Annotated in this window: 83 protein-coding genes, 5 tRNA genes and 1 pseudogene (2 of these 89 only partly in view); 62 read left to right on the top strand and 27 right to left on the bottom strand. The window is 69.8% G+C overall.

The features are described from left to right. A protein-coding gene (locus ACFVBH_RS19800) for a TetR/AcrR family transcriptional regulator (RefSeq protein ID WP_379003185.1) crosses the window boundary here: on the top strand, window positions 1-678 show its 3' portion. The gene continues 33 nt to the left of window position 1, outside the view; 678 of the gene's 711 nt are visible here — the last part of the coding sequence; the start codon falls outside the window, past its left edge; its stop codon occupies window positions 676-678. A gap of 61 nt (window positions 679-739) precedes the next feature. Here the strand turns inward: ACFVBH_RS19800 and ACFVBH_RS19795 are convergent, their stop codons facing one another. Further along, entirely contained in the window at window positions 740-1987 is a 1248-nt protein-coding gene (locus ACFVBH_RS19795) for a DUF418 domain-containing protein (protein WP_379003183.1), read from the bottom strand. 143 nt (window positions 1988-2130) lie between these two features. On the opposite strand from ACFVBH_RS19795, the gene dop reads away from it, so the two are divergent. From dop to ACFVBH_RS19730, 13 genes are all read left to right on the top strand, one after another. Then, window positions 2131-3630, top strand: a complete 1500-nt coding sequence (gene dop, locus ACFVBH_RS19790) for a depupylase/deamidase Dop (RefSeq protein ID WP_354990315.1) — start codon at window positions 2131-2133, stop codon at window positions 3628-3630. A 404-nt stretch (window positions 3631-4034) separates the two neighbouring features. Beyond that, window positions 4035-4229 carry a ubiquitin-like protein Pup gene (locus ACFVBH_RS19785; RefSeq protein ID WP_067536347.1) on the top strand — a complete coding sequence of 65 codons (195 nt, stop codon included), beginning with the start codon at window positions 4035-4037 and terminating at the stop codon, window positions 4227-4229. 26 nt (window positions 4230-4255) lie between these two features. Next, the gene (gene prcB, locus ACFVBH_RS19780) at window positions 4256-5077 is read left to right on the top strand and encodes a proteasome subunit beta (protein WP_354990328.1); all 822 of its coding nucleotides are present in this window, start codon (window positions 4256-4258) and stop codon (window positions 5075-5077) included. Next, complete coding sequence (gene prcA, locus ACFVBH_RS19775; protein WP_354990314.1) at window positions 5074-5847, top strand: proteasome subunit alpha; 774 nt, start codon at window positions 5074-5076, stop codon at window positions 5845-5847. Before prcB ends, prcA begins: the two co-directional genes overlap by 4 nt. A gap of 398 nt (window positions 5848-6245) precedes the next feature. Next, on the top strand, window positions 6246-7604 hold the full coding sequence (gene pafA / locus ACFVBH_RS19770; protein ID WP_354990313.1) for a Pup--protein ligase: 1359 nt from the start codon (window positions 6246-6248) through the stop codon (window positions 7602-7604). 212 nt (window positions 7605-7816) lie between these two features. After that, window positions 7817-8809, top strand: coding sequence for a YafY family protein (locus ACFVBH_RS19765; protein WP_354990312.1), 993 nt, complete (start codon window positions 7817-7819; stop codon window positions 8807-8809). A gap of 131 nt (window positions 8810-8940) precedes the next feature. Continuing rightward, on the top strand, window positions 8941-9915 hold the full coding sequence (locus ACFVBH_RS19760; protein WP_379004544.1) for a helix-turn-helix transcriptional regulator: 975 nt from the start codon (window positions 8941-8943) through the stop codon (window positions 9913-9915). After that, window positions 9912-10949: a 2-dehydropantoate 2-reductase gene (locus ACFVBH_RS19755; protein ID WP_379003179.1), complete on the top strand. Its 1038-nt coding sequence runs from the start codon at window positions 9912-9914 to the stop codon at window positions 10947-10949. The genes ACFVBH_RS19760 and ACFVBH_RS19755 overlap by 4 nt, the downstream gene beginning before the upstream one ends. 150 nt (window positions 10950-11099) lie before the next feature. Next, entirely contained in the window at window positions 11100-11369 is a 270-nt protein-coding gene (gene tatA / locus ACFVBH_RS19750; RefSeq protein ID WP_354990310.1) for a Sec-independent protein translocase subunit TatA, read from the top strand. An 88-nt stretch (window positions 11370-11457) separates the two neighbouring features. Further along, window positions 11458-12447, top strand: a complete 990-nt coding sequence (gene tatC, locus ACFVBH_RS19745) for a twin-arginine translocase subunit TatC (RefSeq protein WP_354990309.1) — start codon at window positions 11458-11460, stop codon at window positions 12445-12447. A 3-nt stretch (window positions 12448-12450) separates the two neighbouring features. Further along, complete coding sequence (locus ACFVBH_RS19740; protein ID WP_354990308.1) at window positions 12451-15147, top strand: DEAD/DEAH box helicase; 2697 nt, start codon at window positions 12451-12453, stop codon at window positions 15145-15147. A 114-nt stretch (window positions 15148-15261) separates the two neighbouring features. Then, the gene (locus ACFVBH_RS19735) at window positions 15262-15987 is read left to right on the top strand and encodes a DUF4333 domain-containing protein (RefSeq protein ID WP_354990307.1); all 726 of its coding nucleotides are present in this window, start codon (window positions 15262-15264) and stop codon (window positions 15985-15987) included. Between the two features lie 136 nt (window positions 15988-16123). After that, window positions 16124-16570, top strand: a complete 447-nt coding sequence (locus ACFVBH_RS19730; protein WP_379003174.1) for a hypothetical protein — start codon at window positions 16124-16126, stop codon at window positions 16568-16570. Window positions 16571-16597: 27 nt separating this feature from the next. On the opposite strand, the gene ACFVBH_RS19725 is transcribed toward ACFVBH_RS19730, so the two are convergent. After that, window positions 16598-17575, bottom strand: a complete 978-nt coding sequence (locus ACFVBH_RS19725) for a 5'-3' exonuclease H3TH domain-containing protein (protein WP_379003172.1) — start codon at window positions 17573-17575, stop codon at window positions 16598-16600. A gap of 142 nt (window positions 17576-17717) precedes the next feature. On the opposite strand from ACFVBH_RS19725, the gene ACFVBH_RS19720 reads away from it, so the two are divergent. Beyond that, complete coding sequence (locus ACFVBH_RS19720) at window positions 17718-20300, top strand: alkaline phosphatase family protein (protein ID WP_379003170.1); 2583 nt, start codon at window positions 17718-17720, stop codon at window positions 20298-20300. Between the two features lie 243 nt (window positions 20301-20543). Further along, window positions 20544-21674, top strand: a complete 1131-nt coding sequence (locus ACFVBH_RS19715) for a Xaa-Pro peptidase family protein (protein WP_354990409.1) — start codon at window positions 20544-20546, stop codon at window positions 21672-21674. A 290-nt stretch (window positions 21675-21964) separates the two neighbouring features. Here ACFVBH_RS19715 and ACFVBH_RS19710 read toward each other — a convergent pair whose 3' ends face one another. Next, complete coding sequence (locus ACFVBH_RS19710) at window positions 21965-22408, bottom strand: hypothetical protein (protein WP_354990408.1); 444 nt, start codon at window positions 22406-22408, stop codon at window positions 21965-21967. A 170-nt stretch (window positions 22409-22578) separates the two neighbouring features. Beyond that, window positions 22579-23007 (bottom strand): PPOX class F420-dependent oxidoreductase, encoded by a 429-nt coding sequence (locus ACFVBH_RS19705; RefSeq protein ID WP_354990407.1) that lies wholly within the window; start codon window positions 23005-23007, stop codon window positions 22579-22581. A gap of 44 nt (window positions 23008-23051) precedes the next feature. On the opposite strand from ACFVBH_RS19705, the gene ACFVBH_RS19700 reads away from it, so the two are divergent. Continuing rightward, window positions 23052-23813, top strand: coding sequence for an SDR family NAD(P)-dependent oxidoreductase (locus ACFVBH_RS19700; protein WP_379003167.1), 762 nt, complete (start codon window positions 23052-23054; stop codon window positions 23811-23813). Beyond that, window positions 23810-25066 carry a precorrin-6y C5,15-methyltransferase (decarboxylating) subunit CbiE gene (gene cbiE / locus ACFVBH_RS19695; protein WP_379003165.1) on the top strand — a complete coding sequence of 419 codons (1257 nt, stop codon included), beginning with the start codon at window positions 23810-23812 and terminating at the stop codon, window positions 25064-25066. The genes ACFVBH_RS19700 and cbiE overlap by 4 nt, the downstream gene beginning before the upstream one ends. Window positions 25067-25224: 158 nt before the next feature. On the opposite strand, the gene ACFVBH_RS19690 is transcribed toward cbiE, so the two are convergent. From ACFVBH_RS19690 to ACFVBH_RS19660, 7 genes are all read right to left on the bottom strand, one after another. Further along, a complete protein-coding gene (locus tag ACFVBH_RS19690; RefSeq protein WP_379003163.1) occupies window positions 25225-26832 on the bottom strand; it encodes an alkaline phosphatase D family protein in 1608 nt (535 codons plus the stop codon). Between the two features lie 100 nt (window positions 26833-26932). Beyond that, on the bottom strand, window positions 26933-27667 hold the full coding sequence (locus tag ACFVBH_RS19685) for an anti-sigma factor domain-containing protein (protein ID WP_379003161.1): 735 nt from the start codon (window positions 27665-27667) through the stop codon (window positions 26933-26935). After that, window positions 27660-28325 (bottom strand): ECF RNA polymerase sigma factor SigK, encoded by a 666-nt coding sequence (gene sigK / locus ACFVBH_RS19680; RefSeq protein WP_379003159.1) that lies wholly within the window; start codon window positions 28323-28325, stop codon window positions 27660-27662. The genes ACFVBH_RS19685 and sigK (ACFVBH_RS19680) overlap by 8 nt, the downstream gene beginning before the upstream one ends. A gap of 160 nt (window positions 28326-28485) precedes the next feature. Beyond that, window positions 28486-29274 carry a DUF1295 domain-containing protein gene (locus ACFVBH_RS19675; RefSeq protein WP_379003157.1) on the bottom strand — a complete coding sequence of 263 codons (789 nt, stop codon included), beginning with the start codon at window positions 29272-29274 and terminating at the stop codon, window positions 28486-28488. Then, entirely contained in the window at window positions 29271-30548 is a 1278-nt protein-coding gene (locus ACFVBH_RS19670; protein ID WP_379003155.1) for a class I SAM-dependent methyltransferase, read from the bottom strand. The genes ACFVBH_RS19675 and ACFVBH_RS19670 overlap by 4 nt, the downstream gene beginning before the upstream one ends. Continuing rightward, window positions 30545-31366 carry a DUF1365 domain-containing protein gene (locus ACFVBH_RS19665; RefSeq protein WP_379003153.1) on the bottom strand — a complete coding sequence of 274 codons (822 nt, stop codon included), beginning with the start codon at window positions 31364-31366 and terminating at the stop codon, window positions 30545-30547. Before ACFVBH_RS19665 ends, ACFVBH_RS19670 begins: the two co-directional genes overlap by 4 nt. Continuing rightward, window positions 31363-32667, bottom strand: coding sequence for an NAD(P)/FAD-dependent oxidoreductase (locus tag ACFVBH_RS19660; protein ID WP_379003151.1), 1305 nt, complete (start codon window positions 32665-32667; stop codon window positions 31363-31365). Before ACFVBH_RS19660 ends, ACFVBH_RS19665 begins: the two co-directional genes overlap by 4 nt. Window positions 32668-32975: 308 nt before the next feature. On the opposite strand from ACFVBH_RS19660, the gene ACFVBH_RS19655 reads away from it, so the two are divergent. The 7 genes from ACFVBH_RS19655 to ACFVBH_RS19625 all read left to right on the top strand — a co-directional run bounded on the left by ACFVBH_RS19655 (window position 32976) and on the right by ACFVBH_RS19625 (window position 60700). Then, a complete protein-coding gene (locus tag ACFVBH_RS19655) occupies window positions 32976-33614 on the top strand; it encodes a fasciclin domain-containing protein (protein ID WP_379003149.1) in 639 nt (212 codons plus the stop codon). Window positions 33615-33733: 119 nt separating this feature from the next. Next, window positions 33734-34396 carry an ECF RNA polymerase sigma factor SigK gene (sigK, locus tag ACFVBH_RS19650; RefSeq protein ID WP_354990397.1) on the top strand — a complete coding sequence of 221 codons (663 nt, stop codon included), beginning with the start codon at window positions 33734-33736 and terminating at the stop codon, window positions 34394-34396. Beyond that, window positions 34393-35184 (top strand): anti-sigma factor domain-containing protein, encoded by a 792-nt coding sequence (locus ACFVBH_RS19645; RefSeq protein ID WP_379003146.1) that lies wholly within the window; start codon window positions 34393-34395, stop codon window positions 35182-35184. Before sigK (ACFVBH_RS19650) ends, ACFVBH_RS19645 begins: the two co-directional genes overlap by 4 nt. A 41-nt stretch (window positions 35185-35225) precedes the next feature. Continuing rightward, complete coding sequence (locus ACFVBH_RS19640; RefSeq protein WP_379003144.1) at window positions 35226-36794, top strand: molybdopterin-dependent oxidoreductase; 1569 nt, start codon at window positions 35226-35228, stop codon at window positions 36792-36794. 280 nt (window positions 36795-37074) lie between these two features. Beyond that, on the top strand, window positions 37075-60285 hold the full coding sequence (locus ACFVBH_RS19635; protein WP_379003142.1) for a non-ribosomal peptide synthase/polyketide synthase: 23211 nt from the start codon (window positions 37075-37077) through the stop codon (window positions 60283-60285). Beyond that, entirely contained in the window at window positions 60282-60512 is a 231-nt protein-coding gene (locus tag ACFVBH_RS19630; protein WP_354988419.1) for an MbtH family protein, read from the top strand. The genes ACFVBH_RS19635 and ACFVBH_RS19630 overlap by 4 nt, the downstream gene beginning before the upstream one ends. A 29-nt stretch (window positions 60513-60541) precedes the next feature. After that, complete coding sequence (locus tag ACFVBH_RS19625) at window positions 60542-60700, top strand: hypothetical protein (protein WP_354988420.1); 159 nt, start codon at window positions 60542-60544, stop codon at window positions 60698-60700. A gap of 161 nt (window positions 60701-60861) precedes the next feature. On the opposite strand, the gene ACFVBH_RS19620 is transcribed toward ACFVBH_RS19625, so the two are convergent. Together ACFVBH_RS19620 and ACFVBH_RS19615 are read right to left on the bottom strand one after the other, a co-directional pair. Then, a complete protein-coding gene (locus ACFVBH_RS19620; protein WP_354988421.1) occupies window positions 60862-61290 on the bottom strand; it encodes a hypothetical protein in 429 nt (142 codons plus the stop codon). A gap of 54 nt (window positions 61291-61344) precedes the next feature. Further along, on the bottom strand, window positions 61345-62103 hold the full coding sequence (locus ACFVBH_RS19615; protein WP_379003139.1) for a GTP pyrophosphokinase family protein: 759 nt from the start codon (window positions 62101-62103) through the stop codon (window positions 61345-61347). Window positions 62104-62336: 233 nt separating this feature from the next. On the opposite strand from ACFVBH_RS19615, the gene ACFVBH_RS19610 reads away from it, so the two are divergent. Together ACFVBH_RS19610 and ACFVBH_RS19605 are read left to right on the top strand one after the other, a co-directional pair. Beyond that, window positions 62337-63134 (top strand): S1 family peptidase, encoded by a 798-nt coding sequence (locus ACFVBH_RS19610; RefSeq protein WP_379003137.1) that lies wholly within the window; start codon window positions 62337-62339, stop codon window positions 63132-63134. Between the two features lie 150 nt (window positions 63135-63284). Further along, window positions 63285-64640, top strand: coding sequence for an NAD(P)/FAD-dependent oxidoreductase (locus tag ACFVBH_RS19605; RefSeq protein ID WP_354988424.1), 1356 nt, complete (start codon window positions 63285-63287; stop codon window positions 64638-64640). 18 nt (window positions 64641-64658) lie between these two features. Here ACFVBH_RS19605 and ACFVBH_RS19600 read toward each other — a convergent pair whose 3' ends face one another. Next, a complete protein-coding gene (locus ACFVBH_RS19600; protein WP_379003135.1) occupies window positions 64659-65507 on the bottom strand; it encodes a DUF4436 family protein in 849 nt (282 codons plus the stop codon). A 191-nt stretch (window positions 65508-65698) separates the two neighbouring features. Here ACFVBH_RS19600 and ACFVBH_RS19595 point away from each other — a divergent pair, with 191 nt between their 5' ends. Then, window positions 65699-66898, top strand: a complete 1200-nt coding sequence (locus ACFVBH_RS19595) for a PucR family transcriptional regulator (protein ID WP_379003133.1) — start codon at window positions 65699-65701, stop codon at window positions 66896-66898. 20 nt (window positions 66899-66918) lie between these two features. Here the strand turns inward: ACFVBH_RS19595 and ACFVBH_RS19590 are convergent, their stop codons facing one another. Then, window positions 66919-68541: an amidohydrolase gene (locus ACFVBH_RS19590; protein WP_379003131.1), complete on the bottom strand. Its 1623-nt coding sequence runs from the start codon at window positions 68539-68541 to the stop codon at window positions 66919-66921. A gap of 82 nt (window positions 68542-68623) precedes the next feature. Next, entirely contained in the window at window positions 68624-69265 is a 642-nt protein-coding gene (locus tag ACFVBH_RS19585) for a hypothetical protein (protein WP_354988428.1), read from the bottom strand. Between the two features lie 60 nt (window positions 69266-69325). Here ACFVBH_RS19585 and ACFVBH_RS19580 point away from each other — a divergent pair, with 60 nt between their 5' ends. The 7 genes from ACFVBH_RS19580 (at window position 69326) to ACFVBH_RS19550 (ending at window position 76021) form a co-directional block, all read left to right on the top strand. Next, complete coding sequence (locus ACFVBH_RS19580) at window positions 69326-69547, top strand: hypothetical protein (RefSeq protein ID WP_354988429.1); 222 nt, start codon at window positions 69326-69328, stop codon at window positions 69545-69547. Between the two features lie 73 nt (window positions 69548-69620). Then, on the top strand, window positions 69621-71102 hold the full coding sequence (locus tag ACFVBH_RS19575) for a DUF222 domain-containing protein (RefSeq protein WP_379003128.1): 1482 nt from the start codon (window positions 69621-69623) through the stop codon (window positions 71100-71102). A 739-nt stretch (window positions 71103-71841) separates the two neighbouring features. Next, entirely contained in the window at window positions 71842-73023 is a 1182-nt protein-coding gene (locus tag ACFVBH_RS19570) for a lipid-transfer protein (protein ID WP_379003126.1), read from the top strand. Between the two features lie 2 nt (window positions 73024-73025). Continuing rightward, a complete protein-coding gene (locus ACFVBH_RS19565) occupies window positions 73026-73484 on the top strand; it encodes a MaoC family dehydratase N-terminal domain-containing protein (RefSeq protein ID WP_379003124.1) in 459 nt (152 codons plus the stop codon). Continuing rightward, complete coding sequence (locus ACFVBH_RS19560) at window positions 73481-73885, top strand: MaoC/PaaZ C-terminal domain-containing protein (protein ID WP_379003122.1); 405 nt, start codon at window positions 73481-73483, stop codon at window positions 73883-73885. Before ACFVBH_RS19565 ends, ACFVBH_RS19560 begins: the two co-directional genes overlap by 4 nt. A 15-nt stretch (window positions 73886-73900) precedes the next feature. Beyond that, window positions 73901-74731: an SDR family oxidoreductase gene (locus tag ACFVBH_RS19555; protein ID WP_354988434.1), complete on the top strand. Its 831-nt coding sequence runs from the start codon at window positions 73901-73903 to the stop codon at window positions 74729-74731. A gap of 138 nt (window positions 74732-74869) precedes the next feature. Then, complete coding sequence (locus tag ACFVBH_RS19550; RefSeq protein WP_379003120.1) at window positions 74870-76021, top strand: TetR/AcrR family transcriptional regulator; 1152 nt, start codon at window positions 74870-74872, stop codon at window positions 76019-76021. A 54-nt stretch (window positions 76022-76075) separates the two neighbouring features. On the opposite strand, the gene ACFVBH_RS19545 is transcribed toward ACFVBH_RS19550, so the two are convergent. Then, window positions 76076-77047, bottom strand: a complete 972-nt coding sequence (locus ACFVBH_RS19545) for a hypothetical protein (RefSeq protein WP_379003118.1) — start codon at window positions 77045-77047, stop codon at window positions 76076-76078. Between the two features lie 347 nt (window positions 77048-77394). On the opposite strand from ACFVBH_RS19545, the gene ACFVBH_RS19540 reads away from it, so the two are divergent. From ACFVBH_RS19540 to ACFVBH_RS19515, 6 genes are all read left to right on the top strand, one after another. Beyond that, window positions 77395-77480: transfer RNA gene (locus tag ACFVBH_RS19540), tRNA-OTHER, on the top strand. 23 nt (window positions 77481-77503) lie between these two features. Then, a tRNA-Trp gene (locus tag ACFVBH_RS19535) sits at window positions 77504-77574 on the top strand. A 21-nt stretch (window positions 77575-77595) separates the two neighbouring features. Beyond that, window positions 77596-77671 (top strand) — tRNA-Met (locus ACFVBH_RS19530). Between the two features lie 40 nt (window positions 77672-77711). After that, window positions 77712-77784: transfer RNA gene (locus tag ACFVBH_RS19525), tRNA-Phe, on the top strand. Window positions 77785-77895: 111 nt separating this feature from the next. Next, window positions 77896-77968 (top strand) — tRNA-Lys (locus tag ACFVBH_RS19520). A 302-nt stretch (window positions 77969-78270) separates the two neighbouring features. Next, window positions 78271-79380 carry a metallophosphoesterase gene (locus ACFVBH_RS19515; RefSeq protein WP_379003116.1) on the top strand — a complete coding sequence of 370 codons (1110 nt, stop codon included), beginning with the start codon at window positions 78271-78273 and terminating at the stop codon, window positions 79378-79380. 27 nt (window positions 79381-79407) lie between these two features. Here the strand turns inward: ACFVBH_RS19515 and ACFVBH_RS19510 are convergent, their stop codons facing one another. After that, a complete protein-coding gene (locus ACFVBH_RS19510; protein WP_379003114.1) occupies window positions 79408-80460 on the bottom strand; it encodes an AraC family transcriptional regulator in 1053 nt (350 codons plus the stop codon). 177 nt (window positions 80461-80637) lie between these two features. Here ACFVBH_RS19510 and ACFVBH_RS19505 point away from each other — a divergent pair, with 177 nt between their 5' ends. Next, window positions 80638-82203 (top strand): GMC family oxidoreductase, encoded by a 1566-nt coding sequence (locus ACFVBH_RS19505; protein ID WP_379003112.1) that lies wholly within the window; start codon window positions 80638-80640, stop codon window positions 82201-82203. A gap of 38 nt (window positions 82204-82241) precedes the next feature. Beyond that, a complete protein-coding gene (locus tag ACFVBH_RS19500) occupies window positions 82242-83714 on the top strand; it encodes an aldehyde dehydrogenase family protein (protein WP_379003110.1) in 1473 nt (490 codons plus the stop codon). A gap of 147 nt (window positions 83715-83861) precedes the next feature. On the opposite strand, the gene ACFVBH_RS19495 is transcribed toward ACFVBH_RS19500, so the two are convergent. After that, window positions 83862-84959, bottom strand: coding sequence for a glutamate--cysteine ligase (locus tag ACFVBH_RS19495; RefSeq protein WP_379004542.1), 1098 nt, complete (start codon window positions 84957-84959; stop codon window positions 83862-83864). A gap of 321 nt (window positions 84960-85280) precedes the next feature. Here ACFVBH_RS19495 and ACFVBH_RS19490 point away from each other — a divergent pair, with 321 nt between their 5' ends. Further along, window positions 85281-85589, top strand: coding sequence for a hypothetical protein (locus ACFVBH_RS19490; RefSeq protein WP_379003108.1), 309 nt, complete (start codon window positions 85281-85283; stop codon window positions 85587-85589). Window positions 85590-85645: 56 nt separating this feature from the next. Here the strand turns inward: ACFVBH_RS19490 and ACFVBH_RS19485 are convergent, their stop codons facing one another. Further along, the gene (locus tag ACFVBH_RS19485) at window positions 85646-86863 is read right to left on the bottom strand and encodes an oxygenase MpaB family protein (protein WP_379003106.1); all 1218 of its coding nucleotides are present in this window, start codon (window positions 86861-86863) and stop codon (window positions 85646-85648) included. Window positions 86864-86940: 77 nt separating this feature from the next. On the opposite strand from ACFVBH_RS19485, the gene ACFVBH_RS19480 reads away from it, so the two are divergent. Then, window positions 86941-87576, top strand: a complete 636-nt coding sequence (locus ACFVBH_RS19480) for a TetR/AcrR family transcriptional regulator (RefSeq protein ID WP_354988444.1) — start codon at window positions 86941-86943, stop codon at window positions 87574-87576. A gap of 126 nt (window positions 87577-87702) precedes the next feature. Here ACFVBH_RS19480 and ACFVBH_RS19475 read toward each other — a convergent pair whose 3' ends face one another. Next, window positions 87703-88533: a SigB/SigF/SigG family RNA polymerase sigma factor gene (locus ACFVBH_RS19475; RefSeq protein WP_379003103.1), complete on the bottom strand. Its 831-nt coding sequence runs from the start codon at window positions 88531-88533 to the stop codon at window positions 87703-87705. Between the two features lie 329 nt (window positions 88534-88862). Here ACFVBH_RS19475 and ACFVBH_RS19470 point away from each other — a divergent pair, with 329 nt between their 5' ends. The 4 genes and pseudogenes from ACFVBH_RS19470 to ACFVBH_RS19455 all read left to right on the top strand — a co-directional run. Further along, on the top strand, window positions 88863-89771 hold the full coding sequence (locus ACFVBH_RS19470) for a helix-turn-helix domain-containing protein (protein ID WP_379003101.1): 909 nt from the start codon (window positions 88863-88865) through the stop codon (window positions 89769-89771). 293 nt (window positions 89772-90064) lie between these two features. Further along, window positions 90065-90535: a DUF4383 domain-containing protein gene (locus tag ACFVBH_RS19465; protein WP_379003099.1), complete on the top strand. Its 471-nt coding sequence runs from the start codon at window positions 90065-90067 to the stop codon at window positions 90533-90535. 232 nt (window positions 90536-90767) lie between these two features. After that, window positions 90768-91592, top strand: coding sequence for a SigB/SigF/SigG family RNA polymerase sigma factor (locus tag ACFVBH_RS19460; RefSeq protein WP_379003097.1), 825 nt, complete (start codon window positions 90768-90770; stop codon window positions 91590-91592). 46 nt (window positions 91593-91638) lie between these two features. Next, window positions 91639-91836, top strand: a pseudogene (locus tag ACFVBH_RS19455) (glutamate-cysteine ligase family protein); the annotation flags it as partial. Window positions 91837-91895: 59 nt separating this feature from the next. On the opposite strand, the gene ACFVBH_RS19450 reads toward ACFVBH_RS19455, so the two are convergent. Continuing rightward, window positions 91896-93188 (bottom strand): FAD-dependent oxidoreductase, encoded by a 1293-nt coding sequence (locus ACFVBH_RS19450; protein ID WP_379003095.1) that lies wholly within the window; start codon window positions 93186-93188, stop codon window positions 91896-91898. A 195-nt stretch (window positions 93189-93383) separates the two neighbouring features. Between ACFVBH_RS19450 and ACFVBH_RS19445 the strand changes: the two genes are divergently transcribed. From ACFVBH_RS19445 to katG, 5 genes are all read left to right on the top strand, one after another. Next, the gene (locus tag ACFVBH_RS19445) at window positions 93384-94571 is read left to right on the top strand and encodes an alcohol dehydrogenase catalytic domain-containing protein (protein ID WP_379003093.1); all 1188 of its coding nucleotides are present in this window, start codon (window positions 93384-93386) and stop codon (window positions 94569-94571) included. Window positions 94572-95299: 728 nt separating this feature from the next. Next, entirely contained in the window at window positions 95300-95956 is a 657-nt protein-coding gene (locus ACFVBH_RS19440) for a hypothetical protein (protein WP_379003091.1), read from the top strand. A 124-nt stretch (window positions 95957-96080) separates the two neighbouring features. Then, on the top strand, window positions 96081-97121 hold the full coding sequence (locus ACFVBH_RS19435; protein ID WP_354988453.1) for an NAD(P)-dependent alcohol dehydrogenase: 1041 nt from the start codon (window positions 96081-96083) through the stop codon (window positions 97119-97121). Between the two features lie 151 nt (window positions 97122-97272). After that, entirely contained in the window at window positions 97273-97716 is a 444-nt protein-coding gene (locus ACFVBH_RS19430; RefSeq protein WP_354988454.1) for a Fur family transcriptional regulator, read from the top strand. Window positions 97717-97751: 35 nt separating this feature from the next. After that, window positions 97752-99962: a catalase/peroxidase HPI gene (katG, locus tag ACFVBH_RS19425; protein ID WP_379003086.1), complete on the top strand. Its 2211-nt coding sequence runs from the start codon at window positions 97752-97754 to the stop codon at window positions 99960-99962. Window positions 99963-100265: 303 nt separating this feature from the next. On the opposite strand, the gene ACFVBH_RS19420 is transcribed toward katG, so the two are convergent. Next, the gene (locus tag ACFVBH_RS19420; protein WP_379003084.1) at window positions 100266-101609 is read right to left on the bottom strand and encodes a TIGR01777 family oxidoreductase; all 1344 of its coding nucleotides are present in this window, start codon (window positions 101607-101609) and stop codon (window positions 100266-100268) included. Between the two features lie 302 nt (window positions 101610-101911). Between ACFVBH_RS19420 and ACFVBH_RS19415 the strand changes: the two genes are divergently transcribed. The 3 genes from ACFVBH_RS19415 (at window position 101912) to ACFVBH_RS19405 (ending at window position 107633) form a co-directional block, all read left to right on the top strand. Next, window positions 101912-105715, top strand: a complete 3804-nt coding sequence (locus ACFVBH_RS19415) for an NACHT and WD repeat domain-containing protein (protein ID WP_379003082.1) — start codon at window positions 101912-101914, stop codon at window positions 105713-105715. An 810-nt stretch (window positions 105716-106525) separates the two neighbouring features. Beyond that, window positions 106526-106789: a hypothetical protein gene (locus tag ACFVBH_RS19410; RefSeq protein WP_354990535.1), complete on the top strand. Its 264-nt coding sequence runs from the start codon at window positions 106526-106528 to the stop codon at window positions 106787-106789. 334 nt (window positions 106790-107123) lie between these two features. Continuing rightward, complete coding sequence (locus ACFVBH_RS19405; RefSeq protein ID WP_354990534.1) at window positions 107124-107633, top strand: response regulator; 510 nt, start codon at window positions 107124-107126, stop codon at window positions 107631-107633. Window positions 107634-107688: 55 nt separating this feature from the next. On the opposite strand, the gene ACFVBH_RS19400 is transcribed toward ACFVBH_RS19405, so the two are convergent. Then, on the bottom strand, window positions 107689-108150 hold the full coding sequence (locus tag ACFVBH_RS19400) for a VOC family protein (protein WP_379003079.1): 462 nt from the start codon (window positions 108148-108150) through the stop codon (window positions 107689-107691). Beyond that, complete coding sequence (locus ACFVBH_RS19395; RefSeq protein WP_354990532.1) at window positions 108147-108725, bottom strand: DinB family protein; 579 nt, start codon at window positions 108723-108725, stop codon at window positions 108147-108149. Before ACFVBH_RS19395 ends, ACFVBH_RS19400 begins: the two co-directional genes overlap by 4 nt. Window positions 108726-108793: 68 nt before the next feature. On the opposite strand from ACFVBH_RS19395, the gene ACFVBH_RS19390 reads away from it, so the two are divergent. Next, window positions 108794-109771, top strand: a complete 978-nt coding sequence (locus ACFVBH_RS19390; protein WP_379003076.1) for a helix-turn-helix transcriptional regulator — start codon at window positions 108794-108796, stop codon at window positions 109769-109771. A gap of 125 nt (window positions 109772-109896) precedes the next feature. Here ACFVBH_RS19390 and ACFVBH_RS19385 read toward each other — a convergent pair whose 3' ends face one another. Next, a complete protein-coding gene (locus tag ACFVBH_RS19385; RefSeq protein WP_379003073.1) occupies window positions 109897-110700 on the bottom strand; it encodes an SDR family NAD(P)-dependent oxidoreductase in 804 nt (267 codons plus the stop codon). Between the two features lie 134 nt (window positions 110701-110834). Here ACFVBH_RS19385 and ACFVBH_RS19380 point away from each other — a divergent pair, with 134 nt between their 5' ends. The 4 genes from ACFVBH_RS19380 to ACFVBH_RS19365 all read left to right on the top strand — a co-directional run bounded on the left by ACFVBH_RS19380 (window position 110835) and on the right by ACFVBH_RS19365 (window position 114064). Beyond that, complete coding sequence (locus ACFVBH_RS19380; protein WP_379003070.1) at window positions 110835-111419, top strand: TetR/AcrR family transcriptional regulator; 585 nt, start codon at window positions 110835-110837, stop codon at window positions 111417-111419. A 30-nt stretch (window positions 111420-111449) separates the two neighbouring features. After that, complete coding sequence (locus ACFVBH_RS19375; RefSeq protein WP_379003068.1) at window positions 111450-112304, top strand: NAD-dependent protein deacetylase; 855 nt, start codon at window positions 111450-111452, stop codon at window positions 112302-112304. A 101-nt stretch (window positions 112305-112405) separates the two neighbouring features. Further along, window positions 112406-113467, top strand: a complete 1062-nt coding sequence (locus ACFVBH_RS19370) for an alpha/beta hydrolase family esterase (RefSeq protein ID WP_379003066.1) — start codon at window positions 112406-112408, stop codon at window positions 113465-113467. Between the two features lie 51 nt (window positions 113468-113518). Then, window positions 113519-114064, top strand: coding sequence for an AAA family ATPase (locus ACFVBH_RS19365; RefSeq protein WP_379003064.1), 546 nt, complete (start codon window positions 113519-113521; stop codon window positions 114062-114064). Window positions 114065-114085: 21 nt separating this feature from the next. Here ACFVBH_RS19365 and ACFVBH_RS19360 read toward each other — a convergent pair whose 3' ends face one another. Beyond that, on the bottom strand, window positions 114086-115343 hold the 3' portion of the coding sequence (locus tag ACFVBH_RS19360; RefSeq protein WP_354990526.1) for an acyl-CoA carboxylase subunit beta. Its footprint extends 296 nt past the window's final position; 1258 of the gene's 1554 nt are visible here — the last part of the coding sequence; its start codon lies off the right edge, out of view; it ends in the stop codon at window positions 114086-114088.

Raw genomic sequence — 115343 nt, 5'->3', positions numbered from 1 at the left:
GCAGCCGACGGCCGCAGCACCCGCTGGAACGGCCACAAGGCCCGCCGTCGCGCCGACATGCTCGACGCCGCCCTGACGGTGATCGAGGCCAACGGCACCGACATCTCGGTGCAGCAGATCGCCGACAAACTCAAGGTGCCGCGCCCGGTGGTGTACCGGCACTTCAACGGCCGCGCCGACCTCGACGAGCAGATCCGCCGCCACATCCTGGAATCGCTACTGGCCGAACTGCTTCCGCGCCTGCGCCCGGACGGGACGCTGAAGGACGCCGTGCGCGGGGCCGTCGGCACCTACGTCGGCTGGGTCGAGCGGCATCCGAACCTGCACCGATTCCTGGCCGCGGCGGACCCACAGGGCGAGTCCTCGCGTGCGCTCGCCGGCGCCCGCGACCGCATCGGCGGTCAACTCGCCGACCTGTTCGCCGACACCCTGGCCGGTTTCGGACTCGATCGAAACCGGGCCCGCCCCATGGCCTTCGGCATGGTCGGCTTCGTCGACGGCGTGGTCAACAGCTGGCGGGCCGAGGCCACGCTGACCTCGGATCAGGTCGAGGGCATCCTCACCGAATCGGTGCTCGCCCTCATCGAGGGCAACGCGCGCAGCCTGGACGTGCCCATGTCGCGCGATACCGTCGTCGGCGAACTGATCTCCCGCGCCGAGGCCGTGCGCGCGCAGTAGCCCGGACGCACGGCGGGCACCGGCGCTCTCGTGCCGATGCCCGTGCGCGGTCGCCTGTGCGCTACGCGGTTCGCGTGCTCCCGCGTTCGGCCAGCGCCCGGTAGCTCGCGTTCCACAGCCACTCCACCGGACCCCTGCCGAATCGGCGCAGCCACAGGTGCGCGAAGACCAGCATGGCCGCGCTCACCACCAGGTAGACGCCGACCGTGAACGGCACCCGGGCATTGCCGGTGAACTGCTGGGCCAGCCCGAGTCCCCAGCCGTAGCAGATCGCCCCGGCGAGGAGGTTCTGCAGGATGTAGCAGCTCAGCGCCATCCGCCCGACCTCGGCGAAGCGCCTGCCCACCGCGCCCGGCGAGGGCCGGCGCACATAGGACTCCGCCACCAGCGCCAGGATGCCCAGCGCCACGAACGGCGCGATGCCGTAGCGGGTGAACAGGATCAGGGTTCCGCCCAGCATGCCCAGCACCAGATCCAGCGGCGCGGCGATCGCGAAACCGATGATCATGAGCCGCTTGCGGATTCGCGCGCCCTCCGGTGCGAACACGCCGGCGCCGAACAGTCGCGCGCCGAGTAGGAACAGGGCGATGGACATGGGGAAGATGACGATCGCCTCGACCCGGAACAGCAGCGCGTTGTCGAGGCGGAACAGCACCAGATCCCAGAACGAGCCGTCGGCGTAGGGATTGGGGTCCAGCACCTCGGACGATGACGAATCACCCTGCCCGGAACCCGATATCGCGGCCAGCGCCACCACCACCGCCAGGGCGGTGAGCATGGCGGTGTGGATGCCCGCGGCGATCCACAGCCAGCGGCGCTGCGCCTTCGGGCTCGTGGCCAGCACGAACGCCACCACCAGACCGGTGACCGCGTACCCCATCAGGACGTCGAACTCGGCGACGAACAGGAAGTTCAGCAGACCGTCCAGGAAGAGCAGCCCGGCCCGCCACGGGTACTTCCCGGGCCACGGCCGGCCGCCGCGCGCGGCCGAGCGCTGCTGAATCGCGAGCCCGATCCCGAACATGATGGTCAGCAGGCCCAGGAACTTGCCCTGTGCCAGCTGCTGCAGCAACCTCTCGGCCCACAGCCAGACACCGTCGGGCTCGTCCGTGCGGGAGATGTATCCGGGCAGACCGGTGATGTTGGTGAAAATCCAGACGTTGGTGCCGAGCGTGCCCAGGATCGCGATGCCGCGCAGTACGTCCAGCGCGGCCAGTCGCGATGAACGCGACTCGGCCGGAACGTCTTTCGGCGCGGCGTCGGTGGTTGTCCCGGATGCGAGCTGCGGAGCGGGTACCGGTTCGGCCATGCCCGTCATTCTGCCGACGCGGCAGGTCAGCGCGGATCCACCGGCAGAACGACCGGCCGTGCGACCAGAGGATGACCTGCCCCGCGCGAGCGCCGTTGCCCAGGCGGCCACCATTCACGGCCGCGTCGCCTAGGCTCGACGCCATGCAGCGCATTATCGGAATCGAGGTCGAGTACGGCATTTCGACGCCTACTGAGCCGTCGGCCAACCCGATTCTCACGTCGACCCAGGCGGTGCTCGCCTACGCCGCGGCGGAAGGCGTGCCGCGGGCCAAACGCACCCGGTGGGACTACGAGGTGGAATCACCCCTGCGCGACGCGCGAGGATTCGATCTGGGGCGGCTCAACGGGCCCGCGCCGGTGATCGACGCCGACGAGGTCGGCGCGGCGAACATGATCCTCACCAACGGGGCCCGTCTCTACGTCGATCACGCCCATCCCGAGTACTCCGCCCCCGAGGTCACCGATCCGCTGGACGCGGTGATCTGGGACAAGGCGGGCGAGCGGGTCATGGACGCCGCCGCCCGCTACGCCTCCAGCGTGCCCGGTGCGCCGCGCATGCAGCTGTACAAGAACAACGTCGACGGCAAGGGCGCCTCCTACGGCACCCACGAGAACTACCTCATGAGCCGCGACACCCCGTTCAACCAGATCATCGTCGGGCTCACCCCGTTCTTCGTCTCGCGCCAGGTCATCTGCGGTTCCGGCCGGGTCGGCATCGGCCAGTCCGGGGACACCGCCGGGTTCCAGCTGTCCCAGCGCGCGGACTACATCGAGGTCGAGGTCGGCCTGGAGACCACGCTCAAGCGCGGCATCATCAACACCCGCGACGAACCGCACGCCGACGCCGACAAGTACCGGCGCCTGCACGTGATCATCGGCGACGCCAATCTCTCCGAATGGGCCACCTACCTCAAGGTCGGCACCACCGCCCTGGTGCTGGATCTGATCGAGGCGGGGGAGGACCTGTCCGATCTGCAGCTGGCCCGCCCGGTGACCGCCGTGCACACCATCAGCCACGACCCGACGCTGCGCGCGACCGTCGCGCTGGCGGACGGCCGCGAGCTGACCGGCCTTGCGCTGCAACGGATCTACCTCGACCGGGTCGAGAAGTTCACCGATCGCGAAGGCAACGACGATCCGCGCGTCAAGGACGTCATCGAAAAGTGGGCCCACGTGCTGGATCTGCTCGAGCGCGATCCGATGGAGACCGCCGACCTGCTGGACTGGACGGCCAAACTCCGCCTGCTGGAAGGCATGCGCCAGCGCGAGGGCCTGACCTGGTCCGCGCCCAAGCTGCATCTGGTCGACCTGCAGTACTCCGACGTGCGCCTGGACAAGGGCCTGTACAACCGCCTGGTGGCGCGCGGATCCATGCAGCGCCTGGTCACCGAACAGCAGATCGTGGACGCGATGACCAACCCGCCCACCGATACCCGCGCCTACTTCCGCGGTGAGTGCCTGCGTCGCTTCGGCGCCGACATCGCTGCGGCCAGCTGGGATTCGGTCATCTTCGATCTGGGTGGCGACTCGCTCGTCCGGATCCCCACCCTGGAGCCGCGCCGCGGCACCAAAACCCATGTGGGCCAGCTGCTGGACGGGGTGTCCACGGCGGCGGAACTGGTGAAACAGCTCACTCGCTGATCGAGTTCCGAGGGGCGTCACGCGGTGCGGGCCGAGAACCCGCACCGCGTCCGGATGCGCGGTGCGCGGACGGCGGGCGCGGTGGCACGCCCGAGCCCGGCCCCGAGCCGGTACCGTGCGCGAGGTGGGATTCACCCCCTACAGCCCCTAATTTCCGGGGTGTTCGCGGGCGGCGTACGGCGGCGCCGAACCGGGCGCTCGACCTACTTTTTCGAGGGTTCGGTGGGTTGCCCCCGAAGAACTTTCCGTGCTTCGGGGTCGTACCCCGCAAGGCTGCCGGAAGGTCGCGGAAAGACGGCATTGCGGTTAATCCGGCATGTTGCGGTCGCCGCTGGGTACTGTTGGGTGCACGGGCACCGGCTTTTTCCGGTGCTCGCCGATGATCACAGAGGAGGTCGGCTGCTATGGCACAAGAGCAGACCAAGCGCGCCGGTGGTGGCGACGAGGATGAGGGCCCCGTCGGGGACGGTGCTGCGGGGCAGGAGCGGCGCGAGAAACTGGCTGAGGAGACCGACGACCTGCTCGACGAGATCGACGACGTCCTCGAGGAGAATGCCGAGGACTTCGTGCGCGCCTACGTTCAGAAGGGCGGCCAGTGACCTCAGGCGACCCCTTGCGCAGCCAGATGGGGCTCGCCCTTTCGTCCTTCTCCGAATATCTCCGGCTCCACGCACCGGAACTGTTGCCCAGCAACAACTTCCGGGCCGACGGCGCATCCGGCACGGGTGCGCCGTCGGACATCGCACCGCACGGCACAACCATCGTCGCGGTCAGCTACCGCGGCGGTGTGCTGATCGCGGGCGATCGCCGTGCGACACAGGGCAATCTGCTCGCCAGTCGTGACATCGAGAAGGTGTACATCACCGACACCTTCTCCGCGGCCGGGATCGCGGGCACCGCGGGCATGGCGATCGAGATGGTCCGCCTGTTCGCGGTGGAGCTCGAGTACTACGAGAAGATCGAGGGGGTGCCCCTCACCTTCGACGGCAAGGCCAACAAACTCTCGAAGATGGTGCGCGACAACCTCCCCGCGGCCCTGCAGGGTCTCGCGGTGGTGCCGATGCTGGTGGGTTACGACCCGGACCAGCCGGACCCGGACAAGTCCGGGCGCGTCATCTCCTATGACGTGGTCGGCGGCCGCAGTGAAGAGCGATTCGGTTACACCGCTGTCGGTTCCGGCTCGCTGTTCGCCAAGTCGTCGCTGAAGAAGACCTACCGCCGGGGCATCGATCAGGACCGGGCGCTGAGCATCGCCGTGGAAGCCCTGTTCGACGCCGCCGACGACGACACCGCCACCGGCGGCCCCGACACCATGCGGGGCATCTACCCGACGGCGATCGTCATCGATTCCGAAGGCGCCGTTGAGGTGTCGGAGGACCGGCTGGCCGAGATCACGCGCGAGATCGTGGCCGCGCGTGGCGACGACGAGGGGGGTGCGCAAGCATGACACTGCCGTATTACGCATCCGCCGAACAGATCATGCGCGACAAGACCGAGCTCGCCCGCAAGGGCATCGCGCGCGGTCGAAGCGTCGTCGTGCTGGTGTACGACAAAGGCGTGGTGTTCGTCGCGGAGAATCCGTCGGCGACCCTGCACAAGGTGAGCGAGTTGTACGACCGCGTCGGCTTCGCCGCGGTCGGCAAGTACAACGAGTTCGAGAGCCTGCGTCGTGGCGGCATCCTGCAGGCCGATCTGCGCGGGTACCAGTTCGACCGGCGCGATGTCACCGGCCGATTCCTGGCCAACCTGTACGCGCAGAGCCTCGGCACGATCTTCACCGATCAGCTCAAGCCCTTCGAGGTGGAGATCTGCGTCGCCGAGGTCGGGTATCCGGAGGCCGAGTCCAACTCGGTGCTGTACCGGATCAACTTCGACGGATCCATCGTCGACGAGCGCGAATTCGTGGTGATGGGCGGCAACACCGATCCCATCGTCACCGCGCTCAAGGGTTCCTACAAGGCGGGTATGCCGCTGCACGACGCGGTCTCGGTCGCGGTGGCGGCCCTGGCCAAGTCGGCCCCGGAAGGGGCGGACAAGGACAAGCGGGTGGCGGGCTCCTCACTCGAGGTCGCCACCCTCGAACAGGCCCGGCCGCGACGGGCGTTCCGTCGCATCACCGGCGCCGCCCTCCAGGAGCTGATCACCGGTAGGGCACCCAGCGCCAAGGCCGCAGCCGAAGCGGACAAGCCCACGGGCGGAGATCCGTCCCAGGCATAGGGAATTCGCGCAATCCCCGGTCATCCGCCGCATTTGGATGACCGGGGATTCTCGATGCCGTCCCGCTTCGAGTCCCACATGCTGAAATTCCGGGCCGCGCACGAATTCGGTGCGCGGCCCGGATTCGTTTTCCCGCACGGGCTGTCATCGCGCCCGCAAAACGGGGCCGTCCGTGCGCCCGCGGTGGCCCGCCGCACCGCCTCGCCCGGGCCCGGTGGGCTCGCACTCGCCTCACCTGAGTGTTTGCAGTCTGCACAGCAGAGTGCAAAGGGGACTTGCCTTTTCGCTGGCTACGCCCGGTGCGGCGTTGCACCTCGTGCTAAATCGTTGTGAATACGTTTGCACCGTGTCTCTCACAGCGCCCTTATCGGGCACCGTATCGCTGTAATGTCGATAGGGTGCAGCGACGAATCATGGGGATCGAAACCGAATTCGGGGTGACGTGCACCTTCCACGGTCACCGTCGGTTGAGTCCTGACGAGGTGGCCCGGTACCTTTTCCGCCGGGTAGTTTCCTGGGGCCGTAGTTCTAACGTGTTCCTCCGCAATGGCGCCCGGCTCTACCTCGATGTCGGTTCGCATCCGGAGTACGCGACGGCCGAGTGCGACAGCCTGGTGCAGCTGGTCACTCATGACCGCGCCGGTGAACGGGTCCTGGAGGATCTGCTCATCGACGCCGAACAGCGTCTCGCCGAAGAAGGCATCGGCGGCGACATCTACCTGTTCAAGAACAACACCGACTCCGCGGGCAACTCCTACGGCTGTCACGAGAACTTCCTCGTGGTGCGCGCCGGCGAGTTCTCCCGCATCTCCGATGTGCTGTTGCCGTTCCTGGTGACCCGGCAGCTCATCTGCGGTGCGGGCAAGGTGCTCCAGACGCCGAAGGCGGCCACCTTCTGCCTCTCGCAGCGCGCGGAACACATCTGGGAGGGCGTCTCCTCGGCGACCACGCGCTCGCGGCCCATCATCAATACCCGGGATGAGCCGCACGCCGACGCCGAGAAGTACCGCCGCCTGCATGTGATCGTCGGCGACTCGAACATGGCCGAGCCGAGCACCATGCTCAAGGTCGGTACCGCCTCGCTGGTGCTCGAGATGATCGAGGCCGGGGTCGCGTTCCGAGACTTCGCCCTGGACAACCCGATTCGCGCCATCCGCGAGGTCTCGCACGACCTCACCGGTAAGCGCCCGGTGCGGCTGGCGGGCGGGCGGCAGGCCAGCGCCCTGGACATCCAGCGCGAGTACTACGCCCGCGCCGTGGAGCATCTGCGCAATCGCGACCGCGATCCGCAGGTGGACGCGGTGGTGGATCTGTGGGGCCGCACGCTGGACGCGGTCGAGGCGCAGGACTTCGCCAAGGTCGACACCGAGATCGACTGGGTGATCAAGCGCAAGCTGTTCCAGCGCTACCAGGATCGCTACTCCATGGAGCTGTCCGATCCCAAGATCGCCCAGCTGGATCTGGCCTACCACGACATCAAGCGCGGCCGCGGCGTCTTCGACCTGCTGCAGCGCAAGGGTCTGGCCAAGCGCATCACCGAGGACGAGGCCATCGACGCGGCGGTCAATACCCCGCCGCAGACCACCCGGGCCAAACTGCGCGGCGATTTCATCACCGCCGCCCAGGAAGCCGGCCGTGACTTCACGGTCGACTGGGTGCACCTGAAGCTGAACGATCAGGCGCAGCGCACCGTGCTCTGCAAGGATCCGTTCCGCTCGGTGGATGAACGAGTCGACAGGCTGATCGCCTCGATGTAGGCGTACCCCGACGGGGTCATCGACGGCCGCGAATCTCACAACGAGGTTCGCGGCCGTCTCGTTCTGGACTGAGTGGAGCGGGGGAGCGAAGCGGAGGAGCGGAGGGAGGGAAGAACGAGACTTCCAGGCCGCGAACCCCGCCGGAGCGCAGCGGAGGCAAATAGGTGGAGCTCGTGGTACGCGCGGCCGCGCGGCACACTACTCTCTACGGGGTGGCGATATCCAAGGTCGAGCGGTTGATGAATCTTGTTATCGCGCTGCTGTCCACCCGCCAGTTCCTGACCGCCGAGCGGATTCGGGATTCGGTCGCGGGGTACGAGGAGTCCGCGAGCGACGAGGCGTTCAGCCGCATGTTCGAGCGCGACAAGAACGAGCTGCGCGATTTGGGCATTCCCCTCGAGATCGGCCCCATCAGCCGGTACTCGAGTGCCGAGGGCTACCGCATCAACCGCGATGCGTACGAGCTCCCCGATATTGATCTGACCAGCGCCGAATCGGCCGCGGTCGCGGTGGCCGTGCAGCTGTGGGAGTCGCCGGAGTTGGCCGCCGCCGCCGAGAGCGGACTGCTCAAGCTGCGCGCCGCCGGCATTCACGTCGAGCCCGATGTCGGTGTCTCCGCGGTGCCCGCCGTGCCCGCGCGCACCCGCGGTTCGGAGCCGGTGCTGGGCAAGCTGCTCGCGGCCATCGACGCCGGGCGCTCGGTCAAGTTCTCGCACCGGCAATCGCACGGCGACCCGATCGAGCGCGACGTCCAGCCCTGGGGCGTGGTCACCCATCACGGCCGCTGGTACCTCGTCGGGCACGACAACGCCCGCGACGCGCAGCGCGTGTTCCGCGTCTCGCGCATCGCCGACGACGTCGTGGAGTACGGCCCGGAGAACACCGTGCACAAGCCCGAGGACCTGGATCTGCGCGCGGCCGTGGCCGAGGTGACCGGTCAGGCCCCCATCGCCGGTTCGGCCACGGTCTGGGTCGCCAAGGGCCGCGGGCAGGAGATCCGGCGGCTCGGCGCGACGATCGAGGATCGTGAACTCGCCGGGCGCCCGGGCTCGGTCGTCGAGGTGCCCATCCGCTCGCGGGACTGGCTGGCGCGCCTCATCACCGGTCTGGGCGCCGACGCCCTGGTGCTGGCCCCGGAAGATCTGCGCGACAACGTGATTGCCCGGCTCGAGTCGGTGCTCGAACGGACGGAGGTTTCGGCGTGAGCGAGGTAACGGGCGGCACTGCCCGGCGCGCGCAGCAGGACGGTGCGCGGATCTCGGCCGGAGCGCGCGAACGCCGCGGCGCGGCCGCGGCCGGGAGCAGGCTCTCGGTACGGTTGTCGCGACTGCTGAACATGGTCCCGTACTTCCAGGCCAACCCGGGCATCAGCGCCGCCGAGGCCGCCGCCGAACTGGGCGTGACCACCAAACAGCTCATGAGCGATCTCAATCAGCTCTGGATGTGCGGACTGCCGGGTTACGGACCCGGTGACCTGATCGACCTCTCGTTCTCCGAGGAGAGCATCGAGGTCACCTTCTCCGCGGGCATCGACCGGCCGCTGCGCCTGACCTCACCCGAGGCCACCGCTCTGCTGGTGGCGCTGCGCTCGATCGCGGATCTGCCCGGCATGGTCGATCCCAGCGCCGCGCACTCGGCCATCGCGAAGATCGAATCCGCCATTTCCGGCCGGACCTTCGAGGGGCCGGCCGTTCCGGCGCCGGTGCAGGCGCCGTCGGTGGCGACGGTGCGCTCGGCGCTGGCCGCCGATCACGCACTGCGCCTGGTCTATTACTCCGCCAGCCGCGACGTGGTCTCCGAGCGGGTGGTGGATCCGATCCGGATCGTGCTGGTGGACAGCAACAGCTATCTGCAGGCGTGGTGCCGCCAGGCCGAGGGTGTACGCCTGTTCCGCCTGGATCGGATCGAGGAGGCCACCGAACTCGACGAGCCCGCGCGCCCGCCCGCCGAGGCCGCGCTCGACGAGGCCACGGCCCTGGATCTTTTCGTCGACGATCCCGCGGTTCCGCTGGCGCGCCTGCTGATTCGCGCCGACTACGCCTGGGTGCTGGACCAGTACCCGATGCACCGGGTGACCCAGCACGCCGACGGCGGCATCGAGGCCACCATGCGCTTCGCCACCCTGGACTGGATGGCCCGGCTGCTGCTCGGATTCGGTTCGGGCGTCACCGTATTGGGCCCGCCCGAACTCGTGACCGCGGTGCGTGAGCGGTCGGGCACGGCGCTGACGGCGTACGCCGCGCTGGCGGACGCGCTCGGCCGCGACGCCGAATTCCCGGCGGCCGGCTTCGAGGAGGTCGGTCCCGCTTGACCTCTCGTGCAATACCGGCGCAGCGGGTCCTGGTGCTCGGCGCGGGCAGTATCGGGATCTTCGTCGGCGGCAATCTCGCCGCGGCCGGTGCGGACGTCACCTTCGTGGGCCGCCCGCGCCTGCTCGACGAGATCGCCGAGCACGGGCTGCGGCTCACCGACCTGGACGGTCGCGACGTGGCGGTGCCGGCCGCGGCCTTCCGCGGCGTCACCGACGTGAATGACGCCGCGCCACCGGATCTGGTGCTGATCACCGTGAAATCGGCCGATACCGCCGCGGCCGCAAGCGAACTGGTGGGCTTGTTGAAGCCCGGGACGGTGGTGCTGAGCCTGCAGAACGGGATCGGCAACGACGCGGTGATCCGGGAGATCCTGCCCGCGTGCGTGGTGCTGGCCGGCATGGTCATGTTCAACGTCGTGCACCACGCGGGCGGGCGCTTCCACCGCGGCACCGCGGGCGGGGTCGCGCTGGCCGACGATCCGGTGCTCAATCGCTTCGGGCCGCTGTTCCGCGCGTCCGGGCTCGAGATCAAACGGCATCCGGATCTGCTGCCGGTGCAGTGGGCCAAGCTGCTGCTGAACCTCAACAACCCGATCAACGCGCTGTCCGGGCGCCCGCTGCGCGAGGAGCTGGCCACCCGGGACTACCGGCGCTGTCTGGCGCTGACCCAGGGCGAGGCGCTGTCGGTGATGAACGCCGCGCGCATCACCCCGGCGCGGCTGACCCCGTTGCCGCCGTCGGCGATGGTGCGCCTGCTGACCGTGCCGGACGGGCTGTTCCGCCGGGTTGCCGGGCGGGTGCTGGCCATCGACCCGGTGGCGCGCTCGTCCATGGCCGACGATCTGGCGGCCGGTCGCCGAACCGAGATCCGTTGGCTCTGTGGCGAAATCGTGAGTCTGGGTACCATGGTCGGGTTACCGACGCCGGTCAATCAGCGACTCATCGAACTCATCGCGGTCGCCGAGGACGGTGATCGGCGCACCTGGTCCGGTCCGGAGCTGCTGGCAGAACTGCGGGCCGCGGCCGGCCGGTGACCGCCGAGGACTTTCTCGGCGGGCAGCCGACGGCTCGCCCGGGTAACATCCGGGCAAATCCGGGTTACGACCGGCCGTATCAGGGTTGACAAATGGTTTGTCATATGCCGGTCGGGTAGCATCGAAGCACCACAGTATTGGAGGAAGTCGATGGGTTCACTCAGCGCGACGCACTGGATCATCATTGCGCTGCTGTTCCTGGTCTTGTTCGGAGCCAAGCGGCTTCCGGACGCCGCCCGGGGTCTCGGTCGTTCGCTGCGCATCTTCAAGAGCGAGATGAGCGAGATGCAGTCCGACGGCGACAAGTCCGCCGCCGCGAAGCCCGCCGCCCCCGCCGCGGAACTCCCGGTCGCCCCGGCCCCGGTCGCCCCGGCGCAGCAGGCCACCGCCGAACTGAACAAAGACCTGAACAAGGCGTAATCGCCCCACTCCACCCCGGGATGAGGAACTCGTCCCGGGGCGAGGTTTGTCCAGGTCCAGCGCGGCGATCAGCGAGGCAGACACTTTCATGCGCATTCCGTTCGACCCCCGGCGCAGTCGGCGCAGGACCAATCCCGACGGCACCATGTCGTTGGTCGAGCATCTCTACGAGCTGCGGTCGCGGCTGCTGAAGGCCATTCTGGCTGTCACGCTGACCACCGTGCTCGGGTTCTTCTGGTACTCGCATTCCTTCCTGGGCATCGAGAGCCTCGGTGACATCCTGCGCGGGCCGTACTGTTCGCTGCCGCAGGAGTCGCGCGCGGCCATCACCGCCGACGGCGAGTGCCGGCTGCTGGCCACCGCGCCGTTCGAGCAGTTCATGCTGCGGTTGAAGGTCGCGATCACCGCGGGCGTGGTGCTGGGCTGCCCGGCGTGGCTGTACCAGCTGTGGGCGTTCATCACCCCGGGCCTGTACGCCAAGGAGCGCAAGTACGCGATCTCCTTCGTGGCCTCGGGCGCGACGCTGTTCGTGGCCGGCGCCGCGCTGGCCTACTGGGTCGTCGCGCACGCCCTGAGCTTCCTCATGACGATCGGCAACGACGTGCAGGTCACGGCGTTGAGCGGTTCGGAGTACTTCACCTTCATCATTCAGCTGCTGATCATCTTCGGGGTGAGCTTCGAGACGCCGCTGATCATCGTGGGGCTCAACCTCGTCGGTGTGCTGTCCTACGCGAAGCTGGTGCAGTGGCGGCGCGGGCTGATCTTCGGCCTGTTCGTCTTCGCGGCCATCGTCACCCCGCAGGACCCGTTCTCCATGCTGGCGCTGGCGCTCGCGCTGACCGTGCTGTTCGAGCTCGCGGTCCAGATCGCGCGCATCAACGACAAGCGCAAGGCTCGCAATGCCGAGAACTGGGCGAACCTGTCCGACGAGGAAGCCTCCTCGCTCGGCGGACCCGACGGCATCGATCACGCCACGCCGGTGGCCGCATCGCAACCGGTGGCGGGGCCGGAACCGGTGGCCGCGACACCGCCGGAAAAAACAACGCGAGCTGTGCCGGATTACTCCGATACCCTCTGACGGGTGACATCAAGGTCGCTTACTGGCGAACTGGCGGCATTCGCCGCCGAGCTGAAATTCGCACTGGATCCCTTCCAGCAGAAGTCGTGTGAAGCGCTGCAGGGCGGGCACAGTGTGCTCGTCTGCGCGCCCACCGGCGCGGGCAAGACCGTGGTCGGAGAATTCGCGGTCCACCTCGCGCTGGCCTCGGGCGGCAAATGCTTCTACACCACGCCCATCAAGGCGCTCTCGAACCAGAAGTACGCCGATCTCACCGCGCGCCACGGGCGCGAGAACGTGGGATTGCTCACCGGTGACCAGTCCATCAACGCGGACGCGCCCGTCGTGGTCATGACCACCGAGGTGCTGCGCAACATGCTCTACGCGAGTTCGGATGCGCTGCGCGGACTTTCGTACGTGGTCATGGACGAGGTGCACTACCTGGCCGACCGCTTCCGCGGCGCGGTGTGGGAAGAGGTCATCCTGCACCTGTCGCCCGAGGTCCGCCTGGCGTGCCTGTCCGCCACGGTCTCCAACGCCGAGGAGTTCGGCGCGTGGATGGAGACCGTGCGCGGGGACACCGCGGTCATCGTGGACGAGACCCGGCCGGTACCGCTGTGGCAGCACGTCATGGTCGGGCGGCGCATGTTCGATCTCTTCGACACCAAATCCAGTGATCAGCGGGTGCTGGTCGACGAGGATCTGGTGCGGTTCATCAAACAGCGCGAGGCCGCCGATCGCATGGAGAGCTGGGGTACGCCCGGCCGGCGCGGCGGAGGCGGTGGCCGCCGGATGTTCCGGCCGGTCCCGCGCCCGGAGGTGATCGCCAAGCTGGACGAGGAAGGGCTGCTGCCCGCCATCACGTTCATCTTCTCGCGCGCGGGCTGCGACGGTGCGCTGGCGCAGTGCGTGCGCTCGCGGCTGGATCTGAGCCGCGCGGACGATCGGCCCGAGGTCGACGCGATCATCGAGAAGCACACCGGGGAACTGCCGCGCGAGGATCTCGAGGTGCTCGGTTACTGGGAGTGGCGCGAGGGTCTGCATCGCGGGTTCGCCGCGCATCACGCCGGTATGCTGCCCGCGTTCCGGCACACGGTCGAGGAACTGTTCGTGCGCGGTCTGGTGCGGGCCGTATTCGCCACCGAGACACTGGCTCTGGGTATCAACATGCCCGCGCGCACGGTGGTGCTCGAACGGCTGGTCAAGTTCAACGGCGAGACGCACGCGGAATTGACCCCGGGCGAGTACACCCAGCTCACCGGGCGCGCGGGCCGGCGCGGCATCGACGTCGAGGGCCACGCGGTGGTCATGTGGCAGCCCGAGGTGGACACCAGCGCGGTGGCCGGGCTGGCCTCCACCCGCACCTATCCGCTGCGCAGCTCGTTCAAGCCGGGCTACAACATGTCCATCAACCTGGTCGACCGCATGGGCGCGGTGGATTCGCGGGCGCTGCTCGAGCGGTCCTTCGCCCAGTTCCAGGCCGACCGTTCGGTGGTGGGCCTGGTGCGCGGGATCGAGCGCAGCGAGGGGCAGGCGCGCAAACTGCGCTCGCAGCTCGGAGACGACAGTTTCCTCGAATACATTCAACTGCGCGAACGGATTCGGGAGCGCGAGCGCTCTATCGAGCGGCAGGGCCGCACCGATCGGCGGGCTGCGGCGGTCTCGGCGCTGGCCGCGCTGCGGCGCGGTGACGTGGTCGCGATTCCGGCCGGCCGGCGGCAGGGCCTGGCGGTCATCCTGGAACCCGACACCACGCCCGGCGATCCGCGGCCGCTGGTGCTGACCGAGGACAAGTGGGCCGGGCGGGTCTCGGCGGCCGACTTCCCCACGCCCGCGCAATCTCTGGGCCATCTGCGCCTGCCGCGGCACGTGGATCACCGCACCGCGCGGGTGCGGCGTGACCTGGCGTCGGCGCTGCGCAGCACCGGGCTGTCGCCGCAGGGCAGGCGCTCGAACGGCAAGAAGTCCAAGGCGGCGGACGACCACGAATTGCAGTCGCTGCGCAGGGCGCTGCGCAATCATCCGGCGCACGAGCGCCCGGATCGGGAGCAGTTGGCGCGGATCGGCGAGCGCTACAACCGCATCGAGCGCGAGGCCGAGACCATGCGCCAGCAGGTGGCCGCGACCACCAACTCCCTGGCCCGCACCTTCGACCGGATCCTGGCGCTGCTCAGCGAACGCGGGTACGTCCAGGACGGGGAGGTGACCGCCGACGGCCGCCGCCTGGCGCGCATCTACGCCGAGGCCGATCTGGTGGTGGCCGAGTGCCTGCGCCAGGGGCTGTGGCGGGGGCTCGGTCCCGCCGAACTGGCGGCCGTGGTGTCGATCCTGGTGTTCGAATCCCGCCAGGAGGGCGGCTATCTCGGCGCTTCGGGGCCGACCGCGCCGATCCGGCGGGCGGTGGACGCCACCATCGCGGTGTGGTCGCAACTGCGTCAGGACGAGGCCAGGCACCGGCTCGCCCCGACCCGGGAACCGGATCTGGGCTTCCTCACCGGCATGCATTCCTGGGCCCGCGGGGACGACCTCGCCGATGCGCTGCTGGCCAGCGGGGATCGCGGAAACCCGTTGTCAGCGGGTGATTTCGTGCGCTGGTGCCGTCAGGTCATCGACATGCTGGACCAGATTCACAACACGGCGGACGATGTAGAGGTGGCGGGCACCGCCGCCAAGGCCGTACGGGCCATCCGGCGGGGTGTCGTCGCGGTGGACGCTGCTTAAGGAATTGGACTGTGCTTTGATTCTTTGAGACGTACCGACCGCGGTGGGATCACGAGCGTGTTCCTGCTCGGGGGGCTAGCGTGTGTACATCGGATTGCGAGGGAAGGCAAGCAAATGAGCGGCCCGTACGGACCGAATGACGCCCCTGGCACAGGGGAGGGACGCAACGATCCGACGCAGCAGTGGGGCGGCGGTCAGCCCGCGCCCGGTGGCGCCGGACCGACTCAGAACTGGGGTGGGCAGCAGCCGGCGCAGCCGACCACCGCGTGGGGGGATCAGCAGCAGCCGTGGGCGCAGAGCCAGCCGCAGCAGCCGCAGCCCGGTCAGCAGGGGTGGGGTCAGCAGAGTCAGCCGCAGTGGCCGCAGCAGGGGCAGCCGGCCACCGGCCAGGAGTGGAACCAGCAGCCGCAGCAGCAGGGGTGGGGTCAGCAGAGCGCGCCGCAGTGGCCGCAGCAGCCGCAGCCCACGGGCCAGGAGTGGAACCAGCAGCAGCCCGGTCAGCAGTGGCCGCAGCAGCCCGCGCCCGCCAAGAAGAAGACCGGCTTGATCATCGGCGCGGTGGTCGCGGTGCTGGTCGTGCTCGGCGCCATCGTGGGCGGCGTGGTCCTGCTGACCGCCAAGGACCAGCTGGACAATTCGGCCGTGCAGACCGGTGTGCAGAAGGTGCTCAAGGATTCCTACGGCATCGAGGACGTCCAGGACGTGAGCTGCCCGTCGGGTAAGAAGGTCGAGGTCGACAAGACCTTCGAGTGCTCGGTCAAGGTGGGCGGCGAGGCCAAGAAGGTCACTATCAAGATCACCAAGGATGACGGGACCTATGAGGTCGGCCGTCCGAGCTGATCCGCTCACGACGAATTCCGCTGGGCCCGGCCGCGATCGAGATGATCGCGACCGGGCCCGCGGTTCGTCCGGGCACAGCAGGTCGCGGGAGTACAGTGGGCCGCACGCCATCGAAGTTGATCATGTTGGGGGTGCGGTGAATACCGTCCTGCGCAGAGCTCGAGCGTTCGCGATCCTGGTCGCGGCGCTGACCGCCGTCACCGCCTGCGGTGCGGGCGCCACCGAATCCGCCCCCGTGAGCAGCACCGCGACCGCAGCGCCGGTGGCATCGCTCGCCAACGCCGAACCCGTGGTGCAGGACTGCACCACCTACCCGGCCCGCACGGTGAGCAAGCCGGTGAAGATGCTGCTGGCCTGCGGTGACGGCGGACTGTGGGTGCGCGACATCGTGTGGAGCTCGTGGGGGCCGGACACCGCCCAGGGCGAGGGCACGCAGGACCGGCGGATCTGCGAACCCGATTGCGCCACCGGCAAGGTGGCGAGCGGACCCACCCGCATCACCCTGCGCAAACGGGTCGAGAACCGCTTCACCGAAGCCGAGATCACCGACCTGAACGGCGCAGTGGAGACCTGGCCGCTGTAGCGAACCGCCCGGGGAGGGGCAGCGAGTTCAGCGTTTGGCCATCGCGGTGACCAGGCGTTTGACCGGGCTCTCGGCGTTGTAGGCGGCGGCCAGCGCGTGCAGGCGGTCCGGATCGGCGGGCTCGCGGGGGAGCAGGTCGTCGCGGGAGAAGTCCACGGTGGCGTCCTGTACCACGCGGACCACCGGGCCCGCGGCCTTCAGATAGTCTTCCGCCGCAGCGAGTTTGGCGCGCACGCCCTTGGCCAGCTCCGAGGCCGGGTCGGTGACGGCCTCGCGCAGGGCGTCCAGGGAGCCGAAACGGGAGATGAGCTGGGCGGCGGATTTGTCGCCGATGCCCGCCACACCGGGCAGGCCGTCGGAGGCGTCGCCGCGCAGCGCGGCCATATCGGCGTAGGCGGGGCCCGCGTTCCGCAGTGGCACACCGTATTTGGCCGAGACCTCGGCGGGGCCCCAGAGTTCGGCCTTGGACAGGCCGCGGCCCACGTAGAACACGCGCACGGGGGGTTCGGGGGTATCGCGCACCAGTTGCAGCAGGTCGCGGTCGCCGCTGACCACGATGGTCTCGCTGTGGCGCTCGCGGGTGGCCAGGGTGCCGATCACATCGTCGGCCTCGAGCCCGTCGGCCCCGGCGGTGGCGATGCCCGCGGCCTCGAGCACCTCGAGGATCATGTCCACCTGCGGGGTCAGGGTGTCCGGAACCTCTTCGGCCACCGCGCCACTCGCGGCCGCGGGATCGGGTTCGACGGTCTCGGCGACCCGGTGCGCCTTGTAGGACGGGATCAGGTCCACGCGGAAGGCGGGCCGCCAATCCAGGTCCAGGCAGACCACGAGCCGGCTCGGGGCATGCTGTTTGGTGAGCGCCGCGACCATATCGGTGAAGCCGCGCAACGCGTTCACCGGCCGCCCGTCGGGGGCGGTGATCTTCTCCGGGATCGCGTAGAAGGCGCGGAACCAGAGACTGGCGCCGTCGAGCAGCAGCAGGGGACCGGCTTCGGGGGTGCTCATGGGATCAGACGCTACCGCTCACGGCGTGGCGGCGACACGTCGCCGCGCGTGTACGCGCCTGAGCGGGGAAGTCACCGGCGGCGGCTAGGGTCCGGACTCGGACTGCCGGGGGATCGCGGACGGACGCGGGAATTGGAGCGGGATGGATCGGCGTGGTTTTCTGCGGGGCGCGGGGACGGCGGGTGCGCTGTCGCTGCTGCCGCCGAGTCTGGTGCGGGCGTGGGCGCGGGCGCGCCCGGCGGGCGGGCTCGAACAGGTCGAGCACGTGGTGATCCTCATGCAGGAGAACCGTTCGCTTGATCACTACTACGGGACGTTCCCGGGGGTGCGCGGGTACGCCGATCTCAACGCGCTGCAATTGCCCTCGGGGCGTTCGGTTTTCCATCAGCCGCACGGGGACGGGTTCGTGCTGCCGTTCGCGACCGAGTTGGAGAACCTCGACGGCTGCGACCATTCGGCGTACGGCGGGCATCGGGCGGTGGCCGACGGGCGGTGGGACGGGTGGATCGCGGCCAAGGGCGCCGGCACCATGGCGGGGTACCGGCGGCGCTCGCTCGAGTTCTATCACCAGCTGGCCGCGGCCTTCACCGTGTGCGACCGCAATCACTGCTCGTTCAACGGCGCGACGGACCCGAATCGGCTGTTCCTGTTCACCGGGGCGGCGCGCAATCCGTTCGCGATCGAGAACGTGGCTTCGACGTTGCAGCAACAGCTGTACGCCACACCGGAGGTGACGCGCTGGACGGACAGTCTGCCCGAGACGGCGGTGGCCGATGTGTTCGCCGACGCGCTGCTGGGCGTCTCGGCCACATCCGAACCCGTGGTGGCCGGTGTCAGTCAGGCGCTGGGGCTGGCGACGTCGCAATTGATGTTCAGCAACGCCGCGCTGCGCACGCCCGAGGGGCGGGACCTGTTGCGGGAGGCCATCACCGGGCTGCGGTGGAGCACGTACGCCGAGCGCCTGCAGGCGGCAGGGGTCGGCTGGCGCGTGTACCAGGAGTGGGACAACTACGGCGACAATTCCCTGGAGTACTTCGCCACCTTCCGGGCGGCGGCGCGAAACGCGTTGCGATACACCGACAGCGGTGGCGGGACGCCGTTCCGGACGTTCTACTCCTACTATCGGGCGCTGCTCGGCGCACCGCAGCTCGCGGACGGGTACGAGCGAGCCCTGCGGCGCGGGCTGGACGAGCTGGCGGACGGTGAACGGGCACTGGTCGAACGCGGGCTGTTACGGGCGCCGGAAGGCCAAGTGGCGCGGTCGTTCCGGGCCGATGTCGAGGGCGGCAGGCTGCCGGCGGTGTCGTGGATCGTGCTGCCCGAGGCGCAGTCGGAGCATCCGGTGTACGGGCCGCGCAACGGGCAGGCGGTGGTTCGCGAACTGCTGGCCGCGGTGAGCGACAATCGTGAGGTCTGGGATCGGACGGTCGTGATCCTGAACTACGACGAGAACGACGGGTTCTTCGATCACGTGCCCGCGCCCGTGCCGCCGCCGGGGACGCCGGACGAGTTCCTGTACGGCTACAACCTCGGGCTCGGCGCGCGAGTTCCGCTGCTGGTGGTGTCGCCGTGGAGCAAGCAGCAGGTGTGCTCGGAACTCTTCGATCACACCTCGGTGCTGCGGTTCCTCGAGCGGGTCACCGGGGTCGAGGAGCCCGAGATCAGTGCTTGGCGGCGGGAGCTGTGTGGTGACCTGACCTCGGTGCTGGATTTCGCGAGCGCCGCCGCGCCGGTGCTGCCCGCCGCCGCGCCCGCCGCGCCGCAACCGAGTTCGGGTGCGCCGCAGGCGGTTCCGGCCGAGCAGCGCCTGCCGCAGCAGGATTCCGGCAGCGCGGCGCGGGTGCCGCTGCCCTATCGGCTCGGTGCGCGGGCACGCGGGCAGCGGGGCGCGGGCACGCTGACCGTGACGCTCGGCAACCGGGGAACGGCGTGCACGCACTACACCGTGCACCCCAACGCCTTCGCCGAGAACTTCACACCCGAGCGCTTCGACGTCGGGGCCGGCGGCGAGGTGGCCCGGGACTTTCCCGCCCCCGGTGGGCGGTACGACTACAGCGTGTACGGGGCCGACGGTTTCCAGCGGCGCTGGGCGGGTGACCTCTGCGCGCCGGGTGGTGCGCTGGAGGTGGACGCCGCGGCGGCGGTATCGGGTTCGCGCACGGTCGAATTCGCGTTCGCCAACACCGGATCGGCGGCGGCGGAGTTCGTGGTCGTGGCCAACGCCTACCGGGCCGACGGTCCCTGGCGGGTGCGGGTGCCCGCGGGGGAGGCACGCGGGTGGACCCTGGACTGCGCGGGCGACGACGTGGGCGCGGGCTGGTACGACCTGTCCGTCACCTGCGATGTCGACGCCGGATTCCTGCGGCGCGCACGGGGTTTCGTGGAGACCGGGGCGCGCGGGCGCACCGCCGACGACGCCGCGCCCTTCGATCGGCTGCTGCTGGACCGGTCGATGTACGAGGCGGGGCGGGCGCTCGTGGTGAGCTACGCGCTCGCCGAGGCGGCCGACGGGCACCGGCTCGCGGTGTATCCGGACCCGGGTGCGACGGTGTGGCAGCCGCCCGCGACGCCCCCGCTGCGCACCCTGCCCCTGCCCGCCGGGGTCCTGCGTGCGGAAGCGGTGTTGCCGGTCGAGGGTGCGCTCCCCGCCGGGGCCTACGTGCTGCATCACCTCAACGACGCGGGCCGGTCGCTGGCGCATCCGGTGCGTTTCCGCGTGCTGTAGGAAGCCGCCGCGCCAGACCACGATCGTCCTCGCCGGAGCGCTGTTGTCGCGTGCCGCGCCGGAACGCCGTGGGAAGGCCCGCCGCGACGCGTTGTGGCCGGGGGAGGGATCGGTCGTCCGCGGGTCCCGGTTGCCCCGAAGTGGCATCGGCGCAGGCCGATCGGTGCGGGAGCCGACTCGGGCGGGGCGCGCGGGTGGTGACCGGTGCGAGCGGGAACGGCGCAGCGGGTAACGTCGGGGGGCATGAGCTCTCACGGCGAGTCACGATTCTCAGCGGACGTCTACGGAGCGCGACTGGAGCGGGCGGCGGAACTGACCCGCGCCGCTCACCTGGACGCGCTGCTCATCACCCCCGGCCCGGATCTGCAATATCTGATCGGGTCGCGCGCGCAGTCGTTCGAGCGGCTGACCTGTCTGGTGGTGCCCGCCTCGGGCGCGACGCCGTCGGTGATCATTCCCAAGCTCGAGCTGGCCTCGCTGGGCGCATCGGCGGCCGGTGAGCTCGGTTTGCAGGTGGTGGACTGGGTGGACGGCGTCGACCCGTACGGCCTGGTGAAGTCGGTGCTGAACGCGGGCGCGCGGACCGCGGTGGACGACGCGATGCCCGCCCTGCACCTGCTGCCCATCGCCGATCGCCTGGGCCGGGTCCCGGTGTCGGCGACCTCGGTGCTGCGCGAACTGCGAATGCTCAAGGACCCCAGCGAGATCGAGGCCCTGCGCCGGGCCGGCGCGGCCATCGACCGGGTGCACGCCCGCATGGGCGAGTTCCTGCGCGCGGGCCGCACCGAGGCCGAGGTGGGCGCGGACATCGCCGCCGCCATCGTCGCGGAGGGCCACACCCGGGCCGCGTTCGTCATCGTCGGCAGCGGCCCGCACGGCGCCGACCCACATCACGAGGTGTCCGACCGGGTGATCGAGGACGGCGACATCGTCGTCATCGACATCGGCGGCCCCGTGGAGCCCGGCTACTTCTCCGATTCGACCCGGACCTACATCCTGGGCGAACCCTCGGAGGAGGTCGCCGCGCAGTTCGCCGAGCTCGAGCGCGCCCAGGCCGCCGCCGTCGCCGCGGTCCGCCCCGGCGTGACCGCCGAGTCGGTCGACGCCGCCGCCCGCGACCTGCTCGCCGCCGCGGACCTGGCCGAATACTTCGTGCATCGCACCGGCCACGGCATCGGCCTCTCGGTGCACGAGGAGCCCTACATCGTGGCGGGCAACGACCTGGTCCTGACCGAGGGCATGGCCTTCAGCATCGAGCCGGGCATCTACTTCTCCGGCGAATGGGGCGCCCGGATCGAGGACATCGTGGTCGTGACCGCCGACGGCTGCGAGTCCTTCAACAAACGCCCCCACGGCCTGACCCGCCTGCCGTAGTTCGGGCAAACGACACGCGGCCCCGGCGTCGGACGCCGGGGCCGCGTTGTTGATCGAGCGCCCGCGCGGCCTGGCACCGTCTGAGGTGGTTCGGGCCTGTTGACCAGTGGGCGCCAGCATCGCTTGTCGGGGCGTGTTGTTCCGGCGTGCGAACTAGGTCTGCCTCGGCATCGGATGCGGTGCCGCGTTGTTCATGCGTGCCGCCCGGACGTCGGCCACGCCCGGGTTACGGGTCTCGCGGAGTTTGCCGAACGCGCGGGACCCTGCCGCAGTGCGGGCGGGTAGGCGGGTCAGAACAGCGACGGGTCGGTGTCCAGCTCAGGGAACGGGATGTCCTCGAAAGCGGGTGTCGCACGGGGAGATTCGTCAGGGTCCGGGTCGTCGGCGGGAATATCGGCGACGGGGACCGGCTCGGGGAAGTCGGGGCCGAGGGTCAGTTGCCCGGACTGCCAGTCGCGGCCGAACAGGGACAGCTGGGGGGACATCGCTTCGATGTCGGTGTTGAGGCTGCGCAGGCAGCGGACGCAGGTGACGCCCGCGCGGGTGGGTTGCAGGGCCGAGGGGGACCAGCCGGCGACGCCGGTGCGGCACAGCAGTTCGGGGACTTCCTCCGCGCCGATCCACTTGCCGAGTTCGACCGCGTGCACGGTGCGGCCGTTGCGGACGATGGCGTGCACGCCGGGGTCGCCGAACTTCGCCCGAGCGAACGCGGCCAAGGGGGCGATGTCGGTCATGCCTTGGACGATACGTACCCGCGCCGACATTCGGCGGGATCCCCCGCCGAATCGGTCGCTCGTGCCGCGATTCGCCGGGCCGCTGTCGCCCCGAACGGGCATGGCGCACATGTCCGTTGCGGCCTGTTCGTCCTATCGGACGGGCGGATGCGGCTATCGCGACGCCGGGCTCAGTGGCCCGGGGCCGCGGCGCCCGGCTTGAAGACGCTGCTGGACAGGACGCGGCTGACCTGGATCGCGATCACCACGCGGGTCGGGTTCTCGCGGGGGACGCGGTAGCGGGCGGCGTAGCGGTCCACCGCCTCGGCGACCGCGGCGGGTTCGCTCAGGACGGTGGCGGGGCCCTCGAGGGTGAGCCAGCGCGGGCCGTCGACCTGGCTGACCGCGGCGTAGCCCGAGCGGCGCACGTTGCGGACCTTGACCGAGCCGTCGTTGGTGATGACCCGGGCGATGCCGGCCTCGGGATCCCAGGTGAAGCCCACCGCGACTACGTGGGGGGTGCCGTCGGCGCGCAGCGTGGTGAGGGTCGCGAGATGGCGATCGGTCACGAATTCGGCGGCGGCGGGCGAGAGTTCGGGGCTGGTCTCGGTGCTCGGCATGATCTCGACGCTAGCAATGTGCTCCGGATGGCAGACTGTCAGCCATGGCATTCGGATCGCGGGACGTCGATGCAGGCGTCGTGCTGTTGCTGGGCGGTCGCAGCGAAATCGGTTTGGAGGTGGCGCGCAGGCTCGCGCCCGGGCGCACGGTGATTCTCGCCGCCCGGCGCAGCGACGACCTCGATTGGCAGCGGCGCGAGCTCGGGCTGTCCGAGGCCGCCGCGGTGCACTGCGTGGAATTCGACGCCGACGACCTCGGCTCGCATCAGGCGCTGCTGGAGAAAGTGGTGGCCGAGCACGGTCCCATCGGGGTGAGCGTGCTGGCGTTCGGCGTGCTCGGCGATCAGGCTCGCGCGCAGGAGGACGCCGCGCACGCGGTCGCGGTGGTGCAGGTCGACTACGTGGCGCAGGTCAATATCCTCACCAGCCTCACCAATCTGCTGCGCGCCCAGGGCAACGGGCAGATCGTGGTCTTCAGTTCGATTGCCGGGGTGCGCGTGCGCCGCGCCAACTACGTGTACGGCTCGGCCAAGGCCGGCCTCGACGGATTCGCCAGCGGGTTGCAGGATGCGCTGCACGGCAGCGGGATTCACCTGCTGCTGGTGCGCTCGGGTTTCGTCATCGGGCGGATGACCGCGGGCATGGAGCCCGCCCCGCTGTCCAGTACCCCCGATCAGGTGGCCGACGCGGTGGTCTCGGGCCTGTACCGGCGCGCACGACTGGTCGTGGTGCCGCGCCGGCTGCGGCTGGTGTTCGGCGCCATCCATCTGACCCCGCGTTTCCTGTGGCGGCGGGCCCCGCGATGACGGGTGCCGCGTCCTGGGGCGGCCCGCACCCGATCGCGGTGGTCGGGATCGGAGCCGACGGCTGGGACGGGCTCGGCGGGCCCGCGCGGCGGGAGATCGGCGCGGCCGAGGTGCTGCTGGGTTCGGAGCGGCAACTGGCGCTGATCCCGGCGGCCGAGAGCGCCGCCGACCGGGTGCCGTGGCCCTCGCCGCTGGTCCCGGCGCTGCCCGGGCTGCTGGCGCGGTTCACGGGTGCTCGCCTGTGCGTGCTGGCCAGCGGCGACCCCATGTTCTTCGGCATCGGCGCGACGCTGGCCCGGCTGGTGGGCGCCGCCGCGCTGCGGGTGCTGCCGCAACCGTCCTCGGCCGCGCTGGCGTGCGCGCGCCTGGGCTGGGGGCTGGCCGAGACGCCGGTGGTGAGCGCGGTCGGGCGGCGAGTGGAGACGGTGCTGCCGGAGCTGGCGCACGGGCGCAGGCTGCTCGTGCTCAGCTCCGATGAGCACACCCCGGGCCGGCTCGCGGAACTGCTGGCGCGCAACGGTTTCGGGGAGTCCCGGCTGGCGGTGCTCGAGCAGTTGGGCGGCCCGGACGAGGCGCTGGCGACCGGCGTGGCCGCGACGTGGGAGCGGGCGGCGGGGGACGCGCTCAATATCGTCGCCGTGGAATGCGTCCACGATCCGGGCGCGCCGCGGCTGACCAGGGTGCCCGGTCTGCCCGACGACGTCTACGCCGGGGACGGTCAGCTCACCAAACACGAGATCCGCGCGCTGACCCTGAGCGCCCTGGCCCCGGCGCCCGGCGAACTGCTGTGGGACGTGGGCGGTGGTTCGGGCACCATCGCCATCGAATGGGCGCGCGCCCACCCGTCCTGCCGGGCGATCACCTTCGAGCGCGCGGAGAGCCGCCGCAAGCAGATCGCCGAGAACGCCGCGGCCCTGGGCGTTCCCGGGATCGAGGTGCTCGGCGCGGCGCCCGAGTCCTTCGGCGATTCGCCCGCCCCGCAGGCGATCTTCATCGGCGGCGGCCTGACCGGCGCCGGGTTGTTCGCGGCCTGCTGGGATCGGCTGCCGATGGGCGGGCGACTGGTCGCCAACGCGGTGACCGCCGAATCCGAGGCCCAGCTGACGCTGCTGGCCGCGCGCCACGGCGGCACGCTGCGCCGGTTCCAGGTCTACCGCGCCGAACCGCTGGGCGGGTTCACCTCCTGGCGTCCACAACTGCCCGTGACGCAGTGGTCGGTGGTGAAAACCGAAGTCCCGGGCTCGGTTTCGTAGCCCGGTCCGCCGGGGAGCCGGCCGGGGTGCGGTACGCCGCGAGTGGCGGCGGCGTTGTGCCGGTGCGGCCTTTCGCCCCGGCCTCGTGCGCCACGTGATTGCGGTGCCCGGCCGTGCGAACGCCGGGCCGGGCCGGCGCGCACCGTCGCGGGGTTCGGCTACCGCGGCGCGGGTGCGGGGAACTCCAGTTCCGTCACCCGATGCAGCCCGGTGCCCGGCAGCGCCGTCTCCAGCTCGAACCGGCAGGTGCGCCCGGAAATGTGCAGCGAGCCGATGGAATTGCCGAAGTGCGGGCCGCTGATCTTCTCCCAGCGCAGCGGATCCGCCGAGATGCCACGGTGTCTGGCCAGCCGGCGCAGCGCCGCGGCGAGCGGGCGCGCCCAGGACAGCGCGAACATGGGCCGGAAGATCTTCGGCGGGTCGTTGTGCACCGGTGAGCACACCAGTTGCAGCACTTGGGATTCGGTGGGCGGGTCGTAGTCCGCGCGGGCGGCGTAGCTGTGGTGCACGTCGCCGGACAGCACGCAGATGGTGCTGGGCGGATCGGGTACCCGGCCGAGCCGGTGAATGAGCGTGGACAGCTGCACGAACGAGGATCGGAACGCGGGCCAGTGCTCGAGATCGGCTGCCTGCCGGAACTTCTCGCCGAGGCGGCCGCGCCGGCCGGGCAGGCTCGCCGCGCGTTCGTTGAGCGACTGCAGGTGACTGAGCGCGTGCGGCATGAGCCACGGCAGCGATGATCCGATCAGCAGATGATCGTAGTCACCGGCCGCGTTCGCCTCGATCCACTCGAATTCCTCTTCCCCGACCATGAGCCGGCGCCCGTCCAGAATGCGCCCGCTGCGAGTGTCGATGACCAGCAGTCGAATTCGGCCGAAGTCGCGCCGGTAGCTCCACCGCGCCGGCTTGCGCCCGTCCGCCTCCAGATCGGCCCGCGCCCCGAAGTCCTCCAGCAGCCCCCGCACGTCCCCGCCGGACTTGCTGACCTCGAGGTAGAGCTCGTTGCCGGCCAGCTCCACCGGGCTCAGGTTCCCCAGGTGCTGATACACCCAGTACGAGGCCAGCCCGGCCCGGATTCGCTCACCCCACCAGGGCTTCTCGGCCATCTGCTCCCGCCAGGCCCGCGAGGTGTTCCAGTCGTCGCGCACGTCGTGATCGTCGAAGATCATCGAGGTGGCGACGGTGGACATGAGCCACCGGATCTCCGGGTCGCTCCACGATTCGTGGTACAGCTCCGCGTATTCCCGGAACGAGACCACCTCGTCGGTGGGCTCGGCGCCCGCCCGCCGGCTCGTGAGCCACTCCTGCAGCTGCGGTGTCGGCTGATCGGCGTACACCTGATCGCCGAGCAGGATCAGCGCGTCCGCCCACTCGGTCTCGGGCCGCTCCATCATCCGTAAGGCGTACGCGTCCAGTGCATCCGGGCCCACCCGATCCGCCTCGAGCACGCCCGGCGTGGCCTTGGCCGCCCGGCACGATCCGAACAGCAGGGTCCGGACCTCACGCGTCCGTATCCGGCACGGCGGGAACTCCGATCCCGCCTCCGGCCACACCCGCTCCCCGTCGAGCGCGACCTCGTACTCCACCGATTCGCCCGGCGTCAGCCCGTCCACGACCACCAGTGCGAAATACTGCTCGCCGACCTGGAACGTGCTCCCGTGCCGCCCCAGAATCCCCACCTCGCACGGGGAATCGGTCTCCACCCACACGGTCGCCGACGTCGAGTCGACGTGCCGCAACACCGGTCCCAGAACTAGCTCAGCCATACGGATCGAGGGTAGTTCGAACTGGCGGGCCGGGGCGCGGAACGCCGCAGCCCCCCTTGACAAGCGCGGTGTGAGAGCTGAAAGCCGTTGTGGCTACGACCTATTCCATGCTCATCGCGGCGATGACGTCGGTCGTGGGTTGCGCGGAGCCGCCCGCGGGCTCGATCGTGATGGCCAGCTGCTTCGGATTGCGATCGGACATGAGCAGGACCATCGGGGCGGTGTCGGTCGGGAGAGCGGTCATGACGGCCGCGGACTCGGGCAGGCCCGAGGAAGGAATCAGCCAGAGCTGGTAGGCGTGATCGGCGGGGGGCGGCGGCACCGTGGCGAAAGAGATTGTCGCGGCGTCGAGTTCGCCGGAGGCGGCCACGGTGAACGTGCCGCCGCCGGTGACCGCCGTGGTGGCGGTGCGGGTATCGGAATGGGTCTGGATCTGCTGGGCCGTGATCTGGCCCGGTTCGCCGGACTGGGAGCGGAGCACGGCCACCGTGACGCCGATGGCGATGACCGCGGCCACGGCGGCCGCCGCGGCCAGCAACCGCGGGGAGAAGGCCCGGCGGGGGCGCAGGGGTACGGGGGTCGCGATGCCCTGCTCGGCGTCCAGGGCGCGGTTCAGCGCGGCTTCCACGGAGGGCGGTGCGGGGTGCGCGTCCAGCACCGACATGGTGGCCATGGCCTCGCGGATGTCGCGGACCGTGGTGCGGAAGGAGTCCGCCACGGCGCTGTCGGCGCGGGTCAGGGCGTGTTCGAGGTCGTCCCGTTCGGCGTCGGTGAGCGCGTCGAGGGCGTACGGGTACGCGTAGTCGAGTAGATCGGCGTGATCGTCGTCAGGCATCGCTCACCACTCCTGTCAAACAGTTCTGGAGTCGCTTGAGGCCGTCACGGATGCGCGTCTTGACCGTGGACAACGGAATGTCGAGATGTTCGGCCACCTCGGTGTACGTGCGCCCGCCGTAGTAGGCCAGGGCGATCGTCTCACGCTGGATCGCGGTCAGCGTGCTCAGGCACTGCACCACCGCGCGCTCCTCGGTGCGCTGGCCCACCGCCTCGGCGACGATGTCGTGATCGCGGCCCAGTTCACGCTGGCCGTAGGCGAGATCGCGGGTGGTGGAATTGCTTTCGGTGCGGACCCGGTCCACCGCGCGCCGGTGGGTGAGCATCATGAGCCAGCCGATGGGGCTGGCCAGGCGGATGTCGTACTGGCCCGCGGCGTTCCAGACATGGAGGTACACCTCCTGGGTGATCTCCTCGGCGGCCTGGGCTCGGCGTAGCACGCGCAGCGCGAGCCCGAAGACGCGGTCGTGGGTGGAGCGGTAGAACTCGGTGAAGGCGTCGCGGTCCCCGCGGGCTATCTCGCCCAGCAGGCGCGCCAGGCGGGCGGCGATCTCCGGGTCCGGGGTGGGCCGATCGGTCGGGCAGGCCGGAGCCGAGTCGGCGTCGCGGTCGCCCGGGGGATCGGTGTCGACCGAGTGGCCACGCGGTTGCTCCGCCATATCTGGCTGTCTCCGAAGGATCGGCTGTGCACGGGTAGAGGTGGGCCGGTTGGTTGCCGTGGAACTGCCGGACGTCTCTTCGGAGGTTAGTTGGGGATGTCGGCTCATGTCGAACTTCGGCTTTCTGCGCGCACGCCCGGAGGTGGCCGGGCGCTGGAGATCAGCGGGGTGGCCGCGGCCAGAAATAGGCCGTACGCTGCTGATATTGTCGGTACCCCGGTCGTTCGGCCATATGTCGTTCCAGTAGTCGCGCCCCCGTTCCGTAGATCAGCACGTAGGTCATCAGCAGCGGCGCGAAGACCGTGAGCACACCGGGCCAGGCGCTGGCCGCGATGAGCCACAGCCCCCACCACAGGCTGCTGTCGCCGAAGTAGTTCGGATGCCGCGTCCAGGCCCACAGCCCCTGGTCCATGACCGTGCCGCGATGGCACGGATCGGCCTTGAACCGCTCGAGCTGGCGGTCGCCCACGGCTTCGAAGGTGAAACCGATCAGCCACAGCGCCACGCCCGTGCCGGCCGCGATCCAGGCGAGCCCGCTCGTCGGCCCCGCGACGGCCGACACCTGCAGGGGCGCGGAGATTACCCACTGCGAGGCGCCCTGGATGATGAAGATCCGGCGCAGCACCTGCCAGGTGCCGTGCCCGCGCCGGTCCAGCAGCTCGGTGTAGCGCGGATCCTCGCCGCGCCCAGCGGATTTGCGATGCATGTGCAGGCTCAGTCGCAGGCCCCACACGGTGACCAATACGAACAGCAGCAGCCTGCGGGTCAGCGAGCCGTCGCCCGCGAGCAACCCGACCAGGGCGACCAGGACGAAGCCCAGCCCCCAGCTGACATCGACGACGTTGTAGCGGCCGATGCGGCGGCCGATGAGATAGGTCGTGCCCTGCAGCGCGGCCAGCGCGAGCAGGCTGAGCAAGGCGATGAACGGCAGCCCGTCGAACACGTTCACGACCGGGCCTCGCCATCGAGGCGATCGAGCACGATCTGGCGCACATCGAGGTAGCCGGAACGGAATCCGGCCTCGGAGTAGGCGAGGTAGAACTGCCAGATCCGCCGGAATCGGGCGTCGAAGCCGAGCGAGCCGACCTCGGGCCCGCGCGCGTCGAACCGCTCGCGCCACAGTCGCAGCGTCTCCGCGTAGTGCGCGCCGAACCCGAACTCCTCGCGCACCCGCAACGAGGTGTGGCGTGCGGCGGTGGTCGCGATGGCCTCGGGGGAGGGCAGGAACCCGCCGGGGAAGATGTACTTCTGGATCCAGGTGTGGGTGTTGCGGGTGGCCAGCATGCGGTCGTGCGGCATCGTGATGGCCTGCAACGCGACGCGACCGCCCGGTGCGAGCACGCTGTCGAGGCATCTGAAATAGGTCGGCCAGTGCGCGTGCCCGACCGCTTCGATCATCTCCACCGAGACGATGGCGTCGTAGCTGCCCTGCACGTCGCGGTAGTCGCACAGCTCGATGGTGACCGCGTCCGCGTACCCGGCGGCGGTGACCCGCAACCGGGCCAGGGAGAGCTGGCGGGCGGACAGGGTCACCGAGTGCACGGTGGCCCCGCGAGCGGCGGCCCGTACCGCCAATTCGCCCCAGCCCGTGCCGATTTCGAGGACGCGGCTGCCCGCGCCCACCCCGGCCGCGTCCAGCAGCCGGTCGATCTTGGCGCGCTGGGCGTCGGCCAGGTGATCCCACGGCACGGGTCCGGCCGCCAGGTCGCGCGCGCCGAACAGGGCCGAGGAGTAGGTCATGGTGTCGTCCAGGAACAGCTGGAACAGCTCGTTGGACAGGTCGTAGTGGTGCTCGATGTTCATGCGCGCGTTGGCCTCGGTGCCCAGTGAGCGCGCGGGCGGGCGCGGCAGCACGGACCGGAAGCGTTGCAGCGGTGCGGGAATCAGCCGGGTCATCGCGCCCGCGAGCACGGTGAGCACCGCCGCCGGGTCCGGGGCGGTCCAGTCCCCGGCGGTGTAGGACTCGCCGAAACCGATCAAGCCCTGGCCGCCGAGCCGGGCGAAGAACGCCGCCGGATCACGAATGATCATGCGCGGCAGCGGGTCGGTGTCGGCGTGCGCGCCGAGCACCATGCCGTTCGGCAGCTCCACCCGCAGCGGCAGCCGGGTCACCGCGCGCCGGAAGAGCGCGGCGGCGGCGTCGGCGCGCAGCCGGGCCAGCGGTCCGGCCGGCGGGGGCGGCAGCTGGAACGAGGTGGTGGTGTCGAGGCAGAAGTCTGTCACTGTGCTGTCCTTCTGGAAGATTCGGCCCGGGGCCGTGGAACGATGGGCAGGCCGCGCGCCCACAGCGCGATGCCGTGCCGCCGGATGCGCGCCGCGATCAGCCACGGCGCGAACGGGGTTCGCCACTGCGCGCGCAGGACCGCGCGCGTGGTCACCGGCACCCGATGGCCGGTCATGGTCGCGGCGAAGGGCGGCTCGCCGTCCCGCAGCAGGGTGATGCCCAGGTCGAGGTCCCGCCCGGGTTCGGGCAGTCGCAGCGTGTAGCAGCCCTCGACCGCGTTGAACGGCGAGACGTAGAACTCCTTGCCGACCGTGGCGCACCCGCGCTCGTCGGTGTGCACGAGATAGGGGTGCCGCTCCCCGTACGTGTTGTGCACCTCGGCGATGACGCATCGCAGTTCGCCCGCGGCGTCATGGCACCAGAACACGGTGAGCGGATCGAAGACGTACCCGAGCGACCGCGCGTTCATGAGCGCCGTGATCCGCCCACCGCGACAGTCGATTCCGTTGCGCGCCAAGAAATCATCGACCCGGGCCCGCATCTCGCTCCCGGGTTCAGCCCCCGCGTCGTGCGGGCCGGTCTCCGCGGCCGAATCGTGCGGTTCGGTTCCCGCCCCGGCCGGGCGCCGCGGCACCGGCGCGAGGTGGTCGGCGGCGCGGAACGAGGCGAAGGGCCGCAGGGGGCGGGCGATGGCCGGAGGATTGTCGAGGTCGAAATACCAGCTGTAGCCGCGGTATTCGAACGCGTGCCGGACGGGCGCGACCCGGGTGTGCCGTATCCGGGTGAAATACAGTGCGGGGGCGCGGACCTCGTTCATCGCGCACCCACCCGGTCCGCGGGCGCGGGATCGCGGTCGTCCGTCCACCGGCCGCCGAGGCGTTCGGCCGCGCGCAGGCCCGAGAGCGCGCCGTCCTCGTGGAACCCCCAACCGTGGTACGCGCCGGCGAAACAGACACGCGCGGTGTCGATCTCGGGCAGGCGCTGCTGCGCGGCGACCGACTCGGGGGTGTAGATCGGGTGCTCGTAGTGCATGCGCGCGATGATCCGCGCGGGATCGATGAGGTGTTCCCCGCCCAGGGTGACCAGGAAGCGGCGGTCCGCGACGTGGTCCAGGTTCATGAGCCGGGTCAGGTCGTAGGTGACCACGCCGCCGGTGCCACCGGCGGGCGGCATGCGGTAGTTCCAGCTGGCGCGGGCACGCCGCAGGGTGGGCAGCACCGATTCGTCGGTGTGCAGCAGCGCCGCGTTCGGGGTGTACGGCATCGCGCCCAGGACCGCGCCGGTGAGCGGGGAGGGATCGGTGAGCAGGGCCAGCGCCTGCTGCGGGTGGGTGGCGATGACCACCGCGTCGAAGCGGCGCACCCCGCCGGCATCGCGGACCATGACCTCGTCGGTGCCCTCGTGCACCCCGAGCACCGGTGTGCCGGTGCGGATCTCGTCGAGGCCCGCCGCGATCTTCTCGACGTAGCGGGCCGAACCGCCGACGACGGTGCGCCAGGTCGGCGAGCCGTACACGGTCAGCATGCCGTGGTGGTCCAGGAAGCGGAACAGGTAGCTCGCCGGGTAGCGCAGCGCGGTATCGGGGTCGCAGGACCAGGTCGCCGCGACCAGCGGGCTCACGAAGTAGTCGACGAAGAATCGGTCGAATCGGTTTTCGCGCAGGAACTCCGCGAGCGTCACCGCGGAGTCGTCGCGGCGCAGCAACTCGCGCGCCGCCCGGTGGAATCGCGGCACCTGCGCCAGCAGCCACAGGTAGCGCGGGCGCGCGAGCATGCGCGCCGCCGGGAACAGGCCGCCCGCGCCCTTGGCGCCCGCGTATTCGAGCCCGATCGCGTCCGCGCGCACCGACAGCGACATGGTCGTCTCCTGGGTGGCCACCCCCAGTTCGCCGAACAGCCGCAGCAGGGTCGGGTACGTCCGGTCGTTGTGCACGATGAACCCGGAATCGACGCGCACCCGGCGTCCCGGCGCGAACTCGACCTCGTGCGTGTGCGCGTGCCCGCCGAGCCTGGTGTCGCGTTCGTACAGGGTCACCCGGTCGTGCTTGGCCAGCACGTGGGCGGCGGTGAGTCCGGCGACCCCACTGCCGATCACGGCGATATCGCGTCTTGGCTGCATACCCCGAGTTCGATATGCCCCCCGCACCGGTTTGGCGGGGGCGCGAGTTTCTTGCGGAGGCCGCGGAACGGGCCGATTCGAAAGAATTTCGGATTCGACCAAACCGGCGGGCAGGTCTGGGCGAAACCCTCTTCGTGGTCATCGATTCGTCGATGGGCACCGGGGTCGAATCGCCCCGCACGCAGTGGTCACCGGTCGAGAGCAACACCCGACCCCCGACTCGGCCGGTGATCGCGCGCCTCTCGAAATTTCTTCCAGCCCTTGCCCACCAGGCTCATCGACGAGCCGACGTATCGAAGGAACGAATCATGAAGCTCGCGCAGCGCACCGTCGCCGTGGCCATCGCCGTGGCCGCCGTCTCCGCCGGTCTGACCGGCTGTTCCGATGACAAGTCCGATTCGACCGCCTCCTCGACCACCACCATGGCCATGACCACCACGGGCGCCGCCGCGGCGTCGAACCTCGTCGGCCCGGGCTGCAAGGCGTACGCCGAGCAGGTGCCGACCGGAGCGGGCTCGGTCAGCGGTATGGCTCAGGATCCGGTGGCCACCGCCGCCTCCAACAACCCGATGCTCACCACGCTGGTGGCGGCCGTCTCGGGCAAGCTGAACCCGCAGGTCAACCTGGTCGATACGCTCAACGGCGGGCAGTTCACGGTGTTCGCGCCGGTGGACTCGGCCTTCGCCAAGATCCCGCCCGCCACGATCGACTCGCTCAAGACCGATTCGGCGACCCTGACCAAGATCCTGACCTACCACGTGGTGCCCGGCCAGATCGCGCCGGACAAGATCGCGGGCTCGCACAAGACCGTCGAGGGCGGCAGCGTGACCGTCACCGGCAGCGGCGACAACCTGAAGGTCGGCGACGCGGCGGTCGTGTGCGGCGGGGTCAAGACCGCCAACGCCACCGTCTACATGATCGACAGCGTCCTCATGCCCCCCGCCTAGTCCGGGATCGACTCGCCATGGTCGCCCAGGTCCATCACCTCGACCCGACGCACGTGATCGCCGATGCCGCGAATCCTGTTCGCCCCGGCGGAAACCGGAGGAAGAACACAGGTGTCTGCGTGAGCGATGACGAGAATGCGAAGGTCGTGCCGCTGTTTCGGGAGGCCGGGGACGATCCCGGAGCCGGACCCTCCTGCGCGGCGGTGCGGCCCGGCCGGGACGAGGACCTGATCCGCCGCCTCACCGTGCTCCTCGCGGCGGTGGGCGGCGGCGACCGGGACGCGTTCACCGAGCTGTATCGGCTCACCAGTCATCGGGTCTTCGGCCTGGCGGTGCGCATGACGCGCAATCGAGCCACGGCCGAGGAGATCGCCCAGGAGGTGTACCTCCAGGCGTGGTCGATGGCCGAACGCTACGACGAGCGGGTGTCGAGCCCGATGGGCTGGCTCATGATGCTCACCCATCGGCGCACGGTCGATCGCATCCGCGCGGAGAATTCCGCCGCCGGACGCGAAATCGCCTACGGGCATTTGTATCTGGGTCGCGACCACGATGCGGTGTCGGAGGCGGTCGAGCAGCGTTTCGAAGAGAACGCGGTGCTGCACTGCCTCGAGACCCTCACCCCGCTCCAGCGCGAGACCATCGCGCTGGCCTATTACGGCGGCCGCACCTATGCCGAGGTCGCCGACCATCTGGGCACGCCCGTGCCCACTGTGAAGACACGAATCCGCGACGGACTCAAACGACTAGCGGCCTGCCTGACAGGAGGTGACCTGCGATGAGCATTATCGAGCGGCCGGACATGGATGATCTGGCCGAGCTCGCCTATCCCTACGCGCTCGACGCGGTGAGTGCGGCCGAACGCGACGACATAGACCACCGGCGCGAACGCGCCGACCGGGTGACCGCCGCGGAATTCGACGCCGGCGTCAGCGCGGTGCGCGAGGCCATGGCCGAGTTGAGCGTGCTCGACGCCTGTCCGCCCCCCGCGGAGGCCGAGGACAGGCTCATGCGCGCCCTCGATCGGATGCTGCGCGCGGCCCGGGACCAGAGCGGATATCTCGCCCGCGCGCCGCGTCCGGTCAAGCCGCAGCCTTCGGACAAGCGCAGATGGGGACTGGGACCCTTCACCGGTATCGATACGGTGGCCGCGGTCCTGCTGCTGGTGGTCCTGGGTACGGGACTCGTCTTCGTCGTGCAGCGCACGGACGATCGGCCCGCCATCGACGCGCTCTCCAGCTCGCTGATCGACCGGCAACCCGACGTGACGACCCGCGTGGTTCGCGTCTCCGGTGGCGGCGAACTCGAAATCCAGGCCTCGGCGGCGCTTTCGGCGGCGTCCATACGCTTTCTCGCGGTGCCCCCGCCACCCGCCGGGCACGCGTACCAGATCTGGCTGGTGCAGATGGGCGGCGAACCGCGTTCTGCCGCGGTCCTGCCCGAGCTCACCGAGACGCCCGTGGTCACCGCCTTCCGGCCGACCGACACCCTCGCGGTGACCCTGGAACCGGCGGCGGGATCACCGCAGCCGACCACCGAACCGGTGGCCAGTATCAATCTCCTGACCTGACCTGAGCCGGCCGCGTCCGGACCGAACCGAGAGCAGTCATCATGTCCGCGCCTCCCAGCACAGAGCAAGTGCCGCAGCAGAGTTCGACCGGGAGAACGCGGGGCCGACTCAGGGGAGCGGTAGCGGGCCTGCTGGCGGCGGCCACGGTGCTGGGGGTGGGGCATCTGGTGGCGGCGTTCATCGATCCCGCGTCCTCACCCTTCTTCGTACTGGGCGCGACCATGGTCGATCACACCCCGCACGAACTCAAGGACGCCGCGATCCGGCGCTTCGGCAGCAATGACAAACTCGCGCTGTTCGTTTCGATGGCGCTGGTCATGGCGGTCGGCGCGGCACTGGCCGGCCTGCTCGAGCGCCGCCGGCCCTACGGCAGCATCGCGCTGCTGGTCCTGGGTGCGGTGACAGCGGTGGCGGCGCTGCAAAGACCCACCGCCACGGTGTGGTTCGTGCTCCCGACGGTGATCGGGATCGCAGCCGGCGTCCTGGCGCTGCGCATGCTGGTGGCGGGCACGCCGTCCCCGCTGGCCCCCGCACCGGCGGCGCTGTCCAGACGCCGATTCCTGGTGTCGGCGGCCGCGGTCGGCGCGCTCGCGGTCGGCGCGGCCGCCGCCGGGCGGGTGCTGGGCGCGCGATTGCGCGACGTGGTCGCGGATCGGGCGCGATTCCTGCTGCCGCGCACCGGGGTCCCGGCGCCGGAGGTGCCCGCGGACGCGCGGCCGGATGTGCCCGGGCTGACGAGCTTCATCACACCCGCCGACGACTTCTACCGGGTCGACACCGCGTTGCAGATACCGGCGCTGACCAGTTCGGACTGGCGGCTGCGCATCCACGGAATGACCGATCGCACCGTCGAATTCGACTTCGATCGACTGCGGCAGTTGACCCCGGTCGAACGCGTGCTCACCCTCACCTGCGTCTCCAACGAAGTCGGCGGCACCCTGGCCGGGACCGCCCGCTGGCTGGGATATCCACTGGCGCAACTGCTCGGCGCCGCCGGCGTGCGCCCGGACGCGGACATGCTGCTCTCGCGCAGCATCGACGGCTTCACCGCGAGCACGCCGCTGGCCGCGGTGCTCGACGGTCGTGATGCGCTGCTGGCCATCGGCATGAACGGCGCCCCGCTGCCCTTGGCGCACGGCTATCCGGCTCGTCTCATCGTGCCCGGGCTGTACGGGTACGTCTCGGCCACCAAATGGGTGGTCGACCTCGAGGTGACTCGTTTCGATCGCGCCACCGCGTACTGGACCGATCGCGGATGGGCCGATCGCGCGCCGATCAAGACCGCGTCGCGGATCGACGTGCCCGCCGCGTTCGCCACCGTCGCGGCCGGCCCGGTGACGGTCGCGGGGGTGGCCTGGGCGCAGCGCCGGGGGATAGCCGGTGTCGAGGTCCAGGTGGACGACGGGCCTTGGCAGGCCGCGACATTGGCCGCGGAGTATTCCATCGACACCTGGCGGCAGTGGACGTGGCAGTGGACGGCGACCCCCGGTACCCACACAATTCGGGTGCGTGCGGTCGATCGTGCCGGCGAAACACAGTCCGAACAGCGGACTCCGCCGTTCCCGAGCGGGTCGACCGGATGGCACAGCAGGGTGTTCACGGTGCGCTGAGCACTTGAAATAAAAGGATTTTCCCTATCGGCCGGGCGCGATTATGACGCGTCCGGCCGATTCGTGCTGCGGTACCGAATGATTCATCCGCGATGTCCGAATTGTGTGGATTATCAATTCTTTTCGAAAGGAACCAATCCGGACGCTCGGTCTGAACGAACTCCATCATCGAGCGTTGCAGAAAATTTGCTGCCACTGGTTGCGGCGCTCACCGTGTTCACAGCGGTTGTTCTGCTTCCCGGGAAATGTCCAGATTCCTATCGGTGATTGGAGTGTTCAGATGACCGCCTTGGCCCTGGATCCGGCAGGTCGTGACGCATCGGAAATCATGGTTTCGTTCCCGCTGTCAGCAGCGCAGACCGGTATTTGGAACGCTCAGCACATCGCCCCGGACGTACCGCTGACGGTGGCGCAGTACGTGGAGATTCGCGGCGACTTCGATTGCGCGCGCCTCGAGACGGCTTTGCGTCGATGTGCTACGGATTTGCAGAGCCCCTGGCTCCGGATCGTGGAGGTCGAGGGCAATCCTCGCCAGTTGGTCGGACCGGACGAACCGGTCGAGATCCCGCGGCACGACTTCCGCTCGTGCGACGATCCCCGGGCCGCCGCCATGGTCTGGATGCGCCAGGACGCCGCGGTCCCGATTCCGCTGCTGGGTGATCGTCTGTTCAGCACCGCCGTGCTGCGCACCGGCGATCACGAATACCTGTGGTTCGCCAAGATGCACCACATCGCCATCGACGGCTACGGCGCCATGTTGCTGGTGGCCCGGATCGCCGAGCACTACAACGCCCTCACCGACGGCACGGCCCCGAGCCCGTCGACCGCGCACGACGTGCACTCCATCTACGAGTCCGAGCGCGCCTACCGCGAATCGGCCGCCTTCACCGAGGATCAGCGCTTCTGGCGGGGCAGGCTCGGCGCCCTGGACTCGATCTTCAGTCTGAGCGATCGCTACGGCGCTGCCGAGGCCGAGCGCTGGGTCGAGGGCGGGGTGCTCGCCCCCGCGTGCGCGGCGGCGCTGGACGCGGTTCGCGAGCGTTTCGCCGCGTCCCGCCCGGCCCTGCTGACCGCGGGTGTCGCCGCCTACCTGGCAGCGGTCACCGGCCGCTCGCAGGTCTCGCTGAGCCTGCCGGTCACCGCCCGCACCACGCCCGAGCTACGCATGTCCGCGGGATACGTCTCCAATGTGGTTCCGCTGTCCTTCGATATCGCCGCCGGCGCCACGGTCGCGGATCTGGTGGGCGCGGTGGACCCGAGCATTCGCGACGCGCTGCGTCACCAGCGCTACCGGCACGAGGACATGCAGCGTGACCTGGGCGCGGGCGGCGAGCACCGCGGCTTCTTCGGCCCGGTCGTCAATATCATGCTGTTCCACAACGGCATTCGCTTCGGCGACGCCGAGGCCACGATGCACCTGCTGTCCACCGGGCCGGTGGAGGACCTGTCGATCAACATCTACAACGGGTCCGGCGACGGCGGCCTGCACGTGGACTTCATGGGCAATCCGGCGCGCTACACCGCCGCCGAACTGGCCGCGCACCACGGGCGCTTCCTGGCGTTCCTGACCGAATTCCTCACCAGCGCACCCGAATCCGAACTGGACGCGCTGCCGGTACTCGGTGCGCGCGAACGGGAGCTGGTGCTGCGGGAGTGGGCCGTGCCCCCCGCGCCCGCGCCCGCCCCCGCGCGCACCCTGACCGACCTCTTCGACGCCGCGGTCACCGCGCACGGCGCCGCGACCGCGCTGTCCTGCGATGGCGTCACCCTGACCTACCGCGAGCTGGACGCGCGCGCCAACCGCCTCGCCCGCGCACTGGTGCGCTACGGCGCCGGACCCGAAACGCTGGTGGCCGTGGCGCTGCCGCGCTCGGCCGAGCTGGTCGTCGCGCTGCTCGCGGTGATCAAGTCCGGTGCGGGTTACCTGCCGGTCGATCCGGACTACCCCGCCGACCGCATCGCCTACATGCTCGCCGACGCCCGTCCGGTCTGCGCGATCTCCGACGCGACCCTGCCGATCACCCTGCCCGCCGAATTGCCGGTGCTGCACGCGGAATTCGGCGCTGACGGCGCGGAGTGCGCCCCGCTCACCGACGCCGATCGCCTGGCCCCACTCACCCCGGCCAACATCGCGTACGTCATCTACACCTCCGGCTCCACCGGCCGGCCCAAGGGCGTGCAGATCCCGCACGCGAACGTCGCGACGCTGTTCCGGAACACGCACGGCGACTTCGGCTTCGGGCCGCAGGACGTGTGGACGCTGTTCCACTCGTACGCGTTCGACTTCTCGGTCTGGGAGCTGTGGGGACCACTGCTGTACGGCGGCACCCTGGTCGTGGTGGATTACGAGACCTCGCGGTCGCCCGCGGATCTGCTGGCCCTGCTGCGCCGCGAACGCGTGACCGTCCTGAACCAGACCCCGTCGGCGTTCGCCCAGCTGGTCGAGGCCGACCGCGCCGCGGCCACCCTCGATCCGGAGCAGTCGCCACTGGCGTTGCGCTACATCATATTCGGCGGCGAGGCGCTCGAGCCGCGGAGACTGACCGAATGGTACCGCCGGCACCGCGACGACGCGCCCCGGCTGATCAACATGTACGGCATCACCGAGACCACCGTGCACGTCACCCTGCGCGCCCTGGACCGCGAAGCGGCGGCGACCGGCGGCGGCGGGATCGGCCGCGCCATTCCGGGCCTGGGCACCTACGTGCTCGATCGCCGGTTGCGCCCCGCGCCGCCGGGGGTGGCGGGGGAGATCTACGTCTCGGGCGAGCAACTGGCCCGCGGCTACCTCGGGCAGCGCCCGCTGACCGCGGCGCGTTTCGTGGCGAACCCGTTCGGCGCACCGGGCACCCGGCTCTACCGTTCGGGTGACCTCGGACGCTGGACTCCCACCGGGGAATTCGAGTACCTGGGCCGCGCCGACGACCAGGTGAAGGTGCGCGGTTTCCGCATCGAACTCGGCGAGATCGAAGCCGCCGTGCTGGCCCAGGACGCGGTCGGCCAGGTCGCGATCATCGTGCGCACCGACGACGCGGGCGAATCGAGCATCGTCGCCTACGTGGTGCCCGCGACCGCGGGCACGCTCGACATCGCGGTCCTGCGCGCGGGCGTGGCCCTGCGCCTGCCCGACTACATGGTGCCCGCGGCCTGGGTCGTGCTGGACGCCATTCCGCTGACCAGCAACGGCAAGCTCGATCGGCGCGCGCTGCCCGAGCCGGTCGCGGCGACCGTGACCTACCGCGCGCCGGTGACCGCGGCCGAACGCGCGGTGGCCGCGGTGCTGGCCGAGGTGCTCGAGATCGAGCGCGCCGGCCTCGACGACGGCTTCTTCGCCCTGGGCGGCAATTCGCTCAGCGCGACCCGGGTTGCCGCGCGGATCGGCGCGGAACTCGCTGTCTCGGTACCGGTTCGGCTCGTGCTCGAGGAGAGCACCGTCGCCGGGCTGGCCGCTCGCGTGGCGACCCTGCTGCCGGAATCGGGCGCTGCGGCGCTGACCGCGGGACCGCGCCCGGCGCGCATTCCGCTGTCCCCGGCCCAGCAGCGCCTGTGGTTCATCAACCGCTTCGATCCCGAGGCGTACACCTACAACATCCCGTTCACGCTGAGCATGCGCGGCGAGCTGGACGTGGCGGCGCTGCGGTCCGCGCTCACCGACCTGGTGGCCAGGCACGAGCCGCTGCGCACCGTGTTCCCGGACGGGCCGCACGGCCCGCACCAGATGATCCAGCCCGCCGCGAGCATCGACCTGCCGGTGCTCGAGGTGTCCGCCGCCGACCTCGGCGAGCGGCTGCGCGCGATCGCCGCCCAGGGCTTCGATCTCGTGCGCGAGAGCGCGCTGCGCGTGCGCCTGCTGCGCACGAACCCGCGAGAGCATGTGCTGGCCATCGTGATTCATCACATCGCCGCCGACGGGTGGTCCCTTGCTCCGCTGCTGGCCGACCTCGGTGCGGCGTACGCGGACCGGCGCGCGGGCCGGACACCGGTGCTGCCGCCATTGGCGGTGCAGTACGCGGACTACAGCCTGTGGCAGACCGCCACGCTCGGCGACCTCGCGGATCCGGCCAGCGTCGCGGCCGGCGAATTGGCCTTCTGGCGCGCCGAATTGGCGGATCTGCCGGATGAGCTGTCGCTGCCCTACGACCGCCCGCGCCCGGCGACGCAGTCCTTCCGCGGCGCGAAACTGGACCTGGCCGTCCCCGCACCGGTGCACGCGGAGCTGCTGCGCCTGGCCCGCGCGCACGACGCCACCCTGTTCATGGCCGTGCACGCGGCATTCTCGGTCCTGCTGGCCCGCCTGTCCGGCGGCGCCGACGTCGCCGTCGGCACCCCGGTGGCCGGGCGCGGCGAAGCCGAACTCGACGCGCTCATCGGCATGTTCGTCAACACCGTGGTCTTCCGCTCGCGGCCCGAGCTCGGCGAGTCCTTCACCGATCTGCTCGTCCGGCAGCGGCCGCTGGACCTGGCGGCCTTCGCTCACACCCGGTTGCCCTTCGAGCGCCTGGTCGAGGTGCTGAACCCGGTGCGCTCCACCGCCCGTCACCCCCTGGTGCAGGTCGGGCTCTCCTTCCAGAACCTCGGCCGAATCGGGGTCGCGCTGCCCGGACTCGAGGTCACCGGCAGTGCCATCGAAACCGGTGTGGCACAGTTCGATCTGCAGCTCGTGCTCACCGACCGGTACGACGAATCCGGCGCGCCCGCCGGGATCGACGGCCATTTCGTCTATGCCACCGATCTTTTCGACGAGCGCACGGTCGCCGGCTTCGCCGAGCGGTTCACCCGTTTGCTCACCGACGCGGTCGCCCGGCCGCAGGCCGCCCTCGGCGATCTGGACCTGCTCGAGCCTGCCGAGCGCCGGCGGATCCTGCACGACTGGAACAGCACCGCGCACGCCCTGGACACCCGCCAGACCCTGGCCTCGCTGTTCGCCGCCCAGGCCGCCCGCACCCCGTCGGCGGTGGCGCTCGTCGCGGACACCGCGAACGGGCCCGAGACCCTGACCTATCGCGAATTCTCCGAGCGCGTCAATCGTCTCGCCCGGCATCTGATCTCGCTCGGCGTCGGTCCCGAGACCCCGGTCGCGCTGGCCCTGCGCCGCTCGGCCGAGCTCATGATCGGCATGTACGCGGTGGCGGTCAGCGGCGGCGTCTACGTGCCGATCGATCCGGACCAGCCCGCCGATCGCCTGGAGCACATCCTGGCCACCGCGGCACCGCGCTGCGTCCTGAGCACGCGAGCGGACGCCGCGGGCCTGCCGCCGGTCGAGGCGCCGGTGCTGGCGATCGACGCCCTGGATCTGTCCGCGGTGCCGCCGTACCCGGTGCTGGACGGCGAGCGGCGCACGCCGCTGCGCCCGGACCACACCGCCTACGTCATCTTCACCTCCGGATCCACCGGGCGGCCCAAGGGCGTGGCCCTGCCGCATCGCGCGGTGGTGAACCAATTGCTCTGGAAGCAGGACGCTTTCGGACTCGACGGCGACGACACCGTCTTGCTCAAGACCGCGGCGACCTTCGATCTGTCGGTGTGGGAGTTCTACTCCGGCATGCTGGTCGGCGGCCGGACGGTCATCGCGGCCCCGGACGGTCATCGCGATCCGGCGTATCTCGGCGCCCTGATCGGCGAGCGGCGCGTCTCGGTGCTGCACCTGGTGCCCTCCATGCTCACCGCGTTGATGTCCGGGCCGCGTGCGGAACTGCCCGCCACGGTGCGCCTGGTGCTCGCCATCGGCGAGGCGCTGCCCGCCGCGGTCGCCCAGCGCTTCCGCGACGCCAATCCGCACATCCAGCTGTGGAACCTGTACGGCCCCACCGAGGCCGCGGTGTCGGTGACCGCGCACCGTGTGGGCGACGCCGACACCGGCGCGGTCCCCATCGGCAAGCCCGAATGGAACACCCGCGTGTACGTCCTGGACGCCCGGCTGCGGCCGGTGCCCGCGGGCGTGGTGGGTGAGCTGTACCTGGCGGGAATCCAGTTGGCGCACGGCTATATCGGCCGCGGGGTGCTGACCGCCGAGCGTTTCGTCCCGGACCCGCACGCCGTGAGCGCCGGCGAACGCATGTACCGCACCGGCGATCTCGCGGCGTGGAACGCCGACGGTGCGCTGGAGTACCACGGGCGCACCGACTTCCAGGTCAAGGTGCGCGGGTTTCGCATCGAGCTCGGCGATATCGAGGCCGCACTGCTGGCGCAGGACGGCATCGAGGCCGCGGTCGTGGTCGCCCGCGCCGACGGCGCGCGCGGCGATCAGCTCGTCGCGTATCTCGCGCCCGTGCCCGGGCGCACGATCGCGGCGGACGTGGTGCGCGCGGCTCTCATGGCCGCGGTACCGGCGTACATGGTCCCGGCCGCGATCATGGTGCTGCCCGCGCTGCCGATGACCGCCACCGGCAAGGTCGATCGCCGCGCCCTGCCCGAACCGGTCTTCGCGGTCGCCGCCTACCGCGCGCCCGGCACCCCCGCCGAGCACACCGTGGCCGGGATCTTCGCCGAGGTGCTCGGGGTGGATCGGGTCGGGCTGGACGACGACTTCTTCGCCGCCGGCGGCAATTCGCTGCTGGCCACCAAGGTCGCCGCCCGGCTGGACGCGGCCCTGGGGGTGCGCGTGGAGGTGCGCGCGCTGTTCGAGGCGCCGACCGTCGGAGCGCTGGCCACCCTGCTCGCGGGCACGGGCGCCGCCGGTGAGCGTCCGGTGCTGGGCGCCGCGGCGCGGCCCGCCCGCGTGCCGCTGTCCCCGGCCCAGCAGCGCCTGTGGTTCCTGAACCGCTTCGACACCGATTCCGGGGCGTACAACGTCTCGGTCGGTCTGCGCATGCGCGGCCCGCTCGAGGCCGAGGCGCTGGGGCAGGCGCTGGCCGACGTCGTGGCTCGGCACGAGGTGCTGCGCACCCTGTTCCCGGAGGACGCGGACGGCCCGCACCAGGTGGTGCTGCCGGTCCAGGAAACCGTGGTGCCCTTCGCACACCTCGTCGCGCACGCGGACACCGGCGCGGGAACGAACTCGGCCGAAGCCGACGCCCGCGACTTCGCCGGCGCCGGTTTCGATCTCACCGCGCAGCTGCCGATTCGAGCGGCCCTGATCCGGGTCTCCGATCAGGATCACCTGCTCGTGATGGTCGTGCACCACATCGCCGCCGACGGCTGGTCGCTGACACCGCTGGCGGGGGATCTGGCAGCGGCCTACGCCGCCCGCCGGGCGGGCGCGGCGCCGGACTGGACACCGCTGCCGGTGCAGTACGCGGATTACAGTGTGTGGCAGCGCGAATCGCTCGGGAGCGAGGACGACGACCGGAGCCCGGCGGCCCGCCAGCTCGCGTACTGGCGCGAGCGGCTCGCGGATCTGCCCGAATGCCTGGAACTTCCGGTCGACCGCCCGCGCCCGGCGGTGGCCTCTCAGCGCGGTGACACCCTGCGCACGCACCTGGACGCCGATCTGCACGCGGCGCTGCACGCCCTGGCGCAGCGGTCCGGGGTCAGCGTGTTCATGGTGCTGCACGCGGCGCTGGCGACCCTGCTGTCCCGCCTGGCCGCCACGTCCGATGTGGCGGTGGGCACCCCGATCGCGGGCCGGGCGGACACCCGCCTCGATCGGCTCGTCGGCATGTTCGTCGGCACCCTGGTGCTGCGGACCGAGGTCGCCGCGGACCGCAGCTTCGCGGCGCTGCTGGACACGGTGCGCGAAGGTGATCTCGATGCGTTCGCGCACGCCGAGCTGCCCTTCGAACGCCTGGTGGAGGTGCTCGAGCCGGTCCGCTCCCCGGCACATCACCCGCTGTTCCAGGTCATGCTGTCGGTGCACAGCGCGGTGCCCGAGACGGTGCCGTTGCCCGGCCTGGACACCACCGCCGCGGCCATCTCGGCCGGGGTGGCGCGCTGGGACCTCGAGTTCACCCTCGTCGAAAAGCGTTCCGCGCAGGGCGCTCCCGCCGGTGTCGACCTCGAACTGACCTATGCCACCGACCTGTTCGAGGCCGCCTCGGCCCGGCGTCTGGTCGAACGCTTCATCCGGATCCTGACCGCCGCCGCGGCCGCGCCCGACACCCTGGTCGGGGAGTTGCCGCTGCTGTCCGGCGCGGAGATCGCCGCGCTGACACCGGTCCGCGGCGAGCCGGCCGCACCGGTGAGTTCGCTGCCGGAGATCTTCACCGCCGCGGCCGCCATCGATCCCAACGCCATCGCCGTGCGCCTGGGCACCCACGAGCTGACCTACGCCGAACTCGACCGCCGGTCGAACCGGCTCGCCCGGCTGCTCATCGAACGCGGTGTCGGACCGGAATCCGTTGTGGCGCTCGCCATCGCGCGCTCCATCGAATCGGTGACCGTGACCGTGGCCGTCGCCAAGACCGGCGCGGCCTTCCTGCCGGTCGATCCCGCGTACCCGCGCCCGCGCCAGGAGCACATGCTCACCGATTCCGGTGCGCGCTTCGGCCTGACCACGACGGCGCATCGCGAGGACCTGCCCGCCGCGGGCGTGACGTGGCTGGCCCTGGACGACCGGGCGATCGTGAGCGCGCTGTCCGGGCTGTCCAGCGCGCCGATCACCGACGCCGATCGCACCCGCCCACTGCGGATTTCGCAGCTGGCCTACCTCATCTACACCTCCGGCTCGACCGGCGTCCCCAAGGGCGTGGCGGTCACGCACGCGGGCATCGCGAACTTCACCCGCACCATGGCGGACCGGTTCGGCGTCGTCTCCGGTTCGCGCACACTGCATTTCGCCTCGCCGAGTTTCGACGCCTCAATCCTGGAACTGCTGTTGACCTGGGGCGCGGGCGCGACCATGGTGATCGCCCCGCCGCAGATCTACGGCGGTGAGGAACTGGCCGAACTGCTCGAGCACGAAGGGGTGACGCACGCCTTCCTCACCCCGGTCGCGGTGGCCGGGCTCGGCGCGGGCGGGCGCACGCTGCCCGCGCTGCGCGGGCTCGTCGTCGGCGGCGACGCGGTCGGCCCGGAACTGCTCGACCGCTGGGCGGTGGACCGCGCGCTGTTCAACGCCTACGGACCGTCCGAAGCGACCGTGGCGGTGGCGATCTCCCACGCGCTGACCCCGGACCGGCAGGTGGTGCTGGGCGGGCCGATTCGCGGCACCGGCCTCGCGGTGCTGGATCGCAGGCTGCGCCCGGTCCCGGTCGGCGTCGCCGGTGAGCTCTACATCGGCGGCGCGGGTGTCGCGCGCGGCTACCTGTCGCGCCCGAGCCTGACCGCGTCCCGCTTCGTCGCCGACCCCTACGGGGCCGCCGGGGACCGCATGTACCGCACCGGCGATCTGGTGCGCTGGACCGCCGAGGGCGAACTGGTCTTCCTCGGCCGCGGCGACGACCAGGTCAAGGTGCGCGGCTTCCGCATCGAACTCGGCGAGATCACCGCGGCCGTGGCGGCCGCCGGGGCGGTCGGCTTCGCGCACACCGAGGTCCGCACGGATACCGCCGGTCGCGCGCACGTGGTGACCTACGTGCTGCCCGAGGAGTCCGGGACGCTGGACGTGCGCGCCCTGCGCACGGCCCTGGGCGCTCGCCTGCCCGCGCACATGGTGCCCTCGGCGATCGTGGCGCTGGACTCGATTCCGTTGTCGCCCAGTGGCAAACTCGATCGCAAGGCCCTGCCGGAACCGGTCTGGGACCTCGGGGTCGCGGGCCGCGAGCCCGCGACCCCCACCGAGGCCCTGGTGGCCGCCGAGATGGCCCGCATGCTCGATCGCGAACGCGTGGCCGCGGATCACAGCTTCTTCGAATTGGGCGGCAACTCGCTCTCCGCGACCCAGCTGGTCTCCCGGCTCGCGGTCGCCAGCGGGCATCGGCTCGCGGTCAAGGAGGTCTTCGAGCATCCGACCCCCGAGGGGCTGGCCCGGCTGCTGGAGGCGGCCGCGGGCGCGCCGGAGTCGACCCGGCCCCGGCTCGCCGGGACCCGGCGCCCGGCCCGGGTGCCGCTGTCCTCGGCGCAGCGGCGGCTGTGGTTCCTGAACCAGCTCGACACCGATTCCGGCGCGTACAACATCCCGGTGGCGCTGTGGCTGCGCGGTGCGCTGGACGAGTCCGCGCTGCGCGCCGCGCTCACCGATGTGCTCGCCCGGCACGAGATTCTGCGCACCCTGTACCCGCAGGACGAGCAGGGACCGCATCAGGTCGTGGTTCCGGTCGAAGAGGTGCCGCTGAGCCTGACCGTGCTGCGGGCCTCGGCGCTGGAGGTCGACTCGCACGTCGCGGCGGCGGCCGAACAGGGCTTCGACCTGACCACCGAGCTGCCGGTGCGCATGGATCTGGTGCGCACCGGGAACGAGGAGTACGCGCTCGCGCTCATCGTGCACCACATCGCCATGGACGGCTGGTCGCTCGCGCCGCTGGCCGCCGACCTGAGCGCCGCCTACGCCGCGCGGCACGCGGGGCGCGCGCCCCAGTGGGCCCCGCTGCCGGTGCAGTACGCGGATTTCGCGGTCTGGCACGAGACCCTGGTCGGCAGTGAGGACGATCCGGAAAGCGTTGCCGCACAAGAACTCAAGTACTGGCGATCGCGCCTGGCCGCCCTGCCGGACTGCCTGGAACTGCCCGCGGATCGCCCGCGCCCGGTCGTGGCCACCCACGGCGGCGGTTCGGTGCGCACCCGGGTCGAGGCCGACCTGCACGCCGGTGTCACCGCGCTCGCGCGCAGGCACGACGTCAGCGAGTTCATGGTGCTGCACGCCGTGCTCGCGGTGCTGCTGTCCCGGCTGGCCGGCACCGGCGACATCGCCGTCGGCACGGCCATCGCCGGCCGCACCGAGCCCGAATTGGAAGCGCTCATCGGCGCTTTCGTCGGCACGCTGGTGCTGCGCACCGAGGTCGAGCCCGCCGCCACGTTCGGCGAACTGCTCGCCACCGTGCGCGACACCGATCTGGCGGCGTTCGCGCACGCCGATCTGCCGTTCGAACGGCTGGTGGAAGAGCTGAATCCGGTGCGCTCGACCGCACACCACCCGCTGTTCCAGGTGAGTCTGTCGGTCGACAACTTCCCGGCGCCGTCCATCGGGCTGCCCGGACTCGACCTGTCCGTGCACCGCGTCGATCCGACCGTCGCGAAGTTCGATCTGCAGTTCGCCTTCACCGCGGCACCGCCGGCCGCCGGCGACGCGGGCGCGCCCGGGCTGGATCTGTGCCTGACCTACGCGACGGACCTGTTCGACGAGACCACGGCGGTGGAACTGAGCCTGCGGTTCCTGCGCCTGCTCGGCTCGGCGATCGCCGAACCCGACGCGGCCGTGGGCGATCTGGAGCTGCTCGATCCCGAGCAGGTGTGCGCCCTGGCTCCCGTCCGGGGCCCGGCCGCCGGCGAATTCCGCACCCTGCCCGAGCTTTTCGCCCGCGCGGCGGCCGAACCGGCCCGCACCGCGCTGCTCACCCCGACCGGCGCGCTCACCTACGGCGCACTCGACGAATGGTCGAACCGGCTGGCGCGCACCCTGATCGCGGAGGGCGTCGGTCCCGGCGACGTGGTGGCGCTGGGGATGGGCCGCTCGATGGAATCGGTCGTCGCCACGGTGGCCGTGGCCAAGACCGGCGCGGCCTACCTGCCGGTCGACGTGCGCCATCCGGCCGACCGCATCCGGCACATGCTCACCGACTCCGGCGCCCGCCTGGGCCTGACCACCGCCGCGGACAGCACCCGGCTGCCCGCCGACCTCGACCTGCGCTGGCTGCCGGTGGAGGACTCGGGTGAATTGTCCACGGCCGTCACCGATTCGGACCGGGTCCGCCCGCTCTCGATCGACGACATCGCCTACGTCATCTACACCTCGGGCTCCACCGGCGTCCCCAAGGGCGTCGCGGTGCCCCATCGCGGTCTGGCGGCCTTCGCGGCCGAACAGCGCGAACGCTACGACGTGCGATCCGACAGCCGCACCCTGCATTTCGCTTCACCGAGCTTCGACGCCTCGGTGCTGGAACTGCTGCTGGCCTGGGGCGCGGGCGCGACCATGGTGGTCGCCTCGGCCGAGATCTTCGGCGGGGACGAACTGGCCGGGCTGCTCGAGACCGAAGGCGTCACGCACGCCTTCATCACCCCGGCCGCGCTGGCCGACATCGACACCGCGCGCTGGCCGCTGCCCGCGCTGGGCTGCCTCGTCGTGGGCGGCGAGGCGGTCGGCGCGGACCTGGTGGCCCGCTGGGCCGCCGGGCGCGCGATGTTCAACGCCTACGGCCCGTCCGAAGCCACCGTGGCCCCGGTCATCTCCGACGCCCTCGTTCCGGATCAGCCGGTGCTGCTGGGCCGCGCCATTCGCGGTGCGGCGCTGGCGGTGCTCGACGCGCGCATGCGCCCGGTGCCGATCGGGGTGGCGGGTGAGCTCTACGTCGCGGGCGCGGGCCTGGCCCGCGGCTACGTCGATCGCAACGGCCTGACCGCGGCGCGGTTCGTGGCCAACCCCTACGCGGCGACGCCGGGCGAGCGTATGTACCGCACCGGTGACGTGGTGCGCTGGACCGACGGCGGCACCCTGGTGTTCGTCGGCCGCGGCGACGACCAGGTGAAGATTCGCGGCTTCCGCGTCGAACTCGGCGAGATCAGCGCGGCCGTGGCCGAGCTGGATGGAATCCGCTTCTCACACACCGAGATCCGGCACGACGATGCCGGAACCCCGCGCATCGTCAGCTATATCGCGGGCACGGGGTCGCTGGACGCGGCGACCGTGCGCGCCCACGCGGCCGGACGCCTGCCCGGGTACATGGTGCCCACGGCGGTCGTGGTGCTCGACGCGATTCCGCTCTCGCCCAGCGGCAAACTGGATCGCCGCGCCCTGCCCGCGCCGGTCTGGGAACTGGCGCAGGGCCGCGAACCGTCCACCCCCAGTGAGATTCTGGTGGCCACGGCCATGGCCGAGGTGGTCGGGCGCGAGCAGGTCTGCGCCGATCACGATTTCTTCGAGCTCGGCGGCACCTCGCTCTCGGCGACCCGCCTGGTCGCCCAGCTGGCCGCCGCGACCGGACGCCAGCTCGGCGTGCGCGCGGTCTTCGAGCACCCGACACCCGAACAGCTGGCGCAGGTGGTCGACGAACTGCTGGCCCGGGATTCGGATGTGCCGGAGCTGACCCGCGGGCACCGCCCCGGCCGGATCCCGCTGTCCCCGGCGCAGCAGCGCCTGTGGTTCCTGAACCGCTTCGACACCGATTCGGGCGCCTACAACATTCCGGTGGCGCTGCGTTTGCGCGGGCCGCTGGACGAGGACGCGCTCCGGTCGGCGCTGCTGGACGTGGTGCAGCGGCACGAGGCGCTGCGCACTCTCTTCCCACAGGACGCCGACGGACCGCATCAGCTGGTGCTGCCGCTGGATCGCTCCGCCGAAACGCCGACCGGCGCAACGGTTCCGGGTGAGAGCCCCCGGGGCCCGGCGCGCACGGCGCGCTTCGCCATGCCGGTGACCGCGCTGCCCGGCGACGCGATCGCCGAGCACCTGAACGCGGCGGCCGCCCGCGGTTTCGATCTGGCGACCGAACTCCCGCTGCGCGCGGAACTGCTGCGGGTCGCCGCCGACGATCACGTGCTCGTCGTGGTCGTGCACCACATCGCCGCCGACGGCGGATCCACCGCACCGCTGGCGGGCGATCTGGCGACCGCGTACGCCGCCCGCCGGCGCGGCCAGGCCCCGGACTGGGCCGAATTGCCGGTGCAGTACGCCGATTTCAGCCTGTGGCAGCAGGCGATCCTGGGCGAGGAGGCCGATCCCGAGAGCAGGGCCGCCCGGCAGCTCGCCTACTGGACCGAGCGCCTGGCCGGGGTGCCGGACGTGCTCGAACTGCCCGCCGACCGCCCGCGCCCGGCCGTTCGCACCCAGGTCGGGGCCTCGGTCTCGGCCCGGCTCGAGGGCTCCTCGCACGCCGCGCTCACCCGCCTGGCTCGCGACAACAACGTGAGTCTGTTCATGGTGCTGCACAGCGTGCTCGCGGTGCTGCTGGCCCGGCTCGCAGGGGCCGGCGAGGTCACCGTCGGCACCCCGATCTCCGGCCGTGCCGACGCCCGGCTGCATCCCCTGATCGGCATGTTCGCCGGCACCCTGGTGCTGCGGACCGAGGTCGATCGCGCGACCCGTTTCACCGAACTGCTGGCCGCGGTGCGCGAGCACGACCTGAACGCGTTCGCGCACGCCGACATTCCCTTCGAGCGCCTGGTGGAGGCGGTGGACCCGGCGCGCTCCACCGCGCACCACCCGCTGTTCCAGGTCATGCTGTCGGTGCACGACGTGGTGCCCGAACTGCCGCACCTGGACGACGTGGTGATCCGCGTCGAGGACATCGCCCTCGAGATCGCCAAGTTCGACCTGCAGTTCACCTTCACCGAATCCCATACCGCACAGGGCGATCCGGACGGCATCGACATCCGCCTGACCTATGCCACGGACATCTTCGACGCGGACACCGCGGCACAGCTCTGCGCCCGTTTCGTCCAGCTCCTGGCCGGGGTCAGCGGCCGCCCGCACATCGCGGTCGGCGATATCGACCTGCTCTCGGTCGCCGAGCGCGCGGCCTCGGCGCCCGCGCGCGGTGTCACCGGCCCGGTGCCGGCCACCCTGCCCGAGATCTTCACCGCCGCCACCGCCGCCCGCGCCGCCACCGCCGTGGTATCGGATTCGGGCTCGATCAGTTACGGCGAACTCGACGAGCGGTCCAACCGTGTCGCGCGGGCGCTGATCGCGCGCGGTGTCGGTCCCGGCGACACCATCGCGGTGGGCCTGCCGCGATCGCTGGACTCGGTGCTGGCCGCGGTCGCGGTCACCAAGTCCGGTGCGACCCTGGCCCCGGTCGACCTGCGCTACCCGGCCGACCGCATCGCCCACATGCTCACCGATTCCGGTGCGCGCCTGGGCATCACCACCGCGGAGAATCTCGGCGCGCTGTCCACCGAGCTGACCTGGCTCACGCTGGCGGAGCTGGAAGCGGGCGAATCCGCCGCGCCCATCGCCGATTCCGAGCGGATCCGCTCGCTGGGCCTGGACTACGTCGCGTACCTGATCTACACCTCGGGCTCGACCGGCAAGCCCAAGGGCGTCGCGGTCACCCATCGCGGCCTGGCCGGCTTCGCCGCCGAACAGCGGGACCGATTCCGCATCGACTCCGACAGCCGCACCCTGCATTTCGCCTCGCCCAGTTTCGACGCCTCGATCCTGGAACTGCTGCTGGCCTGGTGCGCGGGCGCGACCGTGGTGCTCGCCGCGCCCGATGTGTACGGCGGCGACGAACTCGCCACGCTGATCGAGCGCGAGCGCGTGACCCACGCGTTCATCACACCCGCCGCGCTGGCGAGCATCGACAAGCGGCGCTGGCCGCTGCCGTCCCTGCGCAGCCTGTGCGCGGGCGGCGAGGCCGTCGGCCCGGAACTGCTGGCGCGCTGGGCCGATGACCGCTCCATGTTCGTCGGCTACGGCCCGACCGAGACCACTATCATGAGCGTGATCTCCGATCCGATCGGCGGGGCCGACCCGGTGGTGCTCGGCGGCCCGATTCGCGGTACCACCGTGGTCGTGCTGGACGAGCGGCTGCGGCCCGTGCCGCCGGGGGTCTCCGGCGATCTCTACATCGGCGGTGACGGCCTGGCCCGCGGCTACCACGAGCGGCCGGGCCTGACCGCGCACCGGTTCGTCAGCAATCCGTTCGCCGCGATTCCGGGTGAGCGCATGTACCGCACCGGTGACATCGTGCGCTGGACCCGTTCGGGCGTGCTGGCCTTCGTCGGCCGCAGCGACGATCAGGTCAAGCTGCGCGGTTTCCGCGTGGAACTGGGCGAGATCACCACGGTGGTCTCGGACAGCCCGCGAATTCGCTTCGCGCACACCGAGGTCCGCAAGGACGCGGCCGGACGGCAGGCGATCGTGTGCTTCGTCGTGTCCGACGACGACCCGCTCGACACGGCCGCGCTGCGCGCGGGCGTCGCCGAACGACTGCCCGTGCACATGGTGCCCGCGGTGTTCGTGCCGCTGGCCGCGATTCCGCTCTCGCCCAACGGCAAACTGGATCGGCGCGCACTGCCCGAACCGGTCTGGGAGGCCGCGGCGCAGGGCCGGGCGGCGCAAACGCCCAACGAGAAGCTGGTCGCGCAGGTCATGGCCGAGGTGCTCGGGCACGAGTCCGTGTCCGCCGATCACGGCTTCTTCGACCTCGGCGGCAATTCGCTCTCGGCCACCCAGCTGGTGGCGCGCCTGAGCGCGGCGAGCGGGGTGCAACTGGCCGTCCGCGCCATCTTCGAGCATCCGACGCCTGCCGAATTGGCGCTGCTGCTCGATGATTCGGCCGGAGCGGCCACCGGCCGGCTCGCGCTGTCGGCGGGACCGCGCCCGGCGCGGGTGCCGCTGTCGCTCGCACAGCAGCGCCTGTGGTTCCTGAACCGCTTCGACCCGGGTTCGGCGGCCTACAACATTCCGCTCGGGCTGCGCCTGAACGGGCAGCTGGACGCGGACGTGCTGCGGCAGGCGGTCGCGGACGTGGTCGCCCGGCACGAGGTGCTGCGCACGCTGTTCCCGGAGGACGCCGAGGGCCCGCACCAGGTGGTGCTGGGCGCGGACGCGGCCACGCTGCCGTTCGCGCGCATCGTGTCGAGCCCGCAGTCCGTGCTCACCGACGCCTTCGATGTCGCGGCGGCGGGATTCGATCTGGCCGTGGAGATTCCGATCCGCGCGGCGCTGTTGCGCGTCGGCGAGGACGAGCACGTGCTGGTCGTGGTGATCCATCACATCGCCGCGGACGGCTGGTCGCTCACCCCGCTGGCCGGCGATCTGGTCGCCGCGTACGGGGCACGCAGCACCGGCGCCGCGCCGCAGTGGCGCGAATTGCCGGTGCAGTACGCCGATTTCAGCATCTGGCAGCGTGAACTGCTGGGCGCCGAGAACGATTCCGAGAGCCTGACCTCGCGCCAGCTCGCCTACTGGACCGAACGCCTGGCGGATCTGCCCGAATGCCTGGAGCTGCCCGCGGATCGCCCGCGCCCGGTGGTGGCCTCCCATCGCGGCGGGTCCACCTCGGCCCGGATCGAGGCCGATCTGCACGCCCGCCTCACCGAGGCGGCTCGCGACCACGACGCCAGCGTGTTCATGGTGCTGCACGCGGTGCTGGCGGTGCTCATCGCGCGGACCAGCGGCACCGGCGACATCGCCATCGGCACGGCGGTGGCCGGGCGCGGCGACGCCGCGCTGGACGAGCTCATCGGCATGTTCGTCGGAACCCTGGTGCTGCGCACCAGGATCGACGGCGGCGCCAGTTTCGATCAGGTGCTCGATTCGGTCCGCGAGGCCGATCTCGACGCCATGGCCAACGCCGAGCTGCCGTTCGAGCGTCTGGTCGAGGTGCTCAACCCGGTCCGCTCGACCGCGCACCACCCGCTGTTCCAGGTGAGCCTGTCGCTCACCAACATGGGCGTGCCGACCGTGCGCCTGCCCGAGGTCACCGTGGCCGGGTTCCCGGTCGATCCGGGCCTGGTCAAGTGCGATCTGCAGTTCACCTTCTCCGAGACGCACACCGCGAGCGGCGCGCCGGACGGCATCGAGATGACGCTGTCCTACGCGACCGACCTGTTCGACGCCGCCACCGCGGATCGGATGAGCCGGCGCTACGTGCGGCTGCTGGCGGGCCTGCTGGCCGAGCCCGCGGCCGCGGTCGGCGACGCCGACATGCTCTCGGCCTGGGAGCGTTCGGTGCTCGCGCCCGCGCGGGGTGCGCGGGCGGCGAGCTCGATCACGCTGATCGAGCTGTTCGAGCGGGCCGTGACGCCCGGCCACCCCGCGATCGTGGCGGGGGAGCGGACGCTGACCTACGACGAGCTCGACGCCTGGACGAATCGACTGGCGCGCAAGCTCATCGGGCGCGGGGTCGGCCCGGGCGACGTGGTCGCGCTGGGCCTGGCCCGCTCGGTGGAGTCGGTGGCCGGATCACTGGCCATCGCCAAGACCGGCGCGGCGTTCCTGCCGGTGGACATCCGCCATCCGCTGGATCGCATCCGGCACATGCTCACCGACTCCGCGGTGCGCTTCGGTCTCACCGTGCCCGGCGATCAGGCCGCGCTGCCGGGCGACCTGGGCATCGAGTGGATGCTGGTGGACGACGCGGCCGCCGTGGCGGAACTCTCCGCTGCGCCGGTCACCGACGCCGAGCGCCGCCGCACCCCGCGCCTGGACGATCTGGCGTACCTGATCTACACCTCGGGCTCCACCGGCCTGCCCAAGGGCGTCGCGGTCACCCACCGCGGTCTGCTCAATTGCGCGGAGGTGCAACGGGTCCGGTTCGATGTCGACCGTTCCTCGCACACCATGCACCTGGCCTCGCCGAGCTTCGACGTGGCGGTGCTGGAACTGCTGCTGGCCTGGTGCGGCGGCGCGACCATGGTCATCGTCCCGATCGACGTGTACGGCGGCGACGACCTGGCCGAGCTCATCGACAATGCCGGGGTGACGCACGTGGTCATCACCCCGGCCGCGCTGGCCAGCATGGACGCCGACCGGTGGCCGCTGCCGAGCCTGCGCACGCTCATCGTCGGCGGCGAGGCGTTCGATCAGGAACTGGTGCAGCAGTGGGCCCGCGGCCGGGACATGGTCAACGGCTACGGACCCTCCGAGGCGACCATCGCCACCAGCTTCTCCGAGCCCATGCACCCGGATCGGCCCATCGTGCTGGGCCGGCCCATGCGCGGGGTCAGCGCCGTGGTGCTCGACGCGCGCATGCGGCCGGTGCCGCCGGGCTCGGTCGGCGAACTCTACGTCGGCGGAATCGGTTTGGCGCGCGGCTACCAGCACCGCCCGGCCCTGACCGCCGAGCGGTTCGTGGCCAACCCGTTCGGGGAATCCGGTGAGCGGCTGTACCGCACCGGCGATCTGGTGCGCTGGAACGCCGACGGCGAACTGATCTTCGCCGGGCGCGCCGACCACCAGGTCAAGGTGCGCGGCTTCCGCATCGAACTGGGCGAGATCTCGGCGGTCGTCGCGGCGTGCGACGGAATCCGTTTCGCGCACACCGAGGTTCGCAAGGACGACGGCGGCCGCGCGCATATCGTGTGCTACGCCGTCGCGCTCGAGGGCGAGACGGTCGACCCGCGCACACTGCACGACGTCACCGCCCAGCGCCTGCCCGCGCACATGGTGCCCTCGGCCTTCCTGATGCTGGAGTCGATTCCGCTCTCGCCCAACGGCAAGCTGGACCGCCGGGCGCTGCCGGAGCCGTCGTTCACCGTCTCCGACACCGGCCGGGCGCCGCGCACCGCGGGGGAGAAGCTGGTGGCCGCGGCGATGGCCGAGGTCGTCGGCCGCGAGACGGTGTGCGCGGACCACAATTTCTTCGAGCTGGGCGGGAACTCGCTCTCGGCAACGCAATTGGTGGCCCGCATCGCCGCGGCGTCCGGGTGCAGGCTCGAGGTGCGCGCGGTGTTCGAGCAGCCGACCCCGGAGAAGCTGGGCGCGGTGCTCGAGCGCGCCCTGGCCGCGGGCGGCGGCGACCGGCCGGCGCTGGTGGCCCGGACCCGGCCCGCGCGGATTCCGCTGTCCCCGGCGCAGCAGCGCCTGTGGCTGCTCAACCGGTTCGACACCGCCTCCGGCGCGTACAACATCCCGTTCGTGCTGCGCCTGCGCGGTCCGCTGGACGCGGCCGCGCTGAGCCTGGCCGTCGCCGATGTGGTGGCCCGGCACGAGGTGCTGCACAGCGTGTTCCCCGCCGACGGCACGGGACCGCACCAGGTCGTGTTGCCGGTGGCCGACCCCGCGCTCACGGTGCCGGTCACCGAGTTGTCCGACACCGCCGCCGCGCAGTTCGCCCGCACCTTCCTGACCGCGGGCTTCGATGTGACACAGCAGATTCCGGTGCGCGCGGCGATCGTGCGGGTGAGCGCGGACGAGCACGTGCTGCTGCTGGTCATGCATCACATCGCGGCGGACGGCGCCTCGGCCGCGCCGCTGGCGGGAGATCTCGTGGCGGCCTACACCGCGCGTGCGGCGCATCGGGACCCGGCGTGGCTGCCGCTTCCGGTGCAGTACGCCGATTTCAGCCTGTGGCAGCACGAGGTGCTGGGCAGCGACACCGATCCGGACAGCTCGGCCGCGCGCCAGCTCGCCTACTGGACCGAGAAGCTCGCCGACCTGCCGGACTGCCTGACCCTGCCGATGGATCGGCCGCGCCCGGCGGTGCCGTCCCAGCACGGCGCCTCGGTGTACGCGCGGATCGACGCCGATCTGCACGACGAGCTGAACGAACTGGCGCGCTGGCACGGCGTCAGCGTGTTCATGGTGTTGCACGCGGTGCTGGCCGTGCTGCTCGGCCGCCTCGGCAGCACCGGCGACGTCGTGATCGGCACGCCGATCGGCGGGCGCGTGGATCCGCGCCTGGACGCGCTGGTCGGCATGTTCGTCGGCACCCTGGTCCTGCGCACACCGGTGTCGAACTCCGGCTCGTTCGCCGAATTGCTCGACACCGTGCGCGAAACCGATCTCGACGCCTTCGCCCACGCCGACATCCCGTTCGAGCGGCTGGTGGAAGCGCTCGACCCGGCGCGCTCGGCGGCGCATCACCCGCTGTTCCAGGTCATGCTGTCGGTGCACAACGCGGTGCCGGGGCTGCCGGCGCTGGGTGAGGTCGTGGCCACGGCGGAGGACCCGGGCTTCGAGGTGGCCAAGTTCGATCTGCAGTTCACGCTGACCGAAACCCATACCCCGCACGGGGCTCCGGACGGCATCGAGCTGTGCGTGACCTACGCGACCGATCTGTTCGACGCCGAGAGCGCGGAACTGCTGTGCGGCCGATTCGTTCGGGTGCTGGCGGCCGCGGTCGCGGACACCTCCATCGCGGTGGGGGATCTGGAACTGCTCGATCCGGCCGAAACCCGCGCGCTGGTACCGGTATTCGGCGCCGAGTCGCGGGGCGCGATCACCTTCCCGGAGGTCTTCGCCGCGGCGATGGCGGCCGCCCCGCGCGCGGTCGCGGTGCGCGATCGTGAGATCCAGATGAGCTACGAGCAGCTCGACCGCTCCACCAACCGGCTCGCCCGGGCGCTGCTCGCGCGCGGGGTGGGACCGGAGACGATTGTGGCGCTGAGCATTCCGCGCTCGGTCGAGGCGGTGCGGGCCATGCTCGCGGTACTCAAGACCGGTGCCGCGTTCGTGCCGGTGGATCCGGCCTATCCGGCGCTGCGCAAGGAACACATGCTCACCGACTCGCAGGTGCGCATCGGAATCACGGTCACGCGCTGCCGGGCCGAGCTGCCCGACGGGCCGCAGTGGGAGGCGCTGGACGATCCGTCCTTCGCCGCCGAGACCCGTCTCTACTCGAGCGCGGAGCTGTCGGCGAGCGATCTGCATCGTGCGGCGCACCTGGCGAATCCGGCGTATCTGATCTACACCTCGGGTTCCACCGGCCTGCCCAAGGGCGTCAGCGTCACCCACGCGGGCATCTCCGACTTCGCGGCGGAGCTGGCCGAGCGCGGCGGGGTCACCACGGGCTCGCGGGTGCTGCACTTCGCCTCGCCCAGTTTCGACGCCGCGATTCTCGAGGTGCTGCTCGCGCTCGGCGCGGCGGCGACCCTGGTGCTGGCCGACGCGGGCGTGCTCGGCGGCGCCGAACTGCGCGAGCTGCTGCACTCCGAGCGGATCACCCACGCCTTCGTCACCCCGGCGGCGCTGGCCACGGTCGAACCGGCCGGGCTGGAGGAGCTCGAGATGATCATGGTCGGCGGTGATCGCACCGGGCCCGAACTGGTGGATCGCTGGACCATGAGCGCACCGCAGCGCACCATGCTCAACGCCTACGGCCCGTCCGAGGCCACGGTGGCGGCGACCATCAGTTCGCCGCTGCGGCCCGGAGCGCCCATCACCATCGGCGGGCCGCTGCGCGGGTTCGGGCTCGCCGTGCTCGACACCCGGCTGCGGCCGGTGCCGGTCGGGGTGCCCGGCGAGCTCTACCTGGCCGGGCCCGCGCTCGCGCGGGGCTATCACCGGCGGGCCGCGCTCACCTCGGAACGGTTCGTGGCCAACCCCTTCGGGCGACCCGGCACGCGCATGTACCGGACCGGCGATCTGGTGCGCTGGCTGGCGCGCCCGGCCGGGCTCGAGCTCGAATACCTCGGGCGCGGTGACCATCAGGTCAAGATCCGGGGGTTCCGCATCGAGTTCGGTGAGATCGACGCCGCGCTGGTCTCGTTCCCGGGTGTGCGCGCCGCGACCACCATCGGGTACGACACCGCTTCCGGCGCCACGATTCTGGCGGCCTACGTGTGCGCCGACGCGGCGCTGATCGTGGCCGATCTGCGCCGGCACGTGGCGGCGCGGGTGCCGGGATACATGGTGCCGCAGGCGATCACGCTGATCGAGACATTGCCGCTCACCCCCGCGGGCAAACTGGATCGGGCCGCGCTGCCCGAACCCGAGCTGCTGGCCGGGGCGCCCTACCGCGCGCCCGGCACCTACACCGAGGAACTGGTCTGCGCGGCCTTCGCCGCGGTCCTGGGACCGGCCGCGGTGGGCGTGGACGACAATTTCTTCGAGCTGGGCGGAAACTCGCTGCTGGCAACGCGATTGGTGACCGAGATCCGGGACCGGACCGGGGCGGACCTGCCCATGCAGGCGCTGTTCCTGGATCCGACACCGGCCGGTATCGCGGCCCGGGTCACCGAGCCGGGTACGGGCACGGGCATCGAGGCGGCGCTGTTGCCGCTGTTGCCGATTCGGCCGCAGGGCACGCTGGCTCCGCTGTTCTGCGTGCACTCGGCCAGCGGCGTCGCCTGGAGCTACACCGGGCTGCTGCCGCACCTCGAGCCCGAGCGTCCGCTCTACGGTCTGCAGCTGCCGCAGCTGACCGAGGACAACACCGGACTGGACACGATCGAACAGCTGGCCGGACGCTATCTGCGCGAGCTGCGAACCGTGCAGCCGCAGGGCCCGTACCACCTGCTGGGCTGGTCGCTGGGCGGGCTGATCGCGTACGAGATGGCCGCGCAATTGCAGGCGGAGGGAGAGCGGGTGGCGGTGCTCGCGCTGCTGGACAGCCGGATTCTGGCCGGCGAGCCGGAGGTCGCCGATCCCAGCGCCGGGGAACTGCTCGCGGCGCTGCTCGGTGATTCGAGCCTGGCCGCCGAGCACGTGTCCGCGGCGCGGGCGGCGGAACTGCTGCACGAACAGCAGGGTCCGTTCGGCGCGCTGGACGCCACCCAGGTCGAACGGCTCTACGCGGGCTACCTGGCCGGCACGAGCATGGCCTACCGCTACGAGCCCGGCCGGTACGACGGCGAGCTGGTGTACTTCACCGCCACGGTGCAGGACACGCCCCCGGTGGACCGCCCGGCCCCGCCGGTACCCGGCACCGGGCCGTGGCGGCCCATCGTCGGCGGGGAGATCCACGAGCATTTCCTGCCCTGCTCGCACGTGGACATGGGCTCTCCCCGGGCCCTCGACCGAATCGGCCCGATCCTGCGCCGGCATCTGGCCGAATCCGACGGCCGCACAGAGGTTTCCACCACCGGCGCCACCGGGCGCCGGTCCACCACGAACACCGGAAGGGACAGCGCATGAGCGAGACCAATCCATTCGACAACGAGGACGGTCGTTTCGCCGTCCTGGTCAATGCCGAAGGCCAGCATTCCCTGTGGCCCGACTTCGCCCCCGTCCCCGACGGCTGGCAGTCGGTCCACGAGGGCGACCGCGCCGCCTGCCTGGCCTACGTGGAACAGCACTGGACCGACATGCGCCCCAACAGCTTGATCGCCGCGATGGCCGCCGACCCGGTCCCCGCCCGGTGAGACCGCCCCGGACGGTCGCCCTCCCGGCGATGGCCCTGCTCATCCTCGCCGGCGGCAGCGCGAGCTGCCTGCCCGGCGGGATTCCGGGCGCCCAGCGCACGACGAAAGAACTCGACCTGTTCGCCCCGGCGGCGCCGGATCCGACGCACTACACCCGCCCCGCGACCCCCTTGCCCCTATCGACCTGATCGCTCCGGCCGGCCCGCCGCTACGCCGCGGTGGGCCACCCCGAAAACCGCACCCCGAGAACACGATCGGCCGGACCCACCCGGTCTCCCCGATACCCGAGCGGACCGGCGACCCCGGTCCGCTCGTCCGCGTGCGCGGACCATGAAACATGGTCGGCCGGTCAGCAATTCGCGCCGGGAGCCAGCAGATCGGGGGCGCTGTCCGGGCGGAGTTGTGGGACGTAGATCGAGATCGCGAGGCGGACGTCGAGGTCGGCCAGGCGGCGCAGGAGGGACGGGGAGAACACGGGGGAGGAGACCGGGCCGGTCAGTTCGGCTTCGTAGCCGAGATCGAAGACCCGGTCCCGGACCGCGTGCCAGTGGGCGCGCGCCGGGGCGTCGAGGCCTTCGATCACCGTGCACAGCGCCTCGGCGACGACGGCGGGATCGTCGGTGTCCGCCAGGATCGCTTCGAACGTGAACAGGAACAGGCCGTCGGCGTCCGTGCCGACGTGCAGGACGGAGATATCGGCCCCGAAGGCGGTACGCAGGGCCGTCGGATCGGCCGTATCTCGCACTTCCACATCGATATTCAAGAAACGGGCGCTCATTGTGCCCATCCTGCCACGGGTGTCGAATGTGTTTTCCCGGCGAACGTCGTGCGGTCAGTCCTCGGCGAGCAGGTTTTCGTAGAGGGCGCTGAAATCGAGACCGCCCTGGCGTTCGGAGATGGGGGCGCGGTGGCCATTGTGGTCCACCAGGCGGTGCAGGGACTCCATTTTCTCGTCGAGCTGATTGGCGGCCTCGGCGGCCCGGGTCAGTTCGGCGAGGAGGTTCGGGGGGACCTGGCCGCGATATTTGTAGTAGATCTTGTGTTCCAGGCTGGCCCAGAAATCCATGGCGATCGTGCGAATCTGGATCTCGACGGGAACGCGGACCGTGCGATCGACGCGGAACACCGGGATCGAGACGATCAGGTGCAGGCTCTGATAGCCGTTCGGCTTGCGATGGGTGATGTAATCGCGTTCGTCGAGGACCGTCACATCCTCCTGACCGGCGATCATGTCCCGGACCGCGGCGATGTCGGAGATGAAGCTGCAGACCACGCGGACACCGGCGATGTCCAGGACGTTCTCCCGGATGCTGGCCAGGTTCATCGGGTACTTCTTGCGCTGCACCTTCTCCAGCACGCTCTCGGGTGACTTCAGCCGCGAGTTGATGTGCTCGATCGGGTTGTACTCGTTCGAATTGTGCAGATCCTCACGCAGGATATTGAACTTCGTGGTGATCTCGTCGATCGCGAATTTGTAATCGAGCATGAAGTCGACGAACTGCCCGTGCAGTACGCGAAGCTCGTCTATCCGTACCGCGCCCGAGCCGTCGGCTTCGACGTCGGGGGCCGGGGATCGCTCGGGAGATTTCATCCCCTCCATACTGACAGACGTCCGAATATCCGCACGTCAGCGCAATTCACGACCGCGAATTCGGGCACGCCGAGGGGTGGAAGCTGCGCCATTGTGCCGTGCGCCACATATAGGATTCTTTCGGCAGCGTCCATCGGCCCGAGACATGTTCACCGGACGCCGCGCAACAGTTGGTCAGCCCGTTGGCGAAAACCTCCCGAGTCCCTGTTGCATCGCACCCGTAGGAGCAGGCCATGCCCCTTCGAAACACAGCCGGGTACCGACGAGCAATTCCCTGGGCCGGTTGCGTCGCCGTCGCGGCGATAGCCCTCGCGCCCTGCACCCCCGCCTCCGCCATAGCGGGCGGGCACCCCGCGGCCGCCGGGGAAGTCCATTCCGTCGTGCAGATCACCGGCGCGCTCAGTCCCTGCAATGGCACGATTCTCACCCCGCGCGCCGTGCTGACCGCCGCGCACTGCCTGATCGGCGTCGAACGGCCGACGAACCTGGGCATCCTGTACGGCTCGACCGACACCGGCGCGGGCACCCCGATCGAGGTCTCGGACGCGGCGGTGAACGAAGGGTTCAACCCGATGCTCGGCCTCGGCGACATCGCCGTCCTCACCCTGGCCGAGCCCATCGTGTTCGGTCCCACGGCGCAGCCCGCCGACCTGCCCCCGCAGGGCCAGGATCCGGCCATCGGCGATTTCGCCGTCATCGCCGGGTGGGGCGCGACCGAACCCAACGGATCCCAAAGTCCCACACTGCAAGTGGGCACGGCGCTGATCATTCCCCGCGCGCACTGCCTGGTGCCCGCGGCCGTGCTGGGCCTGCTGGGCGACATCGTCTGTATCTCCGGCGCCGGTACCGCCCGCCCCTGTATCGGCGACAGCGGCGGCCCGATGCTCTATACCCCGCCCGGCGCCCCGCGCCCCCAGGTCGTCGGCGTCACCTCCAACGGGATGCCCTGCGGTCACGAATTCACCACCCACGCCGCCTACACCCGGGTCGGGCACTTCAGCACCTGGATCCAGGATCACCTGCCCGACTGATCGGCGGGCGGTTCCCGGGTCAGCGCTCGTCTCGGCGGGTCCCCCCGCATTCGGCGGTGTGCCGATCGTCACCGCATCGCGGCGGCGGGGTTTCGAGCCGGGTGTGCGGGGAAACGCCGAGGAAACCCCCGAGACCAACGAGGTGGCGCAGTGACAGTCGAGAACAGTGCGGGCCGGCAGCGCGTGGTGATCGTCGGGAGCGGATTCGCGGGATTCACCTGTGCCAGGAAGCTGTGCCGAATCCTGGGCCGGTCCGGGCGGGACGTGGAGATCGTGCTGGTCTCGCCGACCGACTATCACCTGTACACGCCGTTGCTGCCGGACGTCGCCGGTGGGCTGATCGACCCGCGGTTCGTCGCCATCTCCCTGGTCGACACGCTGCCGAAGGTCACGCTGGTGATCGGCAAGGTCGACACGATCGACCCGGACTCGAAAACCCTGACCGTGCAACGGGATAGCGAAGGGCCCGTCGAGTTGTCCTGGGACAGGCTGGTGTTGACCCCGGGCTCGGTGACGCGCCTGTTCGATGTGCCGGGCCTGGCGGAGCACGCGCGCGGGCTCAAGACCATCGCCGAGGCGGTGTACCTGCGCGAGCACTTCCTGCGTCAGCTCGTGGAGGCCGACAACGAGGACGACCCCGGCGTGCGCGAGGGCCGTCGCACCGTCGTGGTCGTCGGAGCCTCCTATGCCGGAACCGAACTCGTCGCGCAACTGCGCGCACTGGCCGACGCCTATACCGCGCGCCGCGGCCTCGACCCCGCCGATGTTCGGTTCCTGCTGCTGGACACCGCGGACCGGGTCATGCCCGAAGTAGGTGAACGGCTGGGGGAGAAGGCATTACAGGTCCTGCGCGACCGCGGGATCGACATCCGCTTGGAGACCACGCTGGATGAGGTCACCGACGAGCGAGTGGTGCTCACCGACGGCACGGTCGTTCCCACCCGCACTGTCGCGTGGGTGACCGGGGTGACCGGCGCCCCGGTCCTCACCGGCCTGAAGCTGCCGATGGAACGCGGCCGGCTCGTTGTGGACCCCACGCTGCGGGTGCCCGGTCACCCCGACATCTTCGCCGGCGGTGACGCCGCGGCCGTACCCGACCTCGTCGTGCCGGGCAAGATCACTCCGCCGACCGCCCAGCACGCCACCCGCCAGGGCAGCGTCCTGGCTCGAAACGTCGCGGCGAGCCTGGGCGTCGGCACCGGCACCCGCTACAAACACCGCGACCTGGGCCTGGTCGTGGATCTCGGCCCGCGCTTCGCGGTGGCCAACCCCCTCGGCGTGCGGCTGTCGGGCCTGCCGGCCAAGGCGGTCACCCGCGCCTACCACACCCTGGCGGTGTCCCGGGGCGTCAACCGCTGGGCCATCACCCTGTCCTACCTCACCAATCTCTTCACCCCGCGCCCGCTCTCGACCCTGGGCCTGGTGGACGCGGTCGAATCGGGATTCGGTGGCAGCGAGGGGATTTCGGCCGAACCGCAACGGCAGGCGGCCGGAAACACTCGATGAGTGCCGAAACGCGCGCTCTCAGCCGGTGACTCGCACGCCCTTCCAGGTCACCAGGGCGATGGAGAACGCGACGATCGCCTCGGCCCAGAAGAACGCGCAGTAGTCGATCAGCGAGCCCACCGGTGGCGTGCCGGGTGCGGCGTTGCGGAAACCGACCAGGGCGAACAGGGTCGCGGCCATCCAGCCCAGGGCCGGCCAGGGCAGGCCGAGGCGATGGCGCACGATGTAGAGCGCGCCGGCCAGGACGGACAGCGACAGCAACCACATGACCAGCAGCTGGAACCAGGCCAGGATGAACGTGCCCCGCGAGCGCTTGACCTTGATCTCCGCGTACGCGACGCCCGCGTCCACCTGTTCCTCGGTGACACGACTGAGGTAGAAGGGGTCATAGTCGGTGTAGGACACCGACATCGGAATGTCCGCTCCGTCGACGGTCACCTCGGCGAGCAGCTGCACGGTGTACCGGTCGAACGGGTAGTCCGAGATCACCCCGTCCGAGAGTGGCAGCCGCACCTCCTTGACCGCGATCCGGTCACCGGCGGGCAGCTCCATTCGCGTCGTGGTCGCCAGCGGCAACTCGACCACGATGTTCTTCGCGGGAATCGTCTGGTCCTGGTCGGTGGCCAGCGCTCCCCACGGCACGACCCGCAACTGGGTCACCACTTCCCGCCGCTGTGCCTCGATCCGCTGCGCACCGAACTCCAGGTGCACCCCGTCACCGACCTGCTCGGCCCCGACCTCGGAGGTGACTTCCCGGGTACCCCGCTCGTTCGCGTAGGCGAGCGCACCAATGGCAATCGCGCACAGCACGCCGACAGCTGCCAGTACATAGGGCAACCCGCGTCGTTTGGAAGCAGTCTCCGCCACGATCGGGAACGTTAGCGAATTTGTGGCTACTTGCCTGGGCGTAGGGGGTTGGCGCGCCGGAGCGCGGGCGTCCCGCGACGCGTTCGAGACCTTCGGAATTTCGTGTCGCGCGATACGGGGCGGCGCTACAGTGTGAAACCACTAGTTCTCAGACGCTGGTGTCCAGGAACGTCGGAGCAGGAAGAGGGACCATGCCTGCGGAGACTTCGCGCCCGTTACGGGTATCGGGCCGGACCGCGGCCGAGATACTCGGGGATCCTCGAACGCTGTCGCGGCGGCTCGGCGCCGAAGGCCGCGCGCAGGCGGGCCCGCACACCCCCGAAGCGGATGCCGAGCGGGCGGAACTGTCTATCGCCGGCATCTGCGTGCGGCTCGCCCGCGGTCTGATGAACGGCGACGACACCGGCTATGATCGCGGCCGGATTGCTTCGGCCGCAGCCGGTCTCGCACGCGACGGCGTCCCCGCCGAGGTCGTGCATCGGGCCGTGCACCGCGGGATTCGGCTCTGCTCCGACGTGCTGCTGACCTACGCGGCCGCGCAAGGCGCGGACGATGCCGGCCGGATCGGTCGCAGTCTGCTGGATGTGCTGGACACCATCACGGCCATCGTGGCCGCGGCGTACATCGACGAATACCGCCACGTCATCGGCCATCACACGGCCGCGACCCGATCGCTGACCTCGGTGCTGCTGACCGCGGGAGCCGTTGCGCCCCTGGATGTCTCCGGCCTGGCGGTCGCGGAGCACTATCACGTGCTCGCACTGGCCCCGGGCAGTCACCCGGACGAGTCCCACTCCGAAACCGCCGCGACGGACAGCGCACCGCGCCGGCTCCGGGACGCGCTCGCACTGCGCTTCGGTCCGGAAGTGCTGTCCTCGTTGGGAACCGGCGGCGGGACGCTGCTCGTTCCCTGCACGCGGGTGCCCGACGATCGCCTCGACGAACTGATCGGCTACCTGGCCGCCGCCGCGCGGATACCGATCCACGCGACCACGGTCCCCAGCGCCGCGCCGGATGTGCCCGCCGCCGCCCGGCACGCCCATCAGCTCTTGCAGCTGGTGCAGCGCCTGCGCTACCGGGCCGGTCTCTACCGATTCCCCGACATCGCCCTGGAGTTCCAGCTGACCCGCCCCGGACCGGCCCTGGATCACCTGGGCCGCCTGCTCGACCCCCTGGACTCCCAGCCCGAACTGCTGGAAACACTGCGCCTGCACATCGACACCGACGGCAATCGAAAACGGATGGCCCGCACGCTGAACGTCCACGTCAACACCGTCGACTACCGCCTCAAACGCGTCGGCGCGCTGACCGGGTTCGATCCCGTCGCCCCCATCGGGCTCAGCTATCTGCGAGCCGGGCTGGTGGCGCGGAGCTTCTGCCGGCGGCCGTAGGCGTGCCTCGCGCGGGGCGATCAGCGCCGGTAGGTCGGCTGCCCGGCGAGATAGGTGGCGTGGACATCGATGCCGGGCAGGTCCAGCGGGTCGACGTGGCGGGGATCGCGATCGAGGATCACCAGGTCCGCGTACTTCCCGGGGGTCAGGGAGCCGGTGATGTCGTCCGCGAACAACTGCCAGGCAGCGTCGATCGTCTGGGCTCGGATGGCCTGCTCGACGGTGATGCGTTCCTCCGGCGCCAGCACGCGGCCCGTACGGGAGGTGCGGGTGACGGCTGCGGACATGTTGCGCAGCGGCTCTTCCCGGGTCACGGGGCTGTCGTTGTGGAAGGAAACGCGCATCCCGGCGTCGAGGGCGGATTTGGTGCGAACCCAGTGACCGCCCTTGTCCGCGCCGAACAGGTCGTCCGCGAGCACGTCGCCCCAGTAGTAGAGGTGATCGACGAACAGGCTGCAGGTGACACCCATGCGCGCGGCCCGCTGGAACTGGGCCGCGGTCATCGCGCCGCAGTGTTCGAGGCGCAGGCGGTGATCGGGGCGCGGATGCGCGCGCAGGGCCCGCTCGTAGGCGTCGAGAATCTTGTCGACGCCGTTGTCGCCGTGGACATGACAGGCGATCTGCCAGCCCCTCGGGTAGTAGGCGCCGACGATCTCGGCGAGCTGGGCTTCGGTGTAGTTCGCGTGCCCGCGATGATCGTGCCCGAGGCCGAGCGCCGCGGTGGCCGGGGTGTTCAGATACGGGAACGAGGTGTCGATGTTGCCGACCCAGGGCGATCCGTCGACCCAGATCTTGATGCCGATCTGCTGGAAGAGGTCGTCCCCGTTCGCCAGCGGATAGTCGGTTGTCAAAGCGGGCGTTGATGTTTCGTACACCCGCATGCGGACCCTGGCCAGGTTCTGCTCGTACAGCGCCGCCACCAGCGGGCGCATCGCGGGGGAGAACGCCATGTCGCTGCACATGGTCACGCCCTGTGCGGCCAGCGCCGCATGCTGCTTCGCGAGCGCTTCGGGACCCCGCAGCGCCGCGAACAGGATCGGCGCGACGACCGCCTCCACGCCGGGAGCCTCGTACACGGTGCCGGTGAGGTGACCGTCGGTGTCACGCTCGAAACTGCCGCCGATCGGATCGGGGGTGGCGTCGGTGAGCCCGGCGTTGCGCAACGCCGCCGTATTGGCCCAGGCCTGGTGCCCGGAGTTCTGCCAGATGATGATCGGCCGGTCGGGACCGATCCGGTCCAGCCACTCGAGGGTCGGCGTCGGGTAGCCGGTCTGCAACAGCACGTCCAGGCCGTAGAACACCAGCGGCTCGCCCGCCGGCGCGACGTCGAGCGCGCGCTTGATCGCCCGGTCCACGTCGGCGGCGGTGGGACAGGTGGTGACCGGCCGGATGTCGACCACGCAGTCGAGATACAGCGTCTGGTCCTGCGTCGGATGCGTATGCGCCTCAACGAAACCCGGCATGAGGCAGCGCCCGGCGAGATCGATCATCTCGGTGTCGGGTCCCCGGTGCCCGAGCACCTCGTCCGACCCGACGGCGATGATCCGGCCATCCGAGACCGCCAGATGGGAGGGCTCGGCGGGCCCGCCGTCGTCGGCCGTGATGATCGACCCACCGCTGAAGATCAGATCGGCGCTGCGCATCGCGTTCCCTTCGTCGATCGGGGTCCCCGGCACGAGCGTAGGCCCGAAACGATCACGGTCCCGTCAGGTCGGCGCGTGTCCGCTAGGTCTTGATGGCGATCTCGCCGCCGAGGGCGTAGCCGCCCGACAGTTCGAGGCCGTCGCCGCTCCAGAAGCGGCCCGGGTCATACCAATTGGATTTGCGGTTCGTGGGGAGCAGGCCCATCTCCTGGTAGGTGACCGCGACCACCTCGGCGCAATAGGCGCTTTCGAGCTCGCGGGTGGTGGCCCGGTCGGACTTGCGCCAGGGCAGGCGCGCGCCGCGGCCGCGGAACCAGCGGCCCGCCAGGGCGGCCGTGGACGGGAAGGGGGTGCCGTCCAGGCGCGCGATGGTGCGCAGCAGTTTGGCTTCCATCTCCGGGGTGACCGGGTGGTCGAGCTGGCGGAACCAGGCGCGCTGTTCGTAGCGTTCGGCCCACACCATGACGGCGTCCCGCAGATTGTGCAGCTGAACGCCGCGATGGGTGTTGCCGGACCACATGTCCGGCAGTGAGCGCCCGAGTTCCGCGTGCCAGATCAGGGCGGGCAGGTCGTCGATCACCACGGACATGCCGACATGGTTGACGGGGCTGTTGGTGGTCATGCGAATCGCCCGGTCGGCGGCCGAATGCCCGCGAAAGAGCCAGATGTCGCCGGTTCTGGTGAGCTCTAGTGCTCGGTCCAGGCTGATGCCCTGATCGCTCATGCCCGTAGCCTATGCGGTATGAGGTGGTGGAAGGCAGTGGGATTGGCAGGCGCGGCCGGTGTGGTCGCCACCGGTGTGGTCGTTGTGCGCGCCGAACGGCGACGCCGCGCCTATACGCCGGATCAGGTTCGTGACCAGTTGCACGCGCGCTTCGCGGAGGCGGCGGTGGCCGAGGCTGCGATCGAAAGCGATTTGCCCGCAACGGAACCCGAGGGCGGCTGGCGGGAGCGGGTGCGCGCGGTGTTTCGGCGGGGTCGATTCCGGCGGGGTTCTGAACTGTAGTTGGGTCTGAATATTGTTGTATCACAATTGAATTGGGCTATATCTGTTTGCTATTGAGGAGTAGAATGGGGGTATGAATTCGGGAGGGGAAACCACGATCGCGCAGAGTGTCACCGCACACGCTGCCATTGTGGAGAACCTGCTCGAATCTCCTCTGTTCTCGTTGCCCGATGCCGAGTTCATCGAGAAGATGCAGGAACTCGAGACCAGTTTCCGCATGCTCGAAGCGGTTAAGCAACGCTTCGTCCTCGAATGCGGTGTGCGGGGGTTGAACACGCAGGCCGGAGTGAAGAGTCTGATCGTGTTCCTGCAACAGACCTTGCGGCTGTCCCATTTCGATGCCGCGGCTCGAGTGCGCAACGCCGACCGGCTGTCGACCGTGTCCGAAGGGTCGTTCCAGCGGCCACCGGTATTCCCCCACATCGCCGCCGCCCAGCGCGCGGGAGAGATCTCCGCCGAGCACGTGCAAGCGATCGTGAAGGTCCTGGACCGGATTCCCGAACGCGCGAGCGCGGAAGTCAAAGACTTCACCGAACAATCTTTGACCGACTACGCCCGCATCGGTGACCCCAAGGGTGTGACGACCCTCGGGGTCCGGGCCCTGGCCCATATCGACCCGGATGGGTCGTTGATCGCTGATCGGGATCGGCAACGGATGCGCGGGATCTGCATCGGCCGTCAACGCGCGGATGGGATGTTCCCGATCTCGGGGTTGCTCACTCCGGAGTTGGGTGCGGTGTTCCTGCCGATGTTCGCCAAATTCGCGCGACCCGGCATGTGCAACCCTGATGATCCCGAAAGCCCGCACACCACTGCGCAACTCGGGATCGATACCGAAATCGACGCCGACGACAGCGAGGCCGATGCTGCGACCGTCGCCGCGCGGAACGTGTTGCGGGCTGCTGCCAAGCGTGATCACCGCAGCGAAGCCCAGCGCAATCACGATGCGTTGCTGCGGTTCCTGCAGCCGGACATGGGACCCACCAAGCTCGGGTATCACCGGGGGCTGCCGGTCTCGACCGTGGTGACCATGCGGTTGACCGATCTCGAGCAGCGGACCGGGCTCGCTACCACGAATACCGGTGGCACGCTCTCGATCACCGAAGCGATCACGTTGGCCGCGCGGTCCACCCCGTACCTGGTGATCGTGGATGCCAACGGACGCCCCCTGCACCTCTCCCGTGGTCAACGCCTCGCCTCGGTAGAACAGCGCCTGGCACTCACCGCGGTCGAGCGCGGGTGCACCCGCCCCGGATGCGACGCCCCAGCCACCCGCTCGGCGGTCCACCACATCACAGAGTGGGCTGATGGCGGCGAAACGGACATCGAGAACCTGACATTCGCGTGCGATGCCTGCCACGCCCAGGTCAATTCTGGTCCGAACGGCTGGAAAACGATCGTCATGCCGGAAGAGTCGGAGCATCCGGGCAAGACCGGGTGGATTCCGCCACCGCATATCGACCCCGCTCGCAGACCGCGCGTGAACTTCCGTCATCACCCGCAAGTGCGCGGCCCCTCGGGGATCCCGGGTATCCCGGCGCGGCGACTCTGCTAGAGCACTGCCTCCAGCCGGAGCAAAAGCCCACAACGCAAGAGCGGCGTTGGTGTTCATTCCAGTGGCCGACGTAGCCGAGACCCGCACGCACCCTTCATCTTCCGGCGGGGTTCGGGAGAACAAGCAAGAACAACGCGGCAGTGCTGGTTACCTCGCCTGCCGTACCCGACTTCGGCTCCCCAGCTGGGAGCCTGTTCGCCCTTCCAGCCTGGCTGGATGGCCGTGGGAACCTTCTCGAGACCTACAGACAAAGATCCGTCATCGTTGAATGCTGGTACTGCTTCAGAGGGTGATTGTGGTGAGCGGTAGTCGATTCGAGGGTTGCTCGTACCCCCGCTGGTGGTGGATCCCTCTTATCGGCCCGGTAGGGCTGGTACCGCCGTCGAGGCTCCGAACCGGTCCCCGCTGGTATTCCGTTATCCAGGCTGCTTTGCCTCGGGAGGGCCGGAACCGTAGCCCGACCTCCCCTCTGTACTCCGCTGGTTCTCGTTATCTAGTCGTTCGTCAACCCAACCAGTTCTCAACGCTGCGATCCCTCAGGTACTGGCCGCGCATCCGCAAAGTCGCTACCCCCGTCGGCTGTCTCCAGCACCACGACCCCACGCTGCCACGATCGACGCCCATCTGTTGATCAAGTAAACACCAATAAGCCATAGCCTCCGTTCGAGGAACCCTTGGCTCCTACGGCCACATGCCGTAACGTCCGCTAAGTGAACCATGAACAGTTACAGAGCCAGCCATGACCACTGTCATCGTCGCCGGTGTCGGAATGATCCCGTTCACCACACCGCGCCAAAGCCAGACCTACGACCTCATGGCCGAGCAAGCGATCAGATCCGCGCTGACGGATGCCGGGATCGACTACAACGCCGTGCAGCAGGCATACGCGGGATACGTGTACGGCGATTCCACCGCGGGCCAGGCGGCCCTGTACCGCGTAGGGACCACCGGTATCCCGGTGATGAACGTCAACAACAATTGCTCGACAGGCTCGTCGGCCCTGTTCCTTGCGCGCCAGGCCATCGAGCATGGAGTGGCCGACGTGGTGCTCGCGGTCGGGTTCGAGCAGATGCAGCGCGGTGCGCTGGCGATGGGCTATACCGATCGGCCGACGCCGTTCGACAGCTTCAACACGGTGGTCGAGGGCATTCAGGGCAATAGCGATGCACCCTTCGCCGCACAGTATTTCGGCGGTGCGGGCCGAGAGTACTGCGAAAAGTACGGGATGGATTCGAAGGTCTTCGCGCAGATCGCGGTGAAAGCGCGCAAGCACGCGGCGAATAATCCGTACGCGGTGTTTCGCGATCGGGTCACTGTCGAGGAGGTGCTCGCCTCGCCGCCGATCTACGGTCCGCTCACTCGGTTGCAGTGCTGTCCGCCGACCTGCGGTGCGGCGGCCGCGGTGCTGGTGAGTGCCGACTACGCGCGCAGGCATGGACTGCGGTCCGATGTGGCGATCAAGGCTCAGGCCATGACCACCGACGGTGCGGGCACTTTCACCGGCAATTCGATGATGACGATTGTCGGCTCGGATATGAGTCGTGCTGCCGCACAACAGGTGTACGAACAGGCAGGCGTGGATCCCCGCGATATCCGGGTGGTCGAATTGCACGACTGCTTCACCACGAATGAACTGCTCACCTACGAGGCGCTCGGCCTCACGCCCGAGGGTACGGCGGAGAAGTTCATCGCCGATGGCGATAACACCTACGGCGGTCGCGTGGTGACCAATCCGTCGGGTGGTCTGCTGTCCAAGGGGCATCCGCTCGGCGCGACCGGACTGGCGCAGTGCGCTGAACTCGTCTGGCAGTTGCGCGGGCAGGCGGAGGCTCGTCAGGTCGAGGACGTGCGCCTGGCTCTGCAGCACAATATCGGCCTCGGTGGGGCGGCCGTGGTCACGCTGTACGAGAAGGTTGGCTGAGCATGGCTGTCGACCCGGCCATCATCGGCACCGCACTGCCCCCGACCGAACTCACCGTGGATGCCGGCCGGCTTCGCTTCTTCGCCAAGGCGATCGGCGAGATCAATCCGGTCTTCACCGATGCCGCCGTCGCGGCTGCGGCCGGGCACGCTACCCTCCCGGTGCCTCCGACCTTCCTGTTCGCCATCGAACTCGAACAGTCCGACCCGTTCGCGTGGCTGGCCGAGATCGGAGTCGACCTGCGCCGCGTGCTGCACGGTGAACAGCGCTTCACCTACCACTCGCTCGCTCACGCGGGTGATGTGCTCACGGTGCGGCCCACCATCGGTGATGTCTACACCAAGAAGAACGGCGCGCTCGAGTTCATCGTCAAACAGGCGGCTGTCACGCGGGCGGATGGTGCCGCGGTCGCCGATCTGACTTCGGTTCTCGTCGTGCAGAATCCGGAGGTGCGGCCGTGATCGCACCGCTCGAAGTCGGCCACACGCTGCCGCCGATCGAGATCGATCCGATCTCGCGCGCCACGCTGGCCCTGTTCGCGGGCGCTTCCGGCGATCATAATCAGATTCACATCGATCTCGATGTGGCCGAGTCCGCGGGGCTGGACGATGTCTTCGCCCACGGCATGCTGTCCATGGCGTACCTGGGCAGGCTGCTGACGAATTGGGTTGCCCCCGAAGCGATCCGCTCGTACGCCGTGCGATTCGCCGCCAAGACACCCGTTCTCGCCCGGCCCACCGCGACCGGCACGGTCACCGCGGTGGAGATCGTCGATGGGACGACGCTCGCCACTCTCGAACTCGCCGTCACACTCGCCGACGGCACTCTCACCCTCACCGGCACCGCGCTCGTCGCGGTCTGAAAGGACCTGCAGCTCATGGGAAAACTGGACGGCAAGATCGCCATCGTCTCCGGCTCCGGTCGCGGGATCGGGCGTGAGATCGCGCTCAAACTCGCCTCGGACGGCGCGGCGGTCGTGGTCAACGATCTCGATGCCGAGCCCGCCAAGGACACCGTCGCAGCCATCGAATCCGCGGGCGGCCGGGCGGTGGCCTGTGTCGGGAGCGTGACCGATGCCGACTTCGGCGAACGTTTCGTGCAGACCGCCGTCGACAGCTTCGGCGGGCTCGACATCATCGTCAACAATGCCGGCTACACCTGGGATTCGGTCATCCAGAAGATGACCGACGAGCAGTGGGATGCCATTCTCGACGTACACCTCAAGGCGCCGTTCCGGATTCTGCGCGCGGCACAGCCGGTCATCTCCGGATTGGTGAAGCAGGCGCGGGCGGCGGGGGAGCCGGTGCACGCGCGCAAGGTCGTGAACATCTCCTCGGTCGCGGGCCTGGGCGGCAATGCGGGACAGGCGAATTACGCGGCTGCCAAGGCCGGTGTCACCGGGCTCACCAAGACTCTGGCCAAAGAATGGGGCCGGTACAACGTCACCGTCAACACGGTCGCCTTCGGCCTGATCAAGACGCGCCTCACCGAGGCGTCGGCCGATTCGGGCGGCACGATCGATGTCGCCGGCAATCAGATCAGGGTGGGCGTGAACGCCGAGTTGCTGTCCACGATGGAGAAGGGCATTCCGCTGGGTCGCGCGGGAACTCCCGCCGAGGCGGCCGGGTCGGTCTATCTGTTCTGCATTCCGGAGTCGGATTACATCAGTGCTCAGACCGTGGTGTGCGGGGGCGGTTTCAACATCTGACGGGGGTCGCGATCGCCGCTCGGAGTGCGCTGAGCCCGGCGGCCGCGATGCTGACCCGGGCGCGGCGATATCCTCGAGTGCGCGATCATTCGCCGAGGGCGAACCGATCTACCGAGAGTTCGAGGAGAGGTGCTGATCGTGACCCGTCCGGTGCGTGGGACGCGCCCGGCCAACCGCCGGGAACTCGTGCTGGCCGCCGCCGCGGAGCTCTTCTACCGGCGCGGGTACTCCCGGGTGTCGATGAAGGATATCGCCGAGGCGGTCGCCGTCAGCCCCGCCGCGCTGTACCGGCATTTCCGCAACAAGAACGAATTGCTGGAAGCCGTTGTGACCGAAGGGCTCACGGCCGTGCAGCGGGTACTCGGCGATGCGCGGGGCAGTGCACTCTCGGACTCGGCGGCGCTGCTGGCCGAGGTCATGATCGAGCGGCGCGCGATCGGGGTGCTCTGGCATCGCGAGGCCCGGCATCTGACCGGGGAAGCCCGGCAGGAGATTCGCGGCACGCTGCGCGATATCGGGCGGGATCTGGCCGAGATCGTGCGGCGCGATCGCCCCGAAGTCGATGCGGCACAGGCTGATTTCCTCGCGTGGGCCGTGCTCGGCGTCGCGACCAGCGTCTCGTTCCACGCGGTCGAGGTGGATCCGGAACTGCTCGCGAGCCTGCTACGGGATACCGCGGCGACCGCGATTCCCGCGTTCGACACGCGGGTCCCGGCGCTGCCGGCGTCGTCCTGGTCACCGTCGCGACGCGCGGAGATTCTGGCCGCGGCCACCGAACTCTTTGCCGCGCGCGGCTTCTCGGACGTGGGTCTCGATGATATCGGCGCCCTGATCGGCATTGCCGGCGCCAGCCTCTACAACCATTTCGACAGCAAGGCCGAGATTCTGTCCGCTGCCATCGTGCGCGGCGGCGATCTGCTGCGCGCCGACATGGAACGCGAACTCGGCCGCGCCCACGGCCCCGGCGATGCGCTGGGCCGCCTGATCGCGAGCTACCGCGAGTTCGCGTTCGAGAATGCGTCCCTGGTCCGCCTCCTCAACTCCGAGGTGGACCAGCTCCCCGACGAGGAACGCCACCGCGCGCGCGTCGCCCAACACGATTACATAGCGACCTGGATGCGGATCCTGCGCCAGACCGGCACGGAGTCCGATGACGCCCGCGCTCGGGTCCGGGTGCAGGCGGCGCTGAACACGATCAACGACCTGGCCACGACTCCGTCGGTACGGCAGTGGGTGTCGGCTGCACCGGCGGTCGAGTTGGTGTGCCACGCACTGGTTTTCGCGGGGTGAGTGTTGCTTGTTCGAAACGGCTTGCTGACCTCGGTTGGGTCAGCTCCGCGGTGGTCAGGCGGGGTCGAAGCCGGAGCCGGGCATCGTGTCTCGGGGGCGGTCTCGTGGGGCGAGGGCGCGCAACGTGGTGAGGTCGTTGTGGAGATGCTCGACGAGCTCTCGAATCGCTAGGGTCAGGCCGGCTGTTTGATCGCTGAGGTGCCTCAACTGGCCGGTCGCGAGTTCGTTCGCGGCGGCCGAGGCCATCAGGTCGGCCAGCTCGTCGTCCATGTCCAAGGCTTGGCGTGCCAGTGCGGCGTTGTGTAGTTCGGTGTCGAGCTGCTTGATGTGCGAGGCGAAGTCGATCAGGGCGGCGACTCGCTTCCGCAGTGTCTTCCAGACGACGTCGAGTTGTTGCCGGGCGATGTTCTGGGCTGACTTCGCCAATTCGGCGGTGGGGGTCGAGCCGGTCGGCGCGACGTCTACGCGCTGGAGCATCACCTCGTATCGCGCGGCGTTCGTCGCGATCTGCCGGACTTCCTCGTTCACGTCGAACTGCGCCCGGTGGGGTTCGAGATAGGGGCTGGTCCAGGCGTCACTGCCGGTGATGAGCTCCGCGAGATACGACGCGACGGCGATCAGATCGGCGGCGTTCCTGGGTGACCTCTGGTGCTTCAGCAGCGTGATCGCCCGATCCTTGTCGGATATCGGAATGCTCCGTGTCGCTTCCTCCACGAGCAGCGCTTCGCTCTTACTCAGCACCAGCGAGCGAGGGAATCGAAGCGAGATCTGCCGACTGATCTCGGATGTTCCGCACACCGCAGGTAGGAGAAGTAGCAGCGGGATATCGCCGAGCTGTGACACCAGAACCGCCCATCCTGCCAGGGCGGTAAAGACGGCGAGCGTGATCGGCCATCGAAAGCGGTTCGGAAAGGGCTGTTTTCGAGCGGAGATCGCGGCCTTTCGCTTCAGGTGCGCTTCCCGCAACTGCCCGTTCAGCTGCCGAAGTCGGCCGGGATCGGTGTTGTCCAGGCGCGCCGTCCACACCCGCCCGTTCAGCTGGGCGATCTCGGAGTCCAGTTGTTCGAGCTCGTGGTCGGTCGGTCGACGCGGCTCCTCGTATCCGGCGTCGGCTCGCCGCCGCAACTTGGCTTGCAGATCACCGGGCAACGATTTCAGATCGAGGAACACGAACCTGCCACCGTCGATGTAGGACCGGAACACACTCGGCACGAATACTCCCCCCTCGAAGACAGCTCTACCGACCATAGTCGGCCGAGCCGCCTCGCGAATGGCGTCGAGGTGGTGAAGGGTGCGCGAGCGTAATTCGGTTGCGGGTGGGGGAGGGGCCTGCGAATCTTGTTCTACCGCAAACTCGACGAGGTGGCGGGAAAGGAAAGTTCCGGCCTGTGGAGGTCAGCCGGTCTTGAAAACCGGAGGCGGGCAGCGTGTCCCGGGGGTTCGACTCCTCAACTTTCCGCGGTATTCCTTCGGGAAATGCGAATGGGTGTAGCTCAGTGGCAGAGCGGCGGTTTCCAAAGCCGTTAACAGGGGTTCGATTCCTCTCACCTGTGCGGTGCGCGAAGGCGCGCTATGGCGGTGTGGCGCAGTATGGTTCAGCGCAACGGGCTCATAACCCGTAGGTCGCCGGTTCGAATCCGGCCACCGCTTCGACTGACGAAGTCGGCCCATTCTCGGGATGGGTGGATAACGGTCCGTAGCTCAGTTGGCAGAGCGCTTGGTTGAAGCCCAGGAGGTCGCAGGTTCGAATCCTGCCGGGCCGGCAAGCGGCAGCACGCAATTCGGCTGCCGTCGATCGGATGCGGATAGGTACGGCCGGATTTCCCGCTCCGGGAGCGGGAAGCCGCGGGTTCGGATCTCGCCATCCGGACGATGCCCCTATAGCTCAGTTGGCAGAGCAGCCGCCTTTTAAGCGGCGGGTCCCAGGTTCGAGCCCTGGTGGGGGTACCCAAGAAAAGGCCTGAGACCATTCGCTGGCGGAAAGCCAGGGCTCATGCGAATCGCTGTTCTTCCTCGGGGCAGTTGCCCTGGCGGGGTGCCAGTGGCGACGGGAACCGGGGCGGGCGTCCCGGCGGGTGCCGGTTGAAACGGCAACGCTTCAGCGGGGGATCCGGATCTGTTCATTCGCGGATCACGCGGGAGTCATCTCGGTACTATGAGCTCGCTTTCGGCACTGGACGCGCGACCAGTCTGATTGTCGAACCTGTTTCACCAGCACCGAACTCCAACTTCGCAAGGGTCTGCCTGATATGCAGCAAGCACGTAACGTCACCGCCCACGGTCCGAACATGGGGCGCCGCGAACTGCTGGCCGGGGCGGCCGGGGTCGCCGGTGTGGTGGCGGGGGCATCACTCCTGGGGTTGACTCCCGCGCAGGCGGTGCCGGTGGGAGACGGTGTCGTCAAATTCCCGCTGCCGGGGCCGGGGAGCGCCCGGATCCTGGTCACCGGGGACGCGGGCACCGGGTCCTCCACCCAGCTGGCGGTTGCCAACGCGGCCCGCGAATTCCATGCGCGCGAACCGTTTTCGATGGCCGTGGGGCTCGGGGACAACATCTACGACAGCGGGCCCAGCGACGAGCAGGATCCCCAGTTCGCGGCGAAGTTCGAAAACCCCAACGCGGGACTGGATTTCCCGTGGGCCATGGTGCTGGGCAACCACGACACCAGCTCGGTGTTTCCCGGTGACGGGAGTTGGCTGGCGCGCGGCAACTTCGAGGTCGCCTACCACGCGTCCTCGCCGCGCTGGTGGATGCCCAGCCGGTACTACTCGCTGCGCATCGATCCCGCCGTCGAGTTCTTCGTCCTGGACCTGACCCCGCTCGCGGCGATCATCCCGCCGGTGCTGGATCCGCAGTTCAGCGTCGACGGGCCGTATATGAACGCGCAGCGTGCGTGGCTCGACGGGGCGCTGGCCGCGTCGAGCGCCAAGTGGAAGATCGTCTGCACCCACCACCCCTATCTGAGCAACGGCGGGCACGGCAACGCGGGCAGCTACGACGGCCTGCCCGCACCCTTCAGCGGAGTCGCGGTCAAGGCGTTCTTCGAGCAGCACGTACTGGGCAGGGTCAATTTCATCCTCTCCGGCCACGATCACTCGCTTCAGGTGCTCGAGCCGACCACGGCCACCAAAGGCACCCGGCAGATCGTCTCGGGCGCGGCCGCGAAGACCTCGGGCTCGGGCGGTAGCGGCAGCAGCGGCAGTGGCGGTCGCAACCGCACCAAGGCGCTGTACGAGAGCCAGGACAAACTCGGATTCATGGTGCTGGACCTCACCCCGAGCGCGGCGAATCTCCGTGTGGTGACGGTGGATCCGGCTACCGGTCGCGGCACGCAGGTGTTCGATCAGCAGCTCGGCTGAGCACCTGCGAAAGGTGTCGCCGAGCGCTCAGCGGATCGCGGCCGGGTCGGGCGGTGTCATATCACCCCGCCGTTGCGCATGCCGCCAGCGCAGCGGCGTGGATCCGGTCCAGCGTTGGAACGCCCGGGTGAAGCTCGCGGCTTCGGAGTACCCGAGGCGGTCCGCGATCGCGGCGGTGGGCAGATCGGTGCCGGAGAGCAGCTCGCGGGCCAGGGCGCTGCGGCCCTCGTCGAGCAGTGTGCGGTAGGACTGTCCTTCCGCTGCCAGCTGCCGGCGGAGCGTGCGGGTCGAAAGGTGCAGGGCGGTAGCCGTTTCGGTCTCGCTCAGGGCTCCGCGCCGGCCGGCGAACAAGACCTCGCGGACCTGTCCCGCCAGGCTCGTGCGGGCGCGGCGCCGGCTCAGCAGGTCGCTGCACTGATCGGTGGTCAGGGCGGCGGTGTACGGGTCGGCCTGCGGGAGGGGCGCGTCGACCGTCGCGGCGTCGAATACGGCCGCGTAGTCCTGCTGTCCGTAATTCGGTGTGAGGGACAGAGTTTCAGCTATTCGGCGGGCTGTCGGCGGCCGGGGGTAGGGCAGCCGAACGGCCCGCATCTCGGCCTCGGGGCCGGTGATATCCCGATGCAGGGTGGCGATGATGCCGATGTCGCGTTCGGCGACGAACCGGGCCACCCGCGGATCGCCGACCTCCGGGGTGATCACCAGTGCCAGGTCGCGCCCGGATTCGGTGGTGGTGATACGGCAGAACGAATAGGACAGGTCGAGAAAGCGCAGCCCGACGTCGATGGCGTCGCGCAGTGATCGGCTGGAGATGAGCGCGTAGCCCCAGATGCCATGGGCGGTGGCGTGATACCGCAGCCCGGCGGCGAAGCCCAGGCCCGGTGTGTCCGGCAGGGCGTCGAGCAGATTGGTGATGATGGCGATCTCTTGCGCGCCGGTGATGAGCGCGCCTGGGCGGCGCAGGTGGTCGGCGCTCAGGCCGCTGTGCCGCAGGCAGTCCGATTCGGTGAGGCCGTGTTCGGCGGCGAGGCGGGTGATCAGCAGGGCGCTGGTGGGTGCGCGCAACGCGGTCAGGACGCTCACGCGCGCCTCGATACGGGAGTGCGCATTGGCCGAATATATCAAAAAAGCGGCCCGGTCGGGCCTGTCAATCCGTTGACCGGCGGCTTTAGCCTTCGAAGGGAAGGCTGTGATCGGGATCACGGCGCGGGCGGCGCGAATGCGAGGACAAGGGTGAGCGGGCAAAGACGCTTTGATTATGTGATCGTCGGAGCAGGCAGTGCGGGTGCGGTGCTGGCCGCGCGACTCTCGGAGGATCCTGCGGTATCGGTGCTGCTGCTCGAGGCGGGTGGGACGGACGACGCCGACGAGATCAAGATTCCGGCCGCGTTCCCGCAGCTGTTCAAGACCAAATGGGACTGGAACTACGAGACCGTCGCCCAGAAGCATATGGGCGGCCGCCGCGCGTTCTGGCCGCGGATGAAGGCGCTCGGCGGCTGTTCGTCGATGAACGCCATGATCTACATCCGCGGCAACCGCGCCGACTTCGACTCCTGGCGTGACGATTTCGGCGCGACCGGCTGGGGCTACGACGACGTGCTGCCGTACTTCGTTCGCGCCGAAACGAATACGAGCCTGCACGACAGCTACCACGGCTCCACCGGGCCGCTGCACGTGGAGGACCGGCGCTACACCCACGAGCTGACCGACGAGTGGATCGACGCGGCGGTGGCCGGCGGGTTGAAGCGCAATGCCGACTTCAACGGTGCCGAACAGGACGGCGCGGGCCGCTACCAGGTCACCTGCCGCAACGGCCGGCGCTGGTCGACCGCCGACGGATATCTGCGTCCGGTGCTCGACCGGCCCAACCTGACGGTCGAGACCTTCGCACTGGTCACGGGCGTGGTGCTCGAGGGGACCCGGGCGGTGGGCGTGCGCTATCGGCGACGCGGAACCGAACACACCGTGTTCGTGGACCACGAGGTCGTGCTCTCCGGCGGTGCGATCAATTCCCCACAGCTGCTGATGCTTTCGGGCATCGGCCCGGCCGCCCAGCTGCGCGAGCACGGCATCGACCCGGTGCTGGACCTGCCGGGCGTGGGGGAGAACCTGCACGATCATCCCGTGACGCCGTTCATCTGGCACACCCGCGGCACCTCCGACCTCGCCGACTTCTCCACCCCGGCCCGCCTGATGCAGTGGAAGCTGACCGGGCGCGGTCCGCTGTCCTCCAATGTGGGCGAGGGCGGCGCGTTCTTCGAATCCCGGGCCGGTCTGGCGGCGCCGGATATTCAGATCCACGTCGCTCCCAGCGGCTTCTACGACAACGGGTTCCGTGAGCCCGTGGGGCAGATGTTCACCGCCGGAGTCACTCTCGTGAACGTGGCCAGTCGCGGCCGTTTGCGCCTGCGCTCCGCGGACCCCACCTGGAAGCCGGAATTGGATCCGGCCTACTTCGAGGATCCGATCGACATGACCGCGGTGATCGCGGGCGCCCGCCGCGTCCTCGACATCGCCCGCGAACCCTCCTTCGCGCGCCTGCTCGACCGGCCGTTTCTGCCCGGCCGGGTCGAATCGGCCTCGGACGCGGAACTGGCCGAACACATTCGGGCCGCCACCCAGACGCTGTACCACCCGGTGTCGACCTGTGCCATGGGCGGCGGCGAGATGTCGGTGGTCGACCCGCGCCTGCGGGTGCACGGCATCGAGGGCCTGCGCGTCGCGGACGCCTCGGTCATGCCGGTCGTGCCGCGCGGCAACACCAATGCCGCGACCGTGATGATCGGTGAGAAGGCCGCGGACCTGATCCGAGGTGATCGCTCGTGAGCTCCGAGACCGAAATCCAGGAAGCACAAGGAGAATTCGTGAGCACCGAGGCCGTCGTGACCTTCGATTCGCTCGATCCGGCAACCGGTGACCGTGTGGGCAGCCATGCGGTGCACACCGCGGAGCAGGTCCGGGACACCGTTGCCCGGGCCCGCGCGGCGGCGGCCTGGTGGGCCGGGCTGAGCTTCGCCGAACGCGCCGAGCGCCTGGATCGGTGGCGCGGGATCATCGCGCGCCGACTGCCCCAGCTGGCCGAGCTCAGTCATGCCGAAACCGGCAAGCCGACCTCGGACGCGCAGCTCGAGATCGTCATGGCGCTGGATCACCTGGCATGGGCGGCGAAGAACGCGCGAAAAGTACTGGGGCGTAAGCGAGTCTCGACGGGTCTCATGGCCGTGGACCTCGGCGCCTCGGTGGAGTATCTGCCGTTGGGCGTGATCGGTGTCATCGGCCCGTGGAACTTCCCGGTGTTCACCCCGATGGGATCCATCGCCTACGCGCTGGCCGCGGGCAACGCGGTCGTGTTCAAGCCCAGCGAGTACACCCCGGGCGTCGGCGCGTGGCTGGTGGACGCGTTCGCTCAGGTGGTCCCCGAGCATCCCGTGCTGCAACTGGTGACGGGATTGGGCGAAACCGGTGCGGCGCTGTGCCGTTCGGGGGTCGACAAGATCGCGTTCACGGGCTCGACGGCCACCGCCAAGAAGGTCCTGAGCGCCTGCGCGGACACTCTGACCCCGGTGCTGGTCGAGGCCGGCGGCAAGGACGTCCTGCTGGTCGACGCGGACGCGGATCTGAAAGCCGCGGCGGCCGCGGCACTGTGGGGCGGGTTCTCCAATGCCGGGCAGGCCTGCATCGGAACCGAACGCGTCTACGTGCACGAACGGGTCTACGACGACTTTCTCGCCATCCTGACCGCACAGGCCGAAAACCTGCGCGCGGGTAGCGATCCGGAAGCCGCGATCGGGCCGATGACGATGCCGACCCAGCCGCGCGTGGTCGCCGAGCACATCGCGGACGCGGTGCGCCGGGGTGCGCGTGCGGTCATCGGCGGGCAGAGCGGGGTCGGTGACCGCGTGGTGCAGCCCACCATTCTCGTAGACGTTCCCGAGGACGCGCCGGCGATGGTCGAGGAGACCTTCGGTCCCACGCTGGCGGTCAACAGGGTTCGCGATATGGACGCGGCGATCGAACTGACCAACGCCTCGCGCTACGGTCTCGGCTCCGCGGTGTTCGCCAAACGGCGCGGTCAGGAATTGGCGCGCCGCATCCGGTCGGGCATGACCGGCGTGAACCTGGTCTATCTGTTCGCGGCGGTCCCCGCACTGCCCTTCGGCGGGGTCGGCGATTCCGGATTCGGCCGGATTCACGGCCCGGACGGCCTGAAAGAGTTCACCTACGCCAAATCCGTGGCCTATCGGCGGCTTCCGGCGGTGCTGGAACTGACCACCTTCGCCCGCACGGCGGCGGTGGACAAGCTCATGGCGACGTTGACCGTGCTCCGGCACGGCTGAGGCTGCTCCTGCTCGGTCTCGGCGCCGGGCAGAGGTGGATCGGCACCGGCTACACCGACGGGGCGAGGTTCGCGTTCGGCCTCGCCCCGTCCGGTCGCGGCCGGTCGGGTGCTGTGGAAGGTGAAGCGCGGCACTGATTCCCGCTCATCACGGGCATCCCTCCAGGGTGATGTGCTCGAGTTCGGTGGTCAGTCGGGAGATGTCGCCGCCCTCGCGGAACACCGCCCGCTGCCGCTGCGCGCCGTTTCCGGTGCGCAGGACCGTGGCCACTGCGTCGCGTACGAACGCCTGTGCGCCAAGGGCTTCCAGGGCCGGTGTCACGTGCTCGACCAAGCCGTTCACGAGCGCGTGCGCGGAAATGACGTGGCGGGTGCGGGGATCGAGGCCCGCGCCGTCGAGGCCGTAGCGCGCGGCGTTCCAATACGCGGCGCGGAGCACCTCGGCGCGCACCGCCGGTGCCCGCCGGCCCTCGTCCAGGTCGGCGAGGGCGGTCATGACGGACGCTCGAATCAGCGTGGCGAGCAGCGCCGACTCGGTGACGGTGGCGGGAACGTCGCTGATCCGCACCTCGATCGTGGGGTACGACTCGGACGGGCGAACATCCCAATACACCATCTTCCTGTCGAGAATGCTGCCGCCGGAGACCATCAGATCGACCAGGGCGTCGTAGTCGGCGACCGACTCGAAGTACGGCGGGGGACCCGCGCTGGGCCAGCGATGCCACAGGATGCTGCGCCAGCTCGCGTACCCGGTGTCCGCGCCGCGATAGATCGAGGAATTCGCGGTCAACGCCAGAAACACCGGGAGCCACGGGCGCAGCTGGTTGCTGACCCGCAGCGCGGTATCGCGGTCCGGCACGCCGGCGTGCACGTGGCAGCCGCACAGTCCCTGTTCGCGGGCGAGCATCCCGAACCGATCGGCGATGCGCTGATATCGGGGGGTGTCGGTGACGGGAAACTCCTCGGGAACGCTCGGGGGTACCGCGACGGCGAGCAACCGCGCGTCGTTCCGCTTCGCGCATTCGGCGACCGCGCGCCGCAGCGAACCCAGTTCGGCGAGCAGCGCCGCCGTGTCCGTATGGACGCCGGTGCTGATTTCCACCTGGCAACCGGTCAATTCGAGCTGCAACTCGACCCCGGATTGCTTCGCGGTCCGGGCGACGGCGGTGTTCTTCGGGACCGGCGCGCCCGTCCTCGGGTCGGTCAGCAGGAATTCCTCCTCAACGCCGACGGTCACCGGTTCCATGGTCGTCATCAGGCACCCGGCTCGGAATTCGCTGATCGCGGCCGCGCCCGCTTCGGATCCATCACGAAATCCGTGCGGGCCGCCGCGCGGTCGCTGACGCGGGGCGGAATGAACGGGGCCGCACCCGGTGCCTTCATGGCCATCTCCTTACGACTCGCCGTCGCGCTGAGTACCGGTGAACTACCCGCAATCCGTCCGGGTCAAGCGCTTCGCTCCAGCGGTGATCCGACGCGGTACCCGTCCATTGCGCGCGAAAGTTCACGTTTGCCTGGAGTGAGCGGGGTAATCGCATCAATAACCCGACAGCGAAGGAGCCACGTCATGACCCGTCCCGGAACCCACGACCAGTCGCCCGACGGCGTTCCCGATACGGCCCGGACCACGCGAAGTCACGCCGGTGAAAGCATCGAAGACGGCTACAACTTCCCCGGCATCCTGCTGTGGATGCTGGGCATCGCGGCGCTCGGCGCGACGCTCACGGCGGCGGCCTACGGGTTCATGGGCTGGGCTCTGATCGGGGCCATCGTGTGTGCGGTCGGGATTGTGGGCGGGACGGTCTGGCTCCTGCTCGAGCACCGTCGGATCAAGGCCAAGGAAGGGCTTTCGCTGACCGATCAAATGGGCCACTGACCCTCGGCCACGCGATGAGCGCCGCGCGGACAAAGGTTCGCCCGCGCGCACATCGCCTATGCGCTTTTGACGAGGCCCTCGACCGCGCCGCCGATGGTCGTCGGGGCGTCGGTCATGGTCCGCAGGAAGGTGGCGTTCTCGCGTTCACCGCGGGCCGCGGCGCGTTCCATGCCGCCGGGAACCAGCTGTGCGGTAACAGATCTGGTGATGTTCACGGGAATCCGGACGAGCGGGTACCACGGCGGGACGGCCTTCGGCAGGCCCAGCGCACGCATGGCGCGAGGGCCCAGGAAGGCGCTGGTGACGGACAGGTGCGCCGATCTCGCCAGCTTCCGGCGCAGCTGCGGGAACCGGCTGTAGTTCCAGGTCAGTGGGTCGTCGACCATGGGCGCGGCCAGCTGTTTGGTGGTTTCGTCGGGCGTCGCGAGGGCCGTCATCGTGTGGTAGAGCACGCGGACGCCATCGCGGAACGAGTGCGGCAGGAACTCCTCCCGCACGCCGAGCAGCCAGCCGGTGTAGCGGGTCAGATGCGCGATCGCGTCGAGATCGGACGGCGGCAGCAGCATCCCCATGCCGAGACCGCCCGTCGTCGGGGCGATGAACGAGCCCACGAGCGTTGCCGCCATATCGGTTTGGTTGATCGGCAGGCCCCAGAGCTGTGGTTGCCAGTCCGGCATCGCGACCACGTGCCGGCGCACGAACGAGTGAATCATCCGGACCCGCACCGTGGATCGATACCCGGTGGTGCCGGGTAGCAGACCGTCGGCCGAGATGACGTCCATCGCCCACTTCATCGTTTCGGCGAAACGGGTGTTGGACCCCTTCTCCAAAGCGCCTGTCCGCAAAAGGGTCTGGTTGAATCCGGCGAACTGGTAGCCGCCCAGCAGTGAGACATCGCGCGCGAGGTACATGCCGTCCGATCCACCGCCGCGCAGTACCAGGGCGGCCCGGGTGAGGGTGTCGGGATCGACCCAGGCGGGGATCGCCTCGAGATCGGCGAAGAACGCCCGCAGTGGCTCCGGCGGCGATTGCACACTCGCGATGCCGTCGGCCAGCGCCCGCTCGAACAACGGCTTGGCGGTGCTCATGCCGACGGAGTACATCCACTCGACCAGCTGATCCATGGGCTCGTCGCCCACCGTCAGGCACTCGCCGAGGTGACGGAACTGGCCGGCGTCGGGCCTGCGCAGCCCCAGGGCGAGTGCGAAACCTCGGATGACCCCCGGTACGGGCAGGGGTTCAGCGGGATGACGCGATGGTATGACCTGGGACATCAGCACTCCTCGTTGAGTCGCGGCCATATTGGATAACGGCCGTGTTCCAAAGGTAGGTTCGCGGTATGGTGATGTCAATGTCGAGATCGGATGTAGTGCGTGACTACGGCGGAGTCAGTGCGGAAACGCGCCGCGCCGACCGCCGGAGCAAGCTGCTCGCCGCGGGGCGGCAGGTCTGGGGTGAGTCGGGCGTCGCCGAGGTGTCGGTGCGCGGGGTGTGCGCCGCGTCGGGGCTCACCCCGCGCTACTTCTATGAGCACTTTCCCAATCGAGAGGCGCTGATCGGCGAAGTCGCCCTCGAGGTGCGAGCTCAGGTGACAGAGCTGCTGGTCGCCACGAGCCTGGTGACACCCGGTGGTCTCGAACCCAAACTCCGGGCCGCGCTCACCGCGTTCTTCGAACTCCTCACCCGGGACCGCCACGTGCACCGCATGGTGTCCGACGTCGCCACCGCCGGTTCCCTGGTGCAATATCGCATCGAAATGCACGACCTCATAACGGAATTGGTCCTGCACTACGGTTCCGACCTCATCGACGCGGACCTGTCCGACCCGGCGGAGGTACGCCGCAGTGCGCTGTTCGTGGTCGGCGGGGTCAATATGGTGCTGGAGGACTGGCTCCGCGAGCCCACGCAGTCGGCGGCCGAACTGGCGGCCGCGTGCACCCGTCTGTGTCTCGCCGCGATCGGCGCGGGTGGTCCGAGCGTCGCCTGAGGCGACCGACCGGGCCGGGCTCGGCGCGGGCAACCCTGGCAGCAGGTTGTCGAACGCACCCTCCCGGTTGGTGTCGCTCTCGTCGCGGCCCGCCCCGCGCCGGCGTGCTCGGCTTCGGGGGCGTCGTCAGGCGATCTGGGTCGCGTGCTCTTCGTTCAAAGCCTGTGCTCGCAGGGTGGCCAGGGTGCGGGCCAGGATCCGGGACACCTGCATCTGCGAGATCCCCAGGGCCTTCCCGATCTGGACCTGGGTCAGATCGCGCCCGAAGCGCATCTGGAGAATCGCGCGTTCCTGGGCGGAGAGCGCCGAGAGCAGCGGGCCGATGGTGATCGAGTCCTCCATCAGCGCGTATCCGTCCTCGATGATGGTCAGCGCGTCGGCCGGGATGGCGGGCGTCACGTCCCCGTCGTCGGTGGGGGTACGCGCGTCGAGCGATTGGGCGGCGTAGCCGTTGTTGGCGAGCAGGGCTTGGGTGATCTCGTGCAGATCGGTGTCGAGGTGGGCGGCGAGCTCGCGCGCGGTGGGTTCGCGGTCCAGGCGCTGGGCGAGTTCCGGGATGGCCGCGGCGACCTGCTGGCGCACTTCCTTGATCCGGCGCGGTACCCGCACCGCCCAGGTGCTGTCGCGGAAGTACCGTTTCACCTCGCCCATCACCGTCGGAATCGCGAATCCCAGGAACGGTGAACCCAGGGCCGGGTCGAACCGGTCGACCGCCAGCACCACCCCGCACGCGGCGATCTGGACGAGATCCTCCCTTTCCACTCCGCGCGCGTTGTAGCGGGACGCGATGTGCTCGCCCAGCGGCAGCGCCCGGGCGATGATCTCCGCGCGCAGTCGAGCGCGGGCCGGGTCGTCGGGGGCCAGGCCCGCGAGCTCGCGCAGTGCGGGTTCGAGGTTGTCGTAGGAGTCACCGCTGTTGGTCGTGCGGGCAGCCTCGTGTGCGTGATCCGTTGACATGTCGATACTTTCGGTGTTGTTGGTGCAAGCGGAGGGCGTCACCGACACCGTGCCCCGGGATGTGGGCGCTAAACCTCATTCTGTCTAGTTGGTCGACCAGATAATCTCTACCATCTGGTAGAGATATTATTTAGCACTGGATGAAGGTGAGTGCAAGCGCCGCGGCGGAGGCCGACTTCGTGGACGGAGCAGAGAGAGGCGGTGGGTCGCCGTGGTCCGGGTCCTCGGCATCGTGCGAATATGGATTGGGCCCGCTGCCCACGAGCGCGGGCCGGTGATACCGGTGGTGGATGCGTGAGCGCGGTCGGCGGTTCGCTGGAGGTGCTGAGGTGAGGGAGAAGTCGAGTTTCGACGGCCGGGACCCGGCTCTGATCGAACGCTTCCTGCGGGAGGTCACCGATCCGGACTACGACGGCCCGGCCCCGGATCTGGACGCGGTGGCGGTGGTGCGCGCGGTGATCGCACATCAGCACAGCATCGAGTCGATGACGACGTCCCTCGGTCTCACCGAACAGAGCGCGGCGTACGTGGCCGCATGTGTGGACGCCGTACTACCGGGTGATCCCACCCCGGCCGAGATTCTCGCCGCGGTGGGGCAGGCCGCCGAGCCGGTCCGGCGCGCGGTGGCGTATATGTCCGACAATCTGCGCGAAGAGGTCGACGTCGCCGATATCGCCGCCGCGGGCTACGTTTCGATCCGCGCGCTGCAGTTGGCGTTCCGCCACGAGTTCGACACCACCCCCATGGCCTACCTGCGAGACATGCGCATGAACGCCGCCCACGCCGAACTCGAGAACCGCAGTCCCGGTGACGGTTCCACGGTCAGCGAGGTGGCGATGGGCTGGGGTTTCCCGCATCCCGGCCGTTTCGCGGTCGCCTACCGGGTGCGGTACGGGCGTGCGCCGCACACTACGCTGGCCGATCGATCGCGCCCCGCTTCGGACGGTGAGCCCGTGACGTCCGAAAACCAAGTGCCCGAAGCGAACAGCCATGATGAGACGGACGACCGGGCCGTCATCGAACAGGCCAAAGGCATCCTCATGCGGGTGTACGGCGTGGATGCCGACCACGCGTTCGCCATACTGAGCCGGCGCTCGCGCGAGACCGGTCTCGCGGTGGATGCCCTTGCCGCGCAACTGATCGAGGATTCCTCGCACGCACCCTCGGCGCCGCCGGGCACCGTGCAGGCGTTCGATTCGATTCTGAATACTTTGCAGGAGCGCATCTCTCGCGAGTGACAGCCCGTGTACGCCCCGAGTCGGGGCAGGTCCGGCAGTCGTTGCCCGGGTGCGCGGCGGCGGTCGAACCGGACGACCGCGGAACGTGATTCCCACTTGCCGTTTGGGGCCACAGGCGCCGGGTAAACGGCCCGTGCCAACGCTGATGGGCACATGCCGGACAGATCGTGCCGGGGCGTTCGGCCGTTCATCGACGAACGCGACCGCAGCACGGAGGCGGCGTATGCAAGGGCATCGCCCGACTCGAAAGTGAAGTTCTCGCAATGACTTACAGTCAGCAACCCGTAGCACCCGTGGGTGCTCGAACCCGCTCACCCCTGCAGATCGGCTCCCTGGCGGTCGGCGCAGTATTCCTGGTCGTCGGCGTCCTGGGATTCGTTCCGGGCATCACCACCGACTTCGATACCCTGACCTTCGCCGGACACCACACCGACGCGAAACTGCTCGGCCTGTTCCAGGTGTCGATCCTGCACAACATCGTGCACCTGCTGTTCGGCGTAGCCGGGGTGCTCGCCGCCCGCACCGCCGTGGCCTCGCGTTCGTTCTTGATCGGCGGCGGAGTGGTCTACCTGGCGCTGTGGTTGTACGGCCTGGTCATCGACCACGACAGCGCCGCGAACTTCGTTCCGGTCAACACCGCCGACAACTGGCTGCACCTGGGCCTCGGCGCGGGCATGGTCGCCCTCGGGCTGGTCCTGCCCCGCATGGTGCGAAACGGGCCGGGTGGCCTCGCGGCCGGCACGCATTCGGCGCACGGCTACTGACCGGAACGATGTGTGTCCCGAGGCCGAGCGTCGGGGCACAACGTACGGGCGACCCCCGGCCCGGGGCCGCCCGATAGTTCGCTTTATGGCCAGCGCACCGTGACATCGTTCGTTTGCGGTACTGACCGTCGTGCCCGGGAACTGAGATGCTCGAAGGGCGGCGAGGCGATTGGGCGCGTTCAACTCTCGAGCGAACCCATGGTGATCCGATGCCGTGGGCGGAGGTCTCCTCATGACCGACCAGAACGTTCTCGATCCCACGTTATCCAGCGCTTCGCGGCGGCATGGATCGAATTCCTACGACGACATCGAGCCGTTGCTGCTCGAACTCGCGAACTCGGCCGCGGACACAGCGGAGCACACACGGTTGCGGGCGGAGATCCTGCGGCGCTGTCTGCCCCTGGCGGACCACATCGCCCGCCGGTATTCCGGCCGCGGGCAGTACCACGACGATCTGTTCCAGGTCGCGAGTCTCGGGTTGATCGGTTCGGTCGACCGCTACGACCCTTATCGCGGGACCCCGTTCCTCGCGTTCGCGATACCCACCATGATGGGAGAGGTGCGGCGCCACTTCCGCGACCAGTCCTGGGCACTGCGGGTTCCGCGGCGCACCAAGGAAATTCAGGGCAGGCTGGGATCGGCGATCGAGGAGCTCTCCCACCGCAACGCGCGCACACCCACCGCCGTCGAGATCGCGATGGAGCTCGGGGTGGATCTGCTCGAAGTCACCCAGGCCATGATCGCGGCGAACGCCTACTCCTGCGATTCGCTCGAATCCGGTTTCGACGAGAGCGAGGACCGGCACACGGCCTCGGTGGCCGACGCGCTGGGAGAAATCGACTCCGGCTATCAGCTGACCGACGAATCCCTCAGCGTCGGGCCGTTGCTGGATCGGTTACCCGCACGCGACCGCCACGTGCTCCACCTGCGCTTCTACCGCGGGATGACACAGCTGGAGATAGCCGGGACGCTGGGCGTGTCCCAGATGCAGGTCTCGCGCATCCTCAGCAGGACGCTCACCGATCTCAGACATCAGGCACTTCCCGAGGCGGAGTGATCGTCCTCGGGTAGGTCGTCCACCCGAGGCAGCGATCGCCGGCGGTTTGCCACATCGGGCATCTCGGGGATATGGACGCGTCTGCGGCGACAGTCGCAGAGTTGCTCGGCTGTGCGGCTGCCACGCGCACGTGGGGATCGCGGACCGCGACGTCGCGGTGCGGGTGAGCAATCACGTGCGGCCCCGGCTGCCGGCCTATTTTGCGCTGACCGCGAACTCGCTGATCTACCGGGGCAGCGTGACCGGGTACGCGAGCCGCATCGTCGGATCGGTGGCCGAGGCGCTGCTCGGCGGGCCGTGCCCTCAGTACTCGAACACTCGGGACGCCAGCGGCCGCGTCGCGGGTCCTTCCAGGACGCTTCCGTCGGCGGCGAAGCGCGAGCCGTGCAGGGGACAGTCCCACGACTTCTCGGCGTCGTTCCACCGCACGACGCCGTACAGGTGCGGGCAGATCGCGGAGACCGTCGAGGTATCGCCGTCGACAGTGCAGGTCGCGACCGGCCGGACCCCGTCACGGTGGACATAGCCGGTGCCTTCGGGCGGCGCGTCGCCGGTGGTGTGGAGCTCCGCGCGCGCCCAGCCGCCGGCCAGGGCGAGCCCGACCTTGCTGTTGGCCGCGAGCGCGGAGACGAGCCCGGCGAGTTCTCTCGGGCGCCATGCCTCGAGCGCGGGCGCCCACGCGGGGGTGGCGCCGAGCAGGCGGCCGGTGAGGGCGAGGGCCGCTGCGACCCCATTCGTCATGCCCCACTTCGCGTATCCCGTGGCGACGAGAATGCGGTCACTGCCCGGAAGCAGTGGGCCGACGTACGGCAGCGCATCGATCGAGGAGTAGTCCTGGGCAGACCAGCTGTGTGTCAATTGCGCTGTAGGCCAGTATGTTCGAGTCCACTCGATGAGTTCGTCCACCTTGGAACCGGTCTCGGGTTCGCGGCCGACCGGATGCCCGTTGCCGCCGACGAGCAGCAGTTCGCCCGCGGAGGTGGGCGCAGAGCGCAGAGACCGCGTGGGGCTGTCCGCGGACAGGTACATGCCGTGGGGGATGGACCCCGGCACCTCGAACGCGAGGGCATACGAGCGCTGTGCCTCGAGGCGGGCGAAGAACGCGCCGCGGTCGAGAATCGGTGTGCCCGTGGCAAGAACGACGGAATCGGCGTGGAGGTCGCCGAGGTCGGTATGAACGGTGTCCCCACTGATGCCGGTGACGCGGGTGTTCTCGGAAATCACCGCGCCGTGCCGTTGCGCCTGCGCGGCCAATCCGTGCAGAACCGTCATCGGGTCGAACTGGGCCTGATCACCGGCGCGCACCGCGCCGTACGTCGGAAAAGGCAGCTCCACCTCGTCCACCCAGTCGGCTTCCAGACCCGCCGTGCGACACGCCGCGAGCTCCCTCTCGACGACTGCTCTCGATTCCGGCGCGGCCGCGTAGGTGAACGCCGCCTCGCGCTGCACGTCGATGTCGTGGTCGGCGCAGAATTCCAACAGCCAGCGCTGCCCGGCTCGATTGGCCTCGAGATACGCGCGCAGGGAGCTGTCGGAATGTCTGGCGGCGATCTCCGACAGATGGGTTCCCTGCAGCAGGCTCAGCTTGGGAGCCATAACGACGTCATGCGGCGCGGGTGCCCGGGCTCGCGGGTGCGAAACACTCCGGTCCGGGTCCTCCCGCCTACCGATCGGCGTCACCGACGTTCAGCGGTGTTCCGGGCACCGGCGGGGCGCTGCCCGATTGGCGATCGAGGCAGCGGGTAGGCGCAGCTCGTGTGAAGCGAATCCGAATATGTGCGGGAGGCACCCATGAGAGCGGTCACGTGGCAGGGCAAGCGCAAGGTATCGGTCGATCTGGTCCCCGATCCGATGATCGAGTCCCCATCGGATGCGATCATCCGGGTCACCTCGACCGCGATCTGCGGGTCGGACCTACATCTGTACGAGGTGCTCGGCGCGTTCATGAGCGAGGGCGATGTGCTGGGGCACGAGACGATCGGGGTCGTGGAGGAAGTCGGCACGGAGGCGGGCACCCTGGCGGTCGGCGATCGTGTGGTGGTGCCCTTCCAGATCAGCTGCGGTCGCTGTTTCATGTGCGATGAGGGTCTGATGACCCAGTGCGAGACCACTCAGGTGCGCGAACAAGGCAGTGGAGCAGCGCTTTTCGGCTACTCGAAGCTGTACGGCCAGGTTCCCGGCGGGCAAGCGGAGTATCTGCGCGTTCCGCACGCGGACTTCACCCACATCAAGGTGCCGCACGGCCCGCACGACACGCGATTCCTGTATCTGTCCGATGTGCTGCCCACCGCGTGGCAGGCGGTCGAGTACGCCGCTGTTCCGGACGGTGGTTCGCTCACGGTGCTGGGTCTCGGGCCGATCGGTGACATGGCCGCCCGGATCGCGCTGCACCGGGGAATCGAGGTTTTCGGCGTCGATCGGGTCCCCGAGCGGCTGGCTCGAGCGGCTGAGCGCGGGGTACGGGTCATCGACATGAACGCGGCCGACGGCTCGATCGCGGACATCGTTCGCGAGGCCACACGGGGTCGTGGCACCGATGCGGTGATCGACGCGGTCGGGATGGAGGCACACGGCTCACCCGTCGCCTCGGCGGCCCAGCGCGCGGCCGGGCTACTACCGGATGCGCTGGCGCGCAGGATGATCGACACCGCCGGAGTGGATCGCCTCGCGGCGCTGCTGCTCGCGATCGACATCGTGCGCCGGGGCGGCACGATCTCCCTGGTCGGCGTGTACGGCGGAATGCTCGACCCGCTGCCGATGCGGGTGCTGTTCGACAAGCAGATCCAGCTGCGGATGGGGCAGGCCAACGTCAAACGCTGGGCCGGGGACATCATGCCGCTACTGGGCGACGATGATCCGCTCGGTGTCGAAACCTTTGCCACACATCGACTTCCGCTGACAGACGCGCCGCATGCGTACGACATCTTCCAGCGCAAAGCCGACGGCGCGGTGAAGATCGTCCTGGACCCCGCCGCCTGAGCCGCAGGCCGTTGGCTGCCTGGGTCCGGCCCCGGACTCCGGGCAGTGATTGTGGTGCGTCGGTCGCCCGCGGCTTTCACCGCATCGGCAACAGCCACATGGTTCCGCGATCGGATGCCGCCCGTATGCCCGGAAGTCACGGCGTCGCGACGCAGGAAGAAGTTCGTTGTTTCGAACGAGGGGTATCGGGCAACCGGCGCGTGAACAGGTCTCAGTGATTCGCTCGCCGTCCGTGTCAGAGGACGCTAGGTAACACCCCAGATAAGAAACGTTGTGTGTAGAACCGTGAACAAGCACCGCAGCTCTCGTTCCGTTCGAACCCATGATCTGAATTCCGATTCCGGACCTCGGCCCGATGTCTCGTGGCCGGAGCCGAGCCCATTCACCTCGTGGTGGGAAAGAGTGATGCGCCACGAAGACGGTGACCAGGACGCGCCGGGTGACAACGCGGATGGGGACTGATACCGCGCACGCAGGGCCGGCCCGGGCACGAGCCGTCGCCAGGCACTTCACAACGGTGAGGTAACAACGCGCGGGGGTGAGGAGCGCGGCCGGCGGCGGGCCTATCCGGCCGAACGCGAATTTCGGTGTCGATTTGCCGGTCAATTTCTGTGCTGGGTCCGGCTCCCGGGACGCCCGCCGAGGTCGCCCCGTTACCTGCCGCCCATACGGTCGTGCGGGGACGGTGGCGTCCGAAGGCCGTGATTCGAGAAAGGAACGACTACAGCATGGATTGGATTCTCGACCCCGGCGAGCTCGCCGGCGCGCGCATCGGAGACGATCTCGAACCGCTGTGGCTCGGTTCCGAAGCACCCGTGGCAAGGCCGCTCGTGGCTGATCGGGAACTGGCGGCGGCCCTGCGGGTCCTCGCCGCGCCGGAGGTGCGCGTCACGATCGACGGCAACCACCCGGACGCTATTCACAGCGTGCGCATGCGCGGCTGCACGGCGGGACATCGCAGCGTACTCGCGGTGCAGGATTCGAAGGCACGCGGCGGATACCGCGGCACCGTACGCCTGTGGTCGGGCCCCGATGCCGCACTGGCCGAACACATCTCGTACGCAATGCCGGCGGTGCATCGCGGGCAGCGGCCCAGGACCGACGATGCCGCGACCACCCGGGCGTTGCTCGACGCACCGCGAATCGGCGGTGGCAGGGTCACCATCGACAGCACTCCGATCGCCGCGACCCCAGGCCCCAGCGCAACCCTGGACTGGCTCGATATCGCCTGCGACGGCCGCTACCTCGCACACGCCGGCGCGCGAACCACGATCATTCCCGCCTCGGCCTCGACGGTCACCGCCGTCCTGGATCGAATCATCGCCGGAGATCGGCTCGACGACCCGGCTCTCGATATGTCGCTCATCGAATCCGACGCGGCCTGATCGTCCGAATCCGGGCGACGGGATCCGATGGACCTCCCCGGCCCACTATGGTTTGCTGTCAGATAGCCATTGGTTCGCCGGTGACATTCTTCGCGCGTCATGTCCCCGACCGAGAGGAAGCGCTGTGAAGGCTCTGCAATACGTCGAAGTCGGTGCGGAACCGCAGGTGCGTGAGGTGCCCACGCCCGAGCCGGGGCCGGGTCAGGTATTGCTCGAAGTCACCGCCGCGGGCGTGTGCCATTCCGACGACTTCGTCATGTCCATGCCGAAGGAGATGCTGAGCTTTCCCTTGCCGCTGACCCTCGGGCACGAAGGCGCGGGGCGGGTCGCGAAACTGGGTGCGGGAGTGCAGGGGATCGACGTCGGCACCAACGTCGTGGTGTACGGGCCGTGGGGATGCGGGGTGTGCTGGTTCTGTGCGCAGGGTCTCGAGAACTACTGTTCCCGCGCGGCCGAACTGGGAATTTTCCCGCCGGGGCTGGGCGCGCCGGGCGCCATCGCGGAATACCTGATCGTGGATTCGGCGCGGCACCTCGTTCCCATCGGCGACCTCGATCCGGTGGCGACCGTTCCGCTCACCGACGCCGGGCTCACGCCGTACCACGCCATCAAGCGGTCGCTGCACAAGCTGCGGCCGGGGAGCTGGGCCGTGGTCATCGGGAGCGGCGGTCTCGGACATGTTGCCATTCAGTTGCTGAGGCATCTGTCGCCCGCGCGGGTCATCGCGCTCGATGTCAGCGACGACAAGCTCGACTTCGCCAAATCGGTGGGCGCGCACGAAGCCGTGCTGTCCGACGCGCACGCGGCCGAGAACGTCCGCAAGATCACCGGCGCGGGCGGGGCGAGCCTGGTGCTCGACTTCGTCGGATACCAGCCGACCGTCGACACCGCGATGGCCGTCGCGGGGATCGACTCCGACGTCACGATCGTCGGCCTCGGTGACGGAAAGTCCGCGGCGCGAGTGGGTTTCGGCATCAGCCCGTACGAGTCCGCGGTCACCGCGCCGTACTGGGGATCGCGCAGCGAACTGATCGAACTCATCGACCTGGCCCACGAGGGCGTGCTCGACATCGCGGTCGAACGGTTCAGTCTGGACGACGCGCCCGAAGCCTATCGGCGGCTGTCCGCGGGCTCGCTGCACGGGCGAGCGGTCATCGTGCCCTGAGTCCGCCCGCGGGCCGCCGATTCCCGGCGGGCGGAAGCGGCCCTTGCGGTTTCGCCCGCGCTCGCGGATAACCGGGCGTGTCGGTGCGGGTTCTGGCGTGGCGTGAATCAAATGCTTGACTCATTCCAGAAAGCTGGACAGACTGGCGGGCGTGCCCACGGTCACGGAATTCCAAGAGCAGTTGCGAGGAGTTTCGCTGCGCGTGACAGCTCCACGCGTGGCCGTGCTGAGCGCTGTGCACAACCAACCGCACGCCGACACGGACACGATCATCCGGGCCGTGCGTGCACACCTGTCCGTGGTCTCTCACCAGGCCGTATACGACTCCCTGCGCACGCTCACCGCGGCCGGGCTGGTGCGCTGCATCCAACCGTCGGGCCTGGTGGCGCGGTACGAGGCCCGCGTCGGCGACAACCACCACCACGTCGTGTGCCGGGCGTGCGGGTCGATCGCCGACGTCGATTGCGCGGTGGGCCCGGCCCCCTGTCTCACCGCGTCGGACGACCACGGCTTCGCCATCGACGAAGCCGAGGTCATCTACTGGGGACTGTGTCCCGATTGTGCTGCGGCACAACCCGATTCAGCTACTACTTGATTGCAGCCCGCAATACACCATCAGGAAGGAACACTGTGACCTCCGAATGCCCAGTTGGCGCCGGTAGCACCAGCGAGAGCGAGAACCCGGCGATCCCCTCGCCGACCGCCAAGACCGATCACCGCCCGCGCACCAACAAGGACTGGTGGCCCGAGCAGATCGATCTCTCGGTGCTGCACGCGCATTCGTCCAAGTCGAACCCGCTCGGCGCGGACTTCGACTACGCCAAGGCGTTCGCCACCCTCGACGTCGACGCCCTCAAGGCCGATGTCGCCGCGGTCCTGACCGACTCGCAGGACTGGTGGCCCGCGGACTACGGCAACTACGGCGGCCTGTTCATCCGCCTGAGCTGGCATGCCGCCGGCACCTACCGCATCGCCGACGGACGCGGCGGCGGCGGTCAGGGCGCGCAGCGTTTCGCCCCGCTCAACAGCTGGCCCGACAACGCCAACCTGGACAAGGCCCGCCGCCTGCTGTGGCCGGTCAAGCAGAAGTACGGCAACGCCATCTCCTGGGCCGACCTGCTCGTCTTCGCCGGCAACGTGGCCCTGGACTCCATGGGATTCCAGACCTTCGGCTTCGCTTTCGGCCGCCCCGACATCTGGGAGCCGGAAGAGATCTTCTGGGGCGAAGAGGACACCTGGCTCGGCGACGAACGCTACAGCGGCGACCGCGAACTGGCCGGACCGCTCGGCGCGGTGCAGATGGGCCTGATCTACGTGAACCCGGAGGGCCCCAACGGCCAGCCGGATCCCGTGGCCTCCGCGCGCGACATCCGGGAAACGTTCGGCCGCATGGCGATGAACGACGAGGAGACCGCCGCGCTGATCGTCGGCGGGCACAGCTTCGGCAAGACCCACGGCGCCGGCGATGCCGCGCTGGTCGGGGCCGAGCCCGAGGCCGCCTCGATCGAACAGCAGGGCCTGGGCTGGAAGAGCGCCTACGGCACCGGCAAGGGCAAGGACGCCATCACCAGCGGCCTCGAGGTCGTGTGGACCTCCACCCCGACCCAGTGGGGCAACGGCTTCCTGCAGAACCTGTACGGCTACGAGTGGGAGCTGTTCAAGAGCCCGGCCGGCGCGCACCAGTGGCGGCCGAAGGACGGCGCGGGCGCGGGCAGCATCCCGGACCCGTTCGGCGGTCCCGCGCGCACGCCCACCATGCTGACCTCGGACCTGGCCCTGCGCGAGGACCCGGCGTACGCCGCCATCACCCGGCGCTGGCTCGACCATCCCGAGGAGCTCTCCGAGGCGTTCGCCAAGGCCTGGTACAAGCTGCTGCACCGCGACCTCGGTCCGGTCAGCCGCTACCTGGGCCCGTGGGTGCCCGAGGCGCAGCTGTGGCAGGACCCGGTGCCGGCCGTCGATCACGAACTGATCGGTGAGCAGGACATCGCCGCGCTCAAGGCCAAGATCCTCGAGTCCGGGCTGTCGGTCGCGCAGCTGGTCAAGACCACGTGGGCCGCGGCGTCGAGCTTCCGCAGCACCGACAAGCGCGGTGGCGCGAACGGCGCGCGGCTGCGGCTCGAGCCGCAGAAGAGCTGGGAGGTCAACGAACCCGCCGAGCTCGCCGCGGTGCTGCCGGTGCTCGAGCAGATCCAGCAGGAGTTCAATGCCGGTGCGGGCAAGCAGGTTTCGCTCGCCGACCTGATCGTCCTGGCCGGCACCGCCGCCGTGGAGAAGGCGGCCAAGGACGCCGGTCACGACGTCACCGTGCCGTTCCACCCGGGCCGCACCGACGCCTCGCAGGAGAACACCGACGTCGAGTCCTTCGCGGTGCTCGAGCCCCGCGCGGACGGCTTCCGCAACTACGTGCGCCCCGGGGAGAAGGCGCCGCTCGAGCGCCTGCTGCTCGAGAAGGCGTACCTGCTCGATGTCACCGCTCCGGAGCTGACGGTGCTGGTCGGCGGCCTGCGTGTGCTGGGCGCCAACTACGGCGGGGCCGAGCACGGCGTCTTCACCGACCGCCCGGGCACGCTGACGAACGACTTCTTCGTCAACCTGCTGAACCAGGGCACCGAGTGGAAGGCCTCCGAGACCGCGGAGAACGTCTACGAGGGCGTCGACTCGCGCTCGGGCAAGGCGGTCTGGACCGCCACCGCCAACGACCTCGTCTTCGGTTCGCACTCGCAGCTGCGGGCGATCTCCGAGGTGTACGCGCAGGCGGACTCGGGCGCGAAGTTCGTGAACGACTTCGTCGCCGCGTGGGTCAAGGTCGTCGACAGCGACCGCTTCGACCTGGCCTGATCGACACCGGAACCCGGGCCGGCTCCGCTACGGGCCGGCCCGGGTTCCGCTGTGCCGCAGCGGTGTTGCCGCGTCGCGCGGAAGCGGGATCCGCTGACGGCGGGCCGGATGCCCGCGGCGGCACCGGCGGACCGATGTTCCCGCGCCATCCGCGAGTGCGCGGATGCGAGCGTGGAATCCGGGTGCTCCCGGGTGGCCCGGAGGGACGCCCACCGTGTATCCGGTGGATTCGGCAGGAGACCGCCGAACAGCCTCGCACCGTGTCCAGCGGATGTCGTGGTGGGCGCCCTGGCGAGTCGTGCCCTATTTGCCGAGCAGGTGGCGCAGAGCGGGATCCAAATCCGTTGTGCGGAAAGAGTGCTCGGCCTTCAGTAGCCGTTCCGGAATCACCCGCTGGCTGGCCGCCGCGAGTTCCCGTGCGCCCTGTTCGCCCAGGAGCAGCGCCGGGCCGAACGTCGGGACCGGCAGGAACGCGGGCCGGTGCAGCACGTTCGCCAGCGTGGCGGTGTACTCGCTGTTGCGGACCGGGTTCGGGCTCACCGCGTTGACCGGGCCGGACAGCGAATCATCCCAGAGCGCACGGTGATACACGTCGACGAGATCATCGATGCCGATCCACGGCAGCCACTGGCGGCCGTCGCCGATCCGCCCGCCCAGCCCGAGCGCGAACAGCGGACGCAGCAGGCGCAGGGTGCCGCCGCGGGGGGACTGCACGATGCCGGTCCGGACCCGCACCACGCGGGCGCCGGCCTCGGCGGCGGGTTCGGTGGCGTCCTCCCAGTCCGCGACCACGTCGGCCAGGAAGCCGTCGCCGCGGGTGGAGCCCTCGGTGAGCACGTCGTCGCCGCGGTCGTAGCCGTAGTAGCCGATGGCGGACGCGCTCACGAAGGTCTCCACGCCCGCGCGACCGGCGAGCTCGGCCAAGCGCCGGGTGGGCTCGATCCTGCTGTCCCGGATGGCTTTCCGGTGCTGGTCGGTGAAGCGCCCGGCGATCGACGCGCCGGCCAGATGCACGACGGCGTCGACCCCGTCCAGCAGTCCGGGCGCGGGATCGGCGGTGTCCCATTGCCGTTCGCCCGTGTGCTCCGGTGCGTGGCGCACCAAACGGATCACGGTGTGCCCGCCGGTGCTCAGGAACGCCGCCAGCGCGGAACCGACCAGCCCCGACGCGCCCGTGATGGCGATCGTCGCGCGCGTGAAGCCCTGCCGCGCCGCCCGCTGGTGTGCGGCCAGATCCCCGGCCAGCTGCCGGTGGCGGTAGTCGAAGGTGGACTCGAGCGCGGCACCCGGGATGGGCGTCTCGACCCGGTCGATCACCCGCGTGTGCGTCGCGTCCACGGCCTCGAACTCGTGAATGTGCCGCCAGCGCACCGCGATTCCCGCCGGAACCGACGCCGCTCCCGCCACCGCGACGGCGTCCGCGAACCGGTGCGGCGGATCGTAGGCGGCGCGATCGTGCTGTGCGACCCACCGCAGCCCCCCGGGTAGTCCCAGGACGGCCCGGCCGTCGGCGAGGGACTCCGCCTCCGAGATCAAGGTCATCGGTTGCCACGGCGGCACCAGCCGGGTGAAGGCCCCGGGCCGCGAGAACCAGTCGAACACTTCGGCCACCGGCGCGTCGACCACGCTGGAACGTTGAATGCCCATGACTCGACTGTAGGCGCGAATCCACCGATTGCAACGAATGTGCATCGTTCGTGCCGCACGCTGCCGGGGGATCGGGTGCGGACGCGCGAGCTGATCGTGCCCGGCACGACCTGATCGGCCCGAGTGTTTCGCGCCCGGTCCAGCTTCCGGCGCTGTTCGTCGCGGCGTGAAACCGCCACGCGCCGCACCGGCCGCGCGGGGCCGTGGCCAGCGGTGATCTGGTGGCGGCGGTGTTCCGGCCCGTCGGTAACATCGGAGATCGGCGCACAAACCGATCGGTATCAATTCGAAGGGTGCGAGCAGTGACGACCAGTGCCCGGGGCGAGTTGGCGCATCGGCTCGACGCGCTGTACTCCGCTGCCGGAGCCCCGCCGCTGCGCGTCATCAGCATGCGCGCCACCCGGGAACTGCGGGTCCGCAATCCGCAGGGACGGGAGATCAGCGCGCAGCGGATCTCGGACTGGCGGCTCGGGCGCAGCGTCCCCGCCAAATTCGACGGGCTGTCCTCGGTGCTGAGCGTCCTGGTGCCCGCCGCGCAGGCCCGCAGGCCCGATCCCGCACTGCCGGAACTGTATTCGATGACCGGGTGGCACAAACTCTGGTCGCGCGCGCAACGCGAGCGCACCGGTCCGCCGGTCGGCGCCGTGTCGACGGTGTGCCCGTATCCGGGTCTGGCCGCGCTGACGATCACCGACGCGGAGTACTTCGCCGGGCGTGACGGGCAGATCGAGACGTTGCGCGCGCGATTCACCGAGAACCTCGGCGACGGGGGACCGCTGATCCTGGTCGGTGACTCCGGGGTCGGCAAGTCCTCGCTGCTGCAGGCCGGATTCGCGGCCCGGGTGCGCGCGGACTTCGACGTGCTGCCGGTGACGCCGGGCGCGGTCGCCGCCGGGGCCCTCGCGGACTGGGCCGCCGAACGCGCGTCGGACTCGAAACCCTATGTGCTGGTGGTCGATCAGCTCGAAGAGCTGTTCCTGCCGCCCTTCGACGACGACGCCGCGGGCCGCTACCTCGAGGTCCTGGAATCGCTCGTGCCGCCCGGGCAGGCACTGCCCGGGCGGTGTGCGGGCGTCGTCGCCGCCCTGCGCGCCGACTTCTACACCCAGGCAGCCCGCTTCCCGGCCCTGGCGGCGCTGCTCGAGCGCAATCAGATCCTGCTCGGCCCGCCGACCGTGGCCGAATTGACCGCCGCCATCGTCGAACCCGCCCGGCGCGTGGGACTGCGCCTGGGCGACGGGCTCGTGGAACTGATCCTGGCCGACCTCGGGGTGCGCGGCGGCGGGCAGGCGGTGCGCGCGGGCACCTTCCCCCTGCTCGCGCACGCGCTGCGCAGCACCTGGGAGTTCCGCGAGGACGGCGTGATGAGCGTGGCGGCGTACGAGCGCGCGGGCGGCGTGCGCGGCGCGATCGCGGCCAGCGCGGAACAGCAGTGGGAGCGATTCGATCCCCGCGAACGCGAGACCACCCGCATCCTGCTGCTGCAACTGGTGACCCCGGCCGCCGACGGGACAGCGGTGGGCCGGCATGTGGAGCGCGAGAGCCTGATTCGGCGCTGCCCCGACCAGGACTCCGCGCGCACCGTCCTGAACACGCTCGTGGCGGCCCGCATCCTCACCCAGGACGCGTCCGGCACCTCGCTCGCGCACGACGCGGTACTCAGCGCCTGGCCGCGCCTGGCCGAATGGGTGGACGAGGATCGCGAGGACGCGATCGTGCGGCATCGGCTGCACACCGACGTCGAGGAATGGGCGAGCACCGGCCGCGACCGGTCGCTGCTGTACCAGGGCACCCGGCTCGCGGTGGCGAGCGATCTGCGCTCGCGCATGCCGAATGTGCTGTCGCCCTCGGGAATCGAGTTCCTGGACGCGGCCGAGCAGGTGCGCCGCCGCGGGGTGCTGGCCAAACGGGCGCTGGCGCTGTTCCTGGTCGTCGGCGCGATCGTGACCTCGGTGCTGGCCGTGGTGTCCATGCGCCAGAGCCGGCTCGCCGATCGCGAGCGCACGGACGCGCAGTTCGCCGCACTGGTCGCGGCCGCCCAGCACAATCAAGCCGCCGACCCGACCGAATCGGCGCAACTCGCGCTGGTCGCCAATGTCGTGCGGCCCGGCGATCCGCAGGCCCGCGGGCTGCTGCTGGCCTCGCAGGCCGCGCCGCTGGCCGCCACCGTGCCCGGGCACGAGGGCGCGATCTACGGTGTGGCGCAATCACGTAACGGCATCGTGGCCTCGGGCGGCTACGACAACGCGGTGCGACTGTGGCGCCGGGACACCGAGCGGGGGCTGATCGCGCTGGGCGCGGCGCTGCCCGCCGACGGCTGGGTCGCGTCGGTGGCCTTCGCCCCCGACGGGCGGACGCTGTTCGCGAGCACGGCCTCGGGGCGGGTGCACCGCTGGGACGTCTCCGATCCCGAACATCCCGTGCGCGCCGAGACCATCGACCTCGGGCATCGCGGCGCGGTGTACGCGGTGGCCGTGCGCGCGGACGGCCGGTGGATCGCCACGGCCGGGGACGATCGCACCGTGCGCCTGCACGACCTGAGTTCCGGGGCGACCGTGACGCTCACCGGGCATCAGGCCGCGATCCGCACCCTGGCCTTCGCGCCGGACGGGAACACGCTGGTCAGCGGGAGTGACGATCGGACCGCGCGGGTCTGGGACGTCTCCGATCCCGCCGCGGCGCGACCGCTCGGTGCGCCGCTGACCGGGCAGCGCCTGACGATCCACGCCGTCGCCTTCAGCCCCGACGGGACGGTCCTGGCCACCGGCAGCGACGACCAGACTTTCCAGCTCTGGTCCATGCGCGACCGCGCGAACGTGGTTCCGCTGGGACCACCGGTACCCGCGCGCACCGCGGCGGTATGGTCGCTGACCTTCGCCCCGGACGGCCGCACCCTGGTCACCGCCGGGCGGGACGGGACCGCGGACCTGTGGAGCGTGATCGACCCGCGCCGGCCGGTGCCGGTCGGAAAACCCATGGGCGGCAGCCGCGGTGCGCTGGCCGCGGCGCTGTTCCTGGACGACAGCCGGGTGCTCACCGGCGGGCAGTCCGGCGAATTGCAGGTGTGGACGCTCTCACCCGCCGAACTCGCCGGGCACACCGCGCAGGTACAGGCCCCCGCGTTCGACGCGTCCGGTGCCCTGATGGCGACCGGCTCGTGGGACGGGACGGTCCTGCTCTGGGACGCCACCGGCGCGACCCCGCGCCCGATCGGCGCCGCGCCCCTGCCCGCCGACGCCCGAGTCGAGAACCTCGCGCTCGCGCCGGACGGCCGCACGCTGGCGGTGACCCTGGTCGACACCGGCGCGGTGCTGCTGTTCGACCTCACCGATCGCGCCGCGCCCCGGCCGCTGCCCACCCTGGACCTGCCGCAGGCGCGCTACGCGCACGAGATCGCCTTCGCCCCGGATTCGAAACACCTGGCCACCGCGCTGGCCGATGCCAGCGTGCAGGTCTGGGACCTGAGCGATCGCGATCGGCCCGTGGCCGGGGACAGCGCGCTGACCGGGCCGGGCGGGTGGGTGAACGCGGTCGCGTTCGCGCCGGACGGACAGCGGCTGTACGCGGTGTCGGGGGAGGGACGCATCCACAGCTGGAATCTGGCCGCGGCGCAACGCACGTCGACGGTACTGGCGGATTACCACCGGAGTCTGAACGCGCTCGCGATCAGTGCCGACGGCACGCTGCTGGCCGCCGGCGGCGACGACCAGATCGTGCGGGTGGCGCGCCTGGACGGTGATCGGGCCGAGGAGCTCGCGGCCCTGGGCGACTATTCGAGCGCGATCCGATCGGTGAGTTTCGATCCCGCCGCGCGGTTGCTGGCGACCGGTTCGGACGATCAGACAGTGCGACTGTGGTCCATCGCCGACCCGTCCGCACCGGAGTCGATCGGGGCCTCGATCGTGCCGCGCGGGACCGTGCGCTGGCGCGTGCAGTTCAGTCCGACAGGCATGCTGGGCGCGGGCGGCGGCAACGCGGTGCTGAGTTGGCTGAACGTCGACGCGGACGCGGCGGCCGAGCGGGTGTGCGCCGCGACCTACGGATCCGAACTGGACGGGGATTGGCGGCGGTGGCGTCCGGAATTGTCCGACGCCTGCTCGCGCTGATCGCGTTCGCGCGGGGCGCATTTCGGGGCCGACCGCATTCCGGGAATGCGAAAACCCGCATGGCCGGGGAGGAAGGCGGCCATGCGGGTTTCAGGTGAGGCGGAGTATCAGAAGCCGAAATGGAAGCTGAGAAGGTCGCCGCCGAACAGGTAGAGGTTGTTGAACAGCTGAGTGAATCCAGAAAGCATGAGCGTGTCCTTCTCGGGTCGAACTGTGTGGGGGAGTTGCTCCGGTCTTCGCCGGTGCCACATCAGATTTGCACCAGACGTCCAGTCCGTTTTGGGGGTTTGTGGGAGATCGCCCGGTCGTGCCGCGGAAAAGTGCTTTCCGGTCCGGACAAACCGCGGTCCGGACCGGACGGTGGGCGCGGTGGGAAGGCGTGCGGCGGGGGATGGTTTCGCTGCTCGGCATTCGGGCAAACCTTGCGGAACGGGATTGTTTCGGTGGTTGTCACGGTCCGGTTGAGATTGGCCATCAGTAGTCGAATCAGTCAAAAACTCCAGTAAGTAGCGCATACTCCTGCGGTACGGGACGCCAATTTCCCCGGCTTTCCCGTCAATGTTCGGAGTCATCGAGCTCGAAGTAGCGTGAGTTCCGCGAACGTCTGGCGATCACTGCTCATCTGCCTATTCGGATAGGAGCTCTGTCATGGCTGAATTCATTTCCGGTGGCCTGTTCGACGCGTTGATCAAGATGGTCATCGGCTCGGCGAGTGGTTCGGCGAGCGGAAGCGGGCCCTGCTTCTAGCGGCGCATACTGGTCGGGTTGTTTCTTATCGGGACGGACACCTCACACTCCGGAGGACCTCGAATGAAGCGTCAGCAGAATCTCTCCCAGGACGCCCGCCGCAAGGCCGACGCCGAAAGCGCCGCCGCCCACCGCGCCGAACGTCACGACCAGATGCGGGATATGAACCTCGCCCGCGACGATTCCGGCGGCGACTACGAACCCGCCGATCGCGAAGACCAGCAGGGCACGGACCGCCCCCGCGCCCGCATGCGCGATGACCGCCACGCCGCCGAGGCCGCCGCCCACGACGCGGTCCGCGAGGCCAATACCGAGTTCGACCGCTGAGTCGCGCGACGGATCCGGGCGATCATTCGGGGGTTGCCCGGCTCCTCGTGTTCGGCGGGCAACGCCGCACCCGGAAGGTGTCCCGAAAGTGAACTGCGGGGGACGTCGGGGACTCGGTGTGGTCACGAAAGTGGAGGGGCGCGAGCGGATGGGTCACGGGAAGACGACGATCCGGGCTATCCGGAGATCTGATATCCGCTTTCATTGCTGGACGGTAACTGGAACGCCTAGGGTTCGAGATCTGGCATTCGGGACAAAACTCCGCGGGTTGGGGGAGTCAGCCGGGTGCGGTCGAGTTCGAGTTGCAGGGCTCCCGTGACTGAAGGGCAACACTATGAACACTCATCAGCTATCCGCCCGGCGAGTGCCGCGCCCGCTCATCCATCCCCATCGAGAATCCGACCCGGCGCTGGCCCGGGTGCTGGTCGTCGAGGGGCACCTGGCTACCGCCGAGATGGCGCTGCTGGTGTTGTCGGCGGCCGGTTACGACTCGATGCACGCCGCGAACGCGAGCCAGGCGCTCGCGCTGTCCGAGCGCTGGCATCCGGATCTGGTGCTGCTGGATCTGCGACTGCCGGATCTGCACGGCGTCGAGGTGTGCCGGCGGCTGCTGGTGAGCGGCGACGCCCCGATCATGGTCGTGTCCGCCGAGCGTGATCCCGATGTCATCGAGAGCGTGCTCGCCGCCGGCGCCGTGGACTACCTGCCCAAACCCTTCCGCACGAGCGAGCTGCTCACGCGCATCCACGCGCGCCTGCACCCGGATCTGGTGATCGACGATCGCCAGGACGAGTCGCCGGCGGTCGCCGCGGCGGTCCGCGAGTCCGTGCGCCTGGCCGACTGATCCGGCGTACCCGCGCCCGGCCCGGCTCACCGCGGCCGGCGAGCCGGGCGGCGGCTCAGTCGAGGCAGAACTCGTTGCCCTCCGGATCCGCCATGACGATGTGCCCGAAGCTCATCGGCGGCTCGGGCTCGAAACGGGTGAGGCGTTTCGCGCCCAGCCCGACCAGGCGATCGCATTCGGCTTCCAGAGCCGCCATGCGCTCGGCGCCCTGTAGCCCCGGGGCCGCGCGCACGTCGAGATGAACCCGGTTCTTGGCGATCTTGTCCTCGGGCACCTGCTGGAAGAACACGCGCGGGCCGTTGCCGTCGGGATCCTCGATGGCCGAGCGGGTGTTGCGCTGTTCGGGCGGGACTCCGACCCCGGCCAGAAACTCGTCCCACGCGGCCAGCGGATCCGCGCCCGCGGGCAGCTCTACCCCGGGTGGACCGGGATGGACGTAACCCAGCACCTCGCGCCAGAAGGTCGACAGGGCCTTGGGATCGTGGGCGTCGAAGGTGATCTGCAGGTGGCGGCTCATCGGGTGACTTCCTTCGTGGTGTGCAGGTAGAGATCGCGCAGCAGGGCGACCTCGGACAGGTGGTGGATGAGTTCTCGGTGAATGTGCAGGACCAGGGCGGCCATCGGGAGATCCGGGTACGGCTCGGCGGGTCCGGCCGGTGCGAGCAGCCCGTCCTGTCCGAGTCCCCGCACGCCGGAAATCCATGTGCCGAGCTGAGTTTCGAGCTGATCCAGGGCCTGTTTCGCCGTGCTCGCGTACTCCCACCCGTCGTACGAGGCCGCGGGTGCGCCGAAGTGCGAGGCGTTGCGGGCCGCGAGCACGCCGACGATGACGTGGCCCAGTCGCCACGCGATCGTCGTGAAGGGTGCGGGATCCGGTGGTGGGAAAGCGAAGTCGATGGTGAAGTCGCCGCTGCCCGCCTGGATGGGGGCGGTGGAGGTTCCGCGCGGGTACACGCTCCAGGCGTCCGGCACCGGCGACCAGAAGTACTCGTCGTCGGTCAGGCCCTCGAGCCGTTGTCGTACCTGGTGGTTCCAGTGGAACTCCCACTGGTCGCACAGAATGGCGTTCCAGTCCGGTTCGTCTGTGTCCATGCGGCTACTCTGACACCGATAGCGGACAGGATCGGTCCGCAATCGCGCGGACACTCGGCGAGGTGGAGATGACGGGCCGTGATGAGCGGGGAACGACCGAGCGGGTGCTGACACTGCTCGGGCTGCTGCAGCAGCGGCAGGTGTGGACCGGGCCCGAACTCGCCGACCGGCTCGCGGTCACCGTCCGTACGGTGCGCCGCGATATGGAACGGCTGCGCGCGCTCGGGTACCCGGTGCACGCCAGCCAGGGGGTCGGCGGGGGCTATCAGCTGGGGTCCGGGCAGGATCTGCCGCCGCTGCTGCTCGATGACGAGGAGGCCATCGCCACGGCCGTCGCGCTGCTGGTCGGGGCGGGCGGCGGACTGACCGGGACGGGGGACGCGGCGCTGCGGGCGCTCACCAAACTCGATCGGGTCCTGCCCGCGCGGCTGCGGTACGAGATGCGAGTGCTGACCGAGGCGATCGAATCGTTCGACCGCGCCCGGTCCCCGGTGGATCCGGACGCGCTCATGACCCTGGCCCGCGCCTGCCACGACCTGCTCGAAGCCGGATTCGACTACCCGGCCGGGGACGAGGTGACCCGCCGCCGGGTCGAGCCCTACCGGCTGGTGGCCTCGGATCGGCGCTGGTATCTGCTCGCATTCGATCTCGACCGTGACGACTGGCGCACCTTCCGGGTCGACCGGATGCGCGAAGTCGCCCTGCGCACATGGCATTTCCGCGCCCGGCCGGGTCCGGACGCGGCGGCCTTCGTGCAGGAGGGCGTCGCGGCGCGGGTGTATCCGCGGCAGGCGCGCTTTCTGGTGCACGCGCCCGCCGGGACGGTCCGGGCCCAGGTTCCGCCCGCGTCGGCGGTGGTCGAACCGTGCGGCGAGTCTTCGTGTGAACTGCGCAGCGGCGCAGCCGATCTCGATGCCGTGCTCATGCACGTGCTGGTGCTGGGTCACGCGTTCGAGGTGCTGGAGCCGCCCGAATTGGCCGTACGTGCAAGGGTTCTGGCCGGAATTCTGCACGCCTCGGGTGCGGACGCGGATCAGGGCTCCTAGCGGCGAACAGTCCGCGATGGCCCGTCGGGGGCGCTGTGCGGCCACAGAGCTCTCGGGCGTCCATCGGCCGTGCTGTCACCGCGGCGCGGAGAGCCACACGCGCGCAACGGTTTCCCGGTTCCGGGTCAGACCCGCGCGGAGGTGTCGGCCACCTGGCGGGTGGCGAACTTGGCGATGCGGGTGACCAGGGTGCGCGGGCGGCGGGGGAGCAGGTGCGCGGAGGCGAAGTTCCCGATGCCCGGAACCACGTAGCCCTGATTGCGATCCAGGGCGCGCAGGGTCGCCCGGACCACCTGGTCGACGTTGCCCATGGGCGCCCCGATCGCGGCCTTGCGGGTGCCGACCACGTCGAAGAACTGGGTTTCGGTCGGTCCGGGGCAGACCGCGAGGACCTTCACGCCGCGATCGCTGTACTCGCTCCACAGCGCGAGGCTGAAGTTCAGCACGAACGCCTTGCCCGAGGCGTAGGTGGCGAAGTAGGGCGAGGGCTGGAAGCCCGCGGTCGAGGCGACGTTCACGACCTCCCCGGCGCCGCGGTCCAGCATGCCGGGGATCAGCAGGCGGGTGAGTCCGGCCAGGGCCACGACGTTGACCATCAGCTGGTCGTGTTCGCTCTCGGCGGGCAGTTCCTCGAAGCGGCCCGCGCTGCCGAAGCCGGCGTTGTTGATCAGGGTGTCGATGGTCAGGCCCCGGCGGGTGAGTTCGTCGGTGACCAGGGTCGCGGCGTCCGGGTGCGCGAGGTCCTGGCCGATGACCTCCACGCGGACGCCGTGGCGGGTACGCAGTTCGGCGGCAAGGGAGTCCAGCCGTGCCACCGAGCGCGCAACCAGCACGAGATCATCGCCGCGGGCGGCGAGCGCGGCCGCGTACGCGGCGCCGATGCCGAACGAGGCGCCGGTGACGAGGGCGGTTTTTCCCGAGTGGGCCATGGTGGTTCTCCTTCAACGGTGTGTGACACGAGAGTAGCGAATATTTCAGAACATGCAACATTGATGATGCATATAGAAGCTGAAAGGATCACCTCGTGTAGTGTCTCGGACAGAATCTCAGCGAAGAGGAGCCCATGCCGCAGCCGCCCGCCCGACCATTGCGCGCCGATGCCGAACGGACCGTGCGCGCGATCCTGGACGCGGCCGAGCGGTTGCTGAGCGAGAACCCCAACGCGACCCTGGAACAGATCGCGGAGGCCGCCGGGGTCGCGCGGACCACCGTGCACCGGCGCTTCGCCAACCGCGACGATCTCGTGCACACCATGGCGCTCAACGCCTGGAAGCGGATGGCCGCGGCGGTCGAGGCCGCTCGCCCACTGTCCGCGCCGCCGATGGTCGCGCTGCACCAGGCCACCGCCAACGTCATCCAGATCAAGTACGGCGCGAGCTATGCGCTCGATCGTGTCGTCGAGTCCGACCCGGCGATCGCCGCCATCCGGGCCGAGGTCTTCGCCCACTGCGATGCGGCCCTTGCCCGTGCGCAGGCCGAGGGCTTCATCGACGCCGCCGCGGACCTGCTCTGGGTGCGCCGGGTGTACATCGCGCTGATCACCGAGACCGTGCACGGGGACACGGCGATGGACGGCACCACGGACCCGGACGCGCTGGCGAGCCGGTTGATCGACACCTTCCTCGCGGGCGTGGGACCACGGCGGTAGTGCGCCCGCGCGGCTCGTAGACTCGCGTGCATGCCCGATGCCGCGGCTCCGGATATCGCCCCGCTGCTCGACCTGTTCGCGGGTCGGCGCGTCGTCGTGCTGACCGGGGCGGGCATCTCCACCGACAGTGGGATCCCGGACTATCGCAGCCCGGGCGCACCGCCCAGCAATCCCATGACCTACCAGCAGTTCGTCGGTGATCCGGTGTTCCGGCAACGGTATTGGGCCCGCAACCACGTCGGCTGGCGGCGCATGGACGCGAGCCGGCCCAACGCCGGGCACCGGGCGCTGGCGCGGCTCGAGCGGGTGGGGCTGGTCACGGGCCTGCTCACCCAGAACGTCGACCTGCTGCACACCAAGGCCGGCCAGCGCGCGGTGATCGACCTGCACGGCACCTATCTGCGGGTGCGGTGTCTGGCCTGTGGCGCGCGGATCTCCCGGCTGACCCTGGCCGATCGGCTGGAGGCGGCCAATCCCGGCTTCGCCGACGACCCGAGCCGTACCGGCGTCGAGGTCGCGCCCGACGCCGACGCGGTGATCGCCGACACCGCCGGTTTCCGGGTGGTCGATTGCGCGGATTGCGGCGGAATGCTGAAGCCGGACATCGTGTACTTCGGGGAATCGGTGCCCAAAGATCGTGTGGCGGAAGCGTTCACGATGCTCGACCGGGCCGACGCGCTGCTGGTCGCGGGCTCGTCGCTGACCGTCATGTCCGGGCTGCGCTTCGTGCGTCACGCCGCGAAAACCCAACGGCCCGTGGTGATCATCAATCGGGGGCCGACCCGGGGCGACGAGCTGGCGACCCTGCGGTTCGACGCCGGGTGCGCCCCCACACTCACCGCGCTGGCGGACGCGTACGCCGGGGATCGAACCCCCGCGCACTGATTCCTTTCCGCCCGGGTCGCGAATTCGCGTCCCGCGCACGGGCGAAGGGTCATGCTGGGACTGTCCGCCGCTTGTCGCGACATGCCGAAAGCCGAGGGGATATGCGATCTTCCGCCCGCGCGCGCAGGTATCGGCCGCTGATCTGGCTCGTGTCCGCCCTGCTGGTGCTCGGCGCCGGCGCGGCGGCGGGTGATCCGGCCGCGGCGGACCGCACGGACACCGGCACCTATGGCGTGCCCGGCCTCGACTACACCTACCGGGCTTTCGTGCCCGCCGGATTGCCCGAGCATCCGGCGCTGCTGGTCATGATCCACGGTTGCAGGACCACGGCCGAACAGCAGCAGCGCGCCAATCTCCTGGATCCCCTGGCGCGCCGGGCCGGTTTCGTCGTGCTGTACGTGGACGGCACCCCGCTGCACCGGCTCCAGGACCGCTGCTGGTCCGGTCTGCTGACCCCCGCCCTCGAATCGCGCACGACCGGCGACGCCGCCGCGATCGCCGCGATGACCCGGGCCGCGGCCGAGCGCTACGGTGCGGATCCGCACCGGATCTATGCGCTCGGAATGTCCTCGGGCGCTTTCGAAACGGCGCTGCTGGGCGCGTACTTCCCGGATCTGTTCGCGGCCGTGGGACTGCACTCGGGGGCGGCGTTCGGGCACGGTGTCCTGGGTTGCGTCGGTCCCGCGCTGCCGGGCGCCGCCACCGAACAGCTGGCGGCGCAGGCGTTCTCCGCTCAGGGCGGGCATCGCCGGGTGGTGCCGATGATCGCGGTGCGCGGCGACGCCGACACGACGGTTTCCGCCGAGTGCGGGGAGCAAGCCGTCGCGCAGTGGCGCGCGACCGGCAACATGACCCTGGCCGCGCAGGGGGTTGCGGACCGAATTCCATCCGAGCCCATGACCTTTCGCGAAGGTGAGGTCCCCGGCGGTCACGGCTACACCGTGCGAACCTGGGACGCGCCGGGCGCGTCGTGCCCGGTGCTGCAGGCGTGGACCGTGCACGGGATGGGTCACTTCTGGTCCGGCGGCGCGGACGAGCCGGATCTCGCGGAGTTCACCGACCCGCGCGGCCCCAGCGCGTCAGTGGCGGCCTGGGCCTTCTTCTCCCGCATCGAGCGCACCGCGGACGGATTCTCCTGCCGCCCACCCGATACCGTGGGGTGAACCCACGGCCCCGCGCGGGGCCGGACCCCCAGCGAGGAAAGGCCCGCCCCCGTGACGACCTCGGCACAGCAGTCGATCATCCTCATCACCGGGATCCAGGCGGCCGGGAAATCCACGGTCGCGCAACTGCTGGCCGAACGGCTCCCGCGCTCGGTGCACGTGCGCGGAGATCTGTTCCGCCGCATGGTGATCAACGGCCGGGCGGACATGACGCCGGATCCGTCCGCGGAGGCGGTGCGCCAGCTGCGCCTGCGGCACCGGCTGACCGCCTCGACCTGTGACGAATACTTCCGGGCCGGTTTCACCGTGGTCGCCCAGGACGTGGTGCTGGGCGAGCACCTCACCGAGATGGTCGACGCGATCCACGCGCGGCCGCTGCTGGTGGTGGTGCTCGCGCCGCGGCCCGAGGCGATCGAACGCCGCGAGGCCGCCCGCGGCAAGGACGCCTACGGGCGGTGGACCATCGATCTGCTCGATGCCGGACTGCGGAACGAGACCCCGCGCCTGGGTTTGTGGCTCGACACCTCGGACCAGACCGCGCACGAAACCGTCGACGACATCCTCGCGCGAGTCTGGACCGAGGGCGCGATCCGCTGAATCACCCTCGGGCGCCGGGCCTCACATCGGATAGATGGGGTGCTTGCGCGGGTTGAACTCCGGCTTCGCCGGCTGCTTGTCGCGCAGCAGGCGCAGCGCGTGGCGGATCTCGAGGCGGGTGCGCGAGGGCTCGATCACCGCGTCGATGTAGCCGCGTTCGGCGGCGATCCACGGGGTGGCGATGGTCTCGTTGTACTGGTTGACCATGAACTCGCGGGCCGCGGCCCGATGCTCCTCGGGCACCGCTGCCAGCTGGCGCTTGCCGAGCAGATCGACCGCGCTCTCCGCGCCGATGACCGCGATCCGGGCGGTCGGCCACGCGAAGCTGAAGTCCGCGCCGACCTGGCGGGCCGCCATCATGCCGTACGCGCCGCCGTAGGACTTGCGCACCACCAGGTTGATGATCGGCACGGTGGCCTCGATGATCGCGCGCGGCACCCGGCCGCCGCGAATGATCACACCGGCGGCCTCCTCGGACAGGCCGGGCAGGACGCCGGGGGTGTCGGCCACGAAGATCAGCGGAATGTTGAACGCGTCGCACAGCCGGATGAAATAGGTCGACTTGTCCGAGCAGGCGGCATCGATCGAACCGCCCAGGACCAGTGGCTGATTCGCGATCACGCCGACCGGATTGCCGTCGACCCGCGCGAACCCGGTGATCAGGTTCGGTGCGAAGGTGGCGCGGATCTCGTGGAACTCGCCGTCGTCGAAGATCCGCAGCAGGATCTCGTGCATGTCGTAGCCGGCGCGATCGGAATCGGGAATGATGCGGTCGAGCTCGCGGTCGGAGTCGGTGATCTCCGGTTCCAGACCGGGATTCACGATCGGCGCGCGCTCCACGCAGCTGGTCGGCATGTAGCTCAGGTAGTTCCGGGCCCAGGCGTAGGCCTCCTGCTCGGTGTCCGCGACGTGGTGCAGGGTGCCGCGTTCGGCCTGCACCTTCGCGCCGCCGAGGTCTTCGGCGCTGACGTCCTCGCCGTTGACGGCCTTGATCACGTCGGGCCCGGTGACGAACATGTACGAGTCCTTGGTGCCGATCAGCACATCGGTGTTGATCGGCCCGTACACCGAACCCGCCGCGCATTTGCCGAGAATGATCGACACCTGCGGCACATAGCCCGAGAGCTTCTCGAGCACCCGCGAGATATCGCCGAACGACGCGATCGACCCGACCGCGTCCTGAATCCGCGCGCCGCCGGAATCATTGATCGTCACCACCGGGCAGGCATTGTCGAACGCGAATCGCAAGGCGCGCATGAACTTCTGCGCCGAGGTCACC

The sequence above is a fragment of the Nocardia sp. NPDC057668 genome (genome assembly GCF_042799795.1).
In the GTDB taxonomy this organism is placed as follows: Bacteria; Actinomycetota; Actinomycetes; order Mycobacteriales; family Mycobacteriaceae; genus Nocardia.
This window is presented reverse-complemented; position numbering and strand designations above follow the sequence as displayed.

What these genes read in the sequence shown, in the direction of transcription:
- ACFVBH_RS19795 (WP_379003183.1), bottom strand. Translation starts at nt 1,987, where the DNA reads ATGGCCGAACCGGTACCCGCTCCGCAGCTCGCATCCGGGACAACCACC.
- dop (WP_354990315.1), top strand. Translation starts at nt 2,131, where the DNA reads ATGCAGCGCATTATCGGAATCGAGGTCGAGTACGGCATTTCGACGCCT.
- ACFVBH_RS19785 (WP_067536347.1), top strand. Translation starts at nt 4,035, where the DNA reads ATGGCACAAGAGCAGACCAAGCGCGCCGGTGGTGGCGACGAGGATGAG.
- prcB (WP_354990328.1), top strand. Translation starts at nt 4,256, where the DNA reads ATGGGGCTCGCCCTTTCGTCCTTCTCCGAATATCTCCGGCTCCACGCA.
- prcA (WP_354990314.1), top strand. Translation starts at nt 5,074, where the DNA reads ATGACACTGCCGTATTACGCATCCGCCGAACAGATCATGCGCGACAAG.
- ACFVBH_RS19760 (WP_379004544.1), top strand. Translation starts at nt 8,941, where the DNA reads ATGGTCCCGTACTTCCAGGCCAACCCGGGCATCAGCGCCGCCGAGGCC.
- tatA (WP_354990310.1), top strand. Translation starts at nt 11,100, where the DNA reads ATGGGTTCACTCAGCGCGACGCACTGGATCATCATTGCGCTGCTGTTC.
- tatC (WP_354990309.1), top strand. Translation starts at nt 11,458, where the DNA reads ATGCGCATTCCGTTCGACCCCCGGCGCAGTCGGCGCAGGACCAATCCC.
- ACFVBH_RS19735 (WP_354990307.1), top strand. Translation starts at nt 15,262, where the DNA reads ATGAGCGGCCCGTACGGACCGAATGACGCCCCTGGCACAGGGGAGGGA.
- ACFVBH_RS19725 (WP_379003172.1), bottom strand. Translation starts at nt 17,575, where the DNA reads ATGAGCACCCCCGAAGCCGGTCCCCTGCTGCTGCTCGACGGCGCCAGT.
- ACFVBH_RS19720 (WP_379003170.1), top strand. Translation starts at nt 17,718, where the DNA reads ATGGATCGGCGTGGTTTTCTGCGGGGCGCGGGGACGGCGGGTGCGCTG.
- ACFVBH_RS19715 (WP_354990409.1), top strand. Translation starts at nt 20,544, where the DNA reads ATGAGCTCTCACGGCGAGTCACGATTCTCAGCGGACGTCTACGGAGCG.
- ACFVBH_RS19710 (WP_354990408.1), bottom strand. Translation starts at nt 22,408, where the DNA reads ATGACCGACATCGCCCCCTTGGCCGCGTTCGCTCGGGCGAAGTTCGGC.
- ACFVBH_RS19705 (WP_354990407.1), bottom strand. Translation starts at nt 23,007, where the DNA reads ATGCCGAGCACCGAGACCAGCCCCGAACTCTCGCCCGCCGCCGCCGAA.
- ACFVBH_RS19700 (WP_379003167.1), top strand. Translation starts at nt 23,052, where the DNA reads ATGGCATTCGGATCGCGGGACGTCGATGCAGGCGTCGTGCTGTTGCTG.
- cbiE (WP_379003165.1), top strand. Translation starts at nt 23,810, where the DNA reads ATGACGGGTGCCGCGTCCTGGGGCGGCCCGCACCCGATCGCGGTGGTC.
- ACFVBH_RS19690 (WP_379003163.1), bottom strand. Translation starts at nt 26,832, where the DNA reads ATGGCTGAGCTAGTTCTGGGACCGGTGTTGCGGCACGTCGACTCGACG.
- ACFVBH_RS19685 (WP_379003161.1), bottom strand. Translation starts at nt 27,667, where the DNA reads ATGCCTGACGACGATCACGCCGATCTACTCGACTACGCGTACCCGTAC.
- sigK (WP_379003159.1), bottom strand. Translation starts at nt 28,325, where the DNA reads ATGGCGGAGCAACCGCGTGGCCACTCGGTCGACACCGATCCCCCGGGC.
- ACFVBH_RS19665 (WP_379003153.1), bottom strand. Translation starts at nt 31,366, where the DNA reads ATGAACGAGGTCCGCGCCCCCGCACTGTATTTCACCCGGATACGGCAC.
- ACFVBH_RS19660 (WP_379003151.1), bottom strand. Translation starts at nt 32,667, where the DNA reads ATGCAGCCAAGACGCGATATCGCCGTGATCGGCAGTGGGGTCGCCGGA.
- ACFVBH_RS19655 (WP_379003149.1), top strand. Translation starts at nt 32,976, where the DNA reads ATGAAGCTCGCGCAGCGCACCGTCGCCGTGGCCATCGCCGTGGCCGCC.
- ACFVBH_RS19645 (WP_379003146.1), top strand. Translation starts at nt 34,393, where the DNA reads ATGAGCATTATCGAGCGGCCGGACATGGATGATCTGGCCGAGCTCGCC.
- ACFVBH_RS19640 (WP_379003144.1), top strand. Translation starts at nt 35,226, where the DNA reads ATGTCCGCGCCTCCCAGCACAGAGCAAGTGCCGCAGCAGAGTTCGACC.
- ACFVBH_RS19635 (WP_379003142.1), top strand. Translation starts at nt 37,075, where the DNA reads ATGACCGCCTTGGCCCTGGATCCGGCAGGTCGTGACGCATCGGAAATC.
- ACFVBH_RS19630 (WP_354988419.1), top strand. Translation starts at nt 60,282, where the DNA reads ATGAGCGAGACCAATCCATTCGACAACGAGGACGGTCGTTTCGCCGTC.
- ACFVBH_RS19625 (WP_354988420.1), top strand. Translation starts at nt 60,542, where the DNA reads ATGGCCCTGCTCATCCTCGCCGGCGGCAGCGCGAGCTGCCTGCCCGGC.
- ACFVBH_RS19620 (WP_354988421.1), bottom strand. Translation starts at nt 61,290, where the DNA reads ATGAGCGCCCGTTTCTTGAATATCGATGTGGAAGTGCGAGATACGGCC.
- ACFVBH_RS19615 (WP_379003139.1), bottom strand. Translation starts at nt 62,103, where the DNA reads ATGAAATCTCCCGAGCGATCCCCGGCCCCCGACGTCGAAGCCGACGGC.
- ACFVBH_RS19610 (WP_379003137.1), top strand. Translation starts at nt 62,337, where the DNA reads ATGCCCCTTCGAAACACAGCCGGGTACCGACGAGCAATTCCCTGGGCC.
- ACFVBH_RS19595 (WP_379003133.1), top strand. Translation starts at nt 65,699, where the DNA reads ATGCCTGCGGAGACTTCGCGCCCGTTACGGGTATCGGGCCGGACCGCG.
- ACFVBH_RS19590 (WP_379003131.1), bottom strand. Translation starts at nt 68,541, where the DNA reads ATGCGCAGCGCCGATCTGATCTTCAGCGGTGGGTCGATCATCACGGCC.
- ACFVBH_RS19585 (WP_354988428.1), bottom strand. Translation starts at nt 69,265, where the DNA reads ATGAGCGATCAGGGCATCAGCCTGGACCGAGCACTAGAGCTCACCAGA.
- ACFVBH_RS19575 (WP_379003128.1), top strand. Translation starts at nt 69,621, where the DNA reads ATGAATTCGGGAGGGGAAACCACGATCGCGCAGAGTGTCACCGCACAC.
- ACFVBH_RS19570 (WP_379003126.1), top strand. Translation starts at nt 71,842, where the DNA reads ATGACCACTGTCATCGTCGCCGGTGTCGGAATGATCCCGTTCACCACA.
- ACFVBH_RS19565 (WP_379003124.1), top strand. Translation starts at nt 73,026, where the DNA reads ATGGCTGTCGACCCGGCCATCATCGGCACCGCACTGCCCCCGACCGAA.
- ACFVBH_RS19555 (WP_354988434.1), top strand. Translation starts at nt 73,901, where the DNA reads ATGGGAAAACTGGACGGCAAGATCGCCATCGTCTCCGGCTCCGGTCGC.
- ACFVBH_RS19515 (WP_379003116.1), top strand. Translation starts at nt 78,271, where the DNA reads ATGCAGCAAGCACGTAACGTCACCGCCCACGGTCCGAACATGGGGCGC.
- ACFVBH_RS19495 (WP_379004542.1), bottom strand. Translation starts at nt 84,959, where the DNA reads ATGGAACCGGTGACCGTCGGCGTTGAGGAGGAATTCCTGCTGACCGAC.
- ACFVBH_RS19490 (WP_379003108.1), top strand. Translation starts at nt 85,281, where the DNA reads ATGACCCGTCCCGGAACCCACGACCAGTCGCCCGACGGCGTTCCCGAT.
- ACFVBH_RS19485 (WP_379003106.1), bottom strand. Translation starts at nt 86,863, where the DNA reads ATGTCCCAGGTCATACCATCGCGTCATCCCGCTGAACCCCTGCCCGTA.
- ACFVBH_RS19480 (WP_354988444.1), top strand. Translation starts at nt 86,941, where the DNA reads ATGTCGAGATCGGATGTAGTGCGTGACTACGGCGGAGTCAGTGCGGAA.
- ACFVBH_RS19475 (WP_379003103.1), bottom strand. Translation starts at nt 88,533, where the DNA reads ATGTCAACGGATCACGCACACGAGGCTGCCCGCACGACCAACAGCGGT.
- ACFVBH_RS19460 (WP_379003097.1), top strand. Translation starts at nt 90,768, where the DNA reads ATGACCGACCAGAACGTTCTCGATCCCACGTTATCCAGCGCTTCGCGG.
- ACFVBH_RS19450 (WP_379003095.1), bottom strand. Translation starts at nt 93,188, where the DNA reads ATGGCTCCCAAGCTGAGCCTGCTGCAGGGAACCCATCTGTCGGAGATC.
- ACFVBH_RS19445 (WP_379003093.1), top strand. Translation starts at nt 93,384, where the DNA reads ATGAGAGCGGTCACGTGGCAGGGCAAGCGCAAGGTATCGGTCGATCTG.
- ACFVBH_RS19440 (WP_379003091.1), top strand. Translation starts at nt 95,300, where the DNA reads ATGGATTGGATTCTCGACCCCGGCGAGCTCGCCGGCGCGCGCATCGGA.
- ACFVBH_RS19420 (WP_379003084.1), bottom strand. Translation starts at nt 101,609, where the DNA reads ATGGGCATTCAACGTTCCAGCGTGGTCGACGCGCCGGTGGCCGAAGTG.
- ACFVBH_RS19410 (WP_354990535.1), top strand. Translation starts at nt 106,526, where the DNA reads ATGAAGCGTCAGCAGAATCTCTCCCAGGACGCCCGCCGCAAGGCCGAC.
- ACFVBH_RS19405 (WP_354990534.1), top strand. Translation starts at nt 107,124, where the DNA reads ATGAACACTCATCAGCTATCCGCCCGGCGAGTGCCGCGCCCGCTCATC.
- ACFVBH_RS19400 (WP_379003079.1), bottom strand. Translation starts at nt 108,150, where the DNA reads ATGAGCCGCCACCTGCAGATCACCTTCGACGCCCACGATCCCAAGGCC.
- ACFVBH_RS19395 (WP_354990532.1), bottom strand. Translation starts at nt 108,725, where the DNA reads ATGGACACAGACGAACCGGACTGGAACGCCATTCTGTGCGACCAGTGG.
- ACFVBH_RS19390 (WP_379003076.1), top strand. Translation starts at nt 108,794, where the DNA reads ATGACGGGCCGTGATGAGCGGGGAACGACCGAGCGGGTGCTGACACTG.
- ACFVBH_RS19385 (WP_379003073.1), bottom strand. Translation starts at nt 110,700, where the DNA reads ATGGCCCACTCGGGAAAAACCGCCCTCGTCACCGGCGCCTCGTTCGGC.
- ACFVBH_RS19380 (WP_379003070.1), top strand. Translation starts at nt 110,835, where the DNA reads ATGCCGCAGCCGCCCGCCCGACCATTGCGCGCCGATGCCGAACGGACC.
- ACFVBH_RS19375 (WP_379003068.1), top strand. Translation starts at nt 111,450, where the DNA reads ATGCCCGATGCCGCGGCTCCGGATATCGCCCCGCTGCTCGACCTGTTC.
- ACFVBH_RS19370 (WP_379003066.1), top strand. Translation starts at nt 112,406, where the DNA reads ATGCGATCTTCCGCCCGCGCGCGCAGGTATCGGCCGCTGATCTGGCTC.